Here is a 114418-nt window from a genome sequence, read left to right as displayed (position 1 = left end):
CTCGAACAATCCGCCGCTGCTTTTGTTGGCGATATCGGCATTTCCAACCCGATCTTTACCGCCGGAGCAGGCGAATGTACCGATCTGCAAGCCGATTGTCAGGCAGCCATCCACGGTGATGGCGACGCTCGCGAATTTGAGATCGACGCAGTTGGTCTTGATCTGGTGGCCTTCTACAGCCGCAATCTAGGCGTGCCCGCCCGCAGAGGCGTGGATGATCCAAAGGTTTTACAGGGCAAAAAGGTGTTCTATGAAACCGGATGCACCGCCTGCCACACCCCGAATTTCGTCACCAACCGCCTGAATGATCAACCCGAGCAAAGCTTTCAGCTGATCTGGCCCTATACGGACATGTTGCTGCATGACATGGGTCCAGACCTTGCCGATAACCGCCCCGAAGCCCGCGCTACAGGGCGCGAATGGCGGACACCACCGCTCTGGGGGATCGGCCTGACCGAACAAGTCAGCGGTCACACCTATTTCCTACATGACGGGCGGGCGCGCTCCTTGCTTGAGGCCGTGCTATGGCACGGCGGCGAAGCGCAAGACCAACGTGACAAAGTCATCGACCTTCCCACCAAAGAACGCGAAGCCCTGATCGCATATCTGGAGAGCTTATGAGACATTTCCTATTCGCCGCTGCACTTACCTGTTTGCCTGCCCTCGCGATTGCGCAAGCGGACGATCACGTGATCACCGACACCGTTGAGCAGCACATCCTGCCACGGTTCAAAACATTGGCCGACACGTCCCAAACCCTTGCGGCAACCGCGCAAACAGACTGTGCAGCCTCCTCCGCGCCACTTCGGGCTGCCTACTCCGATGCCTTCGATGCTTGGGTTGCGGCCAGCCATTTGCGCTTTGGACCGACCGAAGTTGAGGACCGTGCCTTTGCGCTGGCCTTTTGGCCTGACAGCCGTGGTGCCACGCCTAAATCCCTAAGCGCGTTGATCCAAGCCCAAGACCCGATTGCTCTGGATGCTCAGGAATACAGCCAAGTCACAATCGCGGCGCGCGGTTTCTATGCACTTGAGTTTTTGTTGTATGATGACGATCTGAACACCGCAGGCGATGCCGCCTATCACTGCACCTTGGTCAAAACCGTCACCGCCGACATCGCGGCAACCAGTGCTGCCATCCTGCAAGATTGGCAAACCGACTATGCAGGACGCATGATGGACGCCGATACCTCGGACACTTACCGCAGCAAAGACGAAGTCCGGCAAGAGCTATTCAAATCCCTCACGGCGGGTCTTCAGTTTACAGCGGAAACACGGCTGGGCCGCCCTCTTGGCACCTACGACCGCCCCCGCGCCACACGTGCCGAGGCGCGGCGCGCAGGGCGCTCTGAACGTCACGTGATCCTCAGCCTGCAGTCCACCAAAGATATGGCGATCCATTTGGCAGGCTCTGATACCGCATTGGCACAGCGCGCCGCACATGAATTTGATACCGCTCTGGCCCAACTGGCCGAATTGGATGATCCTGACTTTTCAGGCGTGGACACCCCCGCCAGCCGCCTGAAGCTGGAAGTGATCCAACAATCTGTCGAAGCCATCCGCACGCTTGCACTGCAAGAAATCGGGCCAAAGCTGGGCGTGGCCTCGGGCTTTAACGCGCTGGACGGAGACTGATATGCAAAACGGGCGTCGGTCGTTCCTTGGCGGGGTGCTGGCCGCGGGGCTGATCCCCAAACCCACTTGGGCGGATGCAGGTGCGCCTGCCTATTTGGCGGCAGCAGCCACCCCAGACGGATCATATGTGCTGTGCGGCATCGGGGATGATTTCAACATCGTCTTTGAACTACCCCTGCCCGCACGCGGCCATGCTGCCGCCGCCCACCCCATACGCCCCGAAGCGGTTGCCTTTGCCCGTAGGCCCGGCACCTTTGCCTTGGTCATTGATTGTGTCAGCGGCCAAATCAAAGCGCAGCTGCACAGCCCTGAGGGGCGCCATTTTTACGGCCATGGCGCATTTTCCCAAGACGGCAACTGGCTGCTGACCACCGAGAACGATTATGAGGCAGGCCGTGGCCGTATCGGGGTCTGGGATGCTGCGCAAAACTATAAACGTGTCGGCGAATTCGACAGCGGCGGCATCGGCCCGCATGAGATCAAACGTTTGCCCGCCTCGGATACATTTGTGGTTGCCAACGGCGGCATCGACACACATCCAGATTCAGGCCGGACCAAGTTGAACATCCCCACGATGCGACCCAACCTTGCCTATTTCAAAGAGGGTGAGATCGTTGAGACCGCCACCATTCCCCAAGATATGCACAAAAACTCCATCCGCCACATCGCAGTCAGTGCGGCAGGCAGCGTGGCCTTTGGCATGCAGTGGCAAGGCGATGGACACCCCACTGCCTTGGTCGGACAGCACCAACTGGGCGGTGATGTCGTCTTTGCCCAAACGCCAGAAAACGCCCTGCGGGATATGGAAGGCTATATCGGCAGCATCGCCTATGCTGCGGACGGCAAAACAATTGCGGTAACATCGCCGCGCGGAGGCAAGGTGCATACTTATGATGCGCAAAAGATGACATTGCGCGATGTATCAGACCTGCGAGATGTCTGCGGTATCGCCCCGCGCCCCCAAGGCTTTGCCCTGACCGCAGGCAGCGGGGACATGGGGTATCTTTTGGGCAAGCGCCAACAACTGAATGCCGATCCACAGCATCAATGGGACAATCATCTGGTTGCCCTGTAGCAAAAAGCGCCCTCACCCCACTGGGGCAAGGGCGCAAATCAGCTTAGCCTAGAAGCGCGTTCAGAAAGATGCGCGGCAGCTTTAGAAAGCTGGGCGTATGCTGAAAACGGGTCAGCAACATGCCGACTTTATGCTGCTTTTTGTTGGTCACAAACCACGGTGGCTTGGGCAGCAAGGTCAAATCACCCGACAATAGGTTGCGCGGAAAAGGACGCCATGGCGCACGCACGATCACGCGCTCGGGCTTGTCGAACATATAGGTGTTATGCGCAAAACCAATGCCACTTTGCACGTCTTGCAACGTGTGACCGGGGAATGCACCCCACGGACAGGCGGGCGTCAAGAAGCCAAGACCGCTCCACGTGTTGATGGCGATTGTACCATAACGCAATTCGGTAATGATTTCCTCAAACTGGGCTTTGCCGATCTGCTGAACCGTCTTGGGATGAATGACGATGTTACTGCCCAACGTGCCGTACAGATTGTCATCGGCGTATTTCACGGCAGCACGCAGATAGGTTGCGGGGTCAGTTGCGTTAATTTCATGAATGGTCATCGCTGGCGCAAAGACTTCTTCATTGCGGTACATATCACTGGATTGATCAGTATCTGAACCAACCAAACAAGCAGGCACCGGACCGCGATCAAATTTCACCACATTGTCTGCATTTTTTTCAAACTTGGCCAATCGGTCCGCCGCACCCGGATAATAGGGCTGGCGCGGGTCCATGCCGCTGATAACTTTTTCAATTGTGCTGATCAGCTTGTCCTTTTTCTCCCAATTCTTGGGCAGGACAAGCATCTGACAGGCCACACAGTTAAAGCCAGAGTTGTGCATCTTTTGCGTGGCGATGTTCTCGGCCTGAAACTGCAAATCTGCTGCGGTCCATGGGCCGGGCACAACGATGGTCGGGCAGACTGCGCCCAACTCAGAGGTGATCGGTTTGTTCAGCTTGGGCGTTCCAGCCGTTTTATTACGGATACCCTCTTCGCCAACACCCCAAACGATTGCATCATGCGAGGCACCAGAGCCGGTGATGTGGATGTCATCTACATTGGCGTGCTCACACAGATAGCCGCCCACATCAGCGCCGCCTTTGACGATCCGCAAGGCATCCATATCAATCAGCGGCTTTAACGCCGCTGTCAGGAATTCTGCCAGATAGTCATTCACGGGATTCATCTTGAGAATCACAACGTGATGTTCGTTGAACAGTTTGTCCAACACATCCAAAGGCGCAATCGCCGCGATGTTACCCGCGCCCAATACCAGCGTCACTTTGCCTGTACGGCTGTCCACAGGGGCGTCATAGCTGGAGGCTGTGTTAGCCGCCAAATTCTCGGGCGTGACACCTCTTTGCATCCAGACTTCGGCGGAGACACCCGACAGTAGCAAGTGATCCCAGATCGAATGGGGCAGCACCCGCACTGCCGTTTGGCCGCCAACCGTCTGACGCTTTTTGAGCGAATTCAGGAAGGTTTTGCCCTCCATATGCGACAGGGTTTGCAGCAGGCCATTGCAGGCTGACATCACGGTATAAGGGCCGGAAATCCATTCCTCTCCCACCAGTGCAGACCCCTCGGGGATACCCTTTTTGCGCGCTGCGGTTTCGGCCCAATCTTGCGCAACAGGCATAAGACGGTCTTTGATCTCGGAAAGGACGGTAATCCGCTGGGCGTTGGTGGTTTTTGCCCATGTGTCTTTGGCGGCTGTCAACTCTGCCACCGCCTGATCCATTTCGGCAAACGCAGGGTTAACGCCTTCGGTTTTCGGACTAAGCATTGGTGTCTCCTCCTTCGATTAAATGGCTGCCGAATTGTTTACGCAGCTCGTTCTTTTGTACTTTTCCTGTCGCGCCCATCGGCAGCGCATCCACAAAGATCACCGCATCTGGCGCTTGCCATGACGGAACTTTTCCTTTGTAGAACGCCAGCAATTCTGCCTCTTCCACAGTGGCAGCGGCGGTCTTGACGGCAATTACTATCGGGCGCTCGTCCCATGTCTCGTGACGGGCGGCGATGGCGGCGGCATTGGCGATTTGTGGGTGAGAAATGGCGATGTTTTCCAACTCTACCGTCGAAATCCATTCGCCCCCTGATTTTATGATATCTTTGGAGCGGTCACGGATGATCATATAGCCATCTTCATCAATGGTTGAGACATCGCCCGTGTCAAACCAGCCATCTTCGGTCAGCGCATCACTGTCCTTGCCAAAGTAGCTTTTCACAACCCAATGACCGCGTACTTGCAGATCACCTTGGGTTTTACCGTCATGCGGGATCACCCCGCCGTTTTCATCCAGCAACCGCAAATCAACTCCATACAGAGGGCGGCCCTGCCCTGTGCGCAGCTCGGTCTTTTCATCGTCCGACAGCACGCTGTGACGTTGTAAGAATTGGTTCAATGTGGCCACAGGCGAGGTTTCGGTCATGCCCCACGCATGTAGCAACTCGACCCCGTAGGCCGCAAATTTCGGGATGATGGAGGGTGGCAAAGGCGCACCGCCAACCATTGTGCGGGTCAGGCTGGGCAATTTTGAATCTGATGCTTCCAGAGCGGCCAGCAGGTTCATCCAGATTGTAGGAACACCCAAGGCCAGCGTGGTTTCTGTATCATCAATAAGCTTCAAAATAGCTTCACCGCCAAGATTCGGCCCCGGTAAAACCAATTTACACCCGTTCGCCGCCGCAACGTAAGGCACGCCCCATGCGTTAACATGGAACATCGGCACCACAGGCAAAACCGTGTCTTGCGCCGAAATCGCAAGGCCATCGGGCTGGTTTGCAACCAGCGTATGCATCACTGTGGAACGGTGGGAGTACAGAACACCTTTGGGGTTGCCCGTCGTACCAGAGGTATAGCACAGACTGGAGGCTGCGCGTTCGTCCACTTCAGGCCACTGCGCATCGGCATCCCCTGTCGCAACCAGCTCATCATAGAACATCAGCCCCTCTACCTGACCTGCCGCCGCATCATCGCGCGGGCCCATCAGGACGAAATGCTTGACTGTTTCAAGCTGGGATTGGATTTCCGCAATCAACGGCAGAAAAGTAACTTCAAAGAACAGTACCTGATCCTGCGCGTCGCCCGCGACAAACACCAGTTGCTCGGACGCAAGGCGTGGATTGATTGTATGGCACACCATGCCGCCGCCAGAGACGCCAAAATAAATTTCAAGGTGGCGGCGGTTGTTCCATGCCATCGTCGCGCAGCGTTCGCCGTCTGTTACACCCAGTTTGCGTAGCGCCGATGCCAGCCTGCGTGCATTGGCGCCCACACTCCCCCAATCGGTTGTGGTCCGTTCGCCCGATGTCTCAACCGAGATGATCTCGGTTTTTGCGTGATAACGTTCTGCATGCGTAATGAGACTGCCAATGGTCAGTGGCATCTCCATCATTTGTCCTTGCATCAAGGCACTCCTTTTTCTTCTGTATCGTTGGGGCATGATAAATCCGCCCCTTATCGTCGCGATATGGCCGCACCGTTTCGGGCGCGGCCATGGTTAATGCTGTGATCAGGCCGAGCGGATCAGCTCGGCACATTTCTCACCGATTACAATCGTAGGCGCGTTGGTATTTGCGTTGATGATCGTTGGCATGATCGATGCATCCGCAACCCGTAGCCCGTCGATGCCGTGCACGCGTAATTCATTGTCGACAACGGCCATGTCATCATCGCCCATTTTGCAGGTGCCCACAGGGTGATAGATGGTTTGGATGTATTTGTTGATATAGGCCTTCAGGTCTTCATCCGATTGCACATCTGCTCCGGGCAAGAACTCTTCTCCCCGCAGATCATCCATGGCAGAGCTGGCAAAGATTGCCCGCGCGACTTTGACGCCTTCGATCAGGATTTTATAATCCTCTTCGTTCTGGAACACATTCGGGTTCACCTTGGGTTTAACCATAGGGTCAGCCGACACCAGCGTGACCGAGCCTGTGCCCTTGCTCTGCACCAGAGACGGCATGATTGTCATCCCATCAGAACCGTCAGTCGGGTTACCCGCGCCATCCTGAATGAAATACCCAGGCGCAAAGTGGAACTGAAGATCAGGCGCAGCGGCACCTTCGTTCACTGTCAGGAAACCGCCTGCTTCACCGATGTTGGAGGTGAGCAAACCTTTGCCTTCGGCAAACAACGCTCCTTGTTCTTCTGTTCCTGCTTGGGACAGGCTGACCTTTTGAGTGCAGGTGTAAACCACAGGCATCATGTAATGCTCTTGCAGGTTTTGCCCAACACCCGGCAAATCATGCACAACGGTGATGCCGTGTTCTTCCAAATGCGCCTTGGGCCCAATGCCCGACATCATCAACAAATGCGGCGAGTTGAACGACCCACCTGAAAGGATGATCTCTTTGCGGGCGCGCACGGTGTGCTCTTTGCCATCCGCCATAAAGGTCACGCCTGTTGCGCGACCCTGCGCAGTTTCAATCCGCGTAACCATTGCTTCGGCTTGCGCCGTCACACGGCCTGCATCAATTGCAGGATGCAAATAGCTGACCGCAGCCGAGGCGCGGTAACCGCCTTTTTGCGTGACCTGATACAAGCCAAATCCGGTTTGATCCCCGTCATTGAAGTCATCGTTAAGCGCGAAACCCGCTTCGCCAGCGCCTTGAACCATCGCAAGTGAAATCGGGTTCGGGTCATTCAGGTCGGTCACGCTCAGCGGCCCATCAGCGCCATGTGTTTCGGATGCGCCCCGTGAGTTTGACTCGGATTTCATGAACAACGGCAGCAGATCGGCATAGCTCCAGCCCGCGTTGCTCTGCCCCCATGCGTCATAGGTAGAAGCATGGCCGCGTTGATAAATCATCGCATTGATGGAGGAACAGCCGCCGATCACCTTACCCCGTGGCATGTAAAGCGTGCCGCCATCCAGCTTGTCTTGTGGCTCGGACACATAATCCCAGTCCAGTTCGGTTTTGAACAAAAACGGGAATGTCGCGGGGATGTGGATGTATTGGTTGGTATCTGACGGGCCAGCTTCCAATACCAGAACCTTATTGGCGGGGTCTTCGGACAGGCGCGCAGCTACTGCACAGCCTGCGGACCCTGCGCCGATAACGATGTAGTCATATTCTTCTGCCGTTGTCGTCTCCGCATGTGCAGCGCTTAGGAAAAACGGAGCTTGTGCTGCAACGCCCAGTGCGGCTGCACGGCTGATAAATCCACGACGCGACAGTTTTCCTGCGTTGAAATCACGGTACAGTTGGTCCTTGTTAGAATTCTTCATGTCTTCCTCCCTTTGGTGTTTTTGCCGCCAATTCCCCAGCAAAAACTAGATGTTCTACTCTGACGAGGCGGATGCGGGGCTGTATTGACGCTGCGTGCATATTTTTGGCCATTGCGTGCATAAAGCGGCTAAAATGCCTTTGTCAGGCGCTCATCATGCATTCTTGCTTGCTGGATTGAATTCCCCTAGCATTGCTGAGGGGAGGAGTATTATGGGTTTAGAACAAGCAAATTATCCAGTCGCCAACTGCGGATCGTCAATTTCACGCATCGCAACCAACGATGCAGACATCTTCGCACGCGAACTCGAAACGAGCTTGGCGCGTTTGGACATTACATCAAAGTCAGGGGCATTTACCGGACGGATGAATGCATGCCGTGGGCAATCCGCATCAACAGCCCTTCTGTCAGCCACCCCCCTAACCGCCGAACGCACGAGCGAGATGGTTGAGGGTAGAACGGGTGAAGATATTTGCAAACTGGTCTGGCAAATCGGCGGCCGCAGCGACATCGAGCAAGCGGGCCGTTCAGTGACGCTCCAAACCGGTGACATCGGTCTCTATGACATCTCAACCCCATATAAATTCCGCGTTAGTGGCGATTTTAAACTACTCATCCTTGGCTTTTCGCGCTCTTCCCATGCATTTTCGGATCGCGTGCTGATCCGAGACGCAGACAGGCACAACCTGCCTTCAACGGGGATGAACGCATTGAAATCCATGTTGATGACGCTGCTCACTGATCCGGAAACAGATGACGAAGGCGGCCATATCATGAGCTGCGCCAGCCAGCTTGCCAGCCGCCTCCTGACAGAACGCAGCGCGCCTTTGGAGCTTCCTTTCAAAATGGAAATGGACGCGGGTGAACTGCCCCCCTCATGGCATAAAAAAATCCTGAACTTGCAATCTGATCCCGATCTAACCCCTGACAAATTGGCCCAAGAATTCGGAATTTCGCGGCGCAGCCTCTACAACAGCTTTGCGGGTATCGGATCAACGCCAGCGGCCTATATCCGTACCGTGCGCCTGCATACCTGTCGCAAGATACTGGAAAGCAAAACTGGCGCGTCCGAGAATTTGGCGGGGCTTGCGCTGGACTTTGGCTTCAAGGATCAATCCCATTTCACGCGCGCGTTCCGGCGTGAATTCGGGGTTTCGCCGGGCCAATTCAAACGCGAAAAGACCCATTCCTAAGCAGCGTTGAGACCACCTATATCAGCGGCTTGCGTTTCACTGTGATCACACAGAGCGAAGTCACAACCAACGCCACACCGATCCATCCTGTAACCGACAGGCGCTCTGCGACAATCAGAACGGCAAGGCAGGCAGCCACGACAGGCTCGAACAGGGATGTGGTTGTAGCCGTGCTGGCCGATACACGCGCCAGACCATAGCCAAAACTAAGATACCCCAAGAACATCGGAATAACCGCCAGATAAAGCCCGACAAAAGCATTCCCCCATGACGCCAGCAAGGGTGCGCCAGTGGCCAACAGCACAGGCAGCAGCAGCAAGCTGCCGATGCCAAATGTCGCGCCCATGGCGATATCTGACCGCACGCCGCTCAACATCACACGCCGCGCGGTCCACGAATAAAGCGCATAGGTCGCCCCGCCGATCAGGCCCAAGAGGACGCCCTGAAAGACTGTATCCTGCGCCCCGCCGCCCAGATCGTGACCTTTCGCCATGCTGATCAACACAATCCCGACCAATCCGATTGCAGCACCGATCATCCAGCGCGTCGATAATTTCGCTTTATCAAAGGCCAACTCAATTACAGCGGCAATTAGCGGCGCGGAGCCAATGGTCACAACATTGCCAATGGTAACGCCCGCAAGCCGCATCGCCCCGTAAAAAGCCAAGGGGTAAATCGCAACTGCGATGCCACCCAACAGCAGATAGCGCCACTGCATCCGCAGCTTGGCCATATTGCGGCGGATACCTTGGGCGGCATAGAGACACTGCAACAGCCCCCCAATCCCCATCGCTGCGGCGCCAATCGCAACCGCGCTGACATCGGGCGCGAACGTGGCGGCGACACCCGTTGTGCCCCAAACCAATGCCGCAAAAAGCACGCCAGCCACACCTAAACTATGCGGCATCATCAGCGCACCGCTTTGCGCATAGGTTTCTGGTAGATCATAGTCCCTTACTCCACCCAACAAGCCAGAACCGCGCGCGACCCTGTCAATTCCAGAGGTTATCGTTACATGAGGTATCTGCCTATTGACAGTACCGGTCGTTCACCCAGATTGCAGGACAGACCCATTGCAGCCATAAGGGCAATATCACGTGCAAAAACCTTTCATCATGGTGGCCCCAAACGGCGCAAGGCGCGGCAAAGCGGATCACCCTGCCCTGCCTATCACAATAGACGACATTGTCGCGACAGCAACGGCCTGTCACAGTGCTGGCGCCGATGCTTTACACTTGCATGTGCGTGACGAACAGGGCGCGCATTCGCTGGATGCAGGCCGCTATCTGGAAACGCTGGCCGCACTGACCTCTGCACTACCTGACATGCCCGTCCAGATCACAACAGAGGCCGCAGGGGTTTTTGACGTCGCAACGCAAATGAGGTGTTTGCAAGATGTTAAGCCACGCTGGGCCTCTGTCTCTATACGTGAAATCGCCCGCTCTCCCGAACTCGCCGATCACCTCTATGGCGCGTGTGCTGAAAATTGCACCAGAGTGCAGCATATTATCTACAACACAGACGACATTGCTCTGCTCGCCGATTGGCAGGCTCAAGGCATCGTGCGGCCCGATCAAAGTGAGGTGATCTTTGTGCTGGGCCGCTATACGCAAGGCCAGAGATCCAGCCCCAGCGATCTGGCACCCTTTCTGAAGCAGTGGCACAGCGCGGCGTCTTGGATGGTTTGCGCCTTCGGCCAACAAGAACATCAATGCCTCACTCAAGCCGCACGGCGCGGCGGGACACTGCGTGTGGGGTTTGAGAACAACCTGTTAGACGAGCAAGGCCAACCTTTTGCGGATAACGCTGCCTCGGTCGCGGCGCTTTATAAGATGTTGGCAAAAACAGCATGATCCATGTTTGATCTGCCCGCGACGCTCACTGCTTACTTCGCAGGTGGGAACCAATGCTGTGTCCGATTGGCAAAGGCGACAAGCGACAGCATCACTGGCACTTCGACCAACACACCCACAACCGTCGCCAGCGCCGCGCCTGAGCCGAGGCCAAACAGGCTGATCGCCACGGCGACTGCCAACTCAAAGAAATTCGAGGTGCCGATCATCGCGCAGGGGGCCGCGACATTGAACGGAACACCCCACGCCCGTGCCGCCCCATAAGCGATAAAGAAAATACCATAGGACTGGATCAACAGCGGTATGGCAATCAGTACAATGACCAAGGGGCGATCAAGGATCACTTCGCCCTGAAACCCAAACAACAGCACAACCGTCACCAACAGACCAAAGATCGAGAACGGCTGCACACGCGATTTAAAGGCATCAACCGCCGCTTCGCCCCCGTTAGCTACAAGACCCTTGCGGGTCAGATAGCCCGCCAGCAACGGCAGCAAGACATACAAGCCAACAGATATCATCAGCGTGCCCCACGGCACCACAATATCCGTGACCCCCAGCAAAAACGCCACAATCGGGGCAAAGGCGAACACCATGATCACATCATTCACGCTGACCTGCACCAGCGTATAGGTTGCATCGCCGCGCGTCAGGTTTGACCAGACGAAGACCATCGCCGTACAGGGGGCCGCGCCCAACAGGATCACCCCCGCCAGATAGGCTGATGCATCGTCGGGCGGGATCAGTCCCGCAAACACATATTCAAAGAACAACACACCCAGCGCGGCCATGGTAAAAGGTTTGATCAACCAATTGACGACCAGTGTGATAACCAATCCCTTCGGCTTATCCCCCACTTGTCGCAAGGTAGAAAAATCAACGCCAACCATCATCGGATAGACCATCGCCCAAATCAGCACTGCCACCGGTAAATTGACGGATGCGACCTCAAGTGACGCAAGAAACAAAAACGCTTCGGGAAACAGGTTGCCGAACAGCAGCCCAGCGCCGATGGCAAGGGCCACCCAGACCGAGAGCCAGCGTTCAAAAGTGCCCAGCCCTGCGGCGGCCTGTGGTGATGTATCGGTCATGTTAGGCTTTCAGTAATGAGTAAAGGGAGAGCAAATCAACATGCACAAGAGAGCTCATCCAGAATGGGTTGGCACATCTGCGGGTTTCCCCCGCAACACTCTTCCATCAAGAAGGAAAGAAGCCCACGCAGGCCCCCCATATCTGCAAAATATCGAATGCTACGCCCTTCACGCTGGCTTCGGATCAGCCCTGCACGCGCCAGAATCGCAAGGTTCGCCGACATGGTATTTTGCCGGACATCAAGCGCATCACTAACCGCCCCTGCCAGCATACCAGCCTCGCCCGCTTTGATCAGCAGGCGAAACACATCAAGGCGCGTGGACTGACTAAGCGCCGCGAAGGCATCAAGAGCGTTTTCTTTATCCATATATCTGGATTTATAGATGCATGGAGCTTTGTCAACCAGAACTGGCGGTCAGATCATCGGCAGTTTCCAACGCGCCAAATATAGACGCCCTGCCTGTTGCCGATGAAATCTACGCTGCGTGACGCATAGTGAATGCGCTGGACCAGTGCATTAGGCGTAAGCGCCTGCCGAATAGGTCAACTCATAACTGTGGCTATACAGTTCAAACACGATGCCAAAAGGGTCTTCGACATAGACCATGCGGTAGGGTTTTTCGTCAGGGAAATAAGTGCGAACAGGCATGCGCTGCTTGCCCCCGGCCGCCACGATTTTGGCCAGTAAATCTTCCAGGTTCGGGTCTTGGATCGCAAAGTGGAATGTACCGTGTTTGCGGAAATCGAGGTTTTGCTCTGGCTCTGAATTACCTTCAAACTCAAACAGTTCGAACCCGATGCGGTCAGCAGTGGCGAGGTGCGCAATGCGCAAACTGCCCCACCCCGCACCAAAAACATCCGTACACATCTGGCCGATGTCACTGTCATCCTCAATGATCTTGGTGGCTTCCATGATCACATAAAAGCCAAGAATGTCGCTGTAAAATTCAATCGCCTTATCCAGATCAGGAACGGACAAGCCGATATGCGAGAAAGAGCGTGGAGTGGGTGTCATCTGTTTTTCCTTTGTAACGGTCTGCTTCCGATATAGCTGGACCGCGACGCCATTAAAAATTATCATTACTGATAAACTTAATAACAAAATGATATAATCATGCTGAACGCCACGTGGCTCGAAACCTTCACCACACTTTGCCAAATTGGCCATTTCACCAAAACGGCTGACCGTTTGGGCATGACACAACCCGGCGTGTCCCAACATCTGCGCAAGCTAGAGACGCAGGTGGGCAAGCCGCTGATCCTGCAAGAGGGTAAATCCTTTACCCTCACATCCGCTGGCAGTGCTGTGCTGGAGGTGGGCAAAGCACGCCGCACGCAAGAACGCGCGTTGCGCGAAAGCATCGAAGTGGATGATCCAAACGTCGGGGATGTCCGTATCGGGTGTTCGGGCAGTATGGCGCTTTGGACCTATCCGCATCTTTTGGCACATATGAAACACGCACCTGACCTATGCATCCATCTGACGGCAGCACCACAGGCAAGCATTGTTGCGGGTGTTCTGAAAGACGCGTTAGATCTGGGGATCATATCCGAGAAATCCGACCACCCCCGCCTACACGCCACCCCATTGGCCCGCGAAGAGCTATGCCTTGTGCTGCCAGCCCGCTTTGACGCGACGAACCTAAGCCTCGATCGGTTAAACACCCTTGGTTTTGTGGCGCATCCCGACGGGTTTTCCTATGCGGATGATCTGCTATCGCTGAATTTTGGTGACACCTACAAAGGCGCTGATTTCCTGAGAGTGCGGACATTTATCAACCAGATAGGCCAAATCCCAGCCCCTGTTGCAGAGGGGTTGGGCTATACTATTCTACCGAAATCAGGCGTCGATGCCTTTGCACGGCAACAAGACCTTGCCATTGTCCCACTCCCCAAAAGACGTTTTCATGACCTATGGCTGATCGCCCGCCAACGACGATCCAGCTTTGCCCGTATCGCAGCCCTCAAAGACCTGCTGGAACGCACCACCCAATCGTTACAGTGACTTGGTGCCGTTCTGTACAAGCGCAACCAGTTTTGCATGATCAATCGCACGCACGGTTTTACCAGCGGGTTTTACGGCAGTACGGGTTTCAGCGGCGATCATCGCATTCAGCACGGCTTCTTCTGTTGCCTGCACAACGGCCTCATAAAACAGATCAAGATGGGTGTCGCTTAACGCGCTCAATGTCATCACGTCTGGAGTATGCCACGGATTATCCTGACCGTTAGCGGTGCTAAACGCCATAAAGATATCACCGCTGCTGTGTCCGCCTTTGGTGCCATTTCGGCCAATCCCAATGGAACCGCGCCGCGCCAAACGGTTCAATTGATGCGGCAACAATGGCGCATCAGTGGCGATCACTACAATGATAGAACCCTGCTCTTTTTCAAACAGCAGATCATCGCGCATGTGTTGGCCTACGGGTACACCCGACACTTCGAACCAGTTACGGATGCCGTGATTGGCCTGCAGTAAAACGCCAAGGGTATATTCCACACCCGCCACGGTAACCTTACGCGACGCAGTCCCTGTGCCGCCTTTGAATTCATAGGCGATCATCCCCGTGCCACCGCCCACATTGCCTTCGGCAATCGGCCCGCTAACTGCAGAATTGAGCGCCTCAAGCACGTGATGTTCCTGCACCCCGCGTGCATTGATATCGTTTAGTGATCCATCATATGTTTCCCCCACAACGGGCAGGCACCACATGTGATCCTTCTCGAAAATCTCTTGATAACGCTCAACCATCCAGCCGACTGTCGCATGGCTGGTCATCCCTACGCCGTGGGAATTGGTGATCATAACCGGCCCCAAGAACCAGCCTAGATCGTTGATCAAATGGCCGCCTGTCAGTTCTCCATTCCCGTTGAACGAATTCAGGCCCGCCCAAACAGGCTGGATGCTGCCCGATCCGCCACGAGGGATGATCGCTGTCACCCCTGTGCACAGGCCTTTGTGCCTACCTTCAACCGCTTCTTCGATGATCGTGCTGTACCCCACTGTCAGTCCGGGCACATCAGTGATCGCGTTATGGGGACCAGTCACTCCAGAGAAGGTGAGACCAATGTCACGGGCGCGGGGTTTGACAGTCATGAACGGGATTTCCTTTTGGTGCGTGTCGTCGGGCGGCTTTGTGTACCCGGATCAAATGTATAAGCTTCAAAATGTTGACCAAGCGTGCTCATTTCCTTCACACGGGTCACAGCACCATCACCTGAACGTGCGGTAACGCCATTCAATATGAGGTTCAGCAAAGCCGACAATCCTGCCGTGCTATCCAAAAACGTCTTGGTCACGGTGCTGACCGATAGCGCATGTGGTGTGTATTGGCGGGGCCATGGGTCATAACGGTCCGTGACGGTGATCAAGGGGATACCACGATCCAGACACAGTTGCGCAATTCGCACAGAGGCTGCAGCATAGGGCACCGTATCCACAAGAATGACGCAGCTATCCTCCACGTCATCGGCAAAAATTTCTGACCAGTTCCCGCTGATCCCCGATGTGTAGCGCACACCGGAGCGTGCGTATTTTAGCCGTGTCGCAAAATCCATAGCCAAACCCATAGAGCCCTGAAAGCCGCACACTTTGATGTGACGCGCCTGCATCACAACATCAATGGCGGCGTGCCACTGATCGGTTGTCGCAAGGCGGTAGACCTCGACAATCGCTGCGAGCTCTAACTCCAGCTGCTGGGCCAATTCGTCTTGGGTTGTGACAGGGATCGCTATGCGCAACTGGCGCAGATCATCGTCTTTTTCACGTGCGGTTCTCAGGTCCGAGTTAATGGCGACTTTGAACTCTTTAAAATTCTTATACCCCAACTGCCTCACAAATCGCGTGACCGTCATTTCACCAACATTTGCGTGTTTGGCCAGTTCCCCGGCCGTATCAAACGGCACTTGCATCAGCTCTGCTTCAATCCACATCGCCACTGCGCTTTCACTTTTGGAAAGGTTCCGCGCCTGTGCAACCCGCTCCAAAACGGTGCCTTCGATTGGTTTTCCTGCTTGGGTCATGCGGGCGCCGCATCCAACCGTGGGATCGCATCAATCAGCGTGCGGGTGTAATCTTGGGTTGGACTATCAAAGACGTCAGCCGTTGGCCCCGCCTCAACAATTTCACCTTGCCGCATCACGATCACCGAATTGCAAAGCCTGCGGATCACCGCCAAATCGTGACTGATAAAAATCATGGTTAGGCCGCGCTCCTTTTGTAGACGGATCAACAAATCCATTACCTGCGCTTGCAATGTCACGTCCAGCGCCGATGTCACCTCATCCGCAATCAAAACACGCGGGTCCATGGCAAGGGCGCGGGCAATTGCGACGCGTTGGCATTGCCCGCCTGACAATTGCGCCGGCAGGCGGTCGCCCAACTCGGGAGCCAGATCGACTTGCTGCATCAGATCGGCGACTTTGGCAGGGATATCTTTCGGGCTACAAAGCTTGTGCCGCCGCAGCGGTTCACCGATGGCATCACGGATACAGATACGAGGCGACAGCGCCTCATAAGGATGTTGGTAAACCAGTTGCACGTCACGCAGATAAGCCGCCCGATTGCGGCCTGTTGGTTCTGCGGGGCTACCCTCATAGAGGATTTCGCCTTTGGCGGTTTTGACCAAGCCCACCAGCGAACGCGCCAATGTCGTTTTGCCCGATCCGCTTTCACCGACAATGCCCAATGCCTCGCCGCGCTGAACCGAAAAACTTGCGCCTTTGACAGCAACAAACCCGCCTTCACGCCCCATCAAGCTGTCCAGAATACTGCCGCCACCATACCTGATTTGGACGCCTTTCACCTCAAACAACGGCGCGGCGCGGGCCACGTCTTGCGGTTTATGCAGCCTAAGTCGATCCGGATGGGAGGCAATCAGCATTTGTGTATATTCATGCTGCGGGTTTTCGATCACGTCTCTGATCTTGCCTGTTTCAACAAGCTTGGATTTACGCATGACCAGCACATCATCACAAACCCGCGCCACAGCACCCAGATCATGACTGACGAATATCATCGACAGCCCTTGGGTGCGCCGCAGCTCGGCCAGTAAGTCCAGAACGCTTTTCTGTACGGTGGCATCCAGTGCCGTTGTCGGCTCATCCGCCAGCAACAGATCGGGTTTACACGCCAACGCACCCGCAATCATGGCGCGCTGTTTCATCCCACCAGAGAGTTCATGCGGATAGGCCCGTGCACAGCGTTGCACGTCAGGAATACGCACCACATCCAGCAGTCGCAGCACTTCGTCCTGAATGGCGCGGCCCTTTAGATCAGTATGCTTACGCAGGGTTTCTGCCACTTGATCCCCTATGCGCATCAACGGGTCCAAATGCGAGGCGGGGCTTTGGAATATCATCGCGATGCGTTTGCCGCGCAGGGTGTTCAGCTTGGCCTCGGACGCGCCAAGGATATCATCGCCGTCAAATGTGATTGCTCCGTCAATTTTGGCCACTGATGGCAGCAGTTTCATCAACGCACGGCAGGTCACTGATTTGCCAGACCCGCTCTCCCCGACAATCCCCAGCGCACCACCGCGTGGCAGATCAAAGGATACGTCATCAACAGCAGTTGTTTCACCAAAACGCACGGTGAGGTTGCGGACACTCAACAGCGGGTTCATCGTTCAATCCTTAGCATTTTAGCCAATCCGTCACCCATCAGCGCAAAACCGACACCAATCAGAACCATGGCAAGCCCCGGGAAGAAACTGATCCACCACGCGGTTGAGATATAAATCTGCCCCTCGGAAATCATCACACCCCATTCAGCGGCAGGCGGCGCAACACCCATACCCAAGAACCCAAGCGCCGCCCCAAACAGGATTACCAGTGTGACGTCGGTCATCATATAGACCACCACAGGCGACAAAGCATTGGGCAGCACATGGCGGAACAAGATATAGGGGTGGGAAAACCCCATAGTACGCGCCGCCATGACAAATTCAGAACTACGCAGCACAATAGCCTCGGCGCGGGCCAGCCGGGCATATCCAACCCACCCCACAAGCGCCAAGGCGATGAAGTAATTTTCAATCCCCGGCCCCAAGACAGCGACAATGGATAGAACCAAGACAAAGAAGGGGAAAGGCACAGCCACATCCACCACACGCATGGCGATTGAATCCACCCAGCCCCCAAAATATCCTGCGGTCAGGCCAATTGCCATGCCGATCAACATGGGCGCAATAACCCCCAAAATCCCGATATAAAGCGCCAGCCGCGCCCCATATATCACACGGCTAAACGTATCGCGGCCCACGTTATCGGTGCCAAAGAAATGCTGCGCACTGGGCGCTTGCAACAGTGCCTCGAAATCAATTGCGTAAGGATCATGTGTCGCAAGCATCGGAGCCGCCAGCGCAATCACACCCCATAGAGCAACCAGACCAGCACCCCACAGGAACATAGGAGACATCTTCATGTGTTAATCCTCGGATCGATAAGGCCAGAAATCAGATCAACGGCCAGCATCACAACAATCGTGGTCAGCGCAAAGACCAGCGTCGCACCTTGGACGACAAAATAATCGCGGGCCAGAATGCTATCGACCATCAGCTTGCCCATCCCGGGCACGGCATAAACGGTTTCGACAATCACCGAACCGCCCAGCAGATAGGCCACAATCACCGCAAACAGGTTCAGTGTTGGCAAAACCGAATTGGGGAAAACATGGGTGCGAAACACTTGGGCCTCGCCCAACCCTTTAGACATGCCCGCCAGCACGTAATCGCGGTTCATCTCATCCAACAACGCCGAACGTAGGTTGCGGGTCAGGATCGGGATCACCCAGATCGCAGTGGAGAGTGCAGGCAAAAACAAATGGTGCAGATGTTCGATAAATGTATCGCCAAAGCCGCTGACAGGGAACCACCCCAGCGTCACGCCAAAGAAACGTGCAAGCAGCAATGCCATCCAAAACACAGGAATCGCCAGCCCCATCACCCCTAGAACGCGGATCACCTGATCAGCCAGACCGTTGGGCCGTTTGGCTGACCAAACAGACAAAACAACCACAGGCGGCAAAATGAGAATGATAGAATAGACCACCAGAAACAACGTGACGGGGTAAAACTGCCCGACCAGATCAGACACAGGCACCTTAAAGCGCAGCGATGCCCCCAGATCCCCCTGCAACAGATTTCCCAGATAGGTGAAATACTGCGACAAGATCGGATCATCCAGACCATAGCGGTCACGGATCAAGGCAATCGTTTCCTCTGAGGCGCGCACACCGACCAGCAGGCGGATCGGATCACCCGGCGTGGCAATCATAAGAAGGAAAGTCACAATACTGACGCCAAACAAAACGGGCACAGACTGCAACATTCTGGAGACGATAAAACGCAGGCTTTTCAAGGGGTCACTCCACCAAAGGAAATCCGGCCCGATTAGCGTCGGGCCGGAAATGTTGGATTACTCAACGAATTCGGCTTCTTCCAAAGTCCACTGAAGCGACGGCGTCAGGGTCAGACCTTTGATACGGGTGGAGTAAGCATTGGCGAAGGGCGGGTAATAGAGCGGAATTTGTGCCAGCTCTTCTGTCGAGATGCGTTGAATTTCGCCGTAAATCGCACTGCGTTTGGTATCATCCTGCTCACGCAAGGCCGCTTCGACCATCGCGTTCACTTCTTCGTTGTTGTAGTTTGTGTAGTAGGATTTATTTCCGCACGTGCCGCAAACGGCCCAACGCACCGCCAAATCTGGGTCTTCGGTTTCATTGTACCACCAGTTTACTGTGACCTGATATTCACCTTTTGTCAGGCGGTCCCACCACAGGCCGGGGTCCACACGCTCAACCGAGGTTTTAAAACCTGCGGCATCCCATTGCGCTTTGAGAAGGGTCGCGGCTTGTTCAAACTGGGGTGTGACCATCAACGTGACCTCGGCCCCCAATGCCCCTTCTGCCTCTAACAACGCACGCGCAGCCGCGGGATCATAAGAAGGGGCGGCCACATCAGCGGCATAATAGGTCAGCGCATTTGGCAGTGTGCTGTTTGCAACCACGGCTTTGCCCAACGTCATCGCCTTTACCATCGCTTCACGGTGCAAAGCCATTGCAGCCGCTTTGCGCACATTGATGTTATCAAACGGCGCAACCGCATGGTTTGGCATGATTTCGTAAATCAACGTTGACGGTTCAAGCGGAACAGTCACACCGTCATTTGCGTTCATTTCGTCCACTTGCGCAAACGGTACACCGCGATTGGCGTCGATTTCACCCGCCATGATCATCGACCCGCGTGTGTTATCATCCGAGATTTCAATCAATTCAGCGCCCGCAACCTTGGGGTAGCCTTCACGCCAGTAATATGGGTTTGCCTTCAGGATCAGACGGTCGTTCGGCTTCCACACCTCAACCATAAAAGGGCCAGAGCTGACAGGTGTGGTCAAAAACGCCTCATCGCCCCGCGCTTGCACGTCATCCATGCTGACGATACCCGCGTTGAAAATTTCCATATACGACAGCATCGGCGCGCTTGGATATTCCAGTGTCAATTCAACGGTATCATCATCAATTGCGGTAAATGCCTTAACAGGCACAAAAGCAGCTGGATAAGAAGAGGCTTCGTCCTTGGCAACGCGGTTCAGGCTAAATGCCACATCTTGCGCCGTAATGTCGGTGCCATCCGAGAATTTGGCATCGTGCAATTCAAAGGTATAGGTCAGCCCGTCTTTTGAAACGGTCCAGCTTTCGGCCAGCGCAGGCTGCAACGCCCCGCTGGTGTCCCTGCGCAACAGGCGTGCATAAAGCTGACCAAAGGCTTCGATATTACCCGCAGCAGCCGAGGCGATAGGATCAAGTACCGTGACCTTGTTGGGCGATGCAATCCTAACAACATCTTGCGCCATCACACCGCTTGCGATGCTGGCTGCAACAATCGTTGCACATGCTAGTCTTCTTGAATTCAACATTTCAGATCCTTCTCATGGGCTGGAAGTGGGCGTATGTTGAAATACTAACACCGAGATATAAAGATGATACAAAAATCTCGAAATCTACACAGCATAATTTTAACAGTAGTTAAAACATGTGTTTAAATGCTCATAAATTGGGAGTTTCCAGCAGAGCGAGCCGAATCGAAATCCATAACTATAGGGAATAACACTTGCATAACGGCGCTATGCAGCGTCGCGTCAAACGCCCAGATATTGTTGTGTCACAACTTCCGACACATCGCCGATCTGCCCCTGCCAGACATCTTCACCCCGTTCGAGGATAACGGCACGGTCAGCAACCTGCGCCAGTTCGCGCAGCGATTTATCGACCACCAGAATGGACATGCCGGTTTTGGCCTTCAGCTTGGCAATCGCGGCCCAGATTTCCTGCCGCACGATCGGGGCCAGCCCCTCGGTCGCTTCGTCCAGTATCAACAGGCTGGGGTTGGTCATCAAAGCACGGCCAATGGCAAGCATCTGCTGCTCACCCCCCGACAAAGACGCCGCCGATTGATCGCGACGCTCGGACAGACGAGGGAACAGCGCGGTGACAGCGGCGAAATCCCATAGCCCCGCAGTGGCCGCCGCGTGCAGGTTTTCCCACACTGTCAAATTGGTAAAGCAACGCCGCCCTTCAGGGACAAGACCCAGCCCCATCCGCGCCGCCTTGTAGGACGCTACACGCGCCAAATCTTTGCCGTCAAATGTGATCCGCCCCGATGTAAGCGGCAACATCTTGCAGATCGCCTTCACCGTGGTAGATTTCCCCATCCCGTTGCGCCCCATAAGCGCCAGTACTTCGCCCTGTGCAATCTGGAGCGATACGCCAAATAGCGCCTGTGACGCCCCATAAGATGCGGTGATGTTTTCAACGGCCAGCAGGCTCATGCCTCATCCCCCAGATAGGCGGCACGTACCGCAGCATCACTGCGAATTTCGTTCACAGTGCCAGAGGCGATGATTTCGCCGTAAACCAACACGCTGATACGATCCGCAAGCGCAAACACCGCGTCCATGTCGTGCTCAACCAACAGGATCGGTGCTTGGGTGCGCAGCCCATCCAGAAACCCCGTCAAGGTTTTACTGCCAGCGGTGCCCAACCCAGCCATCGGTTCATCCATGACAAACGCTGTGGGGTTTAGGGTGAGGGCCACAGCAACTTCCAATTGGCGGCGCTGGCCGTGCGACAATTCAGAGGTCCGCACAGCCGCTTTGGCTGCCAGCCCGACCCGCTCTAATGCCGCTTCGGCAACGCCGCGCAAATCGTCCATGCCCAGCACATTGCGCCAAAACCGCATCGGCGATCCCCCTGCCCCCAAGGCGCCCAAGATCACGTTTTGAAAAACCGTATCTTCCATCGCCAGTTCGGATATCTGAAACGTGCGCCCCAGCCCGCGTCTAGCACGTGCAACGGTATCCAATGCAGTCACATCTTTCCCTGCCAAACGCACCTGCCCTGAACACGGTGTCTCGCTGCCTGCAATCTGTTTGATCAACGTCGATTTCCCCGCCCCATTTGGCCCGATCAACGCATGAATTTCCCCCATTCGCAGATCTAGCGAAATGTTCTTACTCGCTTGCAACCCGCCATAGGACTTGCAGATGTCATGCACACTCAGAACGACATCAGTCATGGCTGCGCTCCTTTCCGGCCAAAAGGCCGATCAAACCGCCGCGGGCAAACAAGACGATCAGCAGCAAAAGCAGGCCGAGATAGATGTGCCAGTATTCCGACAACCCGCCCAGTAGATGCTCCAGCAGCACAAAGACAATCGCGCCGACAACGGGACCGAACAGGCGTGCGGTGCCGCCGATCAAGATGAACACGATGATTTCGCCGCTCAACTGCCAACTGAACATCGTCGGGCTAACAAAGCGGTTCAGGTCCGCAAACAATGCGCCGGCAAGTCCGGTGATCATGCCCGAAATGGTAAAGGCGACTAACTGTAGCTTGTAAGGCGAGATGCCAACCGTCTTGACCCGCAGCGGGCTTTGCCGCGCGGCCCCCAGCGCCAGACCAAAAGGCGCACGGGCAAGGCGCGAGGTGAACAGCAGCACCGCAAACAGGAGGGCGACGCAGATCACATAGTATTGGATCGGGTCCAGCGTGTTCATTCCCGGAAAACTATTGCGCACATAAATCGACAGCCCGTCTTCACCGCCATACGCAGGCCAACTGATCGAGAAGTAATAGAGCATCTGACCAAAGGCCAAAGTGATCATGATGAAATAAACACCTGATGTCCGCAGGCTCAGCGCACCAATGGCCAACGCCGCAAGGCCGGATGAGATAATGGCAACAAGCCAGATCACAGGCATGCTTTTGGTGCCTTCCAGCACAAAGGGAGCGTTAAAGATCGGGTCATAGGCCTGCGCATGGCTGGCCAAAATGCCCATGGCATAACCGCCCAGACCAAAGAACGCCGCATGGCCAAGGCTGACCAATCCGCCAATCCCTAACGCGATGTTCAGCCCGACACCCGCCAATGCAAAGATCACGGCCTTGGTTGCAAGTGTGATCAAAAACGGCGCGTCCGTCATCCACGCCCAGAGCGGGAAGAGGACCAGCGCCGCAACCACAGAGGTGTTCACAATACGCTCAGCCTTCATGTGCTTGCTCCGAACAGGCCAGTAGGTTTCCAGATCAGAACACCCGCCATAAGGATGTAGATTAACATCGACGCCAGTGCCGATCCCGCCGAGGATGCCGTGCTGTTATCCATGAACAGCTTGAACAACTCGGGCAGCAGCACACCGCCCAATGTGTCGGTCAGCCCGACAAGGATCGCCCCCACCAGAGCGCCTTTGATCGAACCGATGCCGCCAATCACAATCACCACAAAGGCCACAATCAACACAGGTTCCCCCATGCCAACCTGCACAGACTGGATCGCCCCCACCAATGCGCCCGCAAGCCCCGCAAGAGCGGCCCCCAGCGCAAAGACGATAGTATATAACTTTGATATATCCACACCCAGCGCCGCGATCATCTCACGGTCATTTTCGCCCGCACGAATTTGAATGCCCAGACGGGTTTTAGAAATCAGCGCAAACAGCCCCCCCGCAATCGCCAGCCCGATGGCAATCAGCGTCAGGCGATACAGCGGATATTGTATCCCCCCCGGCAGAGTTACTGGGCCAGACAGATAGTCAGGTACATTGAGGTACAAAGGGAAGGAGCCAAAAATCCAGCGCGTGCCTTCGGAAAAGATCAGGATCAGCGCAAAGGTGGCTAAAACCTGATCCAGATGATCACGGTCATACAGCCGCCTTATCACCAAAACTTCGATCAACGCCCCTGCCGCAGCCGCCGCAGCCAATGCCGCCACCAGCGCCAGAAGGAAACTGCCCGTGGCCCCAGCAACCGCCGCTGCCGCAAAGGCGCCGACCATAAACAACGATCCATGGGCGAGGTTAATCAACCCCATGACGCCGAACACCAATGTCAGACCAGCGGCCATGACAAACAGCATGACGCCCAGTTGCAGCCCGTTCAGGACTTGTTCAGCGAGAAGGATGGGGGACATAAAAGCTCCAGCGAGAGGAGGTCGGGGCGGCGCAGTGCCGCCCCGAGGTAGGTTACATTTTACATTCAGCGGCGTAGGCGTCGCCGTGATCTTCCAGCGCGGTTCCGATGATCTTGTTGGTGTAGACGTCACCTTCTTTGATCACTTCGCGCACATAGATGTTCTGGATGGGATGGTTGTTTGTGTTGAACTTGAACTTGCCCCGCACACTTGGGAAATCCGCCGCTTTCAGCGCAGCACGGAAGGCATCCGCATCGGTAACACTGGCTTTGTCCATCGCACTCAGCAGTAGGTTGGCCGTGTCAAAACCCTGCGCCGCATATAGGGATGGCAGACGGTCATATTCGGCCTGAAACGTCTCAACAAATGCAGCATTTGCGGCGTTATCAAGGTCTTTGCCCCATTGCGATGTGTTCACCACACCCAGCGCCGCGTCACCAACGGCTTGCAAGATGCCCTGATCAAAGCTGAAGGCAGGGCCCACAACAGGAATATCTACGCCACTGTCTGCATATTGTTTGAGAAAGGAAATCCCCATGCCACCGGGCAGGAAGAAGAACACGCTGTCAGCGCCCGATGCACGGATTTGCGCGATCTCGGAAGCGTAATCTGTCTGACCCAATTTGGTCAGCAACTCACCCGCCAAGTCGCCCTGATAGAAGCGTTTGTACCCCGTCAGACTGTCCACTCCCGCAGGATAGTTTGGCGCAAGGATGAAAGATTTTTTGTATCCCGCCTCTTTTGCATAGGCACCCGCAGCTTCGTGCAGGTTATCATTTTGATAGGCAACGCTGAAGTAATTCGGGTTGCACCCTTTACCTGCCAGCGCGGAAGGGCCAGCGTTGACTGACAGATAGAATTTGCCCTGTGCAACCGCACTAGGCACAACAGCCATCGCGAGATTGGAGAAGATGAGGCCCGTCATCACGTCCACTTTTTCGGACTGGATCATTTTGTCGGCAACTTGCACCGCGATATCTGGTTTGCGCTGGTCATCCTCAATCACAACTTCGATGTTTTCATTGCCCGATTGCTTAACCGCCAACATAAAGCCGTCGCGCGCATCAATGCCAAGGCTGGCGCCGCCACCCGACAAGGTTGTGATCATGCCGACTTTGACTTTGGCTCCATCGCTATCTGCGTAAGCCCCCGATGCAAGGGCAGACAGAGCCGCCACTAGTGCAAGTGATCTCAATTTCATGGTATCTCTCCTTGTTGAAATGGCCTCTAGCGGGCCCTTAGAGTTGTGGTTTGAGCATAAACCGTTGAATTTTTCCAGTTTGAGTTTTGGGCAATGCGTCGCAAAAGACAATGCTACGCGGGTACTTAAACGGCGCAATCGTCGCTTTAACATGATCTTGCAGCGATTTAGCCAATTCATCAGACGGTTCGGCCGCTGTCACCACATGTGCCTGCACAATCGTACCGCGTGTTTCATCGGGTGCGCCAATCACCGCACATTCAACCACATCCGGATGCGATAGCAATGCAGCCTCGACCTCTGGGCCTGCAATATTATAGCCAGAACTGACAATCATATCGTCGTTGCGCGCCGCAAAATGCAAATAGCCATCCACATCCATCGCAAACGCATCGCCTGTGATGTTCCAGCCATCAACGACGTATTTCGCCTGCCTGTCATCCGCCAAATAGCGGCAACCCGTAGGCCCGCGCACAGCCAGACGGCCCACTTCACCGCGCGGTAATTCCTTGCCATCTTCGCCAATGACCTTGGCCTGATAGCCCCGCACAGGTTTGCCCGTACAGGCGGGTGCATGGTCGTCAAAACGGTTGGATATAAAGATGTGCAGCATTTCAGTTGCCCCGATCCCATCCAACATCGGCTTGCCGGTTTTGGCCTGCCAATCGGCATATACCGGCGCTGGCAAAGTCTCTCCCGCACTCACCGCAGCCCGAAGCGAGGACAAATCCGCCCCTTGTTCCATAGCGGATAACATCGCGCGGTAGGCCGTAGGGGCAGTAAAACACACCGTTGCTTTATACTTCTGAATGATCTCGATCATCTGGGGCGGTGATGCGTTTTCCAGCAAAGTCGCGGCAGCCCCAAAACGCAGCGGAAATACCGCCAAGCCACCCAGACCAAAGGTAAAGGCCAAAGGCGGCGAGCCAACAAAGACATCCTCTGGCGTGACCCCCAAGATTTCACTGGCGTAACCATCCGCAATGATCAGTAAATCGCGGTGGAAATGCATCGTCGCCTTTGGACTGCCTGTGGTGCCAGAAGTGAAACCCAACAGCGCCACATCATCACGGCCCGTTTCCACAGCTTTTAACTGCACAGGTTTTTCTAGGGCCAGACGGTCCAATTCGGCGTCATGGTTCGATGTTCCGTCAAAGCCGGTGACGACTGTAAGATAATCCGAAGATTTCGCACAGCTTTCAAGCTCATCCATCAGCCGCATATCACACAGCGCATGGGTGATCTCGGCCTTATCGACTATCGCTGCCAACTCTCCGGCCCGCAGCATCGGCATGGTATTGACCACGACAGCCCCTGCTTTGGTCGCCGCTAACCAACACGCCACCATCGCGGGGTTATTCGCAGAACGGATCATCACGCGGTTACCAGGTTTCACCCCCAGATCATCCACCATCACATGCGCCAAACGGTTGGTCCAATCCGCCAGCTCTTTATACGTCCGCCGCCGCCCGTTTCCGATCAACGCCGTGTGGTCGCCAAACCCGCGTGCAACCATCGCATCGGTCAATTCAACCCCGATGTTCAGGTATTCGGGGTATTCAAAACCCTCCAGATTGAGTTCAGGCCACTGGTCCGGCGGCGGCAGGTTATCGCGTGTGTAAGTGTCTATGTGCCCCGTCGGTCCCAGCATCAATTATCCTTCCATTACACCCGCCGGATGCCGTGCAAAGATCACAGCTGTAGTGACCAGTTCAAACCTGTCACATCCATACGTATTATTTGTCAGCCCGGCATCTGGCGCCAATGTCTGGTCCAATGCATCAAACCGTCGGCTCAATTGCATGACCTCTATCTTGGTCGCGTCAGCCAACATCGCGCCCCAATACCTGCCCTGGGTACCACGAGGTCATCCCAATAAACGAATAATGGCAGGCAATATGCATGAGGTGCTCCGGTTGGGCATTCTGACCTCAACGCTAGAACTGCACTTGATTCGCTTCAAGTCCAAACAGTTTATACTTAAAATATATTCAGAAAAATCTTCCAACACCTTTATTTTCAACAAATAAATGTGATTATTTTTTCAGCATGACCCCAAATACACCGGTCATAACTTCAAATTGACAGTACCATCGCGCAATCAACTGCCCCAAACCGGGGCAGCCGACGCATGGTTTTCGCTGTCAGGTGTTCTTGGATGTTTGCTTCATTGCCTCTGCCAAAGCAGAGCCAAACGCGCCTTGGCTTTGCGCGGCTGGCGCCGCTGACGTGACAGGTTTTGCCGAACGTCCTTGTTTTGGCTTCTCTGCTTGCGCCTTACGCGGCGCGGCTTCACCTCCACCGTCTTTGCGCATGCTTAGCCCGATCCGTTTGCGCGGCACGTCCACTTCGGTCACCCTTACGCGCACCACGTCACCTGCCTTGACCACCTCATGGGGGTCTTTGACAAAACGGTCGGCAAGCTGGCTCACATGCACCAATCCATCCTGATGCACACCAATATCCACAAAGGCCCCAAATGCCGCAACATTGGTCACCGTGCCTTCCAACGACATGCCGGATTTCAGGTCACTAATGCTGTCGATCCCATCGGCAAAAGTGGCAGTTTTGAATTCCGGACGTGGGTCACGACCGGGTTTTTCAAGCTCGGCCAGAATATCACGGATGGTCGGCAAGCCGAATGTGTCATCCACAAACTGTTCCGCGCTTAGGTTCGCCAATGCAGAACTGTCGCCCATGATTGCACGGATGTCGCGGCCACACGCCTGTACGATCTTACGCGCTACGCCATACGCCTCTGGATGGACCGAGGAGGAATCCAGCGGCTCGGTCCCGTCGTTAATCCGTAAGAAGCCTGCGCATTGCTCAAAGGCTTTGGGCCCGACGCCCGCCACTTTCAACAGCGCCTTACGGCTGGCAAAAGGCCCGTTGGCGTCACGGTGTGTGACAATCGCCTGCGCCAAAGACGGGCCAAGCCCGGCGATATGCGACAGCAACGGTGCAGAAGCCATGTTAAGGTCGACGCCAACAGCGTTCACCGCATCCTCAACAACCGCATCCAACGATTGAGCCAAGCGGCGTTGATCAACGTCATGCTGGTACTGGCCCACACCAATGGCTTTTGGCTCAATCTTGACCAACTCGGCCAACGGGTCTTGCAGGCGGCGGGCAATTGACACCGCGCCCCGAATGGAGACATCCACATCGGGGAATTCCTGCGATGCCAATTCAGACGCAGAATACACAGATGCCCCAGCCTCGGAGACGATAACAGGCGTCGGGCGCGGGCTGCCTGCGGGCAGCAGTTTGATCACGTCAGCCACCAGTTTTTCAGATTCGCGGCTGGCGGTCCCGTTACCAATGGCGATCAACGCAATATCGTGTTTGCGGATCATCTGGATCAACGTGTCAGTTGCCCCGCGTACATCCATGCGTGGCTGGAAAGGATAGATGGTGGCCGTATCCAACAGCTTGCCTGTCTGATCCACCACGGCAATTTTGCAGCCTGTTCTAATCCCCGGATCAAGGCCCAGCGTCGCACGCGGGCCAGCGGGCGCAGCAAGCAGCAGGTCACGCATGTTACGCGCAAATACCTCAATCGCAGCGTCATGGGCGCGGCGGCGCAGGTCTGTCATCAGGTCCACAAACATCGACAGGCTCAGCTTGGTGTTCCACGCCCAACGCGCAACATCGCGCAGCCAGACATCCCCTGCCCCCTCGCCCTGAATGCCAATCTCGGCTGCGATCATCCCGATCACACGCGGCAGACCTGCCTCAGGCTCCGGCGCGATGTCGATGGTCACGATTTCCTCTTTGGAGGCGCGCAAGATCGCCAAGGCGCGGTGTGACGGGATCGTCGCCCATTTCTCAGAGTGGTCAAAATAATCCGAGAACTTCGCACCGACCTCTTCTTTGCCCTTACTGACACGGGCAGTGATGATCGCCTCGCGCTGCATCACATCACGCAGACGTCCCACAAGGCCCGCGCTTTCACCTAATTCCTCCACCAGAATATCACGCGCGCCGTTCAGTGCGTCTTTGGTGGTGGCGACAGCGTCGGTGATGTACCCTTGGGCAAGGGTCACAGGATCAGCAGAGCGGCCGCCAAGGATGGCACGCAACAGCGGCTCCAGCCCGTTTTCACGCGCAATCATCGCTTTGGTGCGGCGTTTGGGTTTGAATGGCAAATAGAGGTCTTCAAGAACCGATTTTGTATCCGCCTTGGCGATGGACAAAGCCAGCGCATCGGTCAGTTTCCCCTGCGAAGTAATCTCGCCCAGAATACTGGCGCGGCGCTTTTCCAGATCGCGCAAATAATCCAGCCGCTCGGCCAGTTTACGCAATTGCGTATCGTCCAAACCGCCTGTCGCCTCTTTCCGGTAACGGGCCACAAAAGGAACGGTATCGCCGCTGTCCAGCATGGCAATTGCGGCAGTCACCTGATCGGCACGGGCCTCGATATCGGTGGCAATGGTACGGGCAATGCGGTGTGCAACGTCAGTCATGGCGAGTTCCTTTGGTTGGTCAGAGCGCCGTGATACCCCCGCAGCTCAGCGCCGCCAAGCCTACAGTGACCGCAGCAAACAAAAAGGGCCGCGCACCCCTTACAGATGCGCGGCCCGATTGTTTTAAATCAATCAGTTACCCGATGATTTTATTCAACGTCGCAGAAGGGCGCATCACTGCTGCGGTTTTCGCCGCATCGCCGTGATAGTAGCCGCCCAGATCAACTGCCGGACCTTGCGCCGCAGCCAGTTCAGCCAAAATTGCAGCCTCACCTGTTGCAAGCGCCTGTGCGATGGGAGCAAAATGTTCTGCAAGCTCTGCGTCATCAGATTGTGCCGCCAAGGCTTCGGCCCAGTAGCGTGCGAACCAATAGTGGCTGTCGCGGTTGTCAGGCTCGCCCACTTTGCGTGATGGCGAACGATCGTTGTCCAGAATACCTTGGGTCGCTGCATCAACGGCTTGGCCCAAAACGCGGGCTTTTTCGTTACCTTTAGCATCCGCAAGGAAGGTCAGGCTCTCACCCAAGGCGCAGAATTCGCCAAGGCTGTCCCAACGCAGGTGGTTTTCTTCAGCCAACTGCTGAACATGCTTTGGCGCAGAACCGCCCGCCCCTGTTTCAAACAAACCGCCACCATTCATCAATTTGACGATGGAGAGCATCTTGGCCGATGTTGCCAGTTCAAGGATCGGGAATAAATCAGTCAGATAGTCGCGCAGAACGTTGCCTGTGATGGCGATGGTGTTTTCACCTTTGGTGATGGTTTCCAGCGATGCGCGTGTTGCTTCGCGGGGTGCCATGATTTCGAATTTATCGGCCACGCCTTTGGCTTCCAAAATCGGTTTTACATAGGCGATCAGCTCGGCATCATGTGCACGTGCGGCATCCAGCCAGAAAATCGCGCTACAGCCTTCGGCTTTTTGGCGATCAATGGCAAGATTCACCCAATCTTCAATCGGCGCTTTGCGTGCAGAGGCCGAGCGCCAGATGTCGCCTGCTTCTACTTTCAGCTCGCTCAGTACCGTGCCGTCATCAAGGATCATCTTGACAGTGCCCGCTTCGGCGATCTCGAATGTGGTTGGGTGGCTGCCGTATTCTTCGGCTTTTTGCGCCATCAGGCCCACGTTCTGAACAGTGCCGGCTATGACGGGGTTCAGTTTGCCGTTTTCCTTAAAGAACTTCACTGACTCGTCATAGACAGGCGCATAAGAGTTGTCAGGGATCACGCAGTTGGAATCGCCTTCTTTGCCATCAGGGCCCCAGCCTTTGCCGCCAGCGCGGATTAGCGCAGGCATGGACGCATCGATGATCACATCGGAAGACACATGCAGGTTAGTGATGCCTTTGTCAGAATCAACCATATACATCGGCGGACGTGACGCCATGCAGGCATCAATGTCAGCTTTGATTTCCGCGTTGCCGTCAACACGGGCCAGTAGATCACCAAGACCTTGGTTCGGGTTCACACCCAGTTCAGCCAATGCCGCGCCGTGCTTTTCAAATACAGGAGCAAGGAAGGCTTTTACAGCGTGGCCAAAGATGATCGGGTCAGAGACCTTCATCATGGTCGCTTTCATGTGCAGCGAAAACAGCGTGCCATCTGCTTTGGTTTGCTCAATCTGATCCGCAAGGAAGGACTTGAGGGCGGCGGCGCTCATGAATGTTGCGTCAACAACAGTGCCCGCAGGATAGGTCAGGCCGTCTTTCAGAACGGCTTCGCCAGCGGCTGTTTCCAGCACGATCTTGGCTGTGGATTCTTTTGCCAGCGTGGTGGACACTTCGTTAGAGAAGAAATCACCGCCCGACATTGCGGATACTTTGGTTTTGCTGTCAGCGGTCCATTCACCCATGCGGTGCGGGTTTTTCTGGGCAAAGCTTTTCACAGCTTTGGCGGCGCGGCGGTCAGAGTTGCCTTCGCGCAGAACAGGGTTCACAGCGGAACCTTTGAGGCCGTCATATTTGGCGCGCACCGCTTTTTCAGCGTCTGTTGCAGGTGCTTCAGGATAGTCAGGCAATGCAAAGCCCTGCGCCTGAAGTTCCTTCACCGCGGCAACCAACTGCGGCACAGAAGCCGAGATATTCGGCAGCTTGATCACGTTGGCATCGGCAGATTTAACCAATTGGCCCAACTCGGCCAGATCGTCTGACTGGCGCTGGTCTTCTTTCAGGAACTCAGGAAAAGTTGCCAGAATACGGCCTGCAAGGCTGATGTCTTTGGTCCCGACAGATACGCCCGCAGCGGCGGCGAATTTCTGGATGATGGGCAGGAAGGACGCGGACGCCAGTTCGGGTGCTTCGTCTACTTTGGTGTAAATGATATCGGACATAAGAAACCTCTTGAGTGATGTTTGCCCCCTCTTACCCGATGCAATTGCGCACGTCGACTGTATACCGTTGCATACCGTGATAATTTCACGAATTTTTATAACAGTTAATTCTGCGCCGTCTTGCCTGAATTTTCGGCAGTTGACACCCCAAGACAAATTGGACTAGCAAATAGACCAGTATATTGTGTCTAGCTTGGGAGGAACGCGATATGAGCAATGCCGCGTTTCTGACCGCACAAAATCCTGCGCTGGAAAAGATCACTCATCACTCGATCAAAGACACCATAGCCGAACGTTTCGCCACGCTGATAGCATCTGGCGTTTTAGGTGTCGGGGATAGCTTCCCTAGCGAACGTGATCTGGCAGCAACCATGGGTGTCAGCCGTGAAACCATTCGCGGCGCGCTCCTGATTCTATCCAACAAAGGCATCGTGAACGTTGTGCAGGGCGCACGCACCAAAGTTGCCTCGGCAGACGTGGGTGATCTGGGCATGTCCGCTTTGACCAGCAGATTGGTGACCGATTACAAACTGGAAGACGTGCACGAAGCGCGGTTGATGGTCGAAGCCCGCGTTGCGGTGCTGGCCGCACAGCAGGTAGAGCCCGAGACCTTGGAGCATTTGGCCGCGTTGATTAAAGCGCAAGAAAGCGCCACTGATGATCCGGTGAAATTCCTGATCACCGACCGCGAGTTTCACACGTTGATTTACCAATCCTGCGGCAACGCGGTTTTATCAGACCTCGCCACCACTCTCTATTCCTACCTACTGGATCACCGCCGCCATATTGTCGGAAAATCCGGCGTGATCGCGCAGAGCATCGAAGACCACCGCCTGATCCTGTCAGCGCTGCGCGCGCAGGATGGCGCGGCTCTGGCACATGCGCTTGGCGTGCATGAACACCGCATTTACGACACCACCCGCGCGCTTCTGGCCGCGTCTAACAAAAAGGAAACGCCATGCGCGTGACGATCATTGGAGCAGCGGGCATGATTGGCCGCAAACTGGCCGAGCGCATTGCCGCAACAGGCGCTATCGGCGGCACTCCCGTTGATGCCATGACGCTGGTTGACGTGATCGAGCCTGACGTGGCCGCAGATTTCAAAGGCACCCGCGAGGTTTTCGCCGCCGATCTAACCCAAAGCGGCACGTCCGAGCGTGTGATCGCAAACCGCCCTGACATCATCGTGCATCTGGCGGCAATTGTATCGGGCGAGGCCGAAGCCGATTTCGATAAAGGTTACCGCGTCAACCTAGACGGCACCCGCGCCTTGCTGGAAGCCATCCAATCGATTGAAGGCTATTGCCCCCGCGTGATCTATGCCTCTTCGCTGGCGGTGTTCGGCGCGCCCTTGCCTGACGTCATCCCCGACACCCACCAACTGACACCGCTGACCAGCTATGGCGCGCAAAAGGCGATGGGCGAGCTGCTGTTGAACGATTATTCGCGGCGCGGTTTTCTGGACGGGGTCGGCATCCGCTTCCCCACCATCTGCATCCGCCCCGGCAAACGGAACAAAGCCGCGTCCAGCTTCTTCTCTGGCATCTTGCGTGAACCTTTGAACGGTGTTGAGGCGATTTTGCCTGTGGAAGACGATGTGCGCCACTGGTTCGCCAGCCCCCGCGCCGCCGTAGGCTATATCGAACATGCCGCCACCATGGACACGGCGCAACTGGGTGCACAGCGCTGCATGACCATGCCCGGCGTGTCGGCCACCGTGGGCGAACAAATCGAAGCCCTGCGTGCCGTGGCGGGAGATGGCGCCGTGGCGCTGATCCGCCGCGCACCCGATCCGGCTGTGGCACAGATCATCGCAGGCTGGCCCCGCGCCTTTGACACGGCACGCGCCCTTGCTGCGGGCTTTGTCGCGGAAAAATCATTTCAGGAAATCATCGCGATTTATCTGGAAGACGAGATGGGCCAACCGGCCCTGAAAGGTGCCTGACAAGAGGCACCAAAACTGACCGTGCATCTGCACAGGTTTGAATGACAAAACGAAACACCCTTTGGGAGGAAACCAAATGAAACATACTCTTTTCGCAGTCGCAAGCACCGTTGCCCTGATCGCAGGCAGCTCTGCCTATGCTGAACAATCCATCGTGATCGGCCACGCGCTATCGCCAACTTCGCATTACGGTCTTGGCGCTGATGCCTTCATCGCCAAGCTCGAAGAGCTATCAGGCGGCGAATTCACAGGCACACAAGCCCCCGCAGGCCAGCTGGGCGGCGAACGTGACATGATCGAAGGCTTGCAAATCGGCTCGCTGGATGTGGTGATCACATCAACAGGACCGTTGGGCAACTTCGTTCCAGAAGTCTACGCATTGGACCTGCCGTTCCTGTTCCGTGACTATGACCACGCGCGCAAAACGCTGGATGGTGAGATCGGCCAAGAACTGCTGGCCAAGATCGACGAAAACCAATTGGTTGGTCTGGCTTGGTCCGAAAACGGCTTCCGCCACGTGACAAACTCACAGCGCCCTATACGCACACCTGCGGATCTGGACGGATTGAAACTGCGGACCATGGAAAACAAAGTTCACATGGAAGCCTTCTCGGCAATGGGTGCCGCGCCAACACCGATGGCCTTCCCCGAGCTGTTCACCGCGCTTCAGCAAGGTGTTGTTGACGGTCAGGAAAACCCGATTACCGTCATCACCGCCTCCAAGTTCTGGGAAGTTCAGAACAACGTTTCTTTGACAGGTCACGTTTATTCTCCTGTTGCGGTTCTGGCCTCTCCGATCCTGATTGATGGCCTGACAGACGAGCAAAAAGGCTGGTTCTATGAAGCGGCCAAAGCCTCTGCTGTGGCCACACGTGCCGAAGTTAACCGTTTGGAAGATGCTGGCGTGGCCTTGCTGCGTGAAAACGGCATGGAAGTCATCACCGACATCGACAAGGCGCCTTTCGCCGAGTTGGCCCAGACAGCTTACAAGGTCTACACCGACCAATACGGCACCGAGTTGGTCGAGCGCATTCAAGCGGTCGAGTAACCCTTCTTTCTTTGTCAGGCGCGGCTTCGGCTGCGCCTGATGCCATCTTCTAATTCTCTAAAACATAAGGTCTCGCCATGCGTTATTTCCTACGTTTCGAAGACTTCACGACAGGCGCGGCCTTACGGCTCTCCATCGCATTTCTGATTATTGCGGCCTCTTTGGCGCTGTTTCAGGTGGTCACCCGCTTTGTATTCGGCGCCCCCTCCACGTGGTCCGAAGTGATCACGCGCTCCGCGATGATTTGGTCTGTTTTCCTTGGCGTTGCAGTTGCCTTTCGGCATGGTGCGATGATCTCGGTTGATGTGATCCAGAACATTCTGCCACCCCGTCTGGGGTTGGCGCTCTACCTCTTTGCCAATCTCGGCTCTCTTGTCTTTTTCTCTGTCCTGATGTGGCAAGGATACCTGATGACCTTGCGCGTCAAAGCTCAAAGCTTGGCCGCGCTAGAGGTCTCCATTGGTTGGGTTTATGCCGCTCTGCCCGTCGGTTCATTCTTTATCCTCATCGCAATTGTCGCCGCCATGATCCGCGCCGTACAAGGTGATTGGCTCGAAGCCCGCAACGCGGAGGCAGCACAATGAACGCCGCACTTGGTCTGTCCCTCGCAATCCTTTTTGTCCTTGGTATCCCCATTGCGGTATCCATCGGGCTTGCCTCTGTCATCGGGATTGAGGCCCATGGCCGCCTACCCCTGCTGCTGGTGGCGCAACGCATGTTCACAGGCATCGACAGCTTTCCCTTGATGGCAATTCCACTGTTTATCCTTGCGGGTAATCTGATGTCTGCGGGCGGCATCTCGCACCGTTTGGTTGAACTGGCCAAATCTCTTGTAGGCGGTGTACAAGGCGGCTTGGCCTGTACCTGTGTTCTGACATGTATGCTGTTCGCCTCTGTTTCTGGTTCATCCGTGGCAACCACATTCGCCATCGGCGCGATCTTGATCCCCGCGATGGTCAAACACAACTACCCCAAACCGCTTGCCGCCTCTATCCAAGCTTCCTCGGCTGAACTCGGCGTGCTGATCCCGCCCTCAATTCCACTGATCCTTTACGGCGTGTCCACTGACACGTCTGTCGGCAAACTGTTTGTCGCGGGCATCGGGCCGGGTGTTGTTGTGGCTGGCTCTCTCATGGCGCTGGTTCTGGTGATCTGCCGGATGCGCGGCATCGGCAAAGACGACGGTGTCGGCCGTGCCTCACCGGGTGCTGCATTTCTGTCTGCCTTGCCTGCTTTGCTGGTCCCTGTAGTGATCCTTGGTGGTATTTATTCCGGCATTTTCACCCCTACTGAGGCCAGCGCCGCCGCTGTTGCCGCCGCGCTCATCGTTGGGATGGGTTTATACAGAGAGCTGAAATTCCGCGACCTGCCCGAGATTTTGAAAAAGACGGTCATCTCGACCTCGGCCATCATGATCATCATCTCAGCCGCTTCGCTGTTTTCATTCCTGATCACACGTTCGGGCCTGCCAAATGAAATCGCCGCATGGTTCCGTGACATCTTTGAAAGCCGCATCGCCTTTTTGCTGGCCGTGAATGTGCTACTGCTCATCGTGGGTATGTTCATTGAAACATCCGCCGCCATTCTGGTACTTGCGCCGATCCTCACGCCCATCGCCATCAGCTATGGCGTGGACCCTGTACACTTTGGCCTGATCATTGTGGTCAACCTTGCATTGGGTATGATTACGCCACCGCTTGGGGTGAACCTGTTTGCCGCCTGCGCAGTGGCCGATCTGCGCGTTGAAAAGATCATCCCGCAGCTGGTCTGGTTTGTTCTAACCGTTTTCGCGGCCTTGATGGTCATCACCTACGTTCCTGCGATCACATTGTGGCCAGTTGAATGGGTCTTTGGAGGATAATTCATGTTGATTGATTTTGTTGGCCTCGGCTCCATGGGGCTGGGCATGGCGACCAGCCTTGTGCGCGCAGGACATGACGTGCGCGGCTATGACCCAAACACCACGCGTGTTGATCTGTTTTGCGCCCAAGGCGGCATGGCAGCGGGCAGTACATCCGCCCCTGCCGATGCGATCGTCAGCGCGGTTCTGAATGCCGATCAAACCCGCGCTGTGCTGTTTGGCGAACAAGGCATCGCCAAGGACATGCGCAAAGGTGGTGTGATCCTGTCTTGTGCAACTGTCGCACCTGATTTTGCCAAGGAGATGGAGGCCACGGCCCAAAATCTGGGCCTGCTTTATCTGGATGCGCCTATCTCAGGCGGTGCGATCAAAGCCGCCGCAGGGCAGCTTTCGATCATGGCGTCTGGAGCGCCCGATGCCTTCGCCGCTGCGGCCCCAGTGTTGGACGCCATGGCGCAAACCGTGCACCGTTTGGGCGACGCAGCTGGTGCTGGGTCCGCGATGAAGGCGGTGAACCAACTTCTTGCGGGTGTGCATATCGCCGCGATGGGCGAAGCCATGGCCTTTGGCGCATCCCAAGGGCTGGACCCTGCGCGCATTGTTGAAGTTGTTTCGGCCTCGGCTGGGACATCATGGATGTTTGAAAACCGTGGCCCGCATGTGGTGGAGGGTGATTACACACCCCGCTCCAAGGTGGACATCTGGTCAAAGGATTTGGGCATCATCGCCGACATCGCAGCCTCTTCGGGTCTTCCAGTGCCGATTTCATCCAACGCGCTGGAACAGTTCCGCGCTGCATCACAGGCAGGGTTGGGCGATGAGGACGACGCGGCCATCGCCAAATTCTTTGCCCGCGCAGGCGGTGTTACCCTACCGGGAGACGCATAATGCTACTGGGATGTATCGGGGATGATTTCACAGGCTCCAGCGATCTGGCCAACACGCTAGCCAAAGCAGGCATGCGTACCGTGCAATATAGCGGTGTGCCAGACGGGCCTGCGGATGCCGAGGTGCAAGCCGGTGTTGTCTCGCTCAAGTCGCGCTCGATTGATCCTGATGAGGCTGTGCGCCAATCCCTAGAGGCGCTGCGCTGGTTGCAAGACCAAGGGTGCGAACAGATTTTCTTTAAATATTGTTCCACCTTCGACAGCACCGCACAAGGCAACATCGGCCCCGTTGCCGATGCACTGGCCGAAGCGCTGGATGCGCATAAAGTCATAGTTTGCCCTGCGTTTCCAGGTGCGGGGCGGTCAATCTATCAAGGCTACCTTTTCGTCAAAGACATGTTGTTGAATGAAAGCGGCATGGAAAACCATCCGCTGACCCCGATGAAAGACGCCAACCTGCGCCGCTTGATGGCTGCACAGAGCAACCATTCCGTAGGTCTGGTACCCGCAGAGACTGTTTTTAAGGGGGCCGCCGCCATCGCTGCACAGATGGAAGCCGCCCATACTGCTGGACAGCGGATGATTGTGGTGGATGCGCTGCGTGACGCTGACTTGATGGAAATTGGTGCAGCCGCCAAAGGCCTGCCGCTGATCACAGGTGGCTCAGGCGTGGCACTTGGCCTACCTGCCAACTTTGGCATCAACCCTGCGCCTGTGCCATGGCAACTGCAGACAGGCAAAGCCGTTGTGCTATCCGGATCCTGCTCAACCGCGACCCGCGGGCAGATTGCCTATCATCTGGCGCGGCATGCTGGCCTGAAAATTGATCCCGCCGCCGTGATTGACGGCACACAAACACCCCAAGACGTGGCCCAGTGGTTATTTGAAACGGATGGCCTGCCCCTCGCCTATAGCTCGGCTGATCCTGATGAGGTTGCGGGTATTCAGGCGCGATTTGGTACCGATGCCGCTGCGCATGCGCTTGAGAGTTTCTTTGGCGATGTTGCCGTGCGCCTTGCCCGAATGGGCGTCACCCGTATCCTGACCGCAGGCGGCGAAACCTCCGGCGCAGTGGTAGAGGCGCTGAACATCCGCACCATGGCCATTGGCCCCGAAATTGATCCGGGCGTACCTGCCCTGCGTGCCAGTGATACATTGGTGATCGCGCTGAAATCGGGTAACTTTGGCGCTGAGGATTACTTTGAAAAAGCCGCGGCTGTTTTGGGGCAAGGTTAATGAGTGAAACCGCACTGCGCGAACAGATTTGCCTGTTGGCAAAGTCGATGTTTGACCGTGGCCTGACGGGCGGCAGCACAGGCAATATCTCGGCTCGAACAGAAGACGGTGGGCTGCTGGTTTCCCCTACAGGCACCAGTTTCGGGCGGCTTGATCCTGCGCGACTGTCGCGGTTTGATGCCAAAGGTATGCTGATCAGTGGCGATAAACCCACCAAGGAAATGCCGCTGCACAGTGCGTTTTACGATACACGCAGCAACGCAGGCGCCGTGGTGCATTTGCACAGTTGCCACGCTGTTGCCTTGTCGATGATGCCGGATGCGGATGCCGATAACTTTCTACCGCCGCTCACCCCCTACGGCATCATGAAACTGGGTCGCGTGAAGCTGCTGCCCTTCTTCATGCCCGGTGATCCCGCCATGGGCGATGCTGTGCGTGGCCTTGCTGGGAAACGCAGCGCGGTGATGTTGGCCAATCATGGGCCAGTTGTGGCGGGCAAAGACATCGAGGCCGCCTGCAACGCCATTGAAGAGCTGGAAGACACAGCCCGACTGGCGATGATGCTACGCGGCATGAATGCGCGGGCGCTAACGGATGAAAACGTGCGCGCCTTGGTGACCAAATTTGATGTGGAATGGGACGACTGATGAAATACTCTGCCAACTTGGGCTTTTTATACACGGACCTGCCCCTGCCCGACGCCATCCGCGCCGCCAAATCAGGCGGGTTTGACGCGGTTGAATGTCACTTTCCCTATGACACCGCACCTGAGATTATGCGCAGCGCGTTGCAAGAGACTGGTCTGCGCATGCTGGGCCTGAACACGTGGCCCGGTGACCGTGACGCAGGTGACTTTGGCCTTGCCGCCCTGCCCCATAGGCGCGAAGAAGCCCGCAACGAGATCACCCGCGCGGTTGATTATGCGGCAGCCGCTGGCGTTGAGGCTGTGCATGTTATGGCTGGCCGCACAGAGGGCGATACCGCCTCCGAGGATTGCTTTCGCGAGAACCTGAATTTTGCCTGCGATCTGGCCGCCGCGCAAGAGATCGGCATTTTGATTGAACCCATCAACACACGCGATGTCGCGGGCTATCATCTGTCCGACACGGCCCATGCAGAACGCATCATCGATGCCCTTGATAGGCCCGAGTTAAAGATCATGTTTGATTGTTACCACATGCAGATCATGCAAGGCGATCTGGCGATGTCGCTGGAACGCTTGCTACCAAAAATCGGCCATGTCCAGATTGCAGCGGTGCCCGATCGCGGGGAACCAGATTGCGGAGAAGTCGATTATGGCTGGCTGATGCGCCATCTCACCGCCCTTGGCTATGACGGGTTTGTAGGGGCTGAATACCGCCCGCGTATATCAACCGAGGCGGGATTGGGATGGATGCAGCACCTCAAAGGCACTGCATCCTAAGGCTGTTAAAGCACAATTTCGATCAAATTCGGGCCGCTGTTGGCCAATGCATCTTCCAGCGCGGCGTCAAGGGTTTCACAATCCGCCACACGCTGCGCTTCGACGCCCATGCTTTGCGCCATTTGCACCCAATCCAACGCAGGGCGATCTAGGCTAAGCATGTCAATCGCACGGGGGCCGGGATTGCCGACACCGACATTCGTCAACTCGCCGCGCAAAATCTGATAGCTGCGGTTGGCGAAGACCACCACTGTAATATCCAGATTTTCACGTGCCATCGTCCACAACGATTGTACCGTATACATCGCCGACCCGTCCCCCGTGAGGCACATAACCTTGCGATCCGGACACGCCACCGCCGCCCCGATAGAGGTGGGCATAGAGTAGCCGATGGAGCCGCCGCAGTTGTTGATCCACGAATGGGGTGCAGCGCCTTTGGTGGCAGGTGAAAACGCACGGCCCGATGTCAGGGATTCATCCACAACAATCCCGTTCTCAGGGATGGAAAGAGCGACCAGATCGGCAATGGCTTCTAGAGTGATCGGGCCAGTCGGACGCACCGCTTGGGTGGGTTCCGAAACATGCGCAGGCGGCGTATCATCCGCACCCGTCGCGCTGCATAGCGCCGCAAGGGCTGCTGTTAAATCAGCACCTGCATTTGCCAATTTGGTAATCTCTGCACCTTCACGGGTCAGGATCGCGGGTTTGCCAGGATAGGCAAAGAAACCGATGGGCGCACGTGCACCGATCAAAACGATACGTTTATACGGCGCAAGTGCCTTGAGCGCCAAATCAATAGGGTATGGCACACGGTCAATATAGACCCGCCCTACGCCACGTTCCATCCGCCCGTTAGCCCATTCAGACAGGATCGCGCAGCCGGTTTTCGCAGAGATTTTGCCAGCAATTTCCAAATTGCTCTCTGTCAGAGCTTGGCCGCCCAGCAGCAACAATGTCTCTTCGCCGCCCAGCGCTGCAACGGCCTGTTCCAGCTGGCTTTCATCAAAGGGCGCAGGCACGGGCATCTCAATCGCCTCTTGGGCTTCGCCGTCTTCATTCCATGCCGTGTCGCTGGGCAAGATCAAAGACGCGATTTGCCCCGGTGCGACCATAGCGGCCTGAATAGCTTCTGCGGCATCCTTACCCACGTCTTGCGCGGATTTTGAGCTACGAACCCAATGGGAAACAGGCCGTGCAATACCCTCGATATCCGAGGTCAGCGGCGCATCCAGTTCGATATGCGTCGAGGCATGTTCACCGATGATATTGACCACGCCAGACCCTGCTTTTTTGGCGTTATGCAGGTTAGATAGACCGTTGGCCAAACCCGGCCCGAGGTGCAGCAAAGTTGAAGCAGGTTTTCCCGCCATGCGGTAATAGCCATCCGCCGCGCCTGTTGCTACGTTTTCCTGCAACACCAGCACCGAACGCATGCCCGGAATGTGATCCAGCGCCGCGACAAAGTGCATCTCGGAGGTGCCAGGGTTGGTAAAGCAAACATCTACATCATTCGCCAGCAGAGTGTGCACAAGGCTTTCAGCCCCGTTCATTTTCGTCTCAGTCACGTGTTTTCCTTTTCCCAATAGGGTGCGCGCAAATCCTTTTTCAGGATTTTGCCGATGGTACTACGCGGCAGCGTTTCACGGATTTCGACTGCGGACAACCGCTGGCTTTTACCTAAGGTAGAATTTGCCTGAGCAAGAATGTCTTCTGCCCCACGCGAGGCACCTTCACGTAGTACGACCATACCCAAAGGCGTTTCGCCCCATGCATCCGAGGGCACTCCGATCACGGCAGCATCGGTCACATCAACATCTTGCAGCAGCACCATCTCAAGATCATTGGCATAGATGTTCAGGCCACCAGAGATGATCATGTCTTTTTTGCGGTCTGACAGCATCAGAAAACCATCCGCGTCAAACGACCCCATGTCTCCAGAACGGAAGTAGATATCGCCTGCTGAATTGCGCCAGATGTAATCGGCAGTCAAATCATCGCGACCAAAGTAACCCGCCATCATCGTCGGCCCACGGCCGCAAATCTCGCCCACTTCGCCCTGCGGGACTTCGTTGCCTTCACCATCAATCAAACAGATGTCGTTGCCCGGCGCCAGTTGGCCCACCGTATGCAATTTGGTGGGATGCTCATCCGCAACCAATACAGTCACGCCGCCGCCTTCGGTCAGGCCGTAATATTCCACCAACTTACCCGGGAAGCGCGCCAGCACATCAGCCTTTAGCGCAGCCCGCAATGGGGCTGAGGTGGAGAATTTGATCTGCATGGACGACAGATCAAAGCTATCGAAATCAGGCACATCCATGATGCGTTTATACTGCACCGGCACAAGCATCGTATGGGTGATTTTTTCTGCGGCCACGATTTCCAGATATCCGCGCGCATCGAATTTCGGCATCAGATATACAGTAGATCCACCAAACAGCGTGGGCAGAAACGCCACAATGGTGGTGTTGGAATAAAGCGGCGTCGAGAGCAGAGTGCGAGCGTTGTTATCGTAGCCGTTCGGCGTCACACGGTCCATTTGCGCGGCGCGCATTTGATGGTTGTGCAAAATGCCTTTTGGCGTACCTGTGGTGCCGGACGAGTAGATCAAGTTAAACGCATCCGACATCTCAAGCGCGATCATCGGATCGGTTTCAGGAGCTTGGGCCAGCGTTGCTTCGTAATCCATAAAATCTGGATGGGTAAAATCAATCGCAAAGCGGCTCAGCGACATCGACGTGATAAAGCCTTCGACCAATCCAAAATACTGCTCGGCCACAAAAATCGCTGTCGCGCCGCAGTCGGTCAGCATTTTTTGCAAGGCATCTGGCGAGGCCATGGAGGACAGTGGCGTCACGCAGCCCCCTGCCCGTAAAATCCCGATGAACAACTCTGCATAAGCTACCGAATTGGCCGAGATCACGGCGATGTTGTCGCCCTTCTTGAGCCCGTTTTCCAGTAGCGCATTGCTGACGCGGTTGGTCCGCGCGTCAAACTCGGCCCATGTCAGGCGTTGCGGGCCACAGACCAGCGCCAATTTGTCAGGATGCGCCAAGGCGTTGCTCCGCAAGCGGTCAACAATGGTGTCATTGGTCATCAGATCCGTAATTGGAGGATTGATTTGTAACATGTGATTAAGCCTCACCTTGCAAGAGTGTACTAGAAGTATGGGCCCTACGCGCTGCTACAATCGGGATTGCACAGAGTGCCGCCCCGATCAGGAAAGAGGCTCCGTACCCGAGATTGATCAAACCGTTTTGGGGCATCGCAATAAGGACGCCACCAAAGAACACCAGAACGCGCATCGGCATACCCAACGGCCCTTCCAGCGGACCAATAAGGCTGATGTAACCCTGCAAAGCCGCCGAAATCAACGCAACCCCAATCAGTGCAGAAGACAGTGCCACAGCGACTTCCCATGCGGGGGCCTGCCCAATCAGCGCCGGGTTCAACACGAAGAAGAAGGGCGCAATATAAATCACTCCGCCCAGACGCATCGCCTCAAACCCTGTTGCGATGGGATTGGACCCCGCCATGGTGGAAGCAGCAAATGCCCCCAATGCCACAGGTGGGGTGATGTAGCTGACCATACCCCAATACAAGATGAACAAATGCACGGCGAGTGTATTCAGGCCACCGGACTCAAGCGCGGGGGCCAGAACAACTGCAAGGAAGATGTAACAGGCGGTCACAGTCATCCCCATGCCAAAGATAAACGCGGTCAACGCGCCCATCAGCAGCAATACCAGCGTGCTGTCACCCGCCATAAACACCAGTTCATTCACCAGCGTCCCTGCAAGGCCTGTCGCCGAAAACGATCCCACAATCAGCCCGACACCCAGTAGGATTGAGGTCAGCTCAGCCAGCCCCATACCGACACCCACAATCATATTTCCCAACCGTTTAAGGTTTAGGCGGAACCGCGCGCGGAATTGGTTAACCACCAGTAAAAGAGCGGTGGAATAGAACGGCGCAGAAGATTCCTGACGCAGGCCGATCATCATATAGAGCAGCAGCGCAAAGACGAAGATATAGGGCCAGCCCTCAATCATCACTTCCTTCAGGCGTGGCAGATCGGGTTTAGGCAAACCGCGCAAACCGCGTTTGGCGGCATAGGCGTCAATGCCAGTGAACAAGCCCCAGTAAAACAGGATGCTAGGAATGGCGGCGGCCAGCGCAATTTCCACATAGGGGCGCGACAGAAACGACGCCATGATAAAGGCCGTGGCCCCCATGATCGGCGGCATCAACACGCCACCCGTTGAGGCGCAGGCCTCGGTTGCGGCGGCGGTTTTGGCGCTAAAGCCTGTCTTGCGCATCGCCGGAATGGATACTGCGCCCGTGGTCAATACGTTAGAGATCACAGAACCCGACATTGAGCCCATGAAACCACTGGCAAAGATTGACACCTTTGCGGCACCGCCGCGATATCCGCCCACAAGTCCAAGCGCGAGATCGTTAAAGAACTGCCCACCGCCTGTGCGCTGCAAAACTGCACCAAACAGAATAAAGCCGATCACAACACCACCAAAGGCTTTCATCGGGATGCCAAAGGAACTCTCGGAAGAAAACACATGGTAAGGGACCGTCTGCATAAACGTGCTCTGAAAGCCCGAGAACGGATCAGGCACATAGCCTGCAAAAGTGGGGTAAAAGGCAAAGACCGTGACGATCAGGAACAACACCAGCCCCCCCGCACGGCGGGTTGCCTCCAACACCAGAAAGAAGAAAACAACCGAGACATATTGCGCCATCTGCGGGGCGGCATATTCCCACCCCTGCGACAGGTTTGTCTGCGCCGTTTGAGCCAGATAGCCCGTACACCCAAGCGCGACAGCAAATAATGCCCAATCCAACAGCGAAGGCACGCCGCCCTTACCGCCACGGATTTGGAAAATCAGAAAACTAAGCGCCAGAAACATACCACCCAGAATATACAGATACCGTCCGTCAATCAGAACGATGCCCGCAATCTGTAGATTAAACAGTTGGTTGATCACCAAGACCAACGACAAGATTGTGCCGATAATGACAACCCAACGCGCCGGGCCTGCCAGACGCTCAGACGGGGTTTCGCCGTCGATGGCCACAGCTTCATGACCCTGTACTTGATTGGTGGGGGGGGTATTCTGGTCAGTCATTTGATGATCCGCATCTAAAAGAGAACACAAACCGGCCAGCGCAAAAGGCTGGCCGGTCAAGCTGTGTTTAGGAGAGGCTTAGAAGGTTACTTGGAAGCCGCCGTCAGCAAGGGCCTTGCGACGGGCCTCGGCCCATGCTGCGTCCCAGTTTTCCGGCTTGGCTTCTTTGGTTGCTTCCCATGCAGCCATAAGAACTTCCTGACGTTTGATCAGATTGTCATTATGCGCCTGCGCTTCGTCCGACCAAACACCCACTTCCGTGAAATAGCGGATTGAGCCGTCATGGTAAGGAACAACCCATTTCATGTTTTGCTTGTCCAGCGCCCAGCCCCCAATGCCCGGTGATTTACCGTCATACTGTGGGAACAGTTCAACCATCGCCTTGGTCATGTTATAAACTAGGGCTTCATCGGTCGCCGCCATCGCGGTCAAGACCGGATAGGCATAGCCTGCACCTTGGTATCCGGCAGTGCCATCAATGTTCGCCCCAACCGATGCCTTGTTGATGGTAAAGAACGGCGCAACGGCTTGCATCGCAGCAAAGCTTTCGGTGTCTTCTGGATCAATTGGCGGCCAGAACAAACCGCGCGGACCCGCAGCAGCCTCATAGACCTTGCCTGAGTTCGTCGCCGCAAATGCCGCGTCAACTTGCCCTTCAACCAAGCCATTCCAGCTGGCACCATAGCCACCGAAATCAACCCGCTCGACATCGTCCCACGTCAAACCACCATAGGCCAGATAAGCCTCTGTGTTCACGTTCAGCGCGGGCGAGCCCACGATAAAGGCCACGCGCTTACCTTTGAGGTCCGCATAGGTTTCAATACCCGCATCAGCAGCAACACCCACTGAAAGGTTAATAGCGCCGCCATTGTTGGCCATCAAAACGCGAACGCTTTGCGGGCCCCAATTTTCAGCGCCAAAATCAAACACGCCTTCTTGCGCCATAAAGCTGCCGCCGACACCTGTGGCAGAGAACTGCACACGGCCTTGGCGCAATGGCTCGGTGCGCGACACGTCATTTTTGCCCGGCAATACCCGCAGGTTCACGCCAGCGGCGTCCTGCAAAGCTGCGCCAATAGCGACGGCTTGGTTATAGCCAGCAGAACCTGTTCCGTAGGCTGTCCAGCTCATCTGTTTTGGCAGTTCCAAATCTTGGGCTGCAACAGTTGTGGCCGACAGAGCCAAAACTGCAAAAGTAGAGGTGATATATTTCATGGTTTCCTCCCAGAATGTCCATATTTTTGCCCGCTCCCAACGTGGCAAACCAGTGTTGTGGACCCTGCCGTTTTCGAAACAGCGTTCCACTATGTGAAAACAGCCTAGTAACCTTCGCGCCGAACTGTCAACAAAGTTAAGGAAATAAACCGTCCTCTATGCCCCCAATTCACGAAATTAATTTCCCTTGGGTAATCCGCGTTTCGCAGAGCAAACCGCAAGCCGTTCTTCCAGCATAAATCCGAGAAATCGCTGCAAAACAATTTAGAGAAACCGGCCTGCGCACGGCAATGCACTCCATTGCATCGCTCCCTTGTATCAATCGAATCAAAAGGACGGTCACGACATCTGCATTATTGACGCACCAAATGCAGCTTCCAACCCAGCAACCGCATCAGAGGGTTTATTTAACCTGCAACGCGCCCACACCTTCTGAAAGAACGCCAATGATATGCCCCTCACACCCTTCAGCACGCAAAGCAACCAAAGCCGCCTCTGCCAAGGCAGGCGGCAGTGCTGCAAGCAGGCCACCTGCGGTCTGCGGATCATACAATAGCGGATCAGCCGCACCCATGGCAGGCGCATCAGCCATGTTCGCCGCCAGCAACGAAGAAAATACACCCTGCTCAGAGAGGCTCTGCGCACCTTCATATAGTGGTAACTTATTGCACCAGATTTCGGCGCGCAGATGTGAGGCTTTGCAGATTGCAGCGATATGGCCAGCCAGCCCAAACCCTGTCACATCTGTCATCGCATGCGCATCACGCAAAATCCGGCTTTCGATGTGCTGCGGTTGCTCCATCGCGGCCAATACCTGCGCAACGACATGCGCTTGCGCTTTGCCTGCCATATGCGCCGCGAGGATAACACCCGACCCGATTGGACGTGTCAGCAGCAGCACATCGCCTGCCTGTGCACCCGCGACTGTGATCGGCATGTCTTGGCGCACACCTGTCACGGTAAAACCAATCGTCAATTCCGCGCCCATTGTCGTATGGCCACCCACGACAGTGGCCCCTACTTGCGCAAAGACCTCGCGGGCGGCATCACTGATTTCTCGCAAACTGCGTTCTTGAAGCGGCGATGACATACGCGGCAAAACGATGCTGCTCAGCGCCACTTGCGGCATAGCCCCCATAGCCCAGATATCGCCCAAAGCATGCACCGCCGCGATGCGCGTCATTTGAACAGGATCGTCAATGAAAGCCCGCAAGTGATCTGTGCTGATCACCTGAAAGCTACCATCCGTTTGCCGCAAGATCGCAGCATCATCGCCCGGTCCCGCGATTATTTCGGCGGGCAAATCGTCAGGCATATCCCCGATGGCGGATTTCAGAACTGCGCCGCCCACCTTGGCACCACATCCGCCACACAGCGGCACTGTCTGGGCTTCCTCACCTACACCATCCGCCACCAGCGACGGCAACGCAGGCGGTTGCATCACGGGCAGGTCATCCAGTTGATCCATAAAGGCGCGGTCGATCCGGTCCTTCCAGCGCCAAAGCAAGGGCGCAGACAGGGCGAAACCATATTTCTCTGCCATCGCAGATTTACCGCCCAATGATATCAGCTTGAGATAGGATTTCTGAGGGCGAAACGGCTTTAGCGCTGCCCCTGTCAGGACCGCACGCAAATTGTGAAGCAGCACAGGGGCTGCACGCACAGCAAACACTCCCGCCTTGGGGCGCGGCGCAAAAGGCATATGCGCGCAATCCCCGACAGCGAAAAGCTGCGCGTCATCCTTCACCCGCAAATCGGGCTGCGTCACGATGAACCCGTTGTGCAGAGGCAAATCAGTCTGGCCAAGCCACCCATGCGCAAACGCACCCGCCGCCCCGACACAAAGCGCAGCCTCAACGGGCGGCTGGCCTGCGATCAAAACGTCTTGCGCACGTATTTCCGTGATCTGTGCATTAGGCAGAAAGGTGACCCCAAGACCTGCCATAGCGCGGTGCAGGTGATCTCGCGCTTTTGCCCCGACACCCGAAATCTGTGGTCCCGCCTCGATCACCGTGACCTGTGCGTCAACGCCGCAGTCGCGTAAGGCAAAGGCCATCGACATCGCCAACTCACACCCTGCGACGCCCCCTCCGATCACGGCCACTTTTGGGGGCTTCAAACCTTCTCTGACGGCATCGATGAACAAGCGCCATGTCTGGGCGTAGGTATCCAATGGCTTGGCCCCAACAGCATGCTGTGCAAACCCCGCAATATCCATGCGTGCTGTGATGCCGATATCAATAGAAGCCACATCATATGCCACAGGGCCGCGCCCCTCAACATGTATCACCTTCGCAGCGCGGTCGATGCCCGTCGCATGGCTCAGGATCAGGCGCGCACCTGCGAAGCGGGCTAAACGAACCAGATCAATTTCTAGCGTATCACGGCCATAGTGCCCCGCGATGTGGCCGGGTAACATGCCAGTATAGGGTGCTGTTGGCCCAGGATTGATAAGGGTCAGCCGCGCACCCGGCAAAGGGTTCATGCCCCATTTGCGCAAGACGAGGGCGTGCGCATGCCCGCCACCGACAAACACCAGATCACGTGTGTATGGGACAGTGTGTAACATCGGAAAAGCGCCTCTTGGCAAGTCGTCATCATATCACAACTGCCCTGTAGGCGCAGTAATGTCCAAACACGATACTGTAAACGCGAAGAAAACACCCCCGCCCTATGCTTAGTACACGGGGCGAGGATGATTGGTTTAGTTCTGCGTCAGCGCAGCGATGACCTGCTCCAAGGCTTGCGCGGCTTTGATGCGCATTTCGTCGTCGGTTGCGTCCTGAATCGGATGCGGCACCAAAACATAATGCGCGCCGTTCATACCAAGTGCACTTCGCTGGCTTTCGGCGGCTTCGCCGAACTCACTGGAAGCAATCGCAACTGCGGGGATCCCCTGGGTTTCAAACCAGACATTGTCGTGCATACTGCACGTTGTGCAGGATCCTCAGTCGGCCAGTGCTTCGACCAGAAAATCGCAAGTGTCCCGTATTTCATGCCGCAAAGCATCAGGACAGGGTTTTGCAAAAGTCGGCTTGGTAAAGCGGCGTATCGTCACGTCAGGTGCTTTTTGCGCCAGTAGTTTTTCCAACTCATCCAGCATGATGTTGCCACGTGGCTTGCTGATGTCCAGCAAACCAATCACGCCCGATAGGCTGCCACTGCGCTTGGTCACTTGCCGTTCAACCGGTTCGCGCTCATCCGTAGGGTCGAGAATTATCGTCATACATTCCTCCTTTCTGATCTCAGCTTAGCCGAGGTCGATCTTTTTGGAAACTGATTGTGATCCAACAGCCCCCGTTGCCCAGCCATGGAAGGCTGAAGAAAACTTGCCCGCATCCGATCCCGCCACCACAAGATGAATAAACTCTTTTCCTGCGAACTTTGGTACAGAACCCGCCATCTTTTCAGGCCCCATTGCCTCGGCTGCGGCGGCGGAAATGCCTGCGCCAGATTTGTCATCAACCAACATTTCCGTTAGTGGGCGGGTTGTAACCTCTTGTATCCGATCACGCAGACGGTCTTTGGAGTAGTCACCTTCACGGGTCAGCGTGTCGATATGCTCGGGGCACACCACCAGCAGCGCGTCCACAGGAAGGTTGCGCAGCTTGGGCAAGAACACCCCTTCAAGCCCTAAGCCCAAAGACCCCGCAATCTGATCAGGCGCGCGCGATGTCTGATCGACGACATGCACAGGACCGCCCGTCATCGCAAAAACGGTGACCACGGAATCTTCTGGCTCAAACCCGCGTTCCACATGCAGTGCGGGCCAAGGCGAGCGTTCTTCCCACTCGGCAAAACACATGGTGAACTTCATCGGATTACCAAGGGTTGAACGCTCTACCCCGCCCGTTGTCGCACCGCCTACGTTACGCACCACCAACCGCACAGCACGGCCAATCGTTGCGTTTGCACGGTTGCCCGCCCCCAACGCACCCAGCTTCATCCCCATACCGATTTTATGGCGAATGGGGCCGTTGACGATCATGACAGGCGCCGCCCCCATTGTGGTGGCCGTGACGCCGTGGATGTTGAACTCATCTGTGCAGACGGCCTCGACACCGGCGATGACCACCGGCAAGTATTCGGGTTTGCATCCAGCCATGACGGCATTAATCGCGATCTTTTCAATCGTGGCGATGCCCATGTTCGGCGGAACCGTCGCAATCACTTCTTGGGCATCGCGGTGCGTGCCGCCCAGCATCCGCAGCACCCGTTCCGGTGTCGGCGGGACCAATGGCAGGCCATCCGAAAACCCTTGGTCAAACATGAACTCGGCCACGTCATCGCCACTGGCTACATCAATTTTGCGGGCGCGGATGGGGCTGCCCTCGGCCTCTGCTTGCAGCTTGTCAAAGACACTCGGATCAAGGTGTTTAGAGCCGCATCCGGGCCGCCATGCAGGTAAATCCTCCCACGCGACCTGCGCCGCTGGCAGCGCCGTTTGGCGGTTCATATCCGCGCTTAGGGCTTCCCAGTCTGTGCGGATAAACCCCTCAAAGCGCGACACGACATTGCCCGTCTCGTCTATCCAGAAAACCGAAGGGACGCTTTCAATATCCCATGCAAAAGCCGTTTTACACGAACGGTCATCCAGCAATGGCACCGTCAAGATGTGGCGTTCAGCAAAAGCCATATTTGCATCGCCGGATTGCGAAATAAGGATCACGTCAGCTTTATCTGAATAGGCTTTATGGAACGCTTCCAATACGGGAGCCGCGGTATTGCAGGTTTCACAATCCTCTTTGACAAAGCACACAAGGCTGGGGCGACCTGTGGACAAGCTACGGGTATTCCCTGCTAAATCATTCAACATAAATTGCGGTTGCTGGTCACTCATGTCTGTCCTCCCCGACGTCACGAGCACCTTGCAAAATCTCGGAGTAGAATGTCCACCCCGAAACATTGGCGGAGGTGGATGGGAATCGAACCCACCACACGCCGTTAGAACGCGTCCATGGTTTTGAAGACCAGGGAAGCCACCAGACTCCAGTCACCTCCGAATGATGCAGACCCTAACAAGGCAGCGCAGGTAGGGAAACAAGAATCAGCCCTGTCATCTGGCGGGCATTTCCCAGCCGTACCGTCACACCGCATTTGTCGAAATGCTCCAACACGGGCACAATAATCTTGCGACTGGTGCCAAGTGCCGTACGTGCCTGTGAGGTTGTGAATTCAAGAGGCATGGGAAAACTGTCATTCAAACGGGCGGCAGCGGCATTCAAGGTATCCGAGTGCAGAAGCAATCTCTGTTTCAACGCCACGTTATGGAGCGCGGCAATACGCCCCATGCCCAACAGCACATCAACAAGGGCAGGATCGAAGGCTTCAGAGGCGGCAAGCGTTTCGATGCCAGCGGCCTGAAACACAACCTCCATCTCCCTGAGATCTGCCTGTTGATCCGCAGTCAAATTATCAAACGGATCATGGTCACACATCGCCAGACCAGTATCGTTTTGACGAATTTCACCCCCTTGGGATAAAACAGCCTCGACATGCGCATGCAGACTATCACAGACCCCGCGTAAGACGATTGCCCCACGGGGGGCCATAAACCGCAGCGGGTATTTCGCGTGATACGCCATGAGCGCCGCCAAAAATTCGGCCTTAGCCGTATGAATGGCCGATTTTGGGGCCACCTGATCAGCATTCAGATTCATAAAATCGTCACCCAGATCATTGCGGACCGCATCGGCCGACATCCGTGCCAAACGCGCCAGATCGCCAAGGCTGCACGCACCGCCATTGGCGCGACCAACGGCTGTCGCAATAGCCAACGCAGAGCCATCGTGAACCGCTTGTAAAATCTCTAATCGGGTTTTGTCGCCCGCCCGTGTTGGGCTTGCTTGTGTGTTCAAAAACACCGCGCCTCCCATCGTCTCTGACGGGGACAACCGCCTGAGAACGGCGCGTTGCCCTTCATAGCCAAAGACAGGCTTTTTGAACCGCAACTGTGCAAACCCCGCCTGCGTCGGATCAATTCCGCCACCGCCGAACAACCTGACGCTGGCCACTTCATGCGCCGTGCCAAACAAAACACGGACGTCCTCCATGTGGCGCAATCCTTTTGCCACGCCTGCCTGCAATTCGATGCGCACATCGATGCAAGTTGTCGGAGCCCCTGCACCTTTGACAGATATGACCGAACCACGCTGTATCTCCTCCACGGAAACGCCGCGCAGATTCACAGCAACGCGCTCTCCTGCGCGCACCAGATCAGTTGATGCGCCGCGACACTGCAAACCGCGCACCGTGGCACTGCGTTGTTGGGGCTGTATCACCACCCCAGCCCCAACAGCCAAATCGCCCCCCAGCAAAGTACCGGTAACAACTGTCCCGTGTCCCGACTTTGAGAACACCCTGTCCACAGGCAACATCGGTGGATGATCGGCAGTTTGCGCATCACGATCCAACGCCAAATCTTGCAACGCCGCATCAAGGGTCTCGATCCCCTCTCTGCTATGCGCTGAGCACAGCACCATCGGCGCATGTGCCATAGCTGTCGCCGACATTGCATTTCGCAAGTCTGCAAGCCGTGCTTCATGATCTTCGGAATGTAGCAAATCCGATTTGGTCACAGCAATCACACCCTGCGTGATCCCTAGAATTTCAAGGATGGCAAGATGCTCACGCGTTTGCGCGCAAATGCTGTCGGTGGCCGAAATAACCACCAGCGCCGCCTGCGCCCCCGAGGCCCCTGCCACCATCGCCTGAATGAAGTCTTCATGTCCAGGCGCGTCAATGAAATCTAGCACGCTGGTTGCTGTATTGCGGTGCGCAAAGCCGGGGGTAATAGACAGCCCCCGTGCCTTTTCCTCTGGCAAGCGATCAGTTTCTATTCCCGTCAACGCGCGAACAAGAGACGTCTTACCATGATCCACATGGCCAACAACCACGATGCAACAGCTGTTCATGCGTCCTGAATCTGGTGCAGCGCCGCTACGATGATGCTCAGCTCGCTTTCCCGAACCGTGCGCATGTCAAACAATACGCGACCCCGTTCAATCCGGCCAATGATCGGGGTCTGATAGGCGCGCAATTTTGCAGTAACCTGTTCAGCGGAATACCCATCAACATGGCAAGCCACGGCAAAACTGGGCAACCCCTGCTCTGGCACAGACCCAGCGCCAACATGCGCGATGCTGGGCTGTACTTCTACCTGCACCCACTGCGCCTCTGCCAAAGCATGGACAAGCCGTTGCGCACGGCCTTCAACATCTGCAACCGCCTCGGACAACATGGCAAGAACAGGGATTTGAGCAAATGGATCAAAGGGCGCGGCGTATAGCCGTAGCGTTGCCTCTAGTGCCGCGAGCGACAGCTTGTCGATCCGAACAGCGCGCATCAACGGATGTGACTTGAGGCGTGCAATGATCTCACGATTGCCTGCGATGATCCCAGCCTGCGGCCCCCCCAGCAATTTGTCCCCCGAAAACATCACCAGATCCACACCCGCTTTAAGGATGTCAGATACAACAGGTTCATCCTGTAACCCGTAAGGCGACAAATCCAGCAAAACCCCACTGCCGAGGTCTTCGATCAGAATAACCCCTTTTTCGGCCGCAAGCCGTGCCAGCTCCTCCCGCTTTGGCGAGGACGTAAACCCGACGATTTTGAAATTGCTTGTGTGACTCTTCAGCAAAACCGCTGTGGTTTCATCTATCGCAGCCTCATAATCGCTCAAACGCGTTCTGTTTGTTGCACCCACTTCACGTAAAACGGAGCCGCTTTGTGCAATCACGTCAGGCAGACGAAACGACCCGCCAATTTCAATCAGCTCTCCCCGTGACGCAATCACACTGCGCCCCGAAGCAGTCGCCATCAGGCTCAGTAGTACAGCTGCTGCGCAGTTATTCACAACGACAGCGGCCTGCGCACCGGTGAGTTTGCAAATCTGGCGCTCAACATGATCGTGTCGCGAGCCACGCTTGCCTGTATCCAAATTCAACTCAAGGTTGCTCGGCAGCTCCGCTGTGACTTGCATCGCTTGTATGGCGGAAGGTGCCAGTGGCGCACGCCCCAAATTCGTGTGAATGATGACCCCCGTCGCGTTGATAACTGCGCGAAGGGACGGCCTGCGCGCAAACTCAACACGCGCCGCCACCGACGCCGCGAAGGCCGCGCTGGAAAAATCAGGTAAACTCAGTTCCCCATCGGCCAAAAAGGAACTGCGCAATGCTCCAATGATTGCCCGCAAGGCATCAACCGTCTCTGAGTGGCTGTATTGCGTGACAATCAAGGAGATCAAAGGCTCGTCTATCAGAGACTGAATCTGCGGCAAATTCTTCAGCGGTCCAGCCATTGTTGCTCCATCTTTCAGCCTTCATTCAGGACCTCACCCGCCCCGTTCCTGCGCGAACCTAGCCCTTCCCGTCTGGTAGGTCGAGACCACACACCGTGGATGTATCGGGTTGGCGCATATCAATGGAAAGAACGTCATGGGCTGGGCGGTAGCTACCGCAAGATGCAAAGTCACAAACGCTTGGGCAGATATAACTGGCAGGTGAGATATTATGTCCCTTTTGCATATCAGAGCGCATTCGGGAAATCGGAAGTCCTTCGCAGCCTTAAGACAACTGTGAAGGGCGAGGAAATGCATAGCGAAAGTCCGGTTCCCGCCCCACTTTAGAAAAAACTGAGGGACATCATCCCCACGCGCCTGCAACACAATTAGACAGGGCCGTGTCCTCTGCTGCGCTTGCGGACCGCACCACCCCTGTCGAATTGTATTGCACTTGCTACCCCCAACCCTCGCCGGGAGCAGGTTTAAGAGGCAGGCGCGCTGAAGCGCTTTGCTCAAAACCACTTTTGAAAGGGAAAACATGTCAGACATCACCTTAATCGATCAAAGGCAAAGCTATGCGTCGAAAAAGGAAAAGCTCTGTCGCGAAAAAGGAAAAGCTCTGTCGCGAAATGCAGAACTATGTGTCGCTTCACAGATTTGTGTGGAGCGACACATAGTTCTGCATTTTTCAGATTGCTAAGTCATTGATTTTGAATCATCGGTGAAACGCGCTGCACACCAGTCTTACCATTTGCGACTCATAGATTTACCTTTTTCCGAAAGCCGCCGTTCGTGCAAAATGCAGCGAAGGTCTCCTTCGAGCCCAAACCTACTGCTTCTTAGCCTTCTCAAAAAGCTTCGAGAAATAGTCATCTGCTCCATGTCGCTTTGCGTTGAGCATGACCTTTTCGGCAATCTCATCTGCTGAGCTACCAGCCGAGATCATTGTCGGCACATTGTGGACAACATCAGCAAGGATGTGTGCCTTTTCTAGGTTTCCTGTGGCCCTGATTTCAATTAAAGCAATGCTCAGAACATACAGAACTTCAGAATGATTGTTCATCCAATCTCTTTCATTGTTGAATATTCTCAACCGCGCCGATTACCGCAACTCTAGATGAATGCGGCCGTCACGCCAAGGGCAACTTTGTCCGCTCACCGGACCTTGATACCCATTGCGGCTAAGGTCCAGTTTGAGCCTATTTTGTTGAAAAAGTCGATTTTGGAGCGTGACTGGAGATTTTCCAGACGCTACAGAAGGGTTAGGAATTTTTGGCGAGGGGGTCGGCAGAAAGTGCGTCCTGCTCCCCGTTGCGCGTCTCCGGATTGCTCGCCGACAAGTGCGTTAGGCTTTTGTAATCAGCGCAAATCTGGCGAGAAATTGAGCCTTTCAGATTTTCGACTTTTTCAACAAAATAAGCCCTCATTATCAAATTTCTGCGATGCAGCTAATGTTTGCTACCGTGTGGTTGTCAGAAATCTTCCTCAACCATCGGGGTTTTGGGCGGGGTTTTTGACAGCGCAAATCGAAATAGTTTGCGGTCGTGTCAAAAAGGAGGGTGTTTGGACGCCGCTGAGCGACAGCAAGATGGAGCTTTGGTGGACCTAAAATCCAAACCAGACCAGTCCGCCATATGCCACAACACCAATACACATGGTCAAAATTACATGGTTGGTGACATATGCCACTGCTAACGCAGCGGCAGCGGCGATCCATGTTTCTATAGATTGACCTGCAAGTGATGACGCCACCAAGGAAACGACAATGAGGCCGGGTAAATCATCCAGCATCCATGCCAACCGTGACGATTTAATCGCATCACCAGCAAAAAGCCCCAGCACTCTTACCGTGAACGCAGCAACGGCGAGAACAACGATCAACATCCAAAACGGAAATGTCATAATACGACCTTCTTTTTGCTTCTTACGAGGTGCGAAACCGCGAGACCGCAAATGGCTCCTGCGACGATTGCATAAGCCTTTGGTGCGCCCAACGTGACAACGCCTATTGTGACAGCGAAACTGATGATCCACGGAACGAGATTTGCAGGGCCGCGCCACAACCCTCGCGCCATTGCTATGAAGGCCGCAGTAAATGCAAAACCCAAGCCAAACTGTTCAAGGTTCGGAAGTGTTGAACCTGCAACCGCCCCAAGCGTTGTTGATACGGTCCAGACGGAAATCATCACAAGCCCCGAACCGATCAAAAAACTTGCACCAACCGCAGGGTTCTTAGCTCGTTCCGCCATGGTCAAAGCCCAGTTTTCATCGCCCGTGATATGGATGGCCAGCAGTTTCATTCGTAAAGACAGACCGCTTAGAATGTCAGATAGCGATGCAACGATCCCAATGTAGCGAAGGTTCAGGGCCGCACCAGCAAATGCTGCGCCAACTACGGCAGATGTTCCTGCAAATTGCTCAACCGCAACAATCTGGGATGACCCCGCGTGGACAATGCTACTCATAAGAGCAACGCCCCACCACGGGAACCCGACTTGAGCAGCCAATAGGCCAAATGCAAAGCCGTAAACGGCTGCACCAGCAGCGAGAGGAAGAATTGCTATAGCTCCATGCTTCATGACGGGCAGACTAGCGGCCTAAAGTGATATAGCATACACATAATATTCAAATATTGTGATCGAAACACATCAATTTTCCGCCGATTTAGAAGGAAGTATGTCATGGATAAGTCTGACTATAAGCTACTGGCCGTGTTGCAACAAAATGCGCGAACACCGATACAAGAGCTGGCGGACCATATCCGGGCATCTACCGCGTCGGTTCAAAGACGGCTAAAGGTCTTGCGCGATGATGGCGTTATCCAAAAAGAAGTTGCTATTGTTGACCCCAAAAAAATGGGGTTTGGCATTACGGCGGTGGTTTCGGTGGAGCTGGAACGCGACCGGCTGGATCTGACCAACGCTTTCAAACGTAAGGCACGACAGGATCGACAGGTGATGAATTTTTATTGTGTTGCTGGGGACGTAGATTTTGTGATGATCGTAGTGGCCAAAGACATTGAAGACTATGAAACCTTCACACACCGGTTCTTCTTCGCAGACAAAACCGTGCGAAAATTCCGCACTTCGATCGTTATTTCTACAGAGAAAGCGACTCTAGAGCTTCCAATCTGATTTCGGCCGCCCTTTCGCCCTTACATCTAGACATCCGTTCCAAAAACGAAGTTTTTTGGAACACCTGCTTGCTGGAAGGCGATAGCTTATTTTGTGGAAACGATGGGTATTTCGAAGTGCTGTGCGATAGCAATCGCGGTCTCTTCAGGCGTCGTGCTCTCTGTAGAAAGACTCAGACAGTTATCCCTAGGCATGGCAACAAAGTTGTTCCGATCCAAGTAGCCCTTTAGTCCCTTTGGCGAGGCAATTTTACCTTTCTGCAAACGCTCAGATGCAGAGACCCGATCCATCAAAGTTTCTTCGGAACAGTAAAGATGAACAGGTTCAATGAAGCCTCCAAATTCTTTGATCACACTGTCGTAATCTTCGACGAGAGGAGCATCCACAGGATGGCTGTAGGCCGCAGTTGTTATGAAGCGTGGCAGATTGGCTTTCGTCGCTCCGCGAAGAGTTGTCATTCGTAGATCGTGCACGAGATCCCAAAAGCATGGCTGGGCGAAACCAAACACCATTTTTGCGATATCTATCGCCGCATGATTATCGACCAGCGGCGTTTCAGTGAGCAACGAGAGCTCACGAGCTACTGTAAATTTTCCTGTCGCTGGCGCACCATGAATAAAAAATAGTCTCATATTTTTATAGGGTAAGGTCAAAGCACCCGCTGATCAACAACATACGATCAAGTCCACTGAACACGGAGCGGTCCTTCAGGTCCTTCCCAAAACGACCGTTGGGGAACGGTCAGCCTGTTGAGAGGTAGTCAGCAGAGACGTAGCCTCTGATCTGCGGTGAGGCTACGAGAGAGACTTCGCACCAGAGCTGTCCAATTTCAGTCACGCAGTTGTGGCGGTTCAAACGGGTTCCGTCAGGTAGGCCCAAGATTACGCTGAAATTGAGACTTGGGCCTGCCCTCAGCTTCAACAACTCGTCCGGACCGGCACCCACGACTACATTGCGGTCAGAGCCCAAATTGCCACAACTTGCTACGAACATAAGAATTAGAGCAGCCTGAAATGTGCTTCTGCGCATGATTTTACCTCGATCTTTTGCAAGTCAATAGACTGGCGGCGGCCAAAATCATAGGCTGCTGCTGTTACGAATATATGCATCTACCATGCCGTTCACAAACGAGGGTTTTTGAACGCCTATCAAGTGTTCACTGTACGGACAGAGCAGAATTTCGCTGCGCCGTATATGAACGGCCACTGCAATAGGCCATAGGCGAACGGAACATCCCGAACATACTCGACACAGTCTGATCCGGAGTGACATTTTTTGAGCGAGCATAAGGGGAGAAAATGAGTACAAAGTATCTCACCGGTAAACGACTGGCGAACCGTATCCGATTGGTCATGGCTGGTGACGAACCCAAAATGTGCGTCGCTTTTCTCGGGCCAAAATGGGCGGAAGAACTGTTCGAAGACGGCGTCCTGCCGGAGGATCTGCGCGTCGTGTGTGATCTACGCATGGGCATGACCGTCCGCTCTGCGTCGGCGGAGCGCCAAACAACGACCGCCTCCGCCATCTCCCCGACCGGGAAATGCACGCAAAGGTTTATGTCTCCGCAAGGGGCGCGGTGATTTGCTCGGCCAACGCCTCGCGCGCGGCTCTTTCTTCCGGCAAGAGGATCGAGGACGGGGTGTGGCTACCCCCTGGCGGCAAAGCTTACCGTAAAACAGCATCGACCCTAGAGAGGCGCTTTGGACCTGCCGCGGTTTGATGCCGCTCCTTTGATAGCATTTACTGCACCAAAGGAGACTAACTATGGGACTAAAACGGACAGACTAATTCCGGCAGGATGCGGTGCGTATCGCACTGACCAGCGGGCTTACACGCAAGCAGGTCGCTGACGATCTGGGTGTTGGGATGTCGACGCTGAACAAATGGATGACAGCGCATCGAGACACGGATGTGATGTCGAAAGAGGATATGAGCTTCGCTCAAGAGAATGACCGGCTTCGACGCGAGAACCGCATTCTCAAGGAGGAAAGGGAAATCTTAAAAAGGCCACGGTGTTCTTCGCGAGCCAAAAGCCGTGAGGTTTAAGTTCATTGAAGAGCACCGAAATCGGTTTCCAACGGAACGCTTGTGTAAGGTTATGGACGTGAGTGCGCGTGGTTTACGTGCATTCCGTAGCCGCCCTGCCAGTCGCAGGCAGCGATCTGATCTGGTGACATTGGCCCACATCAAGGAACAGTCGCGGCTCAGTCTGGGGAGCTATGGCAGACCAAGAATGACCGAAGAGTTGAAGGAGATCGGTCTGAATGTCGGGCATCGGCGTGTGGGAAGACTGATGCGACAGAACGGTATATCCGTTGTCAGGACCCGTAAACACAAGGCCACGACGGACAGTAATCACAAGTTCAACATCTCCCCGAACTTACTGGATCGTAACTTCTCAGTGGGTCAGCCAAACCAGAAGTGGGAGGGTGATATAACCTACATCTGGACGCGTGAAGGTTGGCTTTATCTGGCTGTGATCTTGGATTTGCATTCTCGGCGCGTGGTCGGCTGGGCCGTGAGCAATCGAATGAAGCGGGACTTGGCAATCCGAGCATTAAAGATGGCCATCGCTTTCCGGGCACCACCCAAGGGCTGCATCCATCATACTGATCGTGGCAGCCAGTATTGTTCACACGATTATCAGAAGATCCTGCGCCAGCATGGGTTCAGGACATCCCCTCTCACACACGTAAACATGTGCTGTCGGGCAGTGCATGAGTGGCAAGGGAAATTGCTATGACAACGCCGCCGTTGAAACATTCTTCAAAAACCCCTCTTGGGATATTGCTGCGCAATACCCTGCCGGGCAAGGATCAAGGCAGAGCTTATCTGGCGAGACACATGGAACACCCGCAGACAGGCTGAGATGGCGGTCTTCGAATACATCAACGGGTTCTACAATCCATGACGCCGCCATTCAGCATTGGGTTGGAAAAGCCCCGTCGCTTTCGAAAGGAAAGTGGCTTAAACGAGCACTTGGAGCGGCACTAAAGCGCGACAGGTCCAACCAGTGCGCATAATTTTGATGTTGAGAGGCATGTCCCAGACTCAGACTTCGCAAAAGCGTGCCTTGGAAAGGCTGTTGGAGAAACCTTCACCATATCAACGCAGTTCGAAGACCTTGAATTTGAGGTGCTTTGGATAAAATCTAGGGCCCTAGATTTACTCCATAGGTCACTCGAAGAGTTCAATCAGCGGTTTCCTTTGAATTCAGGCATGCAAAGAATGTCCATCGATACTGGTGGCGAAAACCCACTAGAAGACATGGAGCGGATTACAAAAGCGGCCAATGACCGTGATCAAGCTGTCTTGAACAACTATGCAAAGAATGCTCTGCCTTTTAGTTTCGTTGCGAAAGCACTTGGAAAGGACCCCATTGATGGCTGGGCGGGCCTTCCCAGCGTAGGCATCCAACCAAGAGTTTGCATTGAGAGCCTTGAAGAGAGGAATGCTGCGATCACTTCGATTCAAGCGAGAGAAGTAAATGGTTGTGTGCTTGATCCAATTACTGCTGCATTGGCTTCGGACTTCCATCTATGGAAGACAATTTCTGAGGTTTGTAGACAAATTCACGTTACGCAATCAACGCTCGAAGTTTTTGCCAAACGTGAAATTGAAGCCAAAACAATATTGACCGTCAAACTGGAATTGCCTCGTGGCAAAACGGCCATTTGGCTTTCGTCTAAATTACTCCAGAGCGAAACAGGTCATTTTGCGAAGAGAAAAGTCGTTAGAGAGAAGACATACTGGCACATTGCAGGATCGCTTCGGCAGTTCCAAAGACCGACCTTGCAGGACAGAACCTAGAAATCTCTGAAATGCTTGGGTCTGCAGCGACGGACAGCATCCTTGCAGCGGATGGTGGTGACTTGTTGTTTCTGTCGGAGGACCAAGGCCTTCGGCAATGGGCAGGACTGTCTCTTGATGTTGGTGTAAGCTGGTTATAGCCGGTCATGCTAGTTGCAAAGGATCGCGGGCTTATCTCCACTGAGGACTACACAAAATTTATCGTCGATTGCCTTAACCGAGGCTTCACTTACATATCGATGGACCCGCAAACTCTCTTTACCAAGCAAAGGCAGACGGTTACGAGAAACTCAGCACAATTAAGCAGATGTTAGAGGTAGTTGGTGGAAAAAATGCGGATCTTTTGAACAACATGGGGGTAGCTGCAACTTTTCTCGATCTTGTTATGCGAGACACCAAGTCTGTCAACCTGCGCAACCGGTATGCGAGCATGGTGCTAGACACATTTTCGGCCTCACGACCTGACAAAAAAATTGAGGTCGTAAAAGCACTAATTCGACAGGTTTCGCTTCAGGGCTCCAGCTTAGTTGACCACTCACTTTGGTGGCTCATAGGACGGCAGATTGGGACGCCGCAGTTTGATAAAACACTTGCGGAAGTAAGAAAAGCGCAACTCAAGAGGCCGCTTGCTTTGACACCAGCACTCACGAAATTTACGGCCTAACTGATTGATAAATATAGATCTAACTTTCTAATACACGGGAAGAATACCTCCAGATCAGTGGACAAATGAGGTCGAAAACTAGCAATCCAACGTCCGCTCCCGCTTGTCGCCCCTGCCTAGCTGCACCTGCAGCGAAGGTCCGCAATCCGCCCTTTTCCACAAAAAGAGCTAGGGGACATCGTCCCCACGCGCCTGCAACACAATTAGACAGGGCCGTGTCCTCGGCTGCGCCTGTGGGCCGCACCAACCCGGTCGAATTGTATTGCACTTGCTACCCCCAGAGCAGATTTTAGAGGCAGGCGCGCTAAAGCGCTTTGCTCAAAACCAGTTTTGAAAGGGAAAACATGTCAGACATCACCTTAAGCGATCAAAGGCAAAGCTATGCGTCGAAAAAGGAAAGGCTCTGTCGCGAAATGCAGAACTATATGTCATTTCACAAATTTGAAAATGGTGCACCCGAGAGGATTCGAACCTCTGACCCCCTGATTCGTAGTCAGGTACTCTATCCAGCTGAGCTACGGGTGCGCTCTTGGGGGCGGTTTAGTTGTAGCGCCGCGCCAATGCAAGCCCTCAAATTACGTAAAATGGCTTTATCGCAATATTTATTATACAGCCCCATCTCCTTTGGGCAAAGATATCAAAAATTCAGTGCCTTCGGGGCCGCTATGAACCAATTCAATCTCCCCACCATGGCCACGCAACAGCTCTGCTGATATCGCGAGACCAAGCCCCGTCCCTCCTTTACGAACAGATCCCTGAAACGCTTCGAAAAGGTGTTCCTTGGCTTTTAATGCCAATCCCGGCCCCGTATCACGCAAAGCGATCATCCAGGCCTGAGGTGTCTCCCAAGCTTCAACTTCGATCTTACCTGCGCCCTGAACCGCCATGATCGCCTGTCGGGCATTTCGAACAAGATTACCGATCACCCGATATAGATGTTCGGGATCGGCCCTGACCCGCAATGTCGGGGGAATGTCACATGCCAGCTCAAGCGGGAACTCACCCAGCGCAAGGCGTTCCGCATCCAAAACCTCCGCGACAAGTTCTGCAAGGTGCACCTGAGTAAGCTTCGGACCCGGCTCCTCTGCGCGACCAAAGGCAAGGGTTGATTCGCACAAATGCACCGCACGGCTAATAGAGCCCACCAGCTTGGGCGCCATACGCCCAACCACTGGATCCTCGGACATCTCAATCCTATCCGTGAATAACTGCGCAGAAGTTAGGATGTTACGTAAGTCATGGCTGATTTTGCTCACGGCCAAGCCTAGCTGCGCCATACGTTCCTTTTGGCGCAACGCACTCGTTAGCTCCGTCTGCAACGCCTGCAATGCCTCTTCTGCTTCACGTAATTCGGTCACGGCGGCTGAAGGCGTGATGATCCGCCGTGCGTCTTCTGGCGCCGCGGCATAGCGCTGCATGTGGCCCACAACGCCTTTGATCGGCTTGACCAAAAATACCCGCATCGCCAGAAACAACAAAACCGCTGTGAACGCAGAAATCACCGCAGACAAAATCAAAATGCGCAAGCCATAGTCGATCATAGCAGCGCGCATCGGCGCGGTTTCCATTGTCACCTCGATCAACAGCCCCGCATCCCGTACAGGCGCACCGATCACGCGGATCACCTCGTTGCGCGGCGTGATGAGCCGTCGCATGGCATCGCGTATCAAGACAAGTGCCGAATCGTCCCGCAAATCGACAGTGCTATCGATCATTTTGGGGACTGGTGACGCCAGCACAAGCTGCCGCACCTCATCACGCCGCAGCACCACGTTAAATACCTCGGCGTTGCGGAGCAGCTCTGCCTCCAGTTCGGGCGCCAGCATATCGTCGGCAAGTAATGTCAAAGAGGCGATTTGTGCGCGCTCAAGCCTGTTCAACATGTAATCTTCGCGAAAGCGCGCGACAGATGGCACAAAAATGAAAACCTCTGCAATCATGACAAACACCGTTGTCAGGACCAACAATCGACCAGAGAGAGAGTTAAACATTATGCAGCCTTAAACCTGATAGGGACGGCGGGTGGGGCGTCGTTGAAAACGCGCGCCACTGACGTCATGGCACAAACCGCTGAACCAATCCAACAACGCGTTTGACCAATCCACTCTCGAACAAACGAGGGCTGAAATATGCCCCCGCAACGCGCTTGTTGATCTCGCCGATTGTGGGATAAGGGGCAACCATTGCCGCAATCTGGCTCATCTTCATCTTATTTGCCAGTGCTAACGCCCACAGGTTAATCAGTTCTCCGGCCTGATACCCGACAATTGAGGCCCCCACCGGACGCCCCTTGACCACCATCACCTTGATAAACCCCTTGGTCTTACGCTCTGCAATCGCACGGTCATTATGGCTATAGTGGAACCGTACGACCTCCACCGCATCCCCATGCGACTCCTTCGCTTGTGCTTCGGTGAGCCCCACCTGCGCCAACTCGGGGTCCGTATAAGTAGCCCAAGGTATATGCGCGGTTTTTGCCTTGGACGGCAGACCAAACAACATAGACCGGATGATAACTCCCGCATGATACCCTGCCACATGCGTAAACTGTAGGCCCCCTGCCACGTCGCCGATCGCATAAACGCGCTTGTTACTGGTGCGCAAGCTTTCATCCACCTCGATGCCCCCGCGTGATGGTTTGACCCCACCCGCTTCCAGATCAAGCTTATCTGTATTGGACTTCCGCCCAACAGCCATCAGCAAGTGAGACCCCTTAAAGATGCGCCCGTCTTTGGTTTCGATCTCAATTACGCCTGCGCTGCCTCGAATTTCAGAGGCCAATGCATCTTCAGCAATCTCCACCCCTTCCTCTTTCAACGAAGACAGCACAACCTCTGCAAGCTCGGGGTCATCTTTACCCAACGCCTTGCCGCCTTCAATCACTGTCACCTTACATCCCATGCGAATATGGGCTTGCGCCATCTCCATGCCAATCGGACCACCGCCAACAATCAACAGATGTTCTGGCGCTTCGCGTAAATCAAAGAGCGTCTCATTCGTTTCATATGGAACAGTCTCAAGACCGGGAATCGGCGGAACCAACGGAGAAGACCCCGTCGCAATCACAATCCGGCGCGCCTTAATCACCGTATCGCCCGCCTGAACTTCATTATGCGAGATGAAGCGGCCAAATTCGCGGATGACGTTGATGCCAAAGCCTTCAAACCGCTCCTGACTGTCCACGGGTGCGATTGTCGCAATCACATCCGCTACGTGATCCTTGGCGGCGGCATAATCAACAGCCCCTTCAGTATCGGTAACGCCAAACTGCGCAGCATGCCTTTGACCATATGCCGCTTTGCCCGTGGCAATCAGCGCCTTGGAGGGAACACAACCGTAGTTCAGGCAATCGCCGCCCATCTTGTGGCCTTCCAGCAGAACCACATCCGCGCCCATTTGAGCCGCACCAGCAGCCACCGACAACCCCCCTGAACCTGCACCAATAATAAGAATATCTGTTTTGATATGGTTCATTTTCACAGTTCCTTCTTGCCGCTTAAGGCTTTGATCAACACAGGCAGCAGCGACAGCGCACAAAGACCTAGTATCGGAAATAAAATATGCGGTTCAAAAATGATCCCCAGATCAGGTGTTTCGCCCTGCTCAAACACTTCACCTAGCCCAGCCCCAACAGAAGTATAGACCAGCGAACCGGGAATGATTCCCAGAAATGTCGAAATCACAAAGCGGCGTAGCGGGACATCCAGAAAAGCGGGGATGAGATTGGCCAAAAAGAAAGGTACAGCAGGCACCAGACGAATAAAGAACAACATCGACCACTGGTTTTCATCCAACCCCGCCTTGATCCTCGCAACCACCCCGTCCGACTGTTCAAAGCGGGATTTGAGCTTGTCACCCAATCCCATCCGCGCGGCGAGGAAGATGAGTGTGGCCCCTGTGGTTGCCGACAAAACGTTAAATGCCGCACCCAGCCCTGTGCCAAACAAAAAGCCTCCCGTCAGCGTCGCAATCAACGCCCCGGGCAAGGAGAAGGTGACGATCAGGATATAAGCTAAGAAGAAACCCAACACGGTCAGTCCGAAATGTGCATCGCGAAAGGCGATCAGCGCTTCGCGATTATCCCGCAGCGCATCAAAGCTGATGTAGTCGCGCAGGGCAAACGCCCCGATCCCCGCCACCAGCACAATCAAAGCCAGCGGGCCGAACCGTGCTATCAGGGATTTCTTGTTTTCAATTTCGGTCATAGTAGCCATTTCCTGCGCTCCAGCGGTGTCGTGTGTCAGCTATAAATGCGCTTTTGATTCCTACAATGACACCCGCCTCACGGGTGCTTGATCATTCTTGTGATAAATGAGAGCTTTAACCCGCCCCGCCCCCCGAACTGAAACATTTCAAAGCCGAACGGAGCAGTTTTATTGCAGATCGGCGCAGTTTCCTCCCCCACAGGGTTTGACTTGGCCTCCGCATCGCTTTAGAGGACGGGTCTGAATTGATGCGTGTAGGCGAATCCTTTGCACGCAAGTTATACTAGATGGAGACGGAGCGATGAAACGCACCTTTCAACCCTCGAACCTCGTACGCAAGCGCCGCCACGGTTTCCGTGCACGCATGGCAACCAAAGCTGGTCGCAAGATCATCAACTCTCGCCGCGCCCAAGGCCGGAAAGAGCTGAGCGCGTAATACGCGTTTTAGGTCTACCTTATGACACCGCCGGAGACTGACCTGATTGGCACAACCGCCAACGGGGATATGGCTCCGGCGGTTTTGTCATGCCCTCGTCTTACCATACTTACCCAACGCCGCGAATTTCAGCGTGCTGCGCGGGGTAAACGTGTGGCTATGGCGGGGTTTGTGTTGCAAACATTGCATCGCCCTAAAGGTGAAGCAATTGGTATACGCATTGGCTATACCTGCTCTAAAAAGGTCGGCAACGCGGTAGCGCGCAACCGCGCCAAACGGCGCTTGCGTGAAATTGCACGTGCCGTCTTGCCGCAGCTGGGCGCACAAGGTTACGACTACGTGCTGATTGGCAGGCGCGACGCCACAGCATCGCTGCCCTTTGCACAGCTTCTTGCAGATTTGGAAAAAGCGCTGAACATCCTGCACGGTCCGCGCAAGTGACCCCCCTCGCCCGCATCCTTGCCCTACCGGTTTACGGCTATCGCCTAGTCTTTAGCCCATGGGTAGGTTTCAATTGCCGCTTCCAGCCCACCTGCTCTGCCTATGCGCTGGAAGCGCTGGAAAAACATGGCGCAGTCAAAGGCTGCATTCTTGCCGCAAGGCGCATTGGGCGCTGCCATCCCTTTGGCAGCGATGGTTACGATCCCGTTCCAGAAAAGGATTGATGGGTGGATACTGGTTTTTACAAATGGGTTTGGCGCTTTAACGCGGTTGCAATTGCCCTTGTCACACTTCTTGCTCTGGCTTTGATCGGCACGCAGGTTGTAAGCAGCCTCAGCCGTGCATTTTTCCCGACGCAAACGACCAATACGCTTGCCGTAACCCCTAGCGCGACAACCCCGACTACCGACCGCCCCGAAGACCGCACAACCAAAAGATATTTCAGCTCGCCCCTTTCGACGAACACACAGGGCGTCTACCCCCTCCCCCTTTACATCGAGCAACGGTATGAGAATCGCGGTAGCTATAAGAGTAGCGGCGGCAATCTGGTGAACTTCCGCATCGTAGAAAGTGAGCCGCAGTCCAACCGCTGGCTTTTCGACAAAGGGGAGCGTCTGATTCAGAATACCACCCAACTGACACTGCGCCAAAGCGGCATCGAAGATATACAGTTGGGCCATCTCTTGGCCATTGTAGAGGCCGACACCAATGGCGATGAACGCCTATCCGCCCGTGACATGCAAACCCTCTATGTGACGGGCCCGCTCTGGAGCACGCCCGTTAAAATCGCTCAGGATGTGTTGTCTGTACTATCCACGACGCCAGTCAGCCCCACAACCTTGGACCTGATTTATAACTCCCCCCGTGGGACACATATTGCGCGATTGGATGTGCGTTCTGGGGAATTGCTTGCGGAGCAGGTTGTCACGACACAAGACTAACCTATCACTGCCTTCTGCATTGCCTCTCTAGTTTCCAAAACTCATAGTATAACCTGCCCCGAGCAACAAAGGACCGCGTCATGCTTGATCAACCGAAAGACATCCACGATCTGTTCAACGGCGCCCCCTCTACGACCGAGTTTAAAAAACTGCGCAAGCGAATTGTGCGCCAAACCCGCGAAGCAATTGAGCAATACGGCATGATCGAGCCCGGAACAAAATGGCTGGTTTGCCTGTCTGGCGGCAAGGATAGCTATACTCTGCTAGCTGTTTTGCATGAACTGCAGTGGCGCGGCCTCCTACCTGTGGAATTGCTGGCGTGTAATCTCGACCAAGGGCAGCCTGGCTTTCCGGCAACCGTTCTGCCTGAGTTTCTTGAAAAGATGGGGGTTCCCCACCGCATCGAATACCAAGACACCTATTCGATCGTGATGGATAAAACCCCCACTGGTCGCACTTTTTGCGCGATGTGTTCACGGCTGCGTCGCGGCAACCTGTACCGTGTTGCCCGCGAGGAAGGATGCTCTGCTGTGATTCTGGGCCATCATCGCGATGATATCCTGGAAACCTTCTTTATGAACCTCTTTCACGGCGGTCGACTGGCGACGATGCCACCGAAACTGGTGAACGAAGAAGGTGACCTCTTTGTCTATCGCCCGCTGGCCCATGTTGCGGAAGTAGATTGCGAGAAATTCGCTACTGCAATGAACTATCCCATCATCCCTTGTGACCTGTGCGGATCACAGGACGGGCTGCAACGCCAGCAAGTCAAAGCGATTCTAGACGGATGGGAGCGCAACAGCCCCGGCCGTCGTCAGGTCATGTTTCGTGCTTTGACAAACGCCCGCCCCTCTCACCTACTTGACCCAAAACTATTTGATTTTGCAGGGTTACTACGTGATCCAGAAAATTTGAAATAACTGCATCTGAAAAATCGCTCAGGCATTAACTCTACATTTTTCGGTCTTTCGCTAAGTTCGCGAACGACGGAGCACAAAACGCTTCCGGATAAAAGGAGCGCCTGTGCTGCACAAAATCAACAAAGGCCATTTCCCAGCCGCAATAGCATTGCGAAGACGCGTGTTCATCCTGCTGACCAGCCCTCCAGCACTTGCGATTGTCCCCGCATTTTCGCTCGCGGCGTTCTGGTTTGGCGGCGAAGGGGCACTTATTGTTGTCGCGGCCTTTATTCCTGTCGTGTATTTACTCTCTGGTGGCTTAGGGGCTGCGGCAGAGCATCTACACAAGGGCACAACAACGCGACACGGCTTGCTCGCCCGTTGGCCCATGCTCACCCACTGCGAAAAAGTATTCACCGCCACAACGGAAACGGGTCTTCATTCAAGTGTATATGTTTTGGAAGTTGAGAGCTTTTCCGATCTGATAGACAGATATGGCTCCGCTGCAGGCGATGTCGTGATCCAACGGGTCGGAGAACGTCTCTCGGCTATGATGCCTGATGGTGATGTTATAGGTCAAATTGGCGATGCCCGTTTTGCTATTTGTACAAAGCCAACACGCGCCCTAACACTCGAACTATGCATTCAATTGGCTGCACGTCTGCAAAGCGTGGCGGAAGAACCCATTTCTGTTGAGGGCACAGTCATCTATGTCGATGTGTGCATCGGATTCTGCCAAAATAGCCGCACGCCAGAGCAAAAAAGCAACAAATGGCTCGAAGCGGCCAGCATCGCGTTACGCAGCGCCCAAAAGCGCGGAGGATCTTGCATTCGTGCCTACTCAGAACAGATGCACGAGGAACGAAAAACCCGCCGCGAGCTTCATGATGACGTGGTTGTCGCACTGGACGGTGGTGAAATCGCGCCTTGGTTTCAACCTCAAACCTGTACGGATACGGGCCGCGTTACGGGATTTGAAGCGCTGGCGCGTTGGACACACCCCACACGAGGCGTAATTTCTCCAGCAGATTTCCTTCCGGCGATCGAAGCCTGCAACCTACTGGAAAGACTTGCCGAAATTATGACCTACCACAGCCTACGTGCACTCAAGCAGTGGGATGCCGCTGGTATTTTTGTACCGCAGGTTGGCGTGAACTTCACCGGATTGGATTTGAAAAACCCGCGTTTAGTGGAAAGAATAAAATGGGATATTGATCGCTTTGAACTCACCCCCGACAGGCTCGCAATTGAGGTCTTGGAAACGGTCGTTGCCAGCTCATCGGATGACATTATCACCCAAAACATCAACGCTCTAGCGGCGCTGGGATGCCGGATTGATCTGGATGACTTTGGTACAGGAAACGCATCTATTGCTTCGATACGCCGATTTTCCGTAAGCAGGATCAAAATCGACCGCTGTTTCATCATGAAGGCGGATAAAGACCCCGAACAACAACGTATGATCAGCGCGATTTTGACAATGGCCGAGCGTTTACAGGTCGAAACGCTTGCTGAAGGTGTCGAAACCGTGGGTGAACATGTGCTACTTGCCCAGCTTGGCTGTGATCACGTACAGGGTTTTAGCATTGCACGCCCCATGCCCTTTGATCAAACTATAGATTGGGTCATTGCCCATAACGCAAAGCTCCAAGATGTTCCTCAGATCATCAAGACGAGGGGTAAATAACAATAAAATATCTCCCCCTGTCCACAGTCTGCACCGTATCCAGCCCCGAATCCGCTTGACCTTTGGTCCTCTCCGTTGTGTACCCACCAGACAGTTTTTCAGACATCAGGTGGCGGTGCCAATGGACGATCAGAACAAAAACCTCATCATTGCAACAGTTCTCAGCTTCGTTGTGATCCTAGTGTGGTTCGTACTTTTTCCACCTCCTGAGGCGACGGCCCCAGTAGATGAGGTAACCTTGTCCGAGCCTGCGGGTGGTACAGCAGCCGCGCCAAGTGCTGATATCGCCGCGGCGGCAACAGCCAGCACCGAGACCGAACCGACAGCATTGGACAATGCCGCACGCGTTGCGATCAAAACGGATCGTGTAGACGGCTCTCTTTCGCTCTTGGGTGGCCGCATCGATCAACTCTCGCTGGTCGACTACAAAACAACTCTTGAAGACGATGCAACAATCGTTGAAATTCTCTTCCCTGCGAACGAAGACAATGCCCAATACGCCCTGCACGGCTGGGCCGCAGCGGCAGGCGTTGACCCCACCGCAGTACCCGGTCCCAACACGGTATGGGAACTGGCAGCAGGCGATGTCCTATCAGTAGGTAAGCCCGTCACCCTGCGCTGGGATAATGGTGCCGGTCTGGCGTTCTCTAAAGAGATCGCAATTGATGACAACTTCATGTTCACCATCACGCAATCCGTTGAAAACACCAGCGAAACGACTGCTTCGGTAGCACCCTACGCAGTACTTGCACGCCAAGGCATACCACCGGATTTGAAAAACTTCTTCATTCTTCACGAAGGTATCGTCGCCATGGCCGATGGCGAATACTCCGAGACCAACTGGAAAGACATGCCGGAGTTTGAATACAATCAACGCGCTGGGGCACGTACCGAAGAGAAGAACGTCACAGAAAATGGCTGGATTGGTTTTACCGACCACTTCTGGATGAGCGTTCTGATCCCGTCACAAGGCACAGCATTTAAAGCCGTCGCCAAATATGACGAGCGCCGCGATATCTACCAGACCGAAGCCGTTAGCCCAGTTCAAACAGTTGCACCCGGCCAAAGCATTTCGAATACGTCACAGTTCTTTGCAGGCGCGAAAGAATGGGCCGTTTTGAAAGAATACGAAGAAGCCGGTGTTTATAACTTTATCGACGCGATTGATTGGGGTTGGTTCTCTTTCTTGACCAAACCTATTTTCTGGCTCCTGCACAAACTCAATCTCATCATTGGCAACATGGGCATTGCAATCATCTGCCTTACTTTCCTCATCAAAGCAGTCCTTTTCCCGCTTGCCTATAAATCCAACGTTTCCATGGCCAAGATGAAAACGCTTCAACCGAAGATGGAAAAGCTGAAAGAAGAAGCAGGCGACGACCGTCAGAAAATGCAAGAAGGCATGATGGCCCTCTACAAAAAGGAAAAAGTGAACCCTGCCGCAGGCTGTTTACCGATCCTGCTACAGATTCCGATCTTCTTTTCACTCTACAAAGTTATCTTTGTCACCATCGAACTACGTCATGCTCCGTTCTTTGGGCCTTTCCAAGACCTTAGCGCGCCTGACCCAACCTCACTCTACAACTTCTTCGGTCTCCTCCCTTGGGGCGCACCCGAAGCGGGCAGCGTGATGGCGTTGGTCTTTATCGGTATTCTGCCGTTGATGTTGGGTATTTCGATGTGGTTGCAGCAAAAACTCAATCCAGCGCCCACAGACCCCACACAACAGATGATCTTTGCATGGATGCCATGGGTCTTCATGTTCATGCTCGGCAGCTTTGCCTCCGGCCTTGTGGTTTACTGGATCGCGAACAACACGATCACCTTCACACAGCAATATCTGATCATGCGCAGCCAAGGGGCCAAACCTGACCTTTTGGGCAACATCAAAGGCAGTTTGGGGCGTAAATCCAAAAAAGAGCCGAAGAAGTGATGAAGGTAACGGCGCTTTGGCGTCATCCTATCAAAAGCCACGGACGTGAGGCGCTAACGCGTGTCACGCTCACTCAAGGCGAATCAATGCCCTACGACCGCCTGTGGGCTATCGCCCATGAAGCGACCAAAGCTGACGGAACCGAGTGGGCGGCCTGCCAAAACTTTGGCAGAGTTGCCAAAACACCAGCTTTGGCCGCCATTTCCACAACGTTGGATGAACGCACCGAAACCATCACGCTGCACCATCCAGATCAGCCCGACCTGACGGTACAGCCCGACACGGAAAAATCCCGCCTGATAAACTGGATTACCCCATTGTGTGACGCAAGCCGCGCGCAGCCCACAGATGTTTTCCGCCTTGAGGGTCGTGGCTTTACCGATAGTCCCTTTGCCTCGGTGTCGCTGTGTAATGTCGCATCACAAACTGCACTGGAAGAGATCGCTCAAGCCCCGCTACAATCTGAACGGTGGCGCGGGAACTTCTGGTTTGACGGTGCTGCAGCATGGGACGAATTTGACTGGGTCGGTCGTGAAATGCGCCTCGGCACTGCTCTTCTGAAGATTGAAGCGCCCATTCGCCGCTGCATGGCGACCGCAGCAAACCCCCAAACCGGCCTTAGGGATGTAGACACGCTCAAAGCGCTAAACACCCTTGGCCATCAAGATTTCGGCATTTACGCTTCGATCATTAAGTCAGGCGATGTTGCCTGCGGCGACCAATTGGAGCTTGTCTAATGCAACTGCCCTTCCCCCTCACCGAAGAACCTGACGCACAATCAGAAGAAAAAGGCCGCCTACTGTTTGCGGGCCCGACTGAATTTGTCAAAGGTGTGGTTGCCATGTCTGGCCTGCCTGACGCAGAGCGAATCGAGGTTTGTTTTGCCGGGCGCTCAAACGTGGGCAAGTCATCACTTATCAATGCACTGACAGGTATGAAGGCACTAGCGCGTGCTTCAAATACGCCGGGCCGTACACAAGAAATCAACTATTTCACCGCTGGTGATGATTTCTACCTCGTTGACCTTCCCGGCTATGGCTATGCGAATGCCCCTTTGCCCGTTGTCGAAAAATGGCAGCGCCTGCTCAAGCAATTCTTGCAAGGCCGCCAAACCCTGCGCCGTGCCTTTGTATTGATTGATGCGCGCCACGGCGTCAAATCTGTTGATGACGAAATCATGAGCCTACTGGATAGCGCAGCTGTGACCTTCCAAGCCGTGCTGACCAAAGCTGACAAAGTCAAAGAAGTTGAGCGCGAAGAAATTCTTAATCAAGTTCGCGGCGCCCTCAGTAAACACCCTGCCGCCTATCCTGAGATCATTGTAACCTCGTCTGAAAAAGGCTGGGGAATTCCAACGTTGCGGACAGTGATTGCCACGCTAGAATAAGCGCCTATGATCCCTTGAAACCCTTGGGACCACGGATATGAGAAAACAAGATATGAACCGCGATTGGGCCGCTACCGCCGCTACTCTGTCACAGGCACTGCCCTATATGCAGCGCTATAATGATGCCACCGTTGTGATCAAGCTGGGTGGCCATGCCATGGGCAGCGACGAAGCGATGAATGAATTCGCCCGTGATGTTGTTCTGATGCGCCAAGTCGGAGTGAACCCTGTGATCGTGCATGGCGGCGGTCCGATGATCAATGACATGCTAAAGCGGTTGAACATCAAATCAGAATTTTTGAACGGGAAACGTGTGACCGATGCGGCAACCATGGAAGTGGTTGAGATGGTCCTGTCGGGCCTTGTGAATGCCAAGATCGTTCAAGCCATTTCTGCACAAGGCGGCCGCGCTGTTGGCGTCTCGGGTAAAGACAGCGGATTGATCATTTGCGAACCAGAGGATCCCGCATTGGGACTGGTTGGCAAGCCGGTTAAGGTCAACCCACGCCTGCTGTGGGATATGGCCGAAAAGGAATTAATCCCCGTCATTTCCCCACTTGGCATGGGCATGAATGGCGAGACCTTTAACATCAACGGCGATACAGCCGCTGGTGTGATTGCGGGCGCACTCAAGGCAGACAGGCTTTTGCTGCTCACCGATGTGTCTGGTGTTAAAAATGCTGCTGGTGAAGTGTTAACCGAACTGACCCCAAGCCAGATCGAAGAAATGACAGCCGATGGCACGATTGCGGGCGGAATGATCCCTAAAACGCAAACGGCCTTGGATGCGTTGAACGCAGGTGTGCGTGCCTCGGTTATTCTGGATGGCCGTGCGCCAAACGCTTGTTTGTTGGAACTCTTCACGGAACACGGTGCCGGCTCAATCATCCGCGCCGGATGAAACAAAATCCCCCATCCCCACAGGCGGTTCTTCTGAAGGTTCAGGGAATGGCCGCACCTTACGGGTTGATGGAAATGGGCGGGCTTCACAGCCCGCCAGACGCCCCCGCGCAAACCCATGTCCTTATCGGAACCGCGCCTGATTTCTGGCAAAGATTTGTCGCCAGTCCCGAATACATCGATGGTGCGCCTGATGCACTGGACCGATGGTCCCTGCGCGTCATCCCCCTGATTGCCAAGGCAGCAGGGGCCATCGACGTGGCCTATCCCTTTGGCGGCCCGCCTTATGCGCCCTTCATTGCGTGGGCCAAAGCCAGCGGCCAAGCTTTTGACAGCCCGACAGGGATGCTTGTCCATAACCGTGCGGGTTTGATGATCTCTTATCGCGGTGCGTTGATCTTTGAGGGGCGGCTGACCCTGCCAGCCCCCAGCGCGCACAGCCCTTGCGACCAGTGCACAGACCGCCCTTGTATCCCCGCCTGCCCCATCGGCGCATTATCCGACACGCATTTCTACGATGTCCCCGCCTGCAAGGCCCACATCCGCAGCCCGCAAGGGAGCGCCTGTATGACCCATGGCTGCGCGACACGCCTGGCTTGCCCCGTCAGCCAATCCTTCAACCGTCCAACGGAACAAACCGCATTCCACATGCGCGCCTTTAAGGGAAATTCATGAAACGTCTCATACTCATGCGCCACGCCAAATCGGATTGGTCCGATCTGACCGCCTCGGACCACGCCCGTACTCTCAATAATCGCGGACAACGCGGCGCTGAAGCGCTCGGGGAATGGTTATGCGGTCTAGCCATCCGCCCTGATCATGCGCTCTGTTCAGACTCTGCCCGCACAACCGAAACGCTGTCCCGTCTGGCCTTGGGGGATGTGCCTGCCACAACCACCAGAGATCTCTATCTGGCGGAGCCTGATGTGATGGCTGCCGCGCTTCGACGGATGGAGTGGGATTGTGTATTGATGATCGGCCATAATCCGGGATGTGCGATGCTGGCCGACATGCTGCTGACGCAAAGGCCCGATCATGAAGCATTTGACCGCTTCCCCACCTGCGCAACGCTTATCGCTGATTTTGATATCAGCTCGTGGCGTGATCTCAAAGTCGGGACAGGGACAGCCGTGCATTTCACAGTGCCCCGTGACCTAACGAAATAAGGGCGGAGATTTCCCCCCGCCCTTCAAAACTGTCCAGCTTAGTGTTGTTTAATGTCCCAAAATCTGGCTCAAGAACAACTGCGTGCGTGGGCTTTGCGGGTTGTTGAAAAATGCCTCCGGCTCATTCTGTTCAACAATTTGGCCCTGATCCATAAAGATCACGCGATTCGCCACCTGACGGGCAAAACCCATCTCGTGTGTCACGCAGAGCATCGTCATGCCTTCTTCGGCAAGCTCGATCATCGTATCCAAAACCTCTTTGATCATCTCGGGGTCTAGCGCCGATGTCGGTTCATCAAACAGCATAATGCGTGGACGCATACAGAGCGAACGGGCAATCGCCACACGCTGCTGTTGACCACCAGAAAGCTGCCCAGGATATTTATCAGCCTGATCAGGGATTTTCACCTTCTCCAAGAAATGCATCGCAATTTCTTCGGCTTCTTTCTTGGGTGTCTTGCGAACCCAAATCGGCGCCAAAGTACAGTTCTCTAGAATCGTCAGATGCGGAAAAAGGTTGAAGTGCTGGAAGCACATCCCCACTTCTGAGCGAATTTTGTCGATGTTTTTAAGGTCTGAGGACAACAACGTGCCATCCACTTCAATCGAGCCTTTTTGATGCTCTTCCAGCGCGTTAATACAACGGATCAGCGTGGATTTACCCGAACCGGATGGCCCGCAAATCACGATACGCTCACCACGATGTACCGTCAGATCAATGTCGCGCAGCACGTGGAAAGTGCCGTACCACTTGTTCATCTTCTGGATCGAAATAGCGATTTCGTCGGATACTTGTAGTTTTGCAGCTTCAGCCATGTTCCGGGCTCCTTAACGATGATCTGTCGCGAGACGGCGTTCCAGCCACTGCGAATATTGTGAAATGCCGTAACACACGACGAAGAATAGCAGCGCGGCAAAGCCGAACAGCTCCCAATACACGCCGTTCCAATCAGTGGAGGCGAGGATGGGACCACGGATCATACCGACCATGTCAAACATCGAGATAACGGAAACAAGCGTGGTATCCTTGAACAAGCCAACGGCAATGTTCACGATACCAGGGATCGAAATTTTGAGCGCTTGGGGCAGGATGATCAAACGCATGGATTGCGCATAATCCAGCCCAAGGCTGTCCGCCGCCTCATATTGGCCTTTTGGCAAAGCGGCCAGACCACCACGGATCACCTCGGCGATATAGGCCGCCGAGAACAAAGTGATCATGATCACAACCCGTACGAACAGATCAACCGTCTGATCAGGTGGAAAGAAGTAGGACAACATCACACTGGCCACAAACAGCAGCGTGATCAGTGGCACCCCCCTGATGAATTCGATGAATATTACACAAATCCATTTGATCAACGGCATCGAGCTTTGACGCCCCAGTGCCAGTGCGATTCCTAGAGGAATTGACAGGGACACACAGGTGAGGCCCAGCATCATATTCAACATGAAACCGCCCAAATCACGCGACGGCACAGCTTCGAGGAAGGGGGTCGCAGGTGCCAGCGCCGCCACAGCGAAGCCGCCAATGTACCAAACAACCGCCGCTGCAACGATACCGCCGAAGAAGCCAGCGGCGAAGTTTTGCGCCACAAAGCGGGCATAGACAAAGTAACCAGCAACAAAGCCAACCAAGGCAAAGACCGGAATCCAGACCGTACCGCCCCAAATCAACCAATAGGCCGCGAAAGGAAACAACCCGGTGATGATCAGCAGCTTGCGCGGCAGGTCAAAGAACAGCACCGGTGCCAAGGCGATGAACATCAACAAAAAAGCCAATGTCGGACGCCAGTAGAGTTCGGCTGGATATTTGAACCCGAACAAAAGCTGGTTCCAGCGTTCTGTCAGAACCGAGAAGCACGCAGCAGAGCGTCCTTGTAGCACTTCTCGACATTCGGACAGCGAGGATGTCGTCCACAGACCGCCTAGGATCCAAGGCAACGTCGCGCTAAGCACCAGATAGATCACATAGAATGCAGCAACAGTGAGCAACGCATTTGGCCATGTGGCAAACAAGTTGTCGCGCATCCATTTTACCGGACCCGCAGCACTGGAAGGTGCCGTTTGTTGGGGGATTTCGGTTGTCCGTACAAAAGCAACGGAATGTTCATGCGTATCTGACATCTCAGCGCTCCTTCAGTTTCATGGATGAGTTATAGACATTCATCGCAGTCGAGATCGTCAGAGAGATCACCAAGTAAAACAGCATCAACAGCAGCACGCATTCAATCGCACGCCCTGTTTGGTTCAGTGTGATACCGCCCAGTGTGGCCGTGATATCCGCATAGCCCACAACAATCGCCAATGACGAGTTTTTGGTAATGTTCAGGTATTGCGAAATCAGCGGTGGAATGATGACCCGCAGAGCTTGCGGTAGCACTACAAGGCTCATCACGCGACGGGGGCGAATGCCCAAAGCAGCAGCAGCTTCGGTCTGGCCCTGTGAAACGGCCTGAATACCCGCACGCACGTTTTCGGCGATGAAAGCCCCTGTATAAACAGAAAGGGCCAACCACAAAGCGATGAGCGGCCCGCCAATTTTGATCCCTCCGCCAAAGTTGAACCCTTTGAGGACGGGAATATCCCAAGCAAGGCCAAGAATCAGGCAGAACACAGTGATCGGCAACAGCCAGATCGCCAAATTGGTCCAAAGTGTATTGGGGCGAATGCCAGTGGCTTCTTGAACAACGTTGGCTCTTTTGGTCATAAACCGCGCGCCAAAGAAAGAGGCAACCAGCACAGCCAGAGCAAGCAACCAGTTTAACGCGCTCCCCTCACCGCCGCCAAAACCGCGGGTGAAATAAGGTGCTGGTGTATAAACGCCCCGGTTCGTGAATGCGAAAAGATCCATAAACATGGACGCCGTCGGTTCATCTCCGCGAAATTCCCGCGGGCCGGGCATTACAGCAGTCATGATCGTGAAGATGATGATAATCCAGATCAGCACGGGGATGTTGCGGAAAATCTCAACGTAAAAAGACATCAACTTGCGTACAAGCCAGTTGTTGGACAGGCGCAAAACACCCGCGAAAACACCCAAAATGGTTGCGGTGATGCAGGCCATAAAGGCCACCAGCAAAGTATTCAAAATCCCGACAAATGCAGCACGCAGGTTCGTTGACTGACTATTATAGTCAATCAGCGTCTGGTTGATATCATAGCCGGCTGAACTTCCCAAAAAGCCGAAGGAAATATTCAATCCGGCTTCGCGCAGGTTTGTCGCAAGGTTTGAGTAAAGATAGCCTAGGGCCGAAACCAATATGATCGCTGCGATGACCTGTAGTGTCATCGACCTGTATCGTGTGTCGTTCAACAGCATAGATAGCCGGAACGAGCCCTTTGGAGGGTCCGAGAGTGTCGACATGATATGTATCCCCGTGGTCCCGGTCTGTTTTATGCGCCTTTTGACGTCATTGCCGGGTCATTTATTTATCGTTGGTCGTAAAGAACAAAGGGCGCAGCAGATGCGCGCCCTTTGTCGGTTTGTTTAGCGGAATGGTGGGGCGTACAGCAGGCCGCCGTCTGTCCACTGTGCGTTCAAGCCACGCGCCAGACCGATTGGAGTTTCTTCGCCGATGTTTTTGGCAAATACTTCACCGTAGTTGCCTTGCGCTTCGATTGCGCGCTTGGCCCATTCAGCATCCAGACCAATCATAGCACCCAGGTCGCCTTCGGCGCCGAGCAAACGTGCGACTTCGGGGTTGTTGGTCGAAGCAGCCATTTCACTAACGTTTGTCGAGGATACACCCAGCTCTTCAGCTGCGATCAAAGCATTCAAAGTCCAGCGGACAATGTCCGCCCAATCATTGTCACCGTGACGAACCAACGGGCCGAGTGGCTCTTTGGAGATAATCTCAGGCAGCAAAACGTGGTCACCGGGAGTTTCGAACGTTGCACGTGAAGAAGCAAGACCGGAGGCATCCGTTGTATAGACGTCGCATGCGCCCGCAAGATATTGCTGAATGGCTTCTGCGTTTGTCTCGATTGGCACTGGCTCATAGCTGATGTTGTTGGCGCGGAAGAAGTCGGCCAAGTTCAGCTCTGTTGTTGTACCCGTCTGGATGCAGACAGTTGCACCATCAAGATCTTTTGCCGAAGAAACGCCCAATGCTTTGGGTGCCAGAAAGCCCTGACCGTCATAATAGTTTACGCCTGCGAAATCGAACTTTAGGTCGGTGTCGCGGGAGAATGTCCATGTGGTGTTACGCGACAACATGTCGATCTCGCCGGAGGACAGCGCTGTAAAGCGTGTCTTGCCGGTTGTAGGTACAAATTCTACGGCAGTCGCATCGCCCAGAACCGCAGCAGCGACCGCACGACAAACGGCAACGTCAAAGCCCATCCATTCGCCATTTGCGTCAGGTGCGGAAAATCCGGCCAGACCAGTTGAAACGCCACAGTTTAATGTGCCGCGTGCTTTGACGTCATCCAACGTACCAGCAGCCGCTGCACCAGCAGACAGACCGGCGATCGTTAGTGCGCCAAGAATAATTGATTTTTTCATTGTTACCTCTTCCTGATTTTCCACCACTTGCGGGTGGATGTACCGGCGCAATGAGCGCCGGAGGTGATACGCTATGGGCAATGCCCATATAGTGGTCATGAGTTTGGGCGGATTCCCGCATAAAGGTCAAGTAGAGAGCGGGAAAAAGAGGTGTAACGCAGTTCATTGATTAAAAGAATAGCGGCCCGATAGGCGTCAGGCTTGTGCCAGATCGAACATGCGTTTGGCATGGATAAAGGCAATACGCTTGGTCTCGGCAAGCGCGGTGGCGTCTTCGTCTTCGCCCCATTGCTCTTCTTGCCACAACTCGTCTAACCGCGAAATCGCCCATAGCTCATCAGCCGTTTTAACATCCAACGCAGCTGCAAAGCCCAGCACAAGGGAGCCCGACATACCAACAAGATCATGGAATGCAGCCAATTCGAATTTGTCCAATGCGTGGGTCCGTTGGCTTAATTTCTCTATCACAACAGGGTCTTGCGGGATATGCATAACCCCTGTCCGAGTCAAAAGAGGAGCATCAAGAACCTCTGCGGCCCACTCAAGAATCGGGTCCCATTGCTCTGCTTGGCGTGCAACCAATTCTTCGGGCGTATCCGCGCGGTAGCACAAAAGATCGCTATCCCCGTAAGCTGCAAGCATCTCTGCCACTTCCGCATGCTGCTGCGAAACTTTGTCGATGGCTGCATTTGCAGTTTTTGTGGCTGGCATCGTATTGGGATTGATCGCATCTTGCTGCGCACTCCACTCTTGCGCAATCACGGCGGCCATGGCGTGGGTTGGGACGTGCAATGCACGTTTAGCGGGCGTTTTGACACCGCGCCCATCCAGTTCAACCGTGAAACCACCCTCGGTGGGAACGACAAGCGCCTCTTTCCAGAATCGTTTCGCTTTCCACTCGCTCATGTCTCAGACCTTCCAAATCGTATCTAACAACGCGGGCAGCGCATCGAAGCTGTCGATCCGGTGCTTTGCCGCCGTCAGTTGCGCAGCCGTGTGATAGCCCCAGCTTACGCCGATCCCTGTCACGCCAGCGGCCTGCGCCATTTCCATATCAAAGCTGGTATCCCCCAGCATCACAGCGTTTTCGGCATCGACGCCTGTGTCGCTCAACGCTTGTAAAATCATCGAAGGATGCGGCTTGGACGGGTGAAAATCAGCAACTTGTTGCGTGACAAACATGCCCTCCAGCCCATGCGCCTCAATCAGCTTATCCAGCCCGCGCTTGGACTTGCCTGTGGCCACGCCCAACAGGATATCAGGCTGGGCATGCAACGCCGCCAATGCATCACGAGCACCGGGGTAGAACGGCGATGAAATCGCGCCGCCCTGCTGTGCACGCAAGGACATATAGGCGTCTTTGTACCCCTGAACCAACCGCGCTAACGCTGCGCTATCCGCATCAGGGGCAAGCTGTGGCATCAGAACATCCAGCGACAATCCCACAACGCCCAACACCTCGGCGCGAGGCGGGGTCGGCAAACCCTCATTGGAAAACGCCAAATGCATAGCGCCCAATATATCCGACTGGCTATCCACCAACGTGCCATCCACGTCGAAAATCACCAGCCGCAAGGGCGTGTCGCTCATCCCCAGTCCTCTCCGAACGGGTTGTCAGGTGCAAATTTCGTGTGCCACGCGAAGGTATCCCACGTCCGCTGCATATGCTCGGGAATGGGCGCTACCAGATTCAACATTGCTTTGGTCGCGGGGTGCTGGATTGTCAGGCTGCGGGCATGCAGGTGCAACTTTTTAGAGATATCCCCACCCAGTTGCGCGCCCCAACCATCGCCCATATTTTCCTGACCTGATCCACCATATTTACCGTCCCCAATGATCGGATGTCCTATCTCGGCCATGTGCACGCGCAATTGGTGGGTGCGGCCTGTCACAGGGCTAAGCGCCATCCATGAGGTACGGGTCCCTGCCTGCTCCAATACGGAATAATCCGTTGTGGCGCGTTTGGCACCTTCGGTGCTGTCAACATCACGCGGATGGACAGCATGCATTTTCTCGCCTTCGCCGCGCGGGCCATGGCCCCCAGCTTTGACCAGACCGAACTTGATTGTACCATTGCGCGGATGCGGCGCACCGGCGACAGCAGCCCAATAGATTTTGCGCGTCTCACGGTGACGGAAATTGGCGGTCAGCGCCTTGGCTGCCTCGCGGGTACGGGCCAACAACAGAACGCCGGACGTGTCTTTGTCCAAACGGTGCACAAGGCGCGGTTTTTCGTCCAGATCAAACATCAACGCTTCGGACAGCGCATCAACATGCCGCTCGCCCTGCCCTGAACCGCCTTGCACAGGCAAGCCCGGTGGCTTGTTCAGCGCGATCACATGATCGTCGCGGTAGATCACGCAGGCGCGGATCATTTTGGCCTCGGCATCCGTGACCGTGGTGCGTCTGGGCGGCGGCGGCGCTTCGCCCGTGGGCAGAGGCGGGATACGCACTTCTTGCCCGACTTCCACGCGGGTGGAGCCCTTTACACGGCCCCCATCCACACGGATTTCACCCTTGCGGCACATCTTTTCGATGCGGCCCTGCGGGATTTGTGGAAACTGGTGTTTAAACCAACGGTCAAGCCGTTGATCCCCGTCACCTTCTGCTACGGTAATTGTCTGTACACGGCTCATGCGAATACCCCTCTGGCGATCCAAAGCCCTAAAATTAATCCACCCACGCTTAGCACAACTGACAACGCAACATAAGCGCCTGCCGCAGCAATTTGCCCACGTTCCATCAGCGTCACAGCCTCAAGCGAGAAGGTGGAAAACGTTGTGAAACCGCCCAGCATACCTGTCATCACCAGCGGGCTGTACTGCGTAAGGCCTTTGTTGGCGGCAAACACCACAAAGACGCCCATCAAAAACGAGCCCAAAATATTGACCGAAAGCACCGCCAGAGGAAACTCTGACGGACCTGTTAAACGCAATATGCCAACGCCAGCAAGATAGCGGCACGTGGCACCAATCGCGCCACCCAAAGCAACAAGGGAAATAGTTGAAATCATGGGCCTGCAATCGCGTGAGCGCAGCCCAGAGTCAACTGTAGTTCAGCTTTCGCGCTGTTTGCGTAGTTTGGCGAAGTAATCATGCCGCTTTTTCAAATCGCGTTCAAAACCCCGCTCAACGGGTTGGTATAGCGCTGGCCGTTCCATCCCCTCAGGGAAATAGTTCTGGCCCGAAAAGGCATCCTCGGCGTCATGGTCATAGGCATAACCCGTGCCATAGCCCAATTCCTTCATCATGCCCGTCGGCGCATTAAGGATATGTTTGGGCGGCGGCGCTGAGCCTGTCGCCTTGGCGGCATTACGCGCGGCTTTATAGGCCACATAGTTAGCATTACTTTTCGGTGCGAGTGCCAAGTAAATCACGGCTTGGGACAGCGCCAACTCGCCTTCCGGTGAACCCAAACGCTCATAGGTGTCCCAGCTTTGCAGACAAACCGCCTGTGCTTGCGGATCAGCAAGTGAAATGTCCTCAATCGCCATGCGCACAAGGCGGCGTGCCAGATAACGCGGGTCTTCGCCCCCTTCCAACATCCGTGCAAACCAGTAAATCGCGGCATCAGGATCACTGCCGCGCACAGATTTATGCAAAGCCGAAATCAGATTGTAATGCTCATCCCCGCCTTTATCGTATTGCGCCGCGCGTTTGCTGAGGCGTTTACCAAGCGCCGCCGTATCCAGCGGTGCATCGACCTTCCATGATGCTATCTGCTCTATCAAATTCAGTAACGCCCGTCCGTCGCCATCTGCCATGTCCAACAGATTTTGACGCGCAGAAGGCTGTAGCGGCAACGTCATTTCCAACTCGGCCTCCGCACGCACAACCAGATTTTCCAGATCTTCACCGTCTAACCGTTCCAGCACCAACACCTGAGCACGGCTCAGGACAGCGCGGTTCAGCTCAAAGCTCGGGTTTTCGGTTGTGGCCCCCACAAGCAAGATCGTGCCATCCTCCATGTGAGGCAAAAAGCCATCTTGTTGAGCCTTGTTGAAGCGGTGGATTTCGTCAACGAATAGCAAGGTGCCCTGCCCATTTTGTCGCCTCATCTTGGCCGCTTCAAACACCCGTCGCAGCTCTGGCACACCACTGAAAATCGCGCTGATCTGCACAAAATGCATGTCAGTTTCATCTGCCAGCAGCCGCGCAATCGTGGTTTTACCCACCCCAGGCGGCCCCCAGAAAATGAGTGAACTGAGTGCGCCACCGTCCAGCATCACCGTCAACGGCGCATCCGGTCCCAGAACCTGACGTTGGCCGATCACCTCGCCTAGAGTCTTGGGGCGCAAACGATCCGCTAATGGTCGATGGCCGCTATCTATTGGGGTCGCTGCACCGAACAAATCAGCCATGCATTATCCCCTGAACCGCATGGAAATACGCTGCGCGCCCCGTTGCACTGTCATTTCAATCTGGCGGACCCGACCGGCAAGCAATTCGACCGCGGTATTTGGATGAATCAAATTTGTCCCGTTGAGGGCCAAGATCACATCTCCCTCACGCAGACCCGCACGGGCCGCATATGCACCCGTATCCATAACCGCGACCCCCTCCACTTCCAGTGGCAAGTTGAGTTCGGCCAAGACAGCCGGATTGATGCGGGCCAGTTTCAAACCCGGAAAGGCGCTATTTTCTGGCAACGTCACCTCATCACGCGAGGGGATTTCGGGTGCAGCAATCAATGCTACATTCACGTTCTTCTCCGCACCCTGACTGCTAAAGCTAACATCTGCTTGCGCACCAAGGCCAATGGCGCTCATCCGGTAGACCATTTCTGCGGGCGTGTTAACAGGTTGCCCGCCAACTGTCAGGATCACATCCCCGACATCCAGCCCCGCCTCGAGGAACGGGCTTGCGGGGTGCAGGCCTGAAATGATGATGCCGCCAGAGCGGTCAAAACCCAACGTCGAGGCCATATCGGAATCAAGGGGTTGCCCGCTGATACCCGCCCAAGGACGGTTAAATTCACTCCGCCCTTCTTGGGCTTGCGCCACAAAGGCAGAGACCAGATCAGCAGGGATTGCAAAGCCGATGCCGTTAGACCCACCTGAACGGGAGAGAATAGAGGTGTTGATACCAATCAGACGCCCAGCAACATCTACCAATGCGCCACCTGAATTACCGGGGTTAATGGGGGCATCTGTCTGGATGTAATACCCACGCCCACTGCCGCCCGAATTGCCAGAGCGCGCCAGACCCGACACAATGCCGCTGCTGACGGTTTGCCCCACCCCAAAAGGGTTACCAATGGCCAGTGCTAACTCCCCCACTTCGACGCTGTCACTGCTGCGCAGAGTCAAAAACGGCAAATCATCAGGGGCATCAATTTTGAGGATGGCCAAATCGCTTTCCTCATCCCCCAAAAGAACCCGTGCCGAGAACTCACGTCGGTCATTCAGGACCACGCGAATTTCAGTGGCCATGCCAACGACGTGAAAGTTACTCACCACGATGCCATCCTCAGAAAGGATCACGCCCGAACCAAGCGAGTTTTGCACGCGCGGCTTGCGGTCGCTCAGCGGGTCACGGAAAAACCGCTCAAAGAACGGATCGGATTGAAGTGGCGTTTTACGCACTTCGCGGATCGTTTTAGCATAGATGTTCACGACCGCAGGGGCCGCTTGTTTGACGACGGGCACAAAGCTCATCTGCATCTCGGCTGCATTTTCGGGGACCTGCTGCGCGGTGAGCGGGCTGGCGATTAGGGCGATGATCAGGGCTAAATATCTCATACCATATGATATGCGCAGCCTGCGGCTGTCATGCAACCGCTCTGTCATGTTCATACCCACAAAAAGCAAAAAGCCCCACCAAGTGGCGGGGCCTTTCGTCTCACGGAAAGTGAGTAATTCTTATTCTGCGGCTTCTTCTGCTGCAACGCGGGCTTTGTCAGCTGCGCCTTTGGCGTCGCGGTCGCGGTCAACGAATTCGATGATCGCCATAGGCGCCATGTCACCATAGCGGAAGCCCGCTTTCAGAACGCGCACGTAACCACCTTGGCGGTCTTTGTAGCGTGGTCCGAGGATGTCGAACAATTTTGTAACGTACTGATCTTCTTTCAGACGTGCGCGGGCCTGACGACGGGCGTGCAAATCGCCACGTTTCGCGAGCGTGATCATCTTCTCGATGATCGGGCGCAATTCTTTTGCTTTTGGCAATGTTGTCTTGATTTGCTCATGCTCAATCAGCGAGCCGGCCATGTTGGCCCAGAGCGCCTTGCGGTGCTCATGTGTGCGGTTAAGACGGCGGTATCCACGTGCGTGACGCATTGTAGTTCTCCAATAGATAGGCCCTCTACGGGCGGTTTTACTTTGTCTGGTTGACGTGCGTAGCGCCAACTCTCCTTGGGGCGTTTTGCCCGGATTTCAGGGGGCACACACTGTGCACCCCCTGTACACCGTCCGTACACCGGACGAATGCTTTTGGCTTTAGAAGTTGTCTTCGAACTTCTTGGCCAGATCTTCGATGTTCTCTGGTGGCCAGTCCTCAACGTCCATGCCGAGGTGCAGACCCATGCCTGACAACACTTCCTTGATCTCGTTCAAGGACTTGCGGCCAAAGTTCGGTGTGCGCAGCATTTCGGCTTCGGTCTTCTGGATCAGATCGCCAATATACACGATATTGTCGTTCTTCAGGCAGTTGGCGGAACGTACAGACAGTTCCAGCTCGTCCACTTTCTTGAGCAGAAGCGGGTTGAACTCGAGGCCATCGTCGTCGTCCTGACGGGAAGCTGATTCTGGTTCGTCGAAGTTCACGAAGATGCCCAATTGATCCTGAAGGATACGTGCGGCAAATGCCACTGCATCGTCAGGCGTCAGGGAGCCGTCGGTTTCGACTTTCATTGTCAGTTTGTCATAGTCCAGAACCTGACCTTCGCGGGTAGGCTGAACATCATAGCTGACTTTTTTCACAGGTGAGTAGATCGCATCGATCGGGATAAGACCGATTGGCGCGTCTTCTGGCTTGTTCTTGTCAGCAGAGACATAGCCCTTGCCAGTGTTGACCATCAGTTCCATGTAGATGTCTGCACCGTCGTCGAGGTGGCAGATAACATGGTCGCGGTTCAGGATTTCGATGCCAGCGGTTTCGCCGATATCGCCAGCCGTCACAACGCCCGGGCCTTTTGCGGAGATGGACAGACGCTTTGGTCCTTCGACTTCCATACGGATGGAAACGCCTTTGAGGTTCAAGATGATGTCGGTGACATCTTCACGAACGCCAGCAACTGACGAGAACTCGTGCAGAACGTTGTCGATTTGTACGGATGTGATTGCCGCGCCTTGCAGCGAGGACATCAGAACGCGGCGCAGCGCGTTGCCCATTGTGAGACCAAAACCACGCTCAAGCGGCTCTGCAATCACTGTCGCCTGACGTGCAGGATCATTTCCGGGTTTAACTTCAAGCTGTGTTGGCTTGATCAGTTCGGCCCAATTTTTGTGGATCATATGTCCCTCCATTCCTGTTCACGCCCGTATGTCCAACCGGGGCAAACTCCCGAGGTTTCAATAAGTCGCGCCCAGATTACGCGCTGTAGAATGTCGTATAGGGCCCGCGATATTTCGCGAACCCTATGTAATATCTTTGTCGCTTAAACGCGGCGGCGTTTTGGCGGACGGCAACCGTTGTGTGCCATTGGTGTTACATCACGGATAGAGGTGATGTTGAAACCGGCAGCTGCCAGAGCGCGCAATGCGCTTTCACGGCCCGAACCTGGACCTTGCACTTCGACTTCCAGCGTTTTCACGCCGTGGTCTTGTGCTTTTTTGCCTGCATCTTCGGCGGCCATCTGAGCTGCGTAAGGAGTAGATTTACGCGACCCTTTGAAGCCCATTGTACCAGCGGACGACCATGCAATGGCGTTGCCCTGTACGTCGGAGATCAGGATTTTTGTGTTGTTGAAAGAAGAGTTCACATGCGCCACACCTGCGGCGATGTTCTTGGAGACCTTCTTTTTGGTGCGTTTTGCTTCGCGTGCCATTAGCTGAGCCCTCCCTTATTTCTTCTTACCAGCAATGGCCTTAGCAGGGCCTTTGCGAGTGCGAGCGTTGGTGTGAGTACGCTGACCGCGTACAGGCAAGTTACGACGGTGACGCAGGCCACGGTAGCACCCCAGATCCATCAAACGTTTGATGTTCATCTGTGTGTCACGGCGCAGGTCGCCTTCGACGGTATAGTGCTCGTCGATGTACTCGCGGATTTTCAAGATTTCGTCATCAGACAACTCGTTGATGCGACGTGTAAAATCGATTTTTACAGCTTCGCAAATGGCCTGAGCCGAAGAGTTACCGATACCGGTGATATATGTGAGGGCGATTGGAACCCGCTTTGCAGTCGGGATGTTTACGCCGGCAATACGTGCCACGTGTGCAATTCCTTTTCGTTGCGGGTCCGTTATGCCAGACCCTTTTTTCACAACGTAAGCCCGAGGCGTCTTATGCCTGCGGGCTACAGCTGATCAGGTGATCCTGAGAAGAATATAAATATTCACCACAGTTTGATTCTCTGTCGAGATACGGCTCACTATGGGCTTTTGGGGGGAGGGTCAACCCGCTGGTGAACACAGGTATGAATTATCGCTAAATCTATCAGGTTGAACCTTGGGAGCAACCGAAACCGTGTCAAAATGCAGACAAGCCGACCCCAGATTATAGGGCCGGCTTGTGTTATAGTGGTGCCGAGAGAATCAGGCGTCCAGAATGGCCGCGATCTCGCTTGCGACTTGGTCCATCGTGCCCAAACCGTTCACATCTTTCAGGTCGCCTTTGGCATAGTAATACCCCAGCAGCGGCGACGTTTGTTTGTAGTAGGCCATCAGACGGGTCTTGAGGCTTTCTTCATTGTCATCAGGGCGGGCTGTGCCACCAGCGGCAACGGCCTCGGCGGCGCGGCCAATGATGCGGTCAACAAGGATTTCATCGTTAACCTTCAGCTCAATCGCGTGGTCCAATGATTGGCCCATCTCCACCAGCAACGCATCCAGTGCGTCGGCCTGAGCCAAGGTGCGGGGGAAGCCGTCAAAGATAAAGCCGCCGTGGTCGCCGCCTGCTTCAAGCTGTTCACGAATGAGACCGATCACGATCTCATCGGTCACAAGGTTGCCAGCGTCCATAACGGCCGCGACGGTCTTGCCCATTTCAGTGCCAGACGTACGCGCTGCGCGCAGCATGTCGCCTGTAGAGAGCTGGACCATATTACGGCCATCAACCAATTTTTGCGCTTGTGTGCCTTTACCTGCGCCAGGGGGTCCGAGGAGAATAATGTTCATTTGCGCGCCGGGCTCCGTTTTTTGCGGCCTTTGCCGGATTTGCCGCGCAATTGCGACTTTTCCAGAAGACCTTCATATTGATGTGCCAAAAGATGGCTTTGTACCTGCTGGATCGTATCCATCGTTACAGAAACAATGATCAACACGGATGTGCCACCAAAGTAGAAAGGTACAGCGAACTGACCACGCAGAATTTCAGGAAGAATACAAACCGCTGCCAGATAAGCAGAGCCCAAGACAAGAATACGGTTGGTGACGTACTCAAGGTATTCGGCGGTCTTTTTGCCGGGGCGAATGCCCGGTACAAAACCGTTTTGGTTTTTCAGGTTATCCGCAACGTCATCGGGTTTGAACGAGACGTTGAAAGTGTAGAAATACGCAAAGAAAACAATCATCGCGATGAAGAACAGCAGATACAGCGGCTGGCCCGGACCGAAGTTGGCAAGCAACCAAGACATAACGGGGCTGGTTGTATCGCCAGAGAACGTGCTGATCGTGATCGGCAACAGCAGCAGCGAGCTTGCGAAGATCGCGGGGATAACACCTGCTGGGTTAACCTTGATCGGCAAGTGGCTGGAGCCACCGTCATAGACCTTCATACCGACCTGACGGCGCGGGTATTGGATGTGAATCTTACGCAGGGCGCGCTCCATAAACACCACAAACATGATCGTTAGCACCACCATAGCCAGCACAGCGACAATCACCGCAGGGCTGATTGCACCGGAACGACCAGACACAAAGAACTGTGCGATGGCGGCGGGGACTTCGGCGATGATGCCGACGAAAATGATCAAAGAGATGCCGTTGCCGATGCCGCGTGCTGTGATCTGCTCACCCAGCCACATCAGGAACATCGTGCCGCCGATCAGCGTGATCATACACGCAATGCGGAAATACATGCCCGGATCAGACGCGATATCACCTGCCTCAAGCGACACAGCCAAACCGTAGGACTGCACCGTGGCAAGCGCCACCGTACCCCAGCGGGTATATTGGTTGATCTTCTTACGGCCTTGTTCGCCCTCTTTCTTCAGCTGCTCCAGCGATGGCACCATAGATGTCAAAAGCTGCACAACAATCGAAGCGGAGATGTAAGGCATGATACCAAGCGCAAAGATACCCATACGGCCAAGCGCCCCACCGGTGAACATGGAAACCATGCCGCCAATGCCCTGCCCCGCACTATCCATAAACTGGCGTAATGCGGCACCGTCGATACCGGGCACGGGGATAAATGTCCCCAGACGGTAGACGATGAGCAAGCCCAGCGTGAACAAAATGCGGTGGCGCAGGTCGGTTGCCTTGCCAAAGGCGGACCAACTTGAGTTAGCGGCCATATTCTCGACGGCAGATACCATGTGAGGGCTCTCTTTATTAAAACGAAAACACCGCCCGAACCGTTTTCCGGCGGGCGGCGTTTGGAAAACTTGAAGTAGTATGTAAGCGGCTTATGCGCCGCTCACAAGACCGAAGACTTATTCGGACGCTTCAACAGCCGCCGCAGCTTTGACAGTCAGGCTGCCGCCTGCTTTTTCAACTGCTTCGATTGCAGATTTTGATGCGCCAGTTACGTCAAGGTTCAGCTTGGATGTCACGTCGCCTTTTGCAAGGATACGGATGCCGTCACGCTTGCGACGCAGAACACCGCATGCAACCAGTGCATCTTCGGTGATTACAGCAGAAATATCCAATTTACCTGCGTCAACGAACTTCTGGATCAGACCCAGGTTCAGAGCAGAGTATGTTTTGCGGTTCGGCTTGGTAAAGCCACGCTTTGGCAGACGTTGGTAGAGGGGCATCTGGCCGCCTTCGTACCCTTTGATCGCCACACCTGAGCGGGATTTTTGACCTTTGATACCACGGCCACCCATTTTACCGGTGCCGGAACCAGGACCACGGCCTACGCGTTTGCGTGGTTTCGTTGCGCCTGCATTATCTGAAAGTTCGTGAAGTTTCATGTCGCTTCTCCTTTTGCCGGACATACCCCCCAGCGACGGGAGCGGGCAGACGCGGCGTTTCGATTCTGATAGACAGAGTCCTGTCCACTGGGGGCGTATAGGCTAGGGAGTGGTGTGAGGCAAGAGCCAGAAACCAGCTAGAAACCGAGTATTTTGCTGAGCCGGAGCTTGGCAGCCCCCCAACCGACAATAACCGGCCCCACAACACCAACGACTAACGTAGCGACCAAGATCAAAGTGATGTCATCGAAGCCGAATTTGACCATCAAGATCCGCAACGACGCAGAAAACACCGTATGCATCAAATATATGACCATAGAGGCTTGCCCAAGCGCCCGCAGTGACCGCAGTGACCGCAGCAGGATACCTACTGGTTGCGACCCTGTGCGCCGATCAACACAGAGCCAAGCGCCCCATGCCAAGAGGACAATCGCTAGCGAGTGCAGTACGGCTGCCTTTTCTCCCTGAACCAACCAGAGCAACACAACAAAACCTATTGCACACAGCCCCCCCAGCAGGGGCGGTACGCGTATGCGGGATAGGCTGCCAACAGCGATACCTGCAAGGAAATATGGGAAATGTTCAAACATCGGCCCCCAGATATCTGATGGCACGGGGATCAATGGGTTAAGCGCCGCCCAGATCACCGCAGCAATGGCAGCAATCCAGCGCCACGTGGTTGCAGGCAGACGCGCCCCAACGACAGCATACAGCAGAATAAGAATCGTCTGGCACAAAAACAGCGCCCAGAGAAACCACAGGTGTTCATAAGGGGGGAGTGGGATGACCGGAAAGTCGGACAGTACCACAGGGGTATTCGCCGCCTGCCCTGCCGAGAGCTTTAGCGCGAAGAATATCCAACTCCAGAGCATCATTGGCCAGAGCAGCCGTGTTAACCGCCCTTTCAGGAGTTTTTCGGCATTGTATTTTTGGAGTGTCTCAAGAAACAGCAAACCAGAAAGAAAGAAGAACAATGGCATGTGAAAGGCGTAGATTGCATAATCAACAAGCTTGAACAGCCCTTCGTTGGGCAACAGATTGGCGCCCCATGCCCCCCGCCATGCATGGCCAAAGACCACCAACAAAATGCCAATACCCTTGGCGCTGTCAATTGCGCTCAGGCGCATAGAAGAATCACTCATTACATTTGCTCAGTTTGGGAATCAGGTTTGATGCAGTTTGGCCCTCAGTATCCTCACAATATGGGGAATACATGGCAATACTTGTAACAAATGAGACCGCTGGGGATTTCAGCCAAGGTTGGCCATCCATCCAAATGCAAAACGCCCCGCAGCGAACTACGGGGCGTTGTGTATCAGAACCGAAGTCTGAAGGAATTAGGTACTTCGTGAGAAGTTAGCCTTTTTCTTCGATGATCTCGACCATGTGGCTTACTTTACGAACCATGCCACGAACGGAAGGTGTGTCTTCCAGTTCACGAACGCGGTGCATTTTGTTCAGGCCCAGACCAATCAGCGTTGCACGCTGGTCTGCGGGGCGGCGAATAGGAGAACCTACCTGCTTGATCACGATTGTCTTGGCCATGCTTATGCCTCCTCAGCGACTTGAGCAGAAGAATCAGATGCATCTTCACGCTTCGGCAGAATGTCTGCCACTTTCTTACCGCGACGCTGCGCGACAGAACGTGGGGACTGTTCTTTTTTCAATCCGTCCATGGTGGCGCGGATCATGTTGTAAGGGTTTTGTGAACCGATCGATTTGGAAACAACGTCTTTGACGCCGAGCATTTCGAATACGGCACGCATTGGACCACCAGCAATAATACCAGTACCTTCTGGTGCTGTGCGCATGATCACTTTGCCTGCGCCGTGACGGCCAGACATATCATGGTGCAACGTGCGGCCTTCGCGAAGCTGAACGCGGATCATTTGGCGTTTTGCTTGCTCAGTTGCTTTACGAATCGCTTCAGGCACTTCTTTGGCTTTACCTTTGCCAAAACCCACACGACCTTTTTGGTCACCAACCACTACAAGAGCGGCGAAGCCAAAGCGCTTACCACCTTTTACAGTTTTGGAAACGCGGTTGATCGCGACAAGGCGGTCTGCGAATTCTGGCGCTTCTTCGCGCTGGTTGCGGCGGTTGTTGTTGCCACCCCGGTTGTCATCTCTGGCCATGTCGGCCTCCTTAAGCTTGCGGGCGAATGCCCTGTTTTCACAATCCTGGTGGGAAGGTTCCCCCGGATCATCGAGAGGCCCAAGTTACGGACCTCTTCAAAATATAATGTCCCCATTCTGCCAGTGGCAAAACGGGGACACTGCGATTTAGATCTTCAAACCACCTTCACGGGCTGCGTCGGCCAAGGCCTTCACTTTACCGTGGAAGAGGAAACCGCCGCGATCGAAATAGGCAACTTCAACACCGGCCTTTTTCGCACGCTCGGCAATTGCCGCGCCTACTTTTGTGGCTGCTTCGATGTTGTTTTTACCCACAACGCCAAGATCTTTTTCAAGCGACGAGGCGGAAGCGACTGTAACGCCGTTCACATCGTCGATCAGCTGAACGCTGATGTTCTTGTTGGAGCGGTGCACGCTGAGGCGCATGCGCCCACGGTTCGTGCGACGAAGTTTGTTCCGAACGCGCAGGCGGCGTTTGATGAACAGTTGTCTTTTGCTGTTTGCCATCTGTGCGTTCCTTACTTCTTCTTGCCTTCTTTGCGGAAGACGAATTCACCCTTATAGCGGATGCCTTTGCCCTTATAGGGCTCGGGCTTACGCCATGCGCGAATGTTCGCAGCGACTTGACCAACAAGTTGTTCGTCAATGCCTTCCACAATGATTTCGGTTTGCTTTGGCGCCGTTACAGTCACGCCTGCTGGCGGGATGTAATCGACGTCATGGGACAAGCCGAGGTTCAGTTTCAATGTGTTGCCAGTCATGGCAGCACGGTAACCAACACCTTGGATCTCAAGCTCTTTCTTGAAACCGTCGGTAACGCCAGTCACCAAGTTAGCGATCATAGTGCGGGACATGCCCCACTGCTGACGCGCGCGCTTGGATTTACCGCGAGGGGTAACGCTTACGGCGTTTTCCTCGACGGTCATCGTGACATCGTCGGTTGCGCTGAAGGTACGGACCCCTTTAGGGCCTTTCACTTCAATCGTTTGGCCACTGACAGAGGCAGAAACGCCGCTGGGCAGGTTGACCGCTTTTTTACCAATACGAGACATCAATTTCTCCTTAGAATACGGTGCAAAGCACTTCGCCGCCAACGTTGGCTGCGCGTGCGCTTGCGTCCGACATCACACCCCGTGGGGTGGAGACAATCGACACACCCAAGCCCTGACGGACGGATGGGAGGTCTTGTGCGGCCATGTAGACGCGGCGACCGGGTTTGGAAACCCGCTTCAACTCACGAATAACAGGTTCGCCCTCGTAGTACTTCAGGCTGATTTCGATAGCTGGATGGCCATCGGCGCCTGTCGTTTTTTCATAGCCACGAATGTAGCCTTCGTCGGCGAGTACGTCCAACACCCATGCACGCAGTTTTGAACCTGGTGTCATGACTGTGGATTTGCCGCGCAACTGGCTGTTGCGGATGCGTGTCAGCATATCTGCGATAGGGTCGGTCATCTGATGCGCTCCTTACCAGCTCGACTTGACCATGCCCGGAATCTGGCCTGCGGAGCCCAGATCACGAAGCGCGATACGCGAGATTTTCAGTTTACGATAATAAGCGTGCGGACGGCCGGTCAACTGGCAACGGTTGTGCAAACGCACAGCCGAAGAGTTGCGCGGCAGTTTCGCAAGCGCGAGGGTCGCGCGGAAACGCTCTTCCATCGGCTTGCTCTCATCGCTGATGATTGCTTTCAGCTCGGCACGCTTGGTGGCGTACTTTGCTACCAATGCTTCACGCTTCTTCTCGCGTGCGATCATGGATTTCTTAGCCATATCTATTCCTCTCCGCGCTTATGAGTTGAAGGGCATGTTGAACAGTTTCAACATTGCCTTCGCTTCGGCGTCGGTTTTCGCTGTCGTAGCGATTACGATGTCCATGCCCCAGTTTTCGTCGATTTTATCAAAATCGATTTCGGGGAACACGAGGTGCTCTTTCAGGCCCATGGCATAGTTGCCGTTGCCATCAAAAGATTTGCCGTTGATGCCGCGGAAGTCGCGGATACGTGGCATTGCAACTGTGATCAGACGATCAAGGAATTCGTACATCCGGTCACCGCGAAGTGTAACCTTCGCGCCCAGTGGCATTTCTTCCCGTACCCGGAAACCCGCAATGGATTTCTTGGCGATGGTTGTCAGTGCTTTCTGGCCTGCGATCAGTGTCAGGTCTTCCTGAGCGGATTTGGCTTTTTTGCTGTCACGGACAGCTTCTGCGCCACAACCGATGTTCAGGACGATCTTGTCCAAACGCGGGATCTGCATGTCGTTGGTATAGCCGAATTCTTCTTTCAAAGCCGCACGAATGCGGTTTTTGAAGTCGGCCTTGAGGCGGGGTGTATAAGCTGCAGTATCGAGCATCAGATTACGTCCCCTGTTGTCTTGGCGAAACGGACTTTGTTTTCGCCGTCCATTTTGAAACCAACGCGTGAAGGCTTGCCGTTGGCATCCTTGATTGCGAGGTTGCTCAGGTCGATTGGCATCGATTTAGGGATGCGACCGCCCTGAGATGTTTGTGTTTGGCGTGTGGCGCGGAGGTAAACGTTAACACCGTCTACAACAGCTTTGTTGGTCTTGGGATCAACGGAGGCGATTGTGCCTTCTTTGCCCTTGTCCTTACCGGCCAATACGATGACAGTGTCACCTTTTTTCAGCTTAGCAGCCATGATTACAGCACCTCCGGAGCGAGTGAGATGATTTTCATGAAGTTTTTGCCGCGCAATTCACGAACAACTGGCCCGAAGATACGGGTGCCAACTGGCTCGTTGTTGTTATTCAAGATAACAGCTGCGTTGCGGTCAAAACGAATGGCTGTGCCATCGTCACGACGAACTTCTTTAGCGGTACGAACGACAACGGCTTTACGCACGTCACCCTTCTTTACACGGCCGCGTGGAATGGCTTCCTTTACCGAGACGACAATAACGTCGCCCACGGATGCGTACTTACGCTTGGAACCACCCAGGACCTTGATGCACTGAACGCGGCGAGCGCCACTGTTGTCAGCAACATCCAAGTTGGTCTGCATCTGGATCATTTGGTTTCTCCCGACCTATAGGGGGCGATGCATGCCTGATCCCTAGGGTTTCGATTAAGTTGTTACTCAGGAACGAGTAACGCGACCGCCCCTAAAGGTGGCCGCGTGAATAATCATGCTTCCGCAGTGATTACTTCCCAACGCTTGGTTTTGGAACGTGGTGCACATTCAATAATGCGGACCTGCTGGCCCACTTTGAAAGTGTTGTTTTCATCGTGCGCCCGATATTTTTTGGACTTACGAATGGTCTTTTTCAGAACCGGGTGTGTAAAGCGACGCTCTACGGATACGGTTACTGTTTGTTCGTTGGCGTCCGAGGTTACGGTGCCTGTCAGGATACGCTTTGGCATTACTCAGGCTCCTCTTACGCGTCTGTCGCTGCGGTTGCAGCTTTTTGGTTCAATACTGTTTTAACACGAGCAACGTCACGCTTAACGGTACGCAGACGTGCTGGGTTTTCCAATTGGCCAGTGGCCTGTTGGAAACGCAGGTTGAACGCTTCTTTTTTCAGGTTCACAAGTTCGTCACGGAGTTGATCCGGCGTCTTGTCGTGTAGTTCTTTGGCGATCATGCCATTTCCTTTCAACATCACCAGTAGGCCCCTTGGAGGGTGACCATGATTCTGATGGAGTTCATGATGAAGTTGCCGTTTAGGCCCAATGGCCCAACAACGCAAGCCAAAAGGCTCTGGCTTTATAGATATCACACTGCTGCACAGGAAAACTATGATTCGAGCGAGGGGCAACCAGTTTCTTTGCCCAGAAACAATTGCATTGGAGGTAAATTGGAAGCAAACCGTCTCCAAACTCGGGATTAAATGCCGAACACCCTGTAAAAGAGTAACCGCCGTAGACGAAACTTGCTAGGCTTTTGCCGCAACGGGTACAAGTGTTGAGCTTAATCAGTGAAGGGTGCTGACAGATGGAAATTGCAGTTTTGCTAGGACTACTCGGTTTTGGGTTGATCGCCAGTGTGATTGGTGGATCAGATAGTGACGACAGCTCAACCGAAGTGACGCCTGAACCTGAGGAACCAATTGATCCTGATCTCGGCGATGCTTTTGCCTATGATGGGTCTCCTTCAATTGTCGGCACCGATGGGGACGATACACTCAACCATTTGGGCTATCGGCCCGAAGACCTAGCCCTGATGGAACAGACATTCCAAATCGACGGGGGTCTGGGCAACGATTACATCGAGGGTGGCACAGATGCTGGGGTGGAGGCGAGCATTAGCGGCGGAGAGGGCAACGATACGTTGATCTCGACTGGGAGCGGCACAGAATTTAACGGCGGCCCTAGCAATGATGTCATTGAGATACTCTATAACGACACAGCCTACGGTGGCGCAGGTGATGATACTATTTCATCTTACCTCGGTAGCACCATTGACGCCGGCGCGGGTGATGATGTGGTGATTGCCGGTCTTTCGGATCAAGTTTCTGGAGGTGAAGGAAACGACAACATTTCAATATCAATTGTGTCGCCTCATTCCCCGAGCCCCGCAATGGTGGATGGTGGCATGGGCGATGACACGCTCAACGTGAAAGCTGATATCAGCGACCAAAAATACGGCGTCACAGATGTCGAGGTGACGGGCGGCGAGGGAAATGACACCGTCAATCTGGAACTGCTGCTGAATATCATAAATGAAGATGTGTCAGTCGACACCAGCGCAAGCAGCGGGATCACTCTTAACGATTTTGATTCCTCGGAAGATACACTTGTAATCGACATCACCATGAGCCCCGAAGAGGTAATTCATGAGATGACCTCAGCCGAGATTGTCGACAATAGCTATGAGGACCAAGGGGAAACCATTTCGCAATTTGATCTGGAGCTCACCTTTGGCGCAACCGAGACTCGCGGCGCTCACACGGTCACAATCCGCCTTGGCCCTGATGTAAACCTAAACGTCGACGACATCATATTCGTCCAGAATTAACGCACAGGTGGCGTTATATTCGTCCAGAATTAACGCACAGGTGGCGTTTTTTATATATCCCCCCTCGCTCAACGCTTGGCGGGGCTATATGACTTGAGCATGACAAACATCAAATCCCTCTTTGTGACCCGCTTGTATCACGCCACGCTTGGCGATTCCGTAGATGCCAATGAATTGGAAGCCTCGTGCTATTCCATCGCCGAAGACGATGAAGCAGGTCAGGAATGGTGCGAGGAAAACGGCTTTCCGGGCTATACCTCCTATGCCTCCCTTTCCGATCTGGGCTGGCGGTTTCCCATTTTTGCCGATGTGATCAAGGCCATCGACGCCCATGTGGCCGAGTTTGCCAAAGATCTGGAATTTGATCTGGATGGGCGTGAGTTAAAGCTGGAAGACATCTGGATCAACATCTTGCCCGAAGGCGGCATTCACACGGGCCATATCCACCCGCATTCAGTCATCAGCGGTACAACCTATGTCGCCATGCCTGATGGTGCCAGCGCGATCAAATTCGAAGACCCACGCCTGCCGATGATGATGGCCGCTCCCGGACGCCGTAAGGACGCACGAGAGGAGCTGCGCACATTCTCTTATGTCGCGCCTGCTGTCGGGGACGTGCTGCTGTGGGAGAGCTTTATCCGCCACGAAGTACCGATGAACCTGTCCGAAGAGGACCGGATCAGCGTGTCGTTCAACTACGCTTGGGCTTAATCGCCCCCCTGCCCCAACCGTTTGCGCGCACTGGCTGTGGCGGCGGTTGCGGGAACAAGCGTGCTCGCTTTGCCTAGGCCAAAAGGCGGCATGCCAGAATAGAGCGTTTCATACTGGCCATCCTTGACCAAAAACGTCTCATGGAAAATGCCAACGGCACCGCGGTCATCGCGCACGCTTTTGTTAAAAGCCTTCCAAGCTGGAAAATGCGTGCGGTCTTTGGCTTGTGCATAGGCTTCCAGATGCTCAAAACTGCGCCAGTATTGCAGGACAATTCCGAAACCAACGTTGTTATAGCCTAGAAAACCAGTGTCCTCTGAGGGCAGCTTGCTCAACTCTTTCAGCATCCGTGGCATCGACAAAACCGCAGGCAGCCACTTATGCGGCAGCCACGGGCGGTTGATGCGCATCCCGATGATGAACACGACAAAGTCGCCCTCAATCTGCGCGATCATGCGCTTTGGTATTACCTTGGTCATGTCGCGCCTCCGTTGGGGGCAGAGTTATCTAGGCGCCTTCTTACGCGCCTCTTCTTGCTCTTTAACAAGCGCTTTTTCTTCTTTGGTCATCTTGTTGCCCCACTGGTTGTTGGACAGGCCAAGATCGGCGGGCATTGGTTTGGTCTTACCCTTTTTGACCGATCCACCTTTATCAAGGAAAGCTTGGATCAGGTCGGCATCTGTGGTGGGTTTTGGAACTTGTTTCATCTAAGTCGGACCTTTGTGATTGTGGGTCTTGCGAAGACATTATTGCCGCCACCGCCACTTGGCCAGAGCCGAATTTGGCCGATAGCTGGAATATCATTCAAACGAAACAATTCTCACGCCGCCTCACATTCGCGGGGGATGTGCGGTCTCCTACTGGCTAGTCAGCCCATTTGGACCCATTTGGGTGCTGCCGGATGCATGAGCGCGGCAGCCACATGACCCCAATTTGAATGAGATGATACAAGATGATCAATATCGACCGGACAGACCTACCGAAAGTAGCCCTAGCGGGGCTGATTGGTGAGATCGCTTTTGAAGCATATGCGTGGTTGATCTCGCCCGTTTTGTTTGGCGTAAAGTTACAGCCCTCCTTTCTGGTGATCGGGTTGACCAAAAAGGCAACGGGAGTTGAGCTGTCCTATGGCGCGGCCTTTGCTGTTCACTTCCTGATCGGTGCATTTGGTTTCGCTGCTTTTGTCTATTTGGTGAAAGCACTGACCAAGCTGAGCTACGTGAAGACGGGCCTACTGGCGGGTGTGGCCTTGTGGTTCATCGCGCAAGGGGTTTTGGCACCTCTTATGGGGCGCAGTTTCATGATGGGCATGGGAGCCTATACTCAGTCTTCCTTTGTCGGACATGTCGGTATGACACTGTTGATGGCGCTGATTTGGAAGAGGTTGTCGGCGCGGTCCGCAGATTAAGAGGTGATCGGCCTGTAGTGGGGTTGGGTTGGACTTGTTCAGTATCCCCAACAGCATTCAACAACTTGGGGCTTCACGGGTCACATCCGCGACCTGCTTAGTCGCAGATGATGTAGCTTTTGGGACCACGAAATTGAATAGAAACGGAAGGGTTGGTACAAAGCTCTTTACCGCTCTTGTCCACAACGACATAAGCGCCAAGAGTGCCATTTGTATCCACCCAAACCCGTTTTGACGCCTTGCCGCTACACGCGATGTATTTCCCCCACGCCACGGGGTTTTCGCAGATGACGCGGCCTTGGTGTTGCACGATGTAGCCGCTCAGCACCCCTTCGGCGAAAGGCCCGTCGTCATTCATAACAGTAGCATTCACTTGAGCGAGTGCTAACGTGGGGACCAATGCAAGTATCACTGTGGCAGCGTATCTCAGAAAATCTCTCATTTGCGCGCCCCATTTTGACAACTTTACCCAGAGCATATTCTAGATTTATGGACAAAAAGAAAGCCCCCGCTGTTTGCACAGCGGGGGCTCTTTTACTTTGACGGTGCCGGAACGGGCATTTCTCGCGAATGCCGTAACTCCGGCTGGATAGAAAACGCTTACGCGTTTTCGTCCTTTACCAGTCTTCGCGCACAATCACGCGTGTTTTGATCGGCAGCTTCATCGCAGCAAGGCGCAGGGCCTCACGGGCGATGTCGTCGTTGACGCCATCGATTTCAAACATCACGCGACCTGGTTTCACTTTACAGGCCCAGAAGTCTACGGAACCTTTACCTTTACCCATACGAACTTCGACGGGCTTGGAGGTTACGGGTACATCTGGGAAAATGCGGATCCAGACACGGCCTTGACGCTTCATGTGACGCGTCATGGCACGACGTGCAGCTTCGATCTGACGCGCTGTTACACGCTCAGGCTCAACTGCTTTGAGGCCGTAAGTGCCGAAGTTCAGGTCAGACCCGCCCTTCGCAAGGCCCTTGATGGAGCCTTTGAACTGCTTACGGAATTTCGTACGTTTTGGCTGTAGCATCTATCTACTCCTTAACGCCGACCGCCGGCACCACGAGGTGCTGGGCCGTCTTGCATTTCTTGTGCCTTACGGTCACGGGCAGCTGGATCATGTTCCATGATTTCGCCTTTGAAGATCCACGTCTTGATGCCGATGATGCCATAGGCAGTCATTGCTTCAACATGTGCATAGTCGATGTCAGCACGCAGTGTGTGGAGCGGAACGCGACCTTCACGGTACCATTCGGTACGCGCGATTTCTGCACCGCCAAGACGGCCAGCAAGGTTCACACGGATACCAAGGGCACCCATACGCATTGCGTTCTGTACCGCACGTTTCATGGCGCGACGGAAAGAAACCCGACGTTCCAGCTGTTGTGCGATGGATTCACCAACAAGTGCTGCATCCAGCTCTGGCTTGCGAACTTCAACAATGTTGAGGTGCAATTCAGACGCGGTGAATGCCGCCAGCTTCTTGCGCAGACCTTCGATGTCTGCACCTTTCTTGCCGATGATAACACCTGGGCGCGCTGTGTGGATCGTAACGCGGCACTTTTTGTGCGGACGTTCGATGATCACACGGGAGATACCCGCCTGATGGCATTCTTTTTTGATGAACTTGCGGATCGCAAGGTCTTCGAGAAGAAGGTCACCAAAGTCTTTGGTGTCAGCATACCAGCGGCTATCCCACGTACGGTTAACCTGAAGGCGCATGCCGATTGGATTGACTTTATTACCCATTATGCTTGCTCCTCAACCTGACGCACGACGATTGTGATTTCCGCAAACGGCTTCATGATCTTGCCGAAACGGCCACGCGCACGTGGACGACCACGCTTGAGTGTCATGTTTTTGCCGACATAGGCTTCTGCCACGACCAGTTCGTCCACATCAAGATTGTGGTTGTTTTCGCCATTGGCGATCGCGGACTGAAGGCATTTCTTCACGTCGATAGCGACACGCTTTTTGGAGAACGTCAGGTCCGTCAGGGCCTTGTCCACTTTCTTGCCACGGATCATTGCCGCAACGAGGTTCAGTTTCTGCGGGGACGTTTTCAACATGCGCAGTTTTGCACGTGCTTCATTGTCGGCCACGCGGCGGGGATTTTTATCCTTGCTCATGGCTTATTTCCGCTTCGCTTTTTTGTCAGCTGCGTGACCGTAATAGGTCCGCGTTGGTGAGAACTCACCAAACTTCTGACCAATCATGTCTTCTGTGACGTTTACAGGGATGTGTTTGTGACCGTTATAGACGCCAAACGTCAGGCCAACAAACTGCGGCAGGATCGTGGAACGACGCGACCAGATCTTGATCACTTCGTTACGACCGCTCTCGCGGGAGGCTTCGGCCTTTTTGAGGACATAAGAGTCAACAAAAGGACCTTTCCATACTGAACGAGACATAATTAACGCCCCTTCTTCTTGGCGTGGCGCGATCTGATGATCAGAGCACTTGACGCTTTTTTCTTGTTACGTGTCTTGGCACCCTTAGTTGGTTTACCCCATGGAGTAACCGGATGACGACCACCAGACGTACGACCTTCACCACCACCATGCGGGTGATCGATCGGGTTCATAACGACACCACGAACACTTGGGCGAACGCCCTTGTGACGCATGCGGCCCGCTTTACCGTAGTTCTGGTTGGAGTTGTCAGGGTTGGACACGGCACCGACGGTGGCCATGCATTCCTGACGGACAAGACGCAATTCACCGGATGACAGACGAATCTGTGCGTAGCCACCATCACGACCAACGAATTGGGCGTAAGTACCGGCTGCACGGGCGATCTGACCGCCTTTGCCTGGCTTCATCTCGATGTTGTGAATGATTGTACCGATTGGCATGCCGGAGAAAGGCATTGCGTTACCGGGTTTGATGTCGGCCTTGGCGGATGCCACGACTTGGTCACCGATTGCGATACGCTGAGGCGCGAGGATATAGGCCTGCTCACCATCTTCGTATTTAACCAGCGCGATAAACGCAGTCCGGTTAGGGTCATATTCAATACGCATGATCGTCGCGGTGACGTCCAGTTTGTTGCGTTTGAAATCTACGATACGGTAGAGGCGCTTTGCACCACCACCTTTGCGACGCATTGTGATCCGTCCGGTGTTGTTCCGTCCGCCATGCTTGTGAAGTCCCTCAGTGAGGGCCTTTACTGGGCGGCCTTTCCAAAGCTCCGAACGGTCGATCAGTACCAGCCCACGCTGGCCTGGCGTCGTCGGTTTGTACGACTTGAGTGCCATGTTCTCTGTCTTCCGTTTGCTTGTATGCGGCCCCGTAGGTCCGCTGTGGTTAGAGGGCCCCGAAGGTCCCAGTAGGCATGCACGAGATTGACCCGTGCACAAAGACGAAGCCCCAGACGAATCTGGGGCTGTGTCGATAGGTGTCTTTAGGGTGTGGTGCGGATGGGGTCAAGGACCCAGCCTATATAATAAGATAGTTGCTCAGCGTTCTTGCTGATTTGTAGATAACGCCACATCGCCACTGCCCTTCTCACGCAAGGCCATAACAACCACGAGGGCAACAAGGGTAACAGTTACAAACCAACCTACGACCAGCGGCGACAAGACATTCCAGGCGGCTGTCTTTAGGTATTGGCTAGACCCAAGCACCATTCCCGAGCTCCAGCAAAACATCGAAACTGCCGCTAGCTGCGTCATTGTGAAGAGCTGCAGGGCGGGAAGGCTACTCATCGCTTTACCAATGTTGTTTTTCAATATGGGCAAAACACAACGGCTAATCATCAACGCATTCAATGTCATGATCAACATGATGCCAACCTTAACCCACAACTTTGGCGAAAATTGCGATAAATCAAATGCTGTTCTTACGTAAATAAGCCCAATCCCAGTGAGCCATAGCCCAGAGAATGCCAAAACGATCCAACGATGCAGCATTTCTATTCCGCAAATATCTTGTTCAGAAATTTCCCCCCGAAAACTACGAGCTGTTAAATACTCATGGTAGAGTGCCGCACCCATACCGGCAGCGAAGAAAATCAAATGTGCAGCGCGTAAGCCATCTAAAAAAATTTGTTCAAAATGCACGCGTCCCTCCTAAATATATGGAATCATGCTAAATTAATCCCATCATTTAGCTCAGCCCACGCCAACCTAATCAAGCGGAAATCCGCCAGTTACTTTTAAACCTGTATAGCTTGCAAAATTGACACACGCTATGGTGGAACTAAATGCAAAACCCCGCCGCTCTGAGCATCAGCATCATATGTTGCTGCGCCACCAACGCGCTCACCACATTCCCAAACGAAAAAAGAGCGCAGCCATCACAGCTACGCCCTTCAATATTCTCTAAAATCTCAACCCCTCACAGGGCCGAACCGGCTTATGCCAGTGCGATGTTTGTCGCAGATTCGCGGCCGTCGCGGCCGGCTTCGATGTCGAAAGTAACTTTCTGATCATCGGCCAAACCTGTGAGGCCTGCGCGCTCAACGGCGGAGATGTGTACGAACACGTCTTTTGCGCCGCCTTCAGGAGCGATAAAGCCGAAGCCTTTTGTGGAGTTGAACCATTTTACTGTGCCATTGGCCATCAGTGTATTCCTTTTATAGTCTGCCCGCAGAATGCGGCAGGTCGGCTAAGTCATCGAAAGATCGTCAGACTGAGCCGTAAGGAGCAGTGATTCCGATAGATGTAGTAACGTCGCACCCTATGCATGCCCTGTAGCCGCTTTGATAGCAAGCTTTATAAACGGATAAGCGAAGTGTTGCGCAAACGAAAAGGGCCTCCGCATTGCTGCGAAGGCCCCTCCCCTAGTCTGCGCCGGACTTAGAGACCGGTGGATACGTCGATCGTGTTGCCTTCTTCCAGCGTCACATAGGCTTTTTTCACGTCTTTACGTGTGCCCAGCTGACCGCGGAAGCGCTTTACTTTGCCTTTGGTGATGGACGTGTTCACGGCCTTCACTTTGACACCAAAGAGAGCTTCAACAGCTTCTTTGATCATTGGCTTATTGCTGTCGATCGCTACTTCAAAAACAACAGCGTTTTGCTCGGAAGCCATTGTTGCTTTTTCGGTGATGATTGGCTTGCGAATCACGTCGTAATGTTCTGGTTTCGCGCTCATTTCAAACGGGCCTCCAGTGCTTCGATGCCTGCTTTTGTGATCACGAGTGTGTCACGCTTCAGGATATCATATACGTTAGCGCCCATTGTTGGCAGGATGTCCAAACCTTCAATGTTGCGCGCGGCTTGCAGGAAGTTCTCATTCACGGATGCACCGTCAATGATCAACGCCCGCTTCCAACCCAAGGATTTAACCTGTTTGGCCAGAGCAGATGTTTTACCGTTGGATGCTGCATCGTCGATGATGACCAACGCGCCGGCTTTTGCCTTTGCGGAGAGCGCCATGCGCAGACCCAATTTACGGAACTTCTTAGTCAGTTCGTGGCCGTGGCTACGGGGTGTAGGACCCTTGTAGATACCGCCCCCACGAAAGATCGGTGCCGAGCGAGCGCCGTGGCGTGCGCCACCGGTGCCTTTTTGGCGATAGATCTTTTTGGTGGAATAGCTGACTTCACGACGCGTCTTGACCTTGTGAGTACCGGCCTGCGCGTTGTTACGCTGCCAGCGCACAACACGGTGCAGGATGTCGGCACGTGGCTCAAGACCAAACAGGGCCTCGTCCAGGTCGATCGATCCGGCGGAAGCGCCTTCGAGATTGATGACATCTAGTTTCATGCGTCACCTTCTTTCTTTTCTGCTTCGGCTACAGCATCTGGCGTAGCTTCTGCGTTTTCTGCTGCTTCCATTGCGGCCTGCTCGGCTGCGGCAGCTTCTACTGCTGCGGCTTCTGCCTCGGCTGCTGCGGCTGCGGCTGCTTCTTCGGCTGCTTTCGCGGCTTCACGTGCAGCGGATGCAAGAGCGCCAGGAACGATTGCTGCGTCAGGGAACGGTTTTTTAACCGCATCCTTAACAGTCACCCAGCCACCTTTGGAACCAGGAACCGCGCCTTTGACCATGATCAAGCCACGCGCCGTATCGGTTTTAACAACCTCAAGGTTCTGCGTTGTCACGCGAGCGGAGCCCATGTGACCAGCCATTTTCTTGCCTTTGAAAACTTTACCTGGATCCTGACACTGGCCCGTGGAGCCGTGTGAACGGTGAGACACGGAAACACCGTGTGTCGCACGCAGACCGCCAAAGTTGTGACGCTTCATGGCGCCCTGAAAGCCCTTACCGATGGAAGTACCCGCAACGTCAACGTATTGACCTGCAAAGTAGTGATCCGCGATAATTTCTTCGCCAACTGGAAGCATCGCATCCGCGTCAACGCGGAATTCAACAACCTTACGCTTTGGTTCAACCTTTGCTGCTGCAAAGTGACCGCGCATCGCTTGCGATGTACGTTTCACTTTTGCTGTACCTGCACCGAGCTGAACAGCTACATAGCCGTCCCGTTCGATTGTACGCTGTGCAACAACCTGAAGGTTATCGAGCTGAAGAACGGTTACAGGAATCTGCTTACCGTCTTCCATGAACAGACGGGTCATGCCCATCTTTTTTGCAATAACGCCTGAGCGCAACATAATATTACCCTCCTACGCTTATGACTGCAGCTTGATCTCGACGTCCACACCAGCGGCGAGGTCGAGCTTCATCAGCGCGTCAACGGTCTGGGGAGTCGGATCAACGATATCCAGCATACGCTTGTGCGTACGGATCTCGAACTGGTCACGGGATTTTTTGTCTACGTGGGGACCACGCAAAACGGTGAATTTTTCGATTTTGTTCGGCAGCGGAATGGGGCCGCGAACAGAAGCGCCTGTGCGCTTGGCGGTGTTGACGATTTCCTGTGTGGAAGCATCAAGCACCCGATAATCAAACGCCTTAAGACGGATGCGGATGTTTTGGCTAGCAGCCATAATACAAATCCCTTGATCTGGGATGGAGACGGATTGGAGGACGCACGCTCATCGTGCCCCCTCTTCGCGCTTTAGTCTAACGTAAACGGGGCGCGCCAATGGCACACCCCGATGTGTAGGGGCCGTATAGGGGGAGTCGCATTGGCTGACAAGAGGGAAATGGGCTTATTTCATAAGGAGCCGGCGCGTTCGGCAGCATCTGAACCACTGGCGGCAACCTGCGGCAATAAGCCCCTGTTTTCCGACCGAAAGACGGAAGTGAGCAAGGCAACGCCCTAAACATAACAGAAAACAGCGCAACCGCACGACAAAATTGACGACAATTGCCGCGACTTAGCAATTTGTTAACACTTTTAGCGTCTTTATAAGTTGTTTGCTCAGCGCATTGGTTTATCAAGTTGCCAAAGATCAAAAGAAGCAGGCATATGACCAAAGATTCAAGCACAGCAGAAACCAACGCCCCGACAAGAGCCCGCGATTGGGTGAAAGTCCTCGCGCAGTACCGCGAGCCGAACACATGGCGCAGCCTTTTCGAGCTGGCAGTAACTGTTGGCCCCTTCATTGGCCTTTGGGCACTGGCATGGTGGTCACTCTCCATCAGCGTATGGCTCACTTTGGCTATTTCGCTGTGTAACGCAGCCTTCCTGTTGCGCCTTTTCGCGATTCAACATGACTGCGGGCATAATTCGTTTTTCAACGACCGGACGCTCAGTGATTGGGTTGGCCGCTTTCTGGGCGTGCTTACCCTCACACCTTATGACGTTTGGCGCCGCTCACATTCCATCCACCACAGTTCTGCTGGCAACTTGGGCAGACGCGGTATTGGCGACATCGACACGCTAACCGTTGCCGAGTATCAGAAATTGAGTCGCTTCAAGAAACTGGTCTACCGCGTGTACCGCCATCCAATCGTGCTGTTCGGGTTCGGTCCCGGCTATCTGTTTTTCCTGCAAAACCGTTTGCCGCTGGGGCTTATGGAACATGCCAGATACTGGATCAGCGCCATGTGCACCAATGCAGCTATTTTGGTGGCGCTTGCGGTCATGTGGTACTTTGGTGGGCTGATGCCAATACTCTTGATCTTTGTGCCTTCCACCTTGCTGGCCGCGACGGCAGGTGTCTGGCTGTTCTACGTACAACACCAGTTTGAGACGACACATTGGGAAGAAGACCAGAATTGGGATCTGCACGACGCCGCCCTGCAAGGTAGCTCGCATTATGTGCTGCCCTCCGTGCTTCAGTGGCTGAGCGCCAACATCGGCATCCACCACATCCATCACCTCTATAGCCGCATCCCCTTCTATCGTCTGCCAGAAGTTCTAAAGGATCACGCAGGTCTAGCGGACATCAACCGCATGACGATCCGCGAGAGCTTGGTTAACGCGCGTTTGCACCTTTGGGATGAAAAATCCAAACGCCTACTGTCGTTCCGCGAGGCCAGAGCTGTCGCTGCGGTGGGCTAGGCAGAATTCAAAACCTCTCCGGTTTCACATTAGGGCCGCCTCATCTGAGGCGGCCTTTTTTACATCAACCGTTGTAGTATCTATCGGCGCCATTTTAGGAGCCTGCCAAAATTGGCAGTTATCTCGCCCTACTTAGCATGCAAAATGGCACATTAGTCACCGCGTCAAACGGCAGTGCTTTTGAATTTGCGATTAACTAGTCACGACTCTTCTCATACTGCCCACGCCACTTGAGACTTAGGGCATCAGCGAGCTTTGCTGTGGGCGGTTCTACATACTGGGCTTGGGCTGGGTCCAGATTTAACGCGAAAAGCAACTGCGCCAGCACAGCTTTCGGGTCTTTTGAAAGAGCATCATAGCTTATGCGTATCGGGTCTACCCCTTCGCGGGCAAACCACTGCTCCCATGCGTCATCATGTGCTATGGCCTCGGCGATATGGCGCTCGATAGCCCTTGCATCAAATCGTGGTTCCTTCGGAGGCGCGAGGCGCTCCATCTCTGATCCGTCTGAATGTCGATGCCAGAGGCCAGTCTGTTCTGCCAGAACACGCGAAATAGCCTGCCCCAATCTGTCGGGGCGTGAGAGATGGATGTATAATATAGGGCCGAATGCCGCCTCAATTCGGTCGACATCGTTGAGGCACTCGGGAAAAAGGATGCCCAACTGCTGCAAGAAGAAATCAAAGCTACCGCCCTGCATACGGAGGCCAAAAACATCTGTGCCACCTTTGCCCCGCTCTATCCCTGCATCCAAGATCGCCTGTAAGGCCATTTGTTCCGAAGCAAAACGGTCCCCTTCCAACTCGTAGTCATCGATCCAATCGACCAACGACGTTGAATGAAAATGCGAGCAAGGGTTTCCAGCACTTTGCGTCGCTGCCAGCAATTTGCACAAGAGCGTACTACCACTGCGTGGAGCAGTGCAGATCATATAGGACCGAATAGGTTGGCTGCTGGTCACTGCAAAGGCGCTCTTGATTTTCGCCCAACAAGTATCAGGCCCTTGATCGCGAAACAACGTTGCAAAGATATGGGATAATCCCCAACGCAAAAGGCCGCCCCCTAGGGAGCGGCCTTTCGTAACGATCAGAGGAAGCGGGTTGCCCCGCCTCGCCCTCATTATTCGTTGATTTTGGACACAACGCCCGCGCCAACCGTGCGGCCGCCTTCGCGGATCGCAAAGCGCAGACCGTCTTCCATCGCAACTGGTGCAATCAGCTCAACGTCGAACTGAAGGTTGTCGCCTGGCATAACCATTTCCGTACCTTCAGGAAGCTGAACAGTGCCGGTCACGTCAGTTGTACGGAAGTAGAACTGTGGACGGTAGTTCGCAAAGAACGGCGTGTGACGGCCACCCTCTTCTTTGGTGAGGATATACGCCTCGGCTGTGAACTTGGTGTGCGGCTTAACCGACGCAGGCTTACAAAGAACCTGACCACGCTCAACACCTTCACGGTCAACACCACGCAGCAATGCGCCAACGTTGTCGCCTGCTTCACCACGGTCCAGCAGTTTGCGGAACATTTCAACGCCTGTGCAGGTCGTTTTCTTGGTGTCGCGGATACCAACGATTTCGATTTCGTCGCCAACGTTGATCACGCCACGCTCGATACGGCCTGTCACAACTGTACCACGACCAGAGATCGAGAATACGTCTTCCACTGGCATCAGGAACGGCTGGTCAACAGCACGTGCTGGTGTCGGGATGTATTCATCAACAGCTGCCATCAATTTCTTGATGGATTCTTCACCGATTTCTGGATCGCGACCTTCCATGGCCGCCAGAGCGGAACCAGGAATGATTGGGATATCGTCGCCAGGGTAGTCATAGGAAGACAACAGCTCACGGATTTCCATTTCAACCAGTTCCAGCAGCTCTTCGTCGTCTACTTGGTCAACTTTGTTCATGTAAACAACCATGTACGGGATGCCAACCTGACGGCCGAGCAGGATGTGCTCGCGCGTCTGTGGCATTGGGCCGTCTGCTGCGTTCACAACAAGGATCGCGCCGTCCATCTGCGCCGCACCGGTGATCATGTTTTTCACATAGTCAGCGTGGCCTGGGCAGTCAACGTGTGCATAGTGACGTGCTTCGGTTTCGTACTCAACGTGCGCTGTGGAAATCGTGATGCCACGTGCTTTTTCTTCGGGCGCGCCGTCAATCTGATCGTACGCTTTGAAGTCACCGAAGTACTTCGTGATCGCAGCTGTCAGTGTCGTTTTGCCGTGGTCAACGTGGCCAATTGTGCCGATGTTGACGTGTGGTTTGTTACGTTCAAACTTTGCCTTTGCCATGTGGGCGCCCTTCCAAAAGTCCAAGGGCCCATTGTGGGCCCTGTATTGCGTATGGCGCGCGGCATATTTGGTCTGAAGGATAAAATCAAGGCTGTCTTGTCTTTTCGCTTCAGTTCGTCACGGCATGTGGCAGGGGATCCGCCTTAACGTGGCTGTTCCTCGGCTATTTCAGGAGAAGATGTCGCAACTCCGCCATTAAACCAACCTTCTTCTGCGTTCTTTTGCACTAGAAAGTTCTCAATTTGCTTAACCGCGTTCTGGCTGAGGTTTTTAAACTGCTCTTCAGCGGTTTTTGTATAGCCGGACCCCACTAGCGGACCTTGGTCCAGTGATTCTACCACTGTGATCTGATGCGCCTTTGGCATGAGTTTCTTGTTCTCGGCATCGTCCCACACCGTGATACGAATGATCATCGCCGATTTGGGCGCAGCGACAACCGGCACGCCCGGAGGGGCCAGAAAATAGCTCTCGATCGAAATACCAAAGTGGTAGAGGCGTTCGCCCTCATAGCGGTCAAAACGCTCTGCCACAGCGTCACGCAGCATTGTTGTCATCACTTCCGTATCAAGCTCACGGCTGAGCGGAATCTTCTGAATCTTGGGGGCAACTACGATGTTGTGGCTCAGGTTGAAATCACCCAATGGCGTGGCAGGCCCCGCCAAATCATTTGCGCCGTTGCAGGCAGACAGTAGCCCCACCAGCATCATTGCCGCAATTTTCTGCACAACTGTAACCTTAATCATCTCGTGGTCCCCCTCGACGCTTCTTACTGCGATACCGCATAGGTTAGAATGGCGCAATGCGGCCCCCATGCCATCTCCTACATCATTATTCAGTCGCACACACGCTTCAGCGCACTCCAGCTTTCGTCTGATACGATATCCCCATAGGCCGCATCTGCGCGTGCCGCTGAACGCGCACGGTTGATCCGGCTGGTCAATGTCGGGTGGCTCACGAAATGTGACATCACACCATCGGTATCCCCGACTTTATCCCGCAGCCGTTCAAAAATGTCACCCAACGCCGCAGGCGTTACATCGGCAGCCTCCAGCGCGGCAAAGGCAAATTCATCGGCGCCACTTTCGGCGCTTTGCGCATAATTCGCACTGATCAACTGTTCTGTCAGAAACAAAACCACCGCCCCCCCTGCGAAATCACCCAGCAGCAGCCCTAAAATACCGATAGACCCAGCCGAGCGCAGCGCATGGCGGGTAGGATCGCGATTCTCGACATGGCCGACTTCATGCGCCAAGACCGCAGCAATCTCGTTCGGGCTCTGGGCAGCGTCGATCATGCCACGGAAGAACACCACATATCCGCCCGGCAAAGCGAAGGCATTGATCATCTCATGATCCAACACAAAAACCTTGATCGCAGCATCAGTGCCCCGCTCAGCCTCCAGTCCCACCAGCATTTCTTCTAATACGGCAAGCCCGTCTTGGTTTTCGCAAATAGGCAGCGGCGGTAGCCCCGTACCAGCCAACGCCTGCCTGATTTGCCCGAATGTCGCTTCGCCCAACGCACGCTCGCCCGCAGGGGGGATAAACTCGGCCAAACGGTCCGCCAACAGAGGCACCAGCACGCCGATTTGGAACGCCACGCCCGCAACTGCT

Annotated in this window: 121 protein-coding genes, 2 tRNA genes and 1 pseudogene (2 of these 124 running past the window's edge); 36 read left to right on the top strand and 88 right to left on the bottom strand. The window is 54.6% G+C overall.

Annotated features, from left to right (window positions below):
* The 3 genes in view from GGR95_RS02085 to GGR95_RS02075 are tightly spaced (at most 1 nt apart) and all read left to right on the top strand, a layout consistent with a single transcriptional unit that may run on beyond the window.
* Positions 1-621, top strand: partial view of a di-heme oxidoreductase family protein gene (locus tag GGR95_RS02085; RefSeq protein WP_184562764.1) — the final stretch only. The gene continues 930 nt to the left of window position 1, outside the view; 621 of the gene's 1551 nt are visible here — the last part of the coding sequence; its start codon lies off the left edge, out of view; the stop codon is at positions 619-621.
* Positions 618-1634, top strand: a complete 1017-nt coding sequence (locus GGR95_RS02080; protein ID WP_184562255.1) for an imelysin family protein — start codon at positions 618-620, stop codon at positions 1632-1634. Before GGR95_RS02085 ends, GGR95_RS02080 begins: the two co-directional genes overlap by 4 nt.
* A 1-nt stretch (position 1635) precedes the next feature.
* A complete protein-coding gene (locus GGR95_RS02075) occupies positions 1636-2709 on the top strand; it encodes a DUF1513 domain-containing protein (protein ID WP_184562253.1) in 1074 nt (357 codons plus the stop codon).
* Between the two features lie 43 nt (positions 2710-2752).
* Here GGR95_RS02075 and GGR95_RS02070 read toward each other — a convergent pair whose 3' ends face one another.
* The 3 genes from GGR95_RS02070 to GGR95_RS02060 all read right to left on the bottom strand — a co-directional run bounded on the left by GGR95_RS02070 (position 2753) and on the right by GGR95_RS02060 (position 7943).
* The gene (locus tag GGR95_RS02070; protein ID WP_184562251.1) at positions 2753-4492 is read right to left on the bottom strand and encodes an aldehyde dehydrogenase family protein; all 1740 of its coding nucleotides are present in this window, start codon (positions 4490-4492) and stop codon (positions 2753-2755) included.
* Complete coding sequence (locus GGR95_RS02065) at positions 4485-6119, bottom strand: long-chain fatty acid--CoA ligase (RefSeq protein WP_184562249.1); 1635 nt, start codon at positions 6117-6119, stop codon at positions 4485-4487. Before GGR95_RS02065 ends, GGR95_RS02070 begins: the two co-directional genes overlap by 8 nt.
* Positions 6120-6224: 105 nt before the next feature.
* Complete coding sequence (locus GGR95_RS02060) at positions 6225-7943, bottom strand: GMC family oxidoreductase (protein ID WP_184562247.1); 1719 nt, start codon at positions 7941-7943, stop codon at positions 6225-6227.
* A gap of 211 nt (positions 7944-8154) precedes the next feature.
* On the opposite strand from GGR95_RS02060, the gene GGR95_RS02055 reads away from it, so the two are divergent.
* Positions 8155-9135, top strand: a complete 981-nt coding sequence (locus GGR95_RS02055; RefSeq protein WP_184562245.1) for a helix-turn-helix domain-containing protein — start codon at positions 8155-8157, stop codon at positions 9133-9135.
* A gap of 16 nt (positions 9136-9151) precedes the next feature.
* Here GGR95_RS02055 and GGR95_RS02050 read toward each other — a convergent pair whose 3' ends face one another.
* Positions 9152-10102 carry a DMT family transporter gene (locus GGR95_RS02050; RefSeq protein ID WP_246423255.1) on the bottom strand — a complete coding sequence of 317 codons (951 nt, stop codon included), beginning with the start codon at positions 10100-10102 and terminating at the stop codon, positions 9152-9154.
* A gap of 130 nt (positions 10103-10232) precedes the next feature.
* Here GGR95_RS02050 and GGR95_RS02045 point away from each other — a divergent pair, with 130 nt between their 5' ends.
* Entirely contained in the window at positions 10233-10988 is a 756-nt protein-coding gene (locus GGR95_RS02045) for a beta-keto acid cleavage family enzyme (protein ID WP_343042028.1), read from the top strand.
* A gap of 32 nt (positions 10989-11020) precedes the next feature.
* Here the strand turns inward: GGR95_RS02045 and arsB are convergent, their stop codons facing one another.
* The 3 genes from arsB to GGR95_RS02030 form a co-directional block, all read right to left on the bottom strand.
* Positions 11021-12079, bottom strand: coding sequence for an ACR3 family arsenite efflux transporter (gene arsB / locus GGR95_RS02040; RefSeq protein ID WP_184562243.1), 1059 nt, complete (start codon positions 12077-12079; stop codon positions 11021-11023).
* A 35-nt stretch (positions 12080-12114) separates the two neighbouring features.
* Positions 12115-12447 carry an ArsR/SmtB family transcription factor gene (locus GGR95_RS02035; protein ID WP_184562241.1) on the bottom strand — a complete coding sequence of 111 codons (333 nt, stop codon included), beginning with the start codon at positions 12445-12447 and terminating at the stop codon, positions 12115-12117.
* Between the two features lie 150 nt (positions 12448-12597).
* Positions 12598-13095, bottom strand: coding sequence for a lactoylglutathione lyase family protein (locus GGR95_RS02030; RefSeq protein ID WP_184562239.1), 498 nt, complete (start codon positions 13093-13095; stop codon positions 12598-12600).
* Between the two features lie 99 nt (positions 13096-13194).
* On the opposite strand from GGR95_RS02030, the gene GGR95_RS02025 reads away from it, so the two are divergent.
* Positions 13195-14085 (top strand): LysR family transcriptional regulator, encoded by an 891-nt coding sequence (locus tag GGR95_RS02025; protein ID WP_184562237.1) that lies wholly within the window; start codon positions 13195-13197, stop codon positions 14083-14085.
* Here GGR95_RS02025 and GGR95_RS02020 read toward each other — a convergent pair.
* From GGR95_RS02020 to GGR95_RS01950, 15 genes are all read right to left on the bottom strand, one after another.
* A complete protein-coding gene (locus GGR95_RS02020; RefSeq protein ID WP_184562236.1) occupies positions 14077-15177 on the bottom strand; it encodes a DmpA family aminopeptidase in 1101 nt (366 codons plus the stop codon). The two genes, GGR95_RS02025 and GGR95_RS02020, sit on opposite strands and share 9 nt — an antisense overlap.
* Positions 15174-16103: a MurR/RpiR family transcriptional regulator gene (locus GGR95_RS02015; RefSeq protein WP_184562234.1), complete on the bottom strand. Its 930-nt coding sequence runs from the start codon at positions 16101-16103 to the stop codon at positions 15174-15176. The genes GGR95_RS02020 and GGR95_RS02015 overlap by 4 nt, the downstream gene beginning before the upstream one ends.
* On the bottom strand, positions 16100-17704 hold the full coding sequence (locus tag GGR95_RS02010) for a dipeptide ABC transporter ATP-binding protein (RefSeq protein WP_184562232.1): 1605 nt from the start codon (positions 17702-17704) through the stop codon (positions 16100-16102). Before GGR95_RS02010 ends, GGR95_RS02015 begins: the two co-directional genes overlap by 4 nt.
* On the bottom strand, positions 17701-18504 hold the full coding sequence (locus tag GGR95_RS02005; protein WP_246423254.1) for an ABC transporter permease: 804 nt from the start codon (positions 18502-18504) through the stop codon (positions 17701-17703). The genes GGR95_RS02010 and GGR95_RS02005 overlap by 4 nt, the downstream gene beginning before the upstream one ends.
* Positions 18501-19439 (bottom strand): ABC transporter permease, encoded by a 939-nt coding sequence (locus tag GGR95_RS02000; RefSeq protein ID WP_184562231.1) that lies wholly within the window; start codon positions 19437-19439, stop codon positions 18501-18503. Before GGR95_RS02000 ends, GGR95_RS02005 begins: the two co-directional genes overlap by 4 nt.
* Before the next feature lie 57 nt (positions 19440-19496).
* The gene (locus GGR95_RS01995; protein ID WP_184562229.1) at positions 19497-20996 is read right to left on the bottom strand and encodes an ABC transporter substrate-binding protein; all 1500 of its coding nucleotides are present in this window, start codon (positions 20994-20996) and stop codon (positions 19497-19499) included.
* A gap of 222 nt (positions 20997-21218) precedes the next feature.
* Entirely contained in the window at positions 21219-21908 is a 690-nt protein-coding gene (locus GGR95_RS01990; RefSeq protein ID WP_184562227.1) for an ABC transporter ATP-binding protein, read from the bottom strand.
* The gene (locus tag GGR95_RS01985) at positions 21905-22654 is read right to left on the bottom strand and encodes an ABC transporter ATP-binding protein (RefSeq protein ID WP_184562226.1); all 750 of its coding nucleotides are present in this window, start codon (positions 22652-22654) and stop codon (positions 21905-21907) included. Before GGR95_RS01985 ends, GGR95_RS01990 begins: the two co-directional genes overlap by 4 nt.
* The gene (locus tag GGR95_RS01980; protein WP_184562225.1) at positions 22647-23630 is read right to left on the bottom strand and encodes a branched-chain amino acid ABC transporter permease; all 984 of its coding nucleotides are present in this window, start codon (positions 23628-23630) and stop codon (positions 22647-22649) included. Before GGR95_RS01980 ends, GGR95_RS01985 begins: the two co-directional genes overlap by 8 nt.
* A complete protein-coding gene (locus GGR95_RS01975; protein WP_184562224.1) occupies positions 23627-24547 on the bottom strand; it encodes a branched-chain amino acid ABC transporter permease in 921 nt (306 codons plus the stop codon). The genes GGR95_RS01980 and GGR95_RS01975 overlap by 4 nt, the downstream gene beginning before the upstream one ends.
* A gap of 52 nt (positions 24548-24599) precedes the next feature.
* On the bottom strand, positions 24600-25748 hold the full coding sequence (locus GGR95_RS01970; protein WP_184562223.1) for an ABC transporter substrate-binding protein: 1149 nt from the start codon (positions 25746-25748) through the stop codon (positions 24600-24602).
* A gap of 37 nt (positions 25749-25785) precedes the next feature.
* A complete protein-coding gene (locus GGR95_RS01965) occupies positions 25786-27399 on the bottom strand; it encodes an AMP-binding protein (RefSeq protein ID WP_184562222.1) in 1614 nt (537 codons plus the stop codon).
* 3 nt (positions 27400-27402) lie between these two features.
* Positions 27403-27582 carry a hypothetical protein gene (locus GGR95_RS01960; RefSeq protein WP_184562221.1) on the bottom strand — a complete coding sequence of 60 codons (180 nt, stop codon included), beginning with the start codon at positions 27580-27582 and terminating at the stop codon, positions 27403-27405.
* Positions 27583-27892: 310 nt separating this feature from the next.
* Positions 27893-30214, bottom strand: coding sequence for a Tex family protein (locus tag GGR95_RS01955; protein WP_184562220.1), 2322 nt, complete (start codon positions 30212-30214; stop codon positions 27893-27895).
* 136 nt (positions 30215-30350) lie between these two features.
* Positions 30351-32540, bottom strand: coding sequence for an NADP-dependent isocitrate dehydrogenase (locus GGR95_RS01950; protein ID WP_184562219.1), 2190 nt, complete (start codon positions 32538-32540; stop codon positions 30351-30353).
* 209 nt (positions 32541-32749) lie between these two features.
* Here GGR95_RS01950 and GGR95_RS01945 point away from each other — a divergent pair, with 209 nt between their 5' ends.
* The 9 genes from GGR95_RS01945 to GGR95_RS01905 all read left to right on the top strand — a co-directional run bounded on the left by GGR95_RS01945 (position 32750) and on the right by GGR95_RS01905 (position 40940).
* Positions 32750-33508, top strand: a complete 759-nt coding sequence (locus tag GGR95_RS01945) for a FadR/GntR family transcriptional regulator (protein ID WP_184562217.1) — start codon at positions 32750-32752, stop codon at positions 33506-33508.
* Positions 33499-34485: a D-erythronate dehydrogenase gene (gene denD, locus GGR95_RS01940; protein WP_184562215.1), complete on the top strand. Its 987-nt coding sequence runs from the start codon at positions 33499-33501 to the stop codon at positions 34483-34485. The genes GGR95_RS01945 and denD overlap by 10 nt, the downstream gene beginning before the upstream one ends.
* 76 nt (positions 34486-34561) lie before the next feature.
* Positions 34562-35533, top strand: coding sequence for a TRAP transporter substrate-binding protein (locus GGR95_RS01935; RefSeq protein ID WP_184562213.1), 972 nt, complete (start codon positions 34562-34564; stop codon positions 35531-35533).
* A 77-nt stretch (positions 35534-35610) separates the two neighbouring features.
* Entirely contained in the window at positions 35611-36117 is a 507-nt protein-coding gene (locus GGR95_RS01930; RefSeq protein WP_184562211.1) for a TRAP transporter small permease, read from the top strand.
* Positions 36114-37394, top strand: a complete 1281-nt coding sequence (locus GGR95_RS01925; protein ID WP_184562209.1) for a TRAP transporter large permease — start codon at positions 36114-36116, stop codon at positions 37392-37394. Before GGR95_RS01930 ends, GGR95_RS01925 begins: the two co-directional genes overlap by 4 nt.
* Before the next feature lie 3 nt (positions 37395-37397).
* A complete protein-coding gene (gene ltnD / locus GGR95_RS01920; protein WP_184562207.1) occupies positions 37398-38282 on the top strand; it encodes an L-threonate dehydrogenase in 885 nt (294 codons plus the stop codon).
* A complete protein-coding gene (gene otnK, locus GGR95_RS01915; RefSeq protein ID WP_184562205.1) occupies positions 38282-39517 on the top strand; it encodes a 3-oxo-tetronate kinase in 1236 nt (411 codons plus the stop codon). Before ltnD ends, otnK begins: the two co-directional genes overlap by 1 nt.
* Entirely contained in the window at positions 39517-40164 is a 648-nt protein-coding gene (otnC, locus tag GGR95_RS01910; RefSeq protein ID WP_184562203.1) for a 3-oxo-tetronate 4-phosphate decarboxylase, read from the top strand. The genes otnK and otnC overlap by 1 nt, the downstream gene beginning before the upstream one ends.
* Complete coding sequence (locus tag GGR95_RS01905; protein WP_184562201.1) at positions 40164-40940, top strand: hydroxypyruvate isomerase family protein; 777 nt, start codon at positions 40164-40166, stop codon at positions 40938-40940. The genes otnC and GGR95_RS01905 overlap by 1 nt, the downstream gene beginning before the upstream one ends.
* Before the next feature lie 5 nt (positions 40941-40945).
* Here GGR95_RS01905 and GGR95_RS01900 read toward each other — a convergent pair whose 3' ends face one another.
* The 13 genes from GGR95_RS01900 to GGR95_RS01835 all read right to left on the bottom strand — a co-directional run bounded on the left by GGR95_RS01900 (position 40946) and on the right by GGR95_RS01835 (position 58159).
* Entirely contained in the window at positions 40946-42505 is a 1560-nt protein-coding gene (locus tag GGR95_RS01900) for an acetolactate synthase large subunit (RefSeq protein ID WP_343042027.1), read from the bottom strand.
* Positions 42502-44037, bottom strand: a complete 1536-nt coding sequence (locus GGR95_RS01895) for a class I adenylate-forming enzyme family protein (protein ID WP_246423252.1) — start codon at positions 44035-44037, stop codon at positions 42502-42504. The genes GGR95_RS01900 and GGR95_RS01895 overlap by 4 nt, the downstream gene beginning before the upstream one ends.
* A 37-nt stretch (positions 44038-44074) precedes the next feature.
* Positions 44075-46081 carry a TRAP transporter permease gene (locus tag GGR95_RS01890; protein ID WP_184562197.1) on the bottom strand — a complete coding sequence of 669 codons (2007 nt, stop codon included), beginning with the start codon at positions 46079-46081 and terminating at the stop codon, positions 44075-44077.
* Between the two features lie 78 nt (positions 46082-46159).
* Positions 46160-47296 carry a TAXI family TRAP transporter solute-binding subunit gene (locus tag GGR95_RS01885; RefSeq protein ID WP_184562195.1) on the bottom strand — a complete coding sequence of 379 codons (1137 nt, stop codon included), beginning with the start codon at positions 47294-47296 and terminating at the stop codon, positions 46160-46162.
* A gap of 403 nt (positions 47297-47699) precedes the next feature.
* Positions 47700-49865, bottom strand: coding sequence for a selenide, water dikinase SelD (gene selD / locus GGR95_RS01880; protein WP_184562193.1), 2166 nt, complete (start codon positions 49863-49865; stop codon positions 47700-47702).
* 135 nt (positions 49866-50000) lie between these two features.
* Positions 50001-50522 (bottom strand): UGSC family (seleno)protein, encoded by a 522-nt coding sequence (locus GGR95_RS19010; protein WP_281395921.1) that lies wholly within the window; start codon positions 50520-50522, stop codon positions 50001-50003.
* 24 nt (positions 50523-50546) lie between these two features.
* Complete coding sequence (locus tag GGR95_RS01865) at positions 50547-52136, bottom strand: peroxiredoxin family protein (RefSeq protein WP_184562188.1); 1590 nt, start codon at positions 52134-52136, stop codon at positions 50547-50549.
* Positions 52137-52202: 66 nt separating this feature from the next.
* A tRNA-Sec gene (locus tag GGR95_RS01860) sits at positions 52203-52297 on the bottom strand.
* 14 nt (positions 52298-52311) lie between these two features.
* Positions 52312-54210, bottom strand: coding sequence for a selenocysteine-specific translation elongation factor (gene selB, locus GGR95_RS01855; protein WP_184562186.1), 1899 nt, complete (start codon positions 54208-54210; stop codon positions 52312-52314).
* Entirely contained in the window at positions 54207-55598 is a 1392-nt protein-coding gene (gene selA / locus GGR95_RS01850; protein WP_184562184.1) for an L-seryl-tRNA(Sec) selenium transferase, read from the bottom strand. Before selA ends, selB begins: the two co-directional genes overlap by 4 nt.
* 811 nt (positions 55599-56409) lie before the next feature.
* Positions 56410-56643, bottom strand: coding sequence for a hypothetical protein (locus GGR95_RS01845; RefSeq protein ID WP_184562182.1), 234 nt, complete (start codon positions 56641-56643; stop codon positions 56410-56412).
* A gap of 542 nt (positions 56644-57185) precedes the next feature.
* A complete protein-coding gene (locus GGR95_RS01840; protein ID WP_184562180.1) occupies positions 57186-57482 on the bottom strand; it encodes an AzlD domain-containing protein in 297 nt (98 codons plus the stop codon).
* Positions 57479-58159 (bottom strand): AzlC family ABC transporter permease, encoded by a 681-nt coding sequence (locus GGR95_RS01835; protein WP_184562178.1) that lies wholly within the window; start codon positions 58157-58159, stop codon positions 57479-57481. Before GGR95_RS01835 ends, GGR95_RS01840 begins: the two co-directional genes overlap by 4 nt.
* Before the next feature lie 102 nt (positions 58160-58261).
* Between GGR95_RS01835 and GGR95_RS01830 the strand changes: the two genes are divergently transcribed.
* Positions 58262-58714: an Lrp/AsnC family transcriptional regulator gene (locus tag GGR95_RS01830; protein ID WP_184562176.1), complete on the top strand. Its 453-nt coding sequence runs from the start codon at positions 58262-58264 to the stop codon at positions 58712-58714.
* Between the two features lie 86 nt (positions 58715-58800).
* Here GGR95_RS01830 and GGR95_RS01825 read toward each other — a convergent pair whose 3' ends face one another.
* Entirely contained in the window at positions 58801-59346 is a 546-nt protein-coding gene (locus tag GGR95_RS01825) for an ATP-binding protein (protein WP_184562174.1), read from the bottom strand.
* 109 nt (positions 59347-59455) lie between these two features.
* Complete coding sequence (locus GGR95_RS01820) at positions 59456-59743, bottom strand: SH3 domain-containing protein (protein ID WP_184562172.1); 288 nt, start codon at positions 59741-59743, stop codon at positions 59456-59458.
* 269 nt (positions 59744-60012) lie between these two features.
* Here GGR95_RS01820 and GGR95_RS01815 point away from each other — a divergent pair, with 269 nt between their 5' ends.
* From GGR95_RS01815 to GGR95_RS01800, 4 genes and pseudogenes are all read left to right on the top strand, one after another.
* Positions 60013-60294 (top strand): hypothetical protein, encoded by a 282-nt coding sequence (locus GGR95_RS01815; RefSeq protein WP_184562170.1) that lies wholly within the window; start codon positions 60013-60015, stop codon positions 60292-60294.
* Positions 60295-60517: 223 nt separating this feature from the next.
* Positions 60518-61625, top strand: a pseudogene (locus GGR95_RS01810) (IS3 family transposase).
* A gap of 317 nt (positions 61626-61942) precedes the next feature.
* A complete protein-coding gene (locus GGR95_RS01805) occupies positions 61943-62524 on the top strand; it encodes a hypothetical protein (RefSeq protein ID WP_184562168.1) in 582 nt (193 codons plus the stop codon).
* 307 nt (positions 62525-62831) lie between these two features.
* Positions 62832-63188: a hypothetical protein gene (locus tag GGR95_RS01800; RefSeq protein WP_184562166.1), complete on the top strand. Its 357-nt coding sequence runs from the start codon at positions 62832-62834 to the stop codon at positions 63186-63188.
* A 448-nt stretch (positions 63189-63636) separates the two neighbouring features.
* On the opposite strand, the gene GGR95_RS01795 is transcribed toward GGR95_RS01800, so the two are convergent.
* The 4 genes from GGR95_RS01795 to GGR95_RS01780 all read right to left on the bottom strand — a co-directional run bounded on the left by GGR95_RS01795 (position 63637) and on the right by GGR95_RS01780 (position 67393).
* Positions 63637-63713: transfer RNA gene (locus GGR95_RS01795), tRNA-Arg, on the bottom strand.
* Positions 63714-63793: 80 nt separating this feature from the next.
* Positions 63794-65179 carry a sensor histidine kinase gene (locus tag GGR95_RS01790; protein ID WP_184562164.1) on the bottom strand — a complete coding sequence of 462 codons (1386 nt, stop codon included), beginning with the start codon at positions 65177-65179 and terminating at the stop codon, positions 63794-63796.
* Positions 65180-65243: 64 nt separating this feature from the next.
* A complete protein-coding gene (locus GGR95_RS01785) occupies positions 65244-66662 on the bottom strand; it encodes a dihydrolipoyl dehydrogenase family protein (RefSeq protein WP_184562162.1) in 1419 nt (472 codons plus the stop codon).
* Positions 66663-66664: 2 nt separating this feature from the next.
* The gene (locus GGR95_RS01780; protein ID WP_184562160.1) at positions 66665-67393 is read right to left on the bottom strand and encodes a TVP38/TMEM64 family protein; all 729 of its coding nucleotides are present in this window, start codon (positions 67391-67393) and stop codon (positions 66665-66667) included.
* Between the two features lie 301 nt (positions 67394-67694).
* Here GGR95_RS01780 and rpmH point away from each other — a divergent pair, with 301 nt between their 5' ends.
* From rpmH to GGR95_RS01720, 12 genes are all read left to right on the top strand, one after another.
* Positions 67695-67829, top strand: coding sequence for a 50S ribosomal protein L34 (gene rpmH / locus GGR95_RS01775; RefSeq protein WP_184562158.1), 135 nt, complete (start codon positions 67695-67697; stop codon positions 67827-67829).
* Between the two features lie 21 nt (positions 67830-67850).
* Complete coding sequence (rnpA, locus tag GGR95_RS01770; RefSeq protein ID WP_184562156.1) at positions 67851-68270, top strand: ribonuclease P protein component; 420 nt, start codon at positions 67851-67853, stop codon at positions 68268-68270.
* Complete coding sequence (gene yidD, locus GGR95_RS01765) at positions 68267-68494, top strand: membrane protein insertion efficiency factor YidD (RefSeq protein ID WP_184562154.1); 228 nt, start codon at positions 68267-68269, stop codon at positions 68492-68494. The genes rnpA and yidD overlap by 4 nt, the downstream gene beginning before the upstream one ends.
* A 3-nt stretch (positions 68495-68497) precedes the next feature.
* Positions 68498-69211 (top strand): hypothetical protein, encoded by a 714-nt coding sequence (locus GGR95_RS01760; protein ID WP_184562152.1) that lies wholly within the window; start codon positions 68498-68500, stop codon positions 69209-69211.
* A gap of 80 nt (positions 69212-69291) precedes the next feature.
* A complete protein-coding gene (gene ttcA, locus GGR95_RS01755; RefSeq protein ID WP_184562150.1) occupies positions 69292-70131 on the top strand; it encodes a tRNA 2-thiocytidine(32) synthetase TtcA in 840 nt (279 codons plus the stop codon).
* A gap of 103 nt (positions 70132-70234) precedes the next feature.
* Positions 70235-71797 carry a putative bifunctional diguanylate cyclase/phosphodiesterase gene (locus tag GGR95_RS01750; protein WP_343042026.1) on the top strand — a complete coding sequence of 521 codons (1563 nt, stop codon included), beginning with the start codon at positions 70235-70237 and terminating at the stop codon, positions 71795-71797.
* A 121-nt stretch (positions 71798-71918) separates the two neighbouring features.
* A complete protein-coding gene (yidC, locus tag GGR95_RS01745) occupies positions 71919-73730 on the top strand; it encodes a membrane protein insertase YidC (protein ID WP_184562148.1) in 1812 nt (603 codons plus the stop codon).
* On the top strand, positions 73730-74467 hold the full coding sequence (locus GGR95_RS01740; protein ID WP_184562752.1) for an MOSC domain-containing protein: 738 nt from the start codon (positions 73730-73732) through the stop codon (positions 74465-74467). Before yidC ends, GGR95_RS01740 begins: the two co-directional genes overlap by 1 nt.
* A complete protein-coding gene (gene yihA / locus GGR95_RS01735) occupies positions 74467-75117 on the top strand; it encodes a ribosome biogenesis GTP-binding protein YihA/YsxC (protein WP_184562146.1) in 651 nt (216 codons plus the stop codon). The genes GGR95_RS01740 and yihA overlap by 1 nt, the downstream gene beginning before the upstream one ends.
* A 37-nt stretch (positions 75118-75154) precedes the next feature.
* Positions 75155-76018: an acetylglutamate kinase gene (gene argB, locus GGR95_RS01730; protein WP_184562144.1), complete on the top strand. Its 864-nt coding sequence runs from the start codon at positions 75155-75157 to the stop codon at positions 76016-76018.
* Positions 76015-76692 (top strand): ferredoxin, encoded by a 678-nt coding sequence (locus GGR95_RS01725; protein ID WP_246423251.1) that lies wholly within the window; start codon positions 76015-76017, stop codon positions 76690-76692. The genes argB and GGR95_RS01725 overlap by 4 nt, the downstream gene beginning before the upstream one ends.
* Positions 76689-77183 (top strand): SixA phosphatase family protein, encoded by a 495-nt coding sequence (locus GGR95_RS01720; protein WP_184562140.1) that lies wholly within the window; start codon positions 76689-76691, stop codon positions 77181-77183. Before GGR95_RS01725 ends, GGR95_RS01720 begins: the two co-directional genes overlap by 4 nt.
* 48 nt (positions 77184-77231) lie before the next feature.
* Here GGR95_RS01720 and GGR95_RS01715 read toward each other — a convergent pair whose 3' ends face one another.
* The 29 genes from GGR95_RS01715 to rpmC form a co-directional block, all read right to left on the bottom strand.
* Positions 77232-77999, bottom strand: a complete 768-nt coding sequence (locus tag GGR95_RS01715; protein ID WP_184562138.1) for an amino acid ABC transporter ATP-binding protein — start codon at positions 77997-77999, stop codon at positions 77232-77234.
* A 12-nt stretch (positions 78000-78011) separates the two neighbouring features.
* Complete coding sequence (locus tag GGR95_RS01710) at positions 78012-79310, bottom strand: amino acid ABC transporter permease (protein WP_184562136.1); 1299 nt, start codon at positions 79308-79310, stop codon at positions 78012-78014.
* Between the two features lies 1 nt (position 79311).
* Positions 79312-80550, bottom strand: a complete 1239-nt coding sequence (locus tag GGR95_RS01705; RefSeq protein ID WP_184562134.1) for an amino acid ABC transporter permease — start codon at positions 80548-80550, stop codon at positions 79312-79314.
* A 123-nt stretch (positions 80551-80673) separates the two neighbouring features.
* Positions 80674-81690: an amino acid ABC transporter substrate-binding protein gene (locus GGR95_RS01700; protein ID WP_184562132.1), complete on the bottom strand. Its 1017-nt coding sequence runs from the start codon at positions 81688-81690 to the stop codon at positions 80674-80676.
* Positions 81691-81885: 195 nt separating this feature from the next.
* Positions 81886-82596, bottom strand: coding sequence for an ATP12 family chaperone protein (locus tag GGR95_RS01695; RefSeq protein WP_184562130.1), 711 nt, complete (start codon positions 82594-82596; stop codon positions 81886-81888).
* 3 nt (positions 82597-82599) lie between these two features.
* Positions 82600-83280 (bottom strand): HAD-IA family hydrolase, encoded by a 681-nt coding sequence (locus GGR95_RS01690; RefSeq protein WP_184562128.1) that lies wholly within the window; start codon positions 83278-83280, stop codon positions 82600-82602.
* Positions 83277-84326 (bottom strand): RluA family pseudouridine synthase, encoded by a 1050-nt coding sequence (locus tag GGR95_RS01685; RefSeq protein WP_184562126.1) that lies wholly within the window; start codon positions 84324-84326, stop codon positions 83277-83279. The genes GGR95_RS01690 and GGR95_RS01685 overlap by 4 nt, the downstream gene beginning before the upstream one ends.
* Positions 84323-84703: a fluoride efflux transporter CrcB gene (gene crcB, locus GGR95_RS01680; protein ID WP_184562124.1), complete on the bottom strand. Its 381-nt coding sequence runs from the start codon at positions 84701-84703 to the stop codon at positions 84323-84325. Before crcB ends, GGR95_RS01685 begins: the two co-directional genes overlap by 4 nt.
* Positions 84704-84745: 42 nt before the next feature.
* Complete coding sequence (locus tag GGR95_RS01675; protein ID WP_184562122.1) at positions 84746-86050, bottom strand: replication-associated recombination protein A; 1305 nt, start codon at positions 86048-86050, stop codon at positions 84746-84748.
* Between the two features lie 3 nt (positions 86051-86053).
* Complete coding sequence (locus tag GGR95_RS01670; protein ID WP_184562120.1) at positions 86054-87430, bottom strand: trypsin-like peptidase domain-containing protein; 1377 nt, start codon at positions 87428-87430, stop codon at positions 86054-86056.
* Between the two features lie 120 nt (positions 87431-87550).
* Complete coding sequence (gene rplQ / locus GGR95_RS01665) at positions 87551-87967, bottom strand: 50S ribosomal protein L17 (protein WP_025059519.1); 417 nt, start codon at positions 87965-87967, stop codon at positions 87551-87553.
* A gap of 159 nt (positions 87968-88126) precedes the next feature.
* Positions 88127-89143: a DNA-directed RNA polymerase subunit alpha gene (locus GGR95_RS01660; RefSeq protein ID WP_184562118.1), complete on the bottom strand. Its 1017-nt coding sequence runs from the start codon at positions 89141-89143 to the stop codon at positions 88127-88129.
* Positions 89144-89286: 143 nt separating this feature from the next.
* Positions 89287-89676, bottom strand: coding sequence for a 30S ribosomal protein S11 (gene rpsK, locus GGR95_RS01655; protein ID WP_184562116.1), 390 nt, complete (start codon positions 89674-89676; stop codon positions 89287-89289).
* 15 nt (positions 89677-89691) lie between these two features.
* Positions 89692-90060 (bottom strand): 30S ribosomal protein S13, encoded by a 369-nt coding sequence (gene rpsM / locus GGR95_RS01650; RefSeq protein ID WP_184562114.1) that lies wholly within the window; start codon positions 90058-90060, stop codon positions 89692-89694.
* Positions 90061-90381: 321 nt separating this feature from the next.
* Positions 90382-90963 (bottom strand): adenylate kinase, encoded by a 582-nt coding sequence (locus GGR95_RS01645; protein ID WP_184562112.1) that lies wholly within the window; start codon positions 90961-90963, stop codon positions 90382-90384.
* A complete protein-coding gene (gene secY, locus GGR95_RS01640) occupies positions 90960-92324 on the bottom strand; it encodes a preprotein translocase subunit SecY (RefSeq protein WP_184562110.1) in 1365 nt (454 codons plus the stop codon). Before secY ends, GGR95_RS01645 begins: the two co-directional genes overlap by 4 nt.
* Before the next feature lie 117 nt (positions 92325-92441).
* On the bottom strand, positions 92442-92924 hold the full coding sequence (gene rplO / locus GGR95_RS01635) for a 50S ribosomal protein L15 (RefSeq protein WP_184562108.1): 483 nt from the start codon (positions 92922-92924) through the stop codon (positions 92442-92444).
* A 137-nt stretch (positions 92925-93061) separates the two neighbouring features.
* Positions 93062-94066 (bottom strand): acyltransferase family protein, encoded by a 1005-nt coding sequence (locus GGR95_RS01630; RefSeq protein WP_184562106.1) that lies wholly within the window; start codon positions 94064-94066, stop codon positions 93062-93064.
* Between the two features lie 214 nt (positions 94067-94280).
* Complete coding sequence (gene rpmD / locus GGR95_RS01625; protein WP_184562104.1) at positions 94281-94469, bottom strand: 50S ribosomal protein L30; 189 nt, start codon at positions 94467-94469, stop codon at positions 94281-94283.
* 2 nt (positions 94470-94471) lie between these two features.
* The gene (gene rpsE / locus GGR95_RS01620) at positions 94472-95059 is read right to left on the bottom strand and encodes a 30S ribosomal protein S5 (protein WP_184562102.1); all 588 of its coding nucleotides are present in this window, start codon (positions 95057-95059) and stop codon (positions 94472-94474) included.
* 147 nt (positions 95060-95206) lie between these two features.
* Positions 95207-95566 carry a 50S ribosomal protein L18 gene (gene rplR, locus GGR95_RS01615; RefSeq protein WP_184562100.1) on the bottom strand — a complete coding sequence of 120 codons (360 nt, stop codon included), beginning with the start codon at positions 95564-95566 and terminating at the stop codon, positions 95207-95209.
* A gap of 11 nt (positions 95567-95577) precedes the next feature.
* Entirely contained in the window at positions 95578-96111 is a 534-nt protein-coding gene (gene rplF, locus GGR95_RS01610) for a 50S ribosomal protein L6 (protein WP_184562098.1), read from the bottom strand.
* Between the two features lie 10 nt (positions 96112-96121).
* Positions 96122-96514: a 30S ribosomal protein S8 gene (gene rpsH, locus GGR95_RS01605; protein ID WP_184562096.1), complete on the bottom strand. Its 393-nt coding sequence runs from the start codon at positions 96512-96514 to the stop codon at positions 96122-96124.
* Between the two features lie 12 nt (positions 96515-96526).
* A complete protein-coding gene (gene rpsN / locus GGR95_RS01600) occupies positions 96527-96832 on the bottom strand; it encodes a 30S ribosomal protein S14 (RefSeq protein ID WP_184562094.1) in 306 nt (101 codons plus the stop codon).
* 18 nt (positions 96833-96850) lie between these two features.
* Positions 96851-97414 carry a 50S ribosomal protein L5 gene (rplE, locus tag GGR95_RS01595; protein ID WP_184562092.1) on the bottom strand — a complete coding sequence of 188 codons (564 nt, stop codon included), beginning with the start codon at positions 97412-97414 and terminating at the stop codon, positions 96851-96853.
* Positions 97414-97719: a 50S ribosomal protein L24 gene (rplX, locus tag GGR95_RS01590; protein WP_184562090.1), complete on the bottom strand. Its 306-nt coding sequence runs from the start codon at positions 97717-97719 to the stop codon at positions 97414-97416. The genes rplE and rplX overlap by 1 nt, the downstream gene beginning before the upstream one ends.
* A 2-nt stretch (positions 97720-97721) precedes the next feature.
* Positions 97722-98090 carry a 50S ribosomal protein L14 gene (gene rplN / locus GGR95_RS01585; RefSeq protein WP_113821507.1) on the bottom strand — a complete coding sequence of 123 codons (369 nt, stop codon included), beginning with the start codon at positions 98088-98090 and terminating at the stop codon, positions 97722-97724.
* Positions 98091-98203: 113 nt separating this feature from the next.
* On the bottom strand, positions 98204-98440 hold the full coding sequence (rpsQ, locus tag GGR95_RS01580) for a 30S ribosomal protein S17 (RefSeq protein WP_025059476.1): 237 nt from the start codon (positions 98438-98440) through the stop codon (positions 98204-98206).
* A 14-nt stretch (positions 98441-98454) separates the two neighbouring features.
* Positions 98455-98661: a 50S ribosomal protein L29 gene (gene rpmC / locus GGR95_RS01575; protein WP_184562751.1), complete on the bottom strand. Its 207-nt coding sequence runs from the start codon at positions 98659-98661 to the stop codon at positions 98455-98457.
* 350 nt (positions 98662-99011) lie between these two features.
* On the opposite strand from rpmC, the gene GGR95_RS01570 reads away from it, so the two are divergent.
* Entirely contained in the window at positions 99012-100034 is a 1023-nt protein-coding gene (locus tag GGR95_RS01570; protein WP_184562088.1) for a calcium-binding protein, read from the top strand.
* Positions 100035-100133: 99 nt separating this feature from the next.
* Positions 100134-100745: a 2OG-Fe(II) oxygenase family protein gene (locus GGR95_RS01565; RefSeq protein ID WP_184562086.1), complete on the top strand. Its 612-nt coding sequence runs from the start codon at positions 100134-100136 to the stop codon at positions 100743-100745.
* Here the strand turns inward: GGR95_RS01565 and GGR95_RS01560 are convergent.
* Positions 100742-101224 (bottom strand): DUF4188 domain-containing protein, encoded by a 483-nt coding sequence (locus tag GGR95_RS01560; protein WP_184562084.1) that lies wholly within the window; start codon positions 101222-101224, stop codon positions 100742-100744. The genes GGR95_RS01565 and GGR95_RS01560 overlap by 4 nt on opposite strands.
* 24 nt (positions 101225-101248) lie before the next feature.
* Complete coding sequence (locus GGR95_RS01555) at positions 101249-101452, bottom strand: hypothetical protein (protein ID WP_184562082.1); 204 nt, start codon at positions 101450-101452, stop codon at positions 101249-101251.
* Positions 101453-101697: 245 nt separating this feature from the next.
* On the opposite strand from GGR95_RS01555, the gene GGR95_RS01550 reads away from it, so the two are divergent.
* Positions 101698-102153: a hypothetical protein gene (locus GGR95_RS01550; protein ID WP_184562080.1), complete on the top strand. Its 456-nt coding sequence runs from the start codon at positions 101698-101700 to the stop codon at positions 102151-102153.
* A gap of 97 nt (positions 102154-102250) precedes the next feature.
* Here GGR95_RS01550 and GGR95_RS01545 read toward each other — a convergent pair whose 3' ends face one another.
* The 12 genes from GGR95_RS01545 to rpsJ form a co-directional block, all read right to left on the bottom strand.
* Positions 102251-102595, bottom strand: a complete 345-nt coding sequence (locus tag GGR95_RS01545; protein WP_184562078.1) for a hypothetical protein — start codon at positions 102593-102595, stop codon at positions 102251-102253.
* A gap of 175 nt (positions 102596-102770) precedes the next feature.
* Positions 102771-103184, bottom strand: a complete 414-nt coding sequence (rplP, locus tag GGR95_RS01540) for a 50S ribosomal protein L16 (protein ID WP_184562076.1) — start codon at positions 103182-103184, stop codon at positions 102771-102773.
* 11 nt (positions 103185-103195) lie between these two features.
* Positions 103196-103903, bottom strand: coding sequence for a 30S ribosomal protein S3 (gene rpsC / locus GGR95_RS01535; RefSeq protein ID WP_184562074.1), 708 nt, complete (start codon positions 103901-103903; stop codon positions 103196-103198).
* Entirely contained in the window at positions 103903-104283 is a 381-nt protein-coding gene (rplV, locus tag GGR95_RS01530) for a 50S ribosomal protein L22 (RefSeq protein ID WP_184562072.1), read from the bottom strand. Before rplV ends, rpsC begins: the two co-directional genes overlap by 1 nt.
* A 3-nt stretch (positions 104284-104286) precedes the next feature.
* Complete coding sequence (rpsS, locus tag GGR95_RS01525) at positions 104287-104565, bottom strand: 30S ribosomal protein S19 (protein WP_184562070.1); 279 nt, start codon at positions 104563-104565, stop codon at positions 104287-104289.
* A gap of 2 nt (positions 104566-104567) precedes the next feature.
* Entirely contained in the window at positions 104568-105410 is an 843-nt protein-coding gene (gene rplB, locus GGR95_RS01520; protein ID WP_184562068.1) for a 50S ribosomal protein L2, read from the bottom strand.
* A gap of 201 nt (positions 105411-105611) precedes the next feature.
* A complete protein-coding gene (locus GGR95_RS01515) occupies positions 105612-106214 on the bottom strand; it encodes a hypothetical protein (protein WP_184562066.1) in 603 nt (200 codons plus the stop codon).
* Positions 106215-106509: 295 nt separating this feature from the next.
* Entirely contained in the window at positions 106510-106716 is a 207-nt protein-coding gene (locus GGR95_RS01510; protein ID WP_184562064.1) for a cold-shock protein, read from the bottom strand.
* 236 nt (positions 106717-106952) lie between these two features.
* Positions 106953-107249, bottom strand: coding sequence for a 50S ribosomal protein L23 (locus GGR95_RS01505; RefSeq protein WP_184562062.1), 297 nt, complete (start codon positions 107247-107249; stop codon positions 106953-106955).
* A complete protein-coding gene (rplD, locus tag GGR95_RS01500; protein WP_184562060.1) occupies positions 107246-107863 on the bottom strand; it encodes a 50S ribosomal protein L4 in 618 nt (205 codons plus the stop codon). Before rplD ends, GGR95_RS01505 begins: the two co-directional genes overlap by 4 nt.
* Positions 107860-108711, bottom strand: coding sequence for a 50S ribosomal protein L3 (gene rplC / locus GGR95_RS01495; protein WP_184562058.1), 852 nt, complete (start codon positions 108709-108711; stop codon positions 107860-107862). Before rplC ends, rplD begins: the two co-directional genes overlap by 4 nt.
* An 18-nt stretch (positions 108712-108729) precedes the next feature.
* A complete protein-coding gene (gene rpsJ / locus GGR95_RS01490; RefSeq protein WP_025059462.1) occupies positions 108730-109047 on the bottom strand; it encodes a 30S ribosomal protein S10 in 318 nt (105 codons plus the stop codon).
* A 425-nt stretch (positions 109048-109472) separates the two neighbouring features.
* Between rpsJ and GGR95_RS01485 the strand changes: the two genes are divergently transcribed.
* Positions 109473-110510: a fatty acid desaturase gene (locus GGR95_RS01485; protein WP_184562056.1), complete on the top strand. Its 1038-nt coding sequence runs from the start codon at positions 109473-109475 to the stop codon at positions 110508-110510.
* A 196-nt stretch (positions 110511-110706) separates the two neighbouring features.
* On the opposite strand, the gene GGR95_RS01480 is transcribed toward GGR95_RS01485, so the two are convergent.
* The 4 genes from GGR95_RS01480 to GGR95_RS01465 form a co-directional block, all read right to left on the bottom strand.
* A complete protein-coding gene (locus tag GGR95_RS01480) occupies positions 110707-111441 on the bottom strand; it encodes a Stf0 family sulfotransferase (RefSeq protein WP_184562750.1) in 735 nt (244 codons plus the stop codon).
* A gap of 188 nt (positions 111442-111629) precedes the next feature.
* The gene (gene tuf / locus GGR95_RS01475; RefSeq protein ID WP_184562054.1) at positions 111630-112805 is read right to left on the bottom strand and encodes an elongation factor Tu; all 1176 of its coding nucleotides are present in this window, start codon (positions 112803-112805) and stop codon (positions 111630-111632) included.
* 143 nt (positions 112806-112948) lie between these two features.
* On the bottom strand, positions 112949-113548 hold the full coding sequence (locus tag GGR95_RS01470; RefSeq protein WP_246423250.1) for a hypothetical protein: 600 nt from the start codon (positions 113546-113548) through the stop codon (positions 112949-112951).
* Between the two features lie 89 nt (positions 113549-113637).
* A protein-coding gene (locus GGR95_RS01465; RefSeq protein ID WP_246423249.1) for a M48 family metallopeptidase crosses the window boundary here: on the bottom strand, positions 113638-114418 show its 3' portion. 374 nt of this gene lie beyond the right edge of the window; 781 of the gene's 1155 nt are visible here — the last part of the coding sequence; its start codon lies beyond the right edge, outside the window — the gene reads right to left on this strand; the stop codon is at positions 113638-113640.

This window comes from Sulfitobacter undariae (assembly GCF_014196805.1).
Lineage (GTDB): Bacteria > Pseudomonadota > Alphaproteobacteria > Rhodobacterales > Rhodobacteraceae > Sulfitobacter > Sulfitobacter undariae.
The sequence above is the reverse complement of the archived record's forward strand: the minus strand, read 5'-3'. Positions and strand labels throughout refer to the sequence as shown.

Coding starts and splice junctions, on each gene's coding strand:
- GGR95_RS01895 (WP_246423252.1), bottom strand. CDS start 44,037: ATGACCAATGACACCATTGTTGACCGCTTGCGGAGCAACGCCTTGGCG.
- GGR95_RS01685 (WP_184562126.1), bottom strand. CDS start 84,326: ATGAGCCGTGTACAGACAATTACCGTAGCAGAAGGTGACGGGGATCAA.
- GGR95_RS01815 (WP_184562170.1), top strand. CDS start 60,013: ATGAGTACAAAGTATCTCACCGGTAAACGACTGGCGAACCGTATCCGA.
- GGR95_RS01935 (WP_184562213.1), top strand. CDS start 34,562: ATGAAACATACTCTTTTCGCAGTCGCAAGCACCGTTGCCCTGATCGCA.
- GGR95_RS01545 (WP_184562078.1), bottom strand. CDS start 102,595: ATGAGAGATTTTCTGAGATACGCTGCCACAGTGATACTTGCATTGGTC.
- GGR95_RS01905 (WP_184562201.1), top strand. CDS start 40,164: ATGAAATACTCTGCCAACTTGGGCTTTTTATACACGGACCTGCCCCTG.
- GGR95_RS01695 (WP_184562130.1), bottom strand. CDS start 82,596: ATGAGCGAGTGGAAAGCGAAACGATTCTGGAAAGAGGCGCTTGTCGTT.
- GGR95_RS01930 (WP_184562211.1), top strand. CDS start 35,611: ATGCGTTATTTCCTACGTTTCGAAGACTTCACGACAGGCGCGGCCTTA.
- GGR95_RS02080 (WP_184562255.1), top strand. CDS start 618: ATGAGACATTTCCTATTCGCCGCTGCACTTACCTGTTTGCCTGCCCTC.
- rpmD (WP_184562104.1), bottom strand. CDS start 94,469: ATGGCCAAGACAATCGTGATCAAGCAGGTAGGTTCTCCTATTCGCCGC.
- GGR95_RS01565 (WP_184562086.1), top strand. CDS start 100,134: ATGACAAACATCAAATCCCTCTTTGTGACCCGCTTGTATCACGCCACG.
- GGR95_RS01780 (WP_184562160.1), bottom strand. CDS start 67,393: ATGACCGAAATTGAAAACAAGAAATCCCTGATAGCACGGTTCGGCCCG.
- rpsS (WP_184562070.1), bottom strand. CDS start 104,565: ATGTCTCGTTCAGTATGGAAAGGTCCTTTTGTTGACTCTTATGTCCTC.
- GGR95_RS01510 (WP_184562064.1), bottom strand. CDS start 106,716: ATGGCCAATGGCACAGTAAAATGGTTCAACTCCACAAAAGGCTTCGGC.
- rplB (WP_184562068.1), bottom strand. CDS start 105,410: ATGGCACTCAAGTCGTACAAACCGACGACGCCAGGCCAGCGTGGGCTG.
- GGR95_RS01985 (WP_184562226.1), bottom strand. CDS start 22,654: ATGACTGATGTCGTTCTGAGTGTGCATGACATCTGCAAGTCCTATGGC.
- otnK (WP_184562205.1), top strand. CDS start 38,282: ATGCTACTGGGATGTATCGGGGATGATTTCACAGGCTCCAGCGATCTG.
- rplF (WP_184562098.1), bottom strand. CDS start 96,111: ATGTCTCGTATTGGTAAAAAAGCGGTCAACCTGCCCAGCGGCGTTTCT.
- GGR95_RS01570 (WP_184562088.1), top strand. CDS start 99,012: ATGGAAATTGCAGTTTTGCTAGGACTACTCGGTTTTGGGTTGATCGCC.
- GGR95_RS02005 (WP_246423254.1), bottom strand. CDS start 18,504: ATGAAGATGTCTCCTATGTTCCTGTGGGGTGCTGGTCTGGTTGCTCTA.
- GGR95_RS01890 (WP_184562197.1), bottom strand. CDS start 46,081: ATGACTGACCAGAATACCCCCCCCACCAATCAAGTACAGGGTCATGAA.
- yidC (WP_184562148.1), top strand. CDS start 71,919: ATGGACGATCAGAACAAAAACCTCATCATTGCAACAGTTCTCAGCTTC.
- GGR95_RS01645 (WP_184562112.1), bottom strand. CDS start 90,963: ATGAACATTATTCTCCTCGGACCCCCTGGCGCAGGTAAAGGCACACAA.
- ltnD (WP_184562207.1), top strand. CDS start 37,398: ATGTTGATTGATTTTGTTGGCCTCGGCTCCATGGGGCTGGGCATGGCG.
- secY (WP_184562110.1), bottom strand. CDS start 92,324: ATGGTATCTGCCGTCGAGAATATGGCCGCTAACTCAAGTTGGTCCGCC.
- arsB (WP_184562243.1), bottom strand. CDS start 12,079: ATGACCGATACATCACCACAGGCCGCCGCAGGGCTGGGCACTTTTGAA.
- rpsN (WP_184562094.1), bottom strand. CDS start 96,832: ATGGCTAAGAAATCCATGATCGCACGCGAGAAGAAGCGTGAAGCATTG.
- GGR95_RS01790 (WP_184562164.1), bottom strand. CDS start 65,179: ATGTTTAACTCTCTCTCTGGTCGATTGTTGGTCCTGACAACGGTGTTT.
- GGR95_RS01955 (WP_184562220.1), bottom strand. CDS start 30,214: ATGACTGACGTTGCACACCGCATTGCCCGTACCATTGCCACCGATATC.
- GGR95_RS01630 (WP_184562106.1), bottom strand. CDS start 94,066: ATGAGTGATTCTTCTATGCGCCTGAGCGCAATTGACAGCGCCAAGGGT.
- GGR95_RS02065 (WP_184562249.1), bottom strand. CDS start 6,119: ATGCAAGGACAAATGATGGAGATGCCACTGACCATTGGCAGTCTCATT.
- GGR95_RS01800 (WP_184562166.1), top strand. CDS start 62,832: ATGTTAGAGGTAGTTGGTGGAAAAAATGCGGATCTTTTGAACAACATG.
- GGR95_RS02015 (WP_184562234.1), bottom strand. CDS start 16,103: ATGACCCAAGCAGGAAAACCAATCGAAGGCACCGTTTTGGAGCGGGTT.
- GGR95_RS01835 (WP_184562178.1), bottom strand. CDS start 58,159: ATGAAGCATGGAGCTATAGCAATTCTTCCTCTCGCTGCTGGTGCAGCC.
- GGR95_RS01480 (WP_184562750.1), bottom strand. CDS start 111,441: ATGATCTGCACTGCTCCACGCAGTGGTAGTACGCTCTTGTGCAAATTG.
- GGR95_RS02020 (WP_184562236.1), bottom strand. CDS start 15,177: ATGACTGTCAAACCCCGCGCCCGTGACATTGGTCTCACCTTCTCTGGA.
- GGR95_RS01845 (WP_184562182.1), bottom strand. CDS start 56,643: ATGAACAATCATTCTGAAGTTCTGTATGTTCTGAGCATTGCTTTAATT.
- GGR95_RS01670 (WP_184562120.1), bottom strand. CDS start 87,430: ATGAGATATTTAGCCCTGATCATCGCCCTAATCGCCAGCCCGCTCACC.
- GGR95_RS01830 (WP_184562176.1), top strand. CDS start 58,262: ATGGATAAGTCTGACTATAAGCTACTGGCCGTGTTGCAACAAAATGCG.
- GGR95_RS01660 (WP_184562118.1), bottom strand. CDS start 89,143: ATGATCCACAAAAATTGGGCCGAACTGATCAAGCCAACACAGCTTGAA.
- GGR95_RS01470 (WP_246423250.1), bottom strand. CDS start 113,548: ATGATTAAGGTTACAGTTGTGCAGAAAATTGCGGCAATGATGCTGGTG.
- GGR95_RS01720 (WP_184562140.1), top strand. CDS start 76,689: ATGAAACGTCTCATACTCATGCGCCACGCCAAATCGGATTGGTCCGAT.
- GGR95_RS02055 (WP_184562245.1), top strand. CDS start 8,155: ATGGGTTTAGAACAAGCAAATTATCCAGTCGCCAACTGCGGATCGTCA.
- GGR95_RS01865 (WP_184562188.1), bottom strand. CDS start 52,136: ATGAGTGACCAGCAACCGCAATTTATGTTGAATGATTTAGCAGGGAAT.
- GGR95_RS01505 (WP_184562062.1), bottom strand. CDS start 107,249: ATGAGCGCGAAACCAGAACATTACGACGTGATTCGCAAGCCAATCATC.
- GGR95_RS01960 (WP_184562221.1), bottom strand. CDS start 27,582: ATGTTGGCTGACGCGACCAAGATAGAGGTCATGCAATTGAGCCGACGG.
- rplV (WP_184562072.1), bottom strand. CDS start 104,283: ATGAGCAAGGATAAAAATCCCCGCCGCGTGGCCGACAATGAAGCACGT.
- GGR95_RS01725 (WP_246423251.1), top strand. CDS start 76,015: ATGAAACAAAATCCCCCATCCCCACAGGCGGTTCTTCTGAAGGTTCAG.
- GGR95_RS02060 (WP_184562247.1), bottom strand. CDS start 7,943: ATGAAGAATTCTAACAAGGACCAACTGTACCGTGATTTCAACGCAGGA.
- argB (WP_184562144.1), top strand. CDS start 75,155: ATGAGAAAACAAGATATGAACCGCGATTGGGCCGCTACCGCCGCTACT.
- GGR95_RS02025 (WP_184562237.1), top strand. CDS start 13,195: ATGCTGAACGCCACGTGGCTCGAAACCTTCACCACACTTTGCCAAATT.
- GGR95_RS01700 (WP_184562132.1), bottom strand. CDS start 81,690: ATGAAAAAATCAATTATTCTTGGCGCACTAACGATCGCCGGTCTGTCT.
- GGR95_RS01740 (WP_184562752.1), top strand. CDS start 73,730: ATGAAGGTAACGGCGCTTTGGCGTCATCCTATCAAAAGCCACGGACGT.
- GGR95_RS02075 (WP_184562253.1), top strand. CDS start 1,636: ATGCAAAACGGGCGTCGGTCGTTCCTTGGCGGGGTGCTGGCCGCGGGG.
- tuf (WP_184562054.1), bottom strand. CDS start 112,805: ATGGCAAAGGCAAAGTTTGAACGTAACAAACCACACGTCAACATCGGC.
- GGR95_RS01970 (WP_184562223.1), bottom strand. CDS start 25,748: ATGAAATTGAGATCACTTGCACTAGTGGCGGCTCTGTCTGCCCTTGCA.
- rplD (WP_184562060.1), bottom strand. CDS start 107,863: ATGAAACTAGATGTCATCAATCTCGAAGGCGCTTCCGCCGGATCGATC.
- selA (WP_184562184.1), bottom strand. CDS start 55,598: ATGGCTGGACCGCTGAAGAATTTGCCGCAGATTCAGTCTCTGATAGAC.
- GGR95_RS02070 (WP_184562251.1), bottom strand. CDS start 4,492: ATGCTTAGTCCGAAAACCGAAGGCGTTAACCCTGCGTTTGCCGAAATG.
- GGR95_RS01485 (WP_184562056.1), top strand. CDS start 109,473: ATGACCAAAGATTCAAGCACAGCAGAAACCAACGCCCCGACAAGAGCC.
- GGR95_RS01965 (WP_184562222.1), bottom strand. CDS start 27,399: ATGCTGGGACCGACGGGGCACATAGACACTTACACACGCGATAACCTG.
- GGR95_RS01825 (WP_184562174.1), bottom strand. CDS start 59,346: ATGAGACTATTTTTTATTCATGGTGCGCCAGCGACAGGAAAATTTACA.
- rplO (WP_184562108.1), bottom strand. CDS start 92,924: ATGAAACTTCACGAACTTTCAGATAATGCAGGCGCAACGAAACCACGC.
- GGR95_RS01925 (WP_184562209.1), top strand. CDS start 36,114: ATGAACGCCGCACTTGGTCTGTCCCTCGCAATCCTTTTTGTCCTTGGT.
- GGR95_RS01715 (WP_184562138.1), bottom strand. CDS start 77,999: ATGGCTGAAGCTGCAAAACTACAAGTATCCGACGAAATCGCTATTTCG.
- GGR95_RS02010 (WP_184562232.1), bottom strand. CDS start 17,704: ATGAACCCGCTGTTGAGTGTCCGCAACCTCACCGTGCGTTTTGGTGAA.
- rpsJ (WP_025059462.1), bottom strand. CDS start 109,047: ATGGCTGCTAGCCAAAACATCCGCATCCGTCTTAAGGCGTTTGATTAT.
- rplE (WP_184562092.1), bottom strand. CDS start 97,414: ATGCTCGATACTGCAGCTTATACACCCCGCCTCAAGGCCGACTTCAAA.
- rpmH (WP_184562158.1), top strand. CDS start 67,695: ATGAAACGCACCTTTCAACCCTCGAACCTCGTACGCAAGCGCCGCCAC.
- GGR95_RS01975 (WP_184562224.1), bottom strand. CDS start 24,547: ATGTCCCCCATCCTTCTCGCTGAACAAGTCCTGAACGGGCTGCAACTG.
- GGR95_RS01555 (WP_184562082.1), bottom strand. CDS start 101,452: ATGAAACAAGTTCCAAAACCCACCACAGATGCCGACCTGATCCAAGCT.
- GGR95_RS01785 (WP_184562162.1), bottom strand. CDS start 66,662: ATGAACCATATCAAAACAGATATTCTTATTATTGGTGCAGGTTCAGGG.
- rnpA (WP_184562156.1), top strand. CDS start 67,851: ATGACACCGCCGGAGACTGACCTGATTGGCACAACCGCCAACGGGGAT.
- rplN (WP_113821507.1), bottom strand. CDS start 98,090: ATGATCCAGATGCAGACCAACTTGGATGTTGCTGACAACAGTGGCGCT.
- yihA (WP_184562146.1), top strand. CDS start 74,467: ATGCAACTGCCCTTCCCCCTCACCGAAGAACCTGACGCACAATCAGAA.
- ttcA (WP_184562150.1), top strand. CDS start 69,292: ATGCTTGATCAACCGAAAGACATCCACGATCTGTTCAACGGCGCCCCC.
- GGR95_RS01705 (WP_184562134.1), bottom strand. CDS start 80,550: ATGTCGACACTCTCGGACCCTCCAAAGGGCTCGTTCCGGCTATCTATG.
- GGR95_RS01820 (WP_184562172.1), bottom strand. CDS start 59,743: ATGCGCAGAAGCACATTTCAGGCTGCTCTAATTCTTATGTTCGTAGCA.
- GGR95_RS01885 (WP_184562195.1), bottom strand. CDS start 47,296: ATGAAATATATCACCTCTACTTTTGCAGTTTTGGCTCTGTCGGCCACA.
- GGR95_RS01550 (WP_184562080.1), top strand. CDS start 101,698: ATGATCAATATCGACCGGACAGACCTACCGAAAGTAGCCCTAGCGGGG.
- GGR95_RS01945 (WP_184562217.1), top strand. CDS start 32,750: ATGAGCAATGCCGCGTTTCTGACCGCACAAAATCCTGCGCTGGAAAAG.
- GGR95_RS02035 (WP_184562241.1), bottom strand. CDS start 12,447: ATGGATAAAGAAAACGCTCTTGATGCCTTCGCGGCGCTTAGTCAGTCC.
- crcB (WP_184562124.1), bottom strand. CDS start 84,703: ATGATTTCAACTATTTCCCTTGTTGCTTTGGGTGGCGCGATTGGTGCC.
- GGR95_RS01840 (WP_184562180.1), bottom strand. CDS start 57,482: ATGACATTTCCGTTTTGGATGTTGATCGTTGTTCTCGCCGTTGCTGCG.
- GGR95_RS01710 (WP_184562136.1), bottom strand. CDS start 79,310: ATGTCAGATACGCATGAACATTCCGTTGCTTTTGTACGGACAACCGAA.
- rplC (WP_184562058.1), bottom strand. CDS start 108,711: ATGTTGCGCTCAGGCGTTATTGCAAAAAAGATGGGCATGACCCGTCTG.
- denD (WP_184562215.1), top strand. CDS start 33,499: ATGCGCGTGACGATCATTGGAGCAGCGGGCATGATTGGCCGCAAACTG.
- rpsE (WP_184562102.1), bottom strand. CDS start 95,059: ATGGCCAGAGATGACAACCGGGGTGGCAACAACAACCGCCGCAACCAG.
- rplX (WP_184562090.1), bottom strand. CDS start 97,719: ATGGCTGCTAAGCTGAAAAAAGGTGACACTGTCATCGTATTGGCCGGT.
- otnC (WP_184562203.1), top strand. CDS start 39,517: ATGAGTGAAACCGCACTGCGCGAACAGATTTGCCTGTTGGCAAAGTCG.
- rpsC (WP_184562074.1), bottom strand. CDS start 103,903: ATGGGTAATAAAGTCAATCCAATCGGCATGCGCCTTCAGGTTAACCGT.
- GGR95_RS01990 (WP_184562227.1), bottom strand. CDS start 21,908: ATGAGCCTGCTGGCCGTTGAAAACATCACCGCATCTTATGGGGCGTCA.
- selD (WP_184562193.1), bottom strand. CDS start 49,865: ATGTTACACACTGTCCCATACACACGTGATCTGGTGTTTGTCGGTGGC.
- GGR95_RS01560 (WP_184562084.1), bottom strand. CDS start 101,224: ATGACCAAGGTAATACCAAAGCGCATGATCGCGCAGATTGAGGGCGAC.
- GGR95_RS01950 (WP_184562219.1), bottom strand. CDS start 32,540: ATGTCCGATATCATTTACACCAAAGTAGACGAAGCACCCGAACTGGCG.
- GGR95_RS01675 (WP_184562122.1), bottom strand. CDS start 86,050: ATGGCTGATTTGTTCGGTGCAGCGACCCCAATAGATAGCGGCCATCGA.
- rpsH (WP_184562096.1), bottom strand. CDS start 96,514: ATGACCGACCCTATCGCAGATATGCTGACACGCATCCGCAACAGCCAG.
- GGR95_RS01995 (WP_184562229.1), bottom strand. CDS start 20,996: ATGTTGAATTCAAGAAGACTAGCATGTGCAACGATTGTTGCAGCCAGC.
- GGR95_RS01805 (WP_184562168.1), top strand. CDS start 61,943: ATGTCCATCGATACTGGTGGCGAAAACCCACTAGAAGACATGGAGCGG.
- selB (WP_184562186.1), bottom strand. CDS start 54,210: ATGAACAGCTGTTGCATCGTGGTTGTTGGCCATGTGGATCATGGTAAG.
- rplR (WP_184562100.1), bottom strand. CDS start 95,566: ATGGCAAACAGCAAAAGACAACTGTTCATCAAACGCCGCCTGCGCGTT.
- rpsK (WP_184562116.1), bottom strand. CDS start 89,676: ATGGCACGCGAAGCAAAACGCACCAAAAAGAAGGTCTCCAAGAACATC.
- rplP (WP_184562076.1), bottom strand. CDS start 103,184: ATGCTACAGCCAAAACGTACGAAATTCCGTAAGCAGTTCAAAGGCTCC.
- GGR95_RS01980 (WP_184562225.1), bottom strand. CDS start 23,630: ATGAAGGCTGAGCGTATTGTGAACACCTCTGTGGTTGCGGCGCTGGTC.
- GGR95_RS02030 (WP_184562239.1), bottom strand. CDS start 13,095: ATGACACCCACTCCACGCTCTTTCTCGCATATCGGCTTGTCCGTTCCT.
- rpmC (WP_184562751.1), bottom strand. CDS start 98,661: ATGATCGCCAAAGAACTACACGACAAGACGCCGGATCAACTCCGTGAC.
- rpsQ (WP_025059476.1), bottom strand. CDS start 98,440: ATGCCAAAGCGTATCCTGACAGGCACCGTAACCTCGGACGCCAACGAA.
- GGR95_RS01690 (WP_184562128.1), bottom strand. CDS start 83,280: ATGAGCGACACGCCCTTGCGGCTGGTGATTTTCGACGTGGATGGCACG.
- rplQ (WP_025059519.1), bottom strand. CDS start 87,967: ATGCGTCACGCACGTGGATACCGCCGTCTTAACCGCACACATGAGCAC.